Annotated in this window: 70 protein-coding genes, 1 other RNA gene and 3 pseudogenes; 11 read left to right on the top strand and 63 right to left on the bottom strand. The window is 34.8% G+C overall.

The features are described 5' to 3' along the window. Nucleotides 1-462 precede the first annotated feature (462 nt). Nucleotides 463-1,050, bottom strand: a pseudogene (locus tag GNY06_RS14625) (oxidoreductase). 44 nt (nucleotides 1,051-1,094) lie between these two features. Then, complete coding sequence (locus GNY06_RS14620) at nucleotides 1,095-1,484, bottom strand: oxidoreductase (protein ID WP_262885037.1); 390 nt, start codon at nucleotides 1,482-1,484, stop codon at nucleotides 1,095-1,097. 603 nt (nucleotides 1,485-2,087) lie between these two features. Here GNY06_RS14620 and GNY06_RS08360 point away from each other — a divergent pair. The 4 genes and pseudogenes from GNY06_RS08360 to GNY06_RS08345 all read left to right on the top strand — a co-directional run. Further along, nucleotides 2,088-2,516: pseudogene (locus GNY06_RS08360) on the top strand (AraC family ligand binding domain-containing protein); the annotation flags it as partial. Nucleotides 2,517-2,531: 15 nt separating this feature from the next. Continuing rightward, the gene (locus GNY06_RS08355; protein WP_166519656.1) at nucleotides 2,532-2,849 is read left to right on the top strand and encodes a helix-turn-helix domain-containing protein; all 318 of its coding nucleotides are present in this window, start codon (nucleotides 2,532-2,534) and stop codon (nucleotides 2,847-2,849) included. Nucleotides 2,850-3,294: 445 nt separating this feature from the next. After that, complete coding sequence (locus GNY06_RS08350) at nucleotides 3,295-4,695, top strand: alpha/beta hydrolase (RefSeq protein WP_166519655.1); 1,401 nt, start codon at nucleotides 3,295-3,297, stop codon at nucleotides 4,693-4,695. 36 nt (nucleotides 4,696-4,731) lie between these two features. Continuing rightward, complete coding sequence (locus GNY06_RS08345) at nucleotides 4,732-5,397, top strand: HAD family hydrolase (protein ID WP_166519654.1); 666 nt, start codon at nucleotides 4,732-4,734, stop codon at nucleotides 5,395-5,397. Between the two features lie 122 nt (nucleotides 5,398-5,519). Here GNY06_RS08345 and GNY06_RS08340 read toward each other — a convergent pair whose 3' ends face one another. The 52 genes from GNY06_RS08340 to GNY06_RS08085 form a co-directional block, all read right to left on the bottom strand. Next, complete coding sequence (locus tag GNY06_RS08340) at nucleotides 5,520-6,911, bottom strand: type III PLP-dependent enzyme domain-containing protein (RefSeq protein ID WP_166519653.1); 1,392 nt, start codon at nucleotides 6,909-6,911, stop codon at nucleotides 5,520-5,522. A gap of 144 nt (nucleotides 6,912-7,055) precedes the next feature. Beyond that, nucleotides 7,056-7,667: a thiamine diphosphokinase gene (locus GNY06_RS08335; protein WP_166519652.1), complete on the bottom strand. Its 612-nt coding sequence runs from the start codon at nucleotides 7,665-7,667 to the stop codon at nucleotides 7,056-7,058. A 173-nt stretch (nucleotides 7,668-7,840) separates the two neighbouring features. Further along, entirely contained in the window at nucleotides 7,841-8,569 is a 729-nt protein-coding gene (gene lptB, locus GNY06_RS08330; RefSeq protein ID WP_166519651.1) for an LPS export ABC transporter ATP-binding protein, read from the bottom strand. Between the two features lie 79 nt (nucleotides 8,570-8,648). Next, nucleotides 8,649-9,518: a glucose-1-phosphate thymidylyltransferase RfbA gene (gene rfbA, locus GNY06_RS08325; RefSeq protein ID WP_166519650.1), complete on the bottom strand. Its 870-nt coding sequence runs from the start codon at nucleotides 9,516-9,518 to the stop codon at nucleotides 8,649-8,651. Nucleotides 9,519-9,659: 141 nt separating this feature from the next. Beyond that, on the bottom strand, nucleotides 9,660-10,748 hold the full coding sequence (gene rfbB, locus GNY06_RS08320) for a dTDP-glucose 4,6-dehydratase (RefSeq protein WP_166519649.1): 1,089 nt from the start codon (nucleotides 10,746-10,748) through the stop codon (nucleotides 9,660-9,662). A 9-nt stretch (nucleotides 10,749-10,757) separates the two neighbouring features. Further along, nucleotides 10,758-11,303, bottom strand: coding sequence for a dTDP-4-dehydrorhamnose 3,5-epimerase (rfbC, locus tag GNY06_RS08315; RefSeq protein WP_166519648.1), 546 nt, complete (start codon nucleotides 11,301-11,303; stop codon nucleotides 10,758-10,760). Continuing rightward, entirely contained in the window at nucleotides 11,300-11,749 is a 450-nt protein-coding gene (locus GNY06_RS08310; protein WP_166519647.1) for an adenylyltransferase/cytidyltransferase family protein, read from the bottom strand. Before GNY06_RS08310 ends, rfbC begins: the two co-directional genes overlap by 4 nt. 157 nt (nucleotides 11,750-11,906) lie before the next feature. Continuing rightward, nucleotides 11,907-13,070: a DegT/DnrJ/EryC1/StrS family aminotransferase gene (locus GNY06_RS08305; protein ID WP_166519646.1), complete on the bottom strand. Its 1,164-nt coding sequence runs from the start codon at nucleotides 13,068-13,070 to the stop codon at nucleotides 11,907-11,909. Nucleotides 13,071-13,080: 10 nt separating this feature from the next. After that, on the bottom strand, nucleotides 13,081-13,689 hold the full coding sequence (locus tag GNY06_RS08300) for an acetyltransferase (RefSeq protein ID WP_166519645.1): 609 nt from the start codon (nucleotides 13,687-13,689) through the stop codon (nucleotides 13,081-13,083). Between the two features lie 30 nt (nucleotides 13,690-13,719). Then, nucleotides 13,720-14,325: a sugar transferase gene (locus GNY06_RS08295; protein ID WP_166519644.1), complete on the bottom strand. Its 606-nt coding sequence runs from the start codon at nucleotides 14,323-14,325 to the stop codon at nucleotides 13,720-13,722. 16 nt (nucleotides 14,326-14,341) lie between these two features. Beyond that, nucleotides 14,342-15,586, bottom strand: a complete 1,245-nt coding sequence (locus tag GNY06_RS08290; protein ID WP_166519643.1) for a glycosyltransferase family 4 protein — start codon at nucleotides 15,584-15,586, stop codon at nucleotides 14,342-14,344. Beyond that, a complete protein-coding gene (locus tag GNY06_RS08285; protein WP_166519642.1) occupies nucleotides 15,583-17,421 on the bottom strand; it encodes an alginate lyase family protein in 1,839 nt (612 codons plus the stop codon). Before GNY06_RS08285 ends, GNY06_RS08290 begins: the two co-directional genes overlap by 4 nt. A gap of 207 nt (nucleotides 17,422-17,628) precedes the next feature. Further along, on the bottom strand, nucleotides 17,629-19,743 hold the full coding sequence (locus tag GNY06_RS08280; protein ID WP_166519641.1) for a bi-domain-containing oxidoreductase: 2,115 nt from the start codon (nucleotides 19,741-19,743) through the stop codon (nucleotides 17,629-17,631). Next, entirely contained in the window at nucleotides 19,740-20,678 is a 939-nt protein-coding gene (locus tag GNY06_RS08275) for a hypothetical protein (protein WP_166519640.1), read from the bottom strand. Before GNY06_RS08275 ends, GNY06_RS08280 begins: the two co-directional genes overlap by 4 nt. A 4-nt stretch (nucleotides 20,679-20,682) precedes the next feature. Then, nucleotides 20,683-21,711, bottom strand: coding sequence for a glycosyltransferase (locus tag GNY06_RS08270; protein ID WP_166519639.1), 1,029 nt, complete (start codon nucleotides 21,709-21,711; stop codon nucleotides 20,683-20,685). Next, a complete protein-coding gene (locus tag GNY06_RS08265) occupies nucleotides 21,711-23,423 on the bottom strand; it encodes a DUF4838 domain-containing protein (protein WP_166519638.1) in 1,713 nt (570 codons plus the stop codon). Before GNY06_RS08265 ends, GNY06_RS08270 begins: the two co-directional genes overlap by 1 nt. 8 nt (nucleotides 23,424-23,431) lie before the next feature. After that, nucleotides 23,432-24,595, bottom strand: coding sequence for an EpsG family protein (locus GNY06_RS08260; RefSeq protein ID WP_166519637.1), 1,164 nt, complete (start codon nucleotides 24,593-24,595; stop codon nucleotides 23,432-23,434). Nucleotides 24,596-24,598: 3 nt separating this feature from the next. Beyond that, the gene (locus GNY06_RS08255; protein ID WP_244614393.1) at nucleotides 24,599-25,843 is read right to left on the bottom strand and encodes an oligosaccharide flippase family protein; all 1,245 of its coding nucleotides are present in this window, start codon (nucleotides 25,841-25,843) and stop codon (nucleotides 24,599-24,601) included. 16 nt (nucleotides 25,844-25,859) lie between these two features. Then, nucleotides 25,860-27,077, bottom strand: a complete 1,218-nt coding sequence (gene wecC / locus GNY06_RS08250) for a UDP-N-acetyl-D-mannosamine dehydrogenase (RefSeq protein ID WP_166519661.1) — start codon at nucleotides 27,075-27,077, stop codon at nucleotides 25,860-25,862. Between the two features lie 2 nt (nucleotides 27,078-27,079). Beyond that, nucleotides 27,080-28,204 carry a non-hydrolyzing UDP-N-acetylglucosamine 2-epimerase gene (wecB, locus tag GNY06_RS08245; protein WP_166519635.1) on the bottom strand — a complete coding sequence of 375 codons (1,125 nt, stop codon included), beginning with the start codon at nucleotides 28,202-28,204 and terminating at the stop codon, nucleotides 27,080-27,082. 24 nt (nucleotides 28,205-28,228) lie between these two features. Then, the gene (locus GNY06_RS08240; protein ID WP_166519634.1) at nucleotides 28,229-30,613 is read right to left on the bottom strand and encodes a GumC family protein; all 2,385 of its coding nucleotides are present in this window, start codon (nucleotides 30,611-30,613) and stop codon (nucleotides 28,229-28,231) included. A gap of 10 nt (nucleotides 30,614-30,623) precedes the next feature. Continuing rightward, nucleotides 30,624-31,421: a polysaccharide biosynthesis/export family protein gene (locus GNY06_RS08235; RefSeq protein ID WP_166519633.1), complete on the bottom strand. Its 798-nt coding sequence runs from the start codon at nucleotides 31,419-31,421 to the stop codon at nucleotides 30,624-30,626. Nucleotides 31,422-31,454: 33 nt separating this feature from the next. Then, nucleotides 31,455-33,389, bottom strand: a complete 1,935-nt coding sequence (locus tag GNY06_RS08230) for a polysaccharide biosynthesis protein (protein ID WP_166519632.1) — start codon at nucleotides 33,387-33,389, stop codon at nucleotides 31,455-31,457. Nucleotides 33,390-33,861: 472 nt separating this feature from the next. Then, complete coding sequence (locus GNY06_RS08225; RefSeq protein WP_166519631.1) at nucleotides 33,862-34,335, bottom strand: regulatory protein RecX; 474 nt, start codon at nucleotides 34,333-34,335, stop codon at nucleotides 33,862-33,864. Between the two features lie 92 nt (nucleotides 34,336-34,427). Then, complete coding sequence (gene glyA, locus GNY06_RS08220; RefSeq protein ID WP_166519630.1) at nucleotides 34,428-35,699, bottom strand: serine hydroxymethyltransferase; 1,272 nt, start codon at nucleotides 35,697-35,699, stop codon at nucleotides 34,428-34,430. 164 nt (nucleotides 35,700-35,863) lie between these two features. Further along, the gene (locus GNY06_RS08215; RefSeq protein ID WP_166519629.1) at nucleotides 35,864-38,239 is read right to left on the bottom strand and encodes a GumC family protein; all 2,376 of its coding nucleotides are present in this window, start codon (nucleotides 38,237-38,239) and stop codon (nucleotides 35,864-35,866) included. A gap of 25 nt (nucleotides 38,240-38,264) precedes the next feature. Next, entirely contained in the window at nucleotides 38,265-39,059 is a 795-nt protein-coding gene (locus tag GNY06_RS08210; protein WP_244614392.1) for a polysaccharide biosynthesis/export family protein, read from the bottom strand. A 9-nt stretch (nucleotides 39,060-39,068) separates the two neighbouring features. Continuing rightward, complete coding sequence (locus GNY06_RS08205; protein ID WP_166519628.1) at nucleotides 39,069-39,995, bottom strand: hypothetical protein; 927 nt, start codon at nucleotides 39,993-39,995, stop codon at nucleotides 39,069-39,071. A gap of 3 nt (nucleotides 39,996-39,998) precedes the next feature. After that, nucleotides 39,999-41,624, bottom strand: a complete 1,626-nt coding sequence (locus tag GNY06_RS08200; RefSeq protein WP_166519627.1) for an ATP-binding cassette domain-containing protein — start codon at nucleotides 41,622-41,624, stop codon at nucleotides 39,999-40,001. 4 nt (nucleotides 41,625-41,628) lie between these two features. Beyond that, the gene (locus GNY06_RS08195) at nucleotides 41,629-42,729 is read right to left on the bottom strand and encodes a nucleotidyltransferase family protein (protein WP_166519626.1); all 1,101 of its coding nucleotides are present in this window, start codon (nucleotides 42,727-42,729) and stop codon (nucleotides 41,629-41,631) included. Nucleotides 42,730-42,733: 4 nt separating this feature from the next. Next, nucleotides 42,734-43,003 (bottom strand): PqqD family protein, encoded by a 270-nt coding sequence (locus tag GNY06_RS08190; RefSeq protein WP_166519625.1) that lies wholly within the window; start codon nucleotides 43,001-43,003, stop codon nucleotides 42,734-42,736. After that, nucleotides 43,000-43,449 (bottom strand): S24/S26 family peptidase, encoded by a 450-nt coding sequence (locus GNY06_RS08185; RefSeq protein WP_166519624.1) that lies wholly within the window; start codon nucleotides 43,447-43,449, stop codon nucleotides 43,000-43,002. Before GNY06_RS08185 ends, GNY06_RS08190 begins: the two co-directional genes overlap by 4 nt. 298 nt (nucleotides 43,450-43,747) lie before the next feature. Next, complete coding sequence (locus GNY06_RS08180) at nucleotides 43,748-44,869, bottom strand: glycosyltransferase (protein ID WP_166519623.1); 1,122 nt, start codon at nucleotides 44,867-44,869, stop codon at nucleotides 43,748-43,750. A gap of 389 nt (nucleotides 44,870-45,258) precedes the next feature. Next, nucleotides 45,259-46,392, bottom strand: a complete 1,134-nt coding sequence (locus GNY06_RS08175; RefSeq protein WP_166519622.1) for a glycosyltransferase family 4 protein — start codon at nucleotides 46,390-46,392, stop codon at nucleotides 45,259-45,261. 32 nt (nucleotides 46,393-46,424) lie between these two features. Then, on the bottom strand, nucleotides 46,425-47,573 hold the full coding sequence (locus GNY06_RS08170) for a glycosyltransferase family 4 protein (RefSeq protein WP_166519621.1): 1,149 nt from the start codon (nucleotides 47,571-47,573) through the stop codon (nucleotides 46,425-46,427). Continuing rightward, nucleotides 47,557-48,801 carry a hypothetical protein gene (locus GNY06_RS08165; protein ID WP_244614391.1) on the bottom strand — a complete coding sequence of 415 codons (1,245 nt, stop codon included), beginning with the start codon at nucleotides 48,799-48,801 and terminating at the stop codon, nucleotides 47,557-47,559. Before GNY06_RS08165 ends, GNY06_RS08170 begins: the two co-directional genes overlap by 17 nt. A 46-nt stretch (nucleotides 48,802-48,847) precedes the next feature. Further along, nucleotides 48,848-49,849, bottom strand: coding sequence for a glycosyltransferase family 2 protein (locus GNY06_RS08160; protein WP_244614390.1), 1,002 nt, complete (start codon nucleotides 49,847-49,849; stop codon nucleotides 48,848-48,850). Further along, a complete protein-coding gene (locus GNY06_RS08155) occupies nucleotides 49,846-50,925 on the bottom strand; it encodes an acyltransferase family protein (protein ID WP_166519619.1) in 1,080 nt (359 codons plus the stop codon). Before GNY06_RS08155 ends, GNY06_RS08160 begins: the two co-directional genes overlap by 4 nt. 39 nt (nucleotides 50,926-50,964) lie before the next feature. Continuing rightward, nucleotides 50,965-51,831, bottom strand: coding sequence for a beta-1,6-N-acetylglucosaminyltransferase (locus GNY06_RS08150; protein ID WP_166519618.1), 867 nt, complete (start codon nucleotides 51,829-51,831; stop codon nucleotides 50,965-50,967). Further along, nucleotides 51,788-52,681: a beta-1,6-N-acetylglucosaminyltransferase gene (locus GNY06_RS08145; protein ID WP_166519617.1), complete on the bottom strand. Its 894-nt coding sequence runs from the start codon at nucleotides 52,679-52,681 to the stop codon at nucleotides 51,788-51,790. Before GNY06_RS08145 ends, GNY06_RS08150 begins: the two co-directional genes overlap by 44 nt. 2 nt (nucleotides 52,682-52,683) lie before the next feature. Next, nucleotides 52,684-53,634 (bottom strand): capsular polysaccharide synthesis protein, encoded by a 951-nt coding sequence (locus tag GNY06_RS08140; RefSeq protein ID WP_166519616.1) that lies wholly within the window; start codon nucleotides 53,632-53,634, stop codon nucleotides 52,684-52,686. Between the two features lie 4 nt (nucleotides 53,635-53,638). Beyond that, a complete protein-coding gene (locus tag GNY06_RS08135; protein ID WP_166519615.1) occupies nucleotides 53,639-54,598 on the bottom strand; it encodes a glycosyltransferase family 8 protein in 960 nt (319 codons plus the stop codon). A gap of 62 nt (nucleotides 54,599-54,660) precedes the next feature. Further along, complete coding sequence (locus GNY06_RS08130) at nucleotides 54,661-55,581, bottom strand: glycosyltransferase family 2 protein (protein ID WP_166519614.1); 921 nt, start codon at nucleotides 55,579-55,581, stop codon at nucleotides 54,661-54,663. 9 nt (nucleotides 55,582-55,590) lie between these two features. After that, entirely contained in the window at nucleotides 55,591-56,142 is a 552-nt protein-coding gene (locus GNY06_RS08125; protein WP_166519613.1) for a serine O-acetyltransferase, read from the bottom strand. Between the two features lie 16 nt (nucleotides 56,143-56,158). Further along, nucleotides 56,159-57,235: an acyltransferase family protein gene (locus GNY06_RS08120; protein WP_166519612.1), complete on the bottom strand. Its 1,077-nt coding sequence runs from the start codon at nucleotides 57,233-57,235 to the stop codon at nucleotides 56,159-56,161. A 1,710-nt stretch (nucleotides 57,236-58,945) separates the two neighbouring features. Next, entirely contained in the window at nucleotides 58,946-59,884 is a 939-nt protein-coding gene (locus tag GNY06_RS08115) for a glycosyltransferase family 2 protein (RefSeq protein WP_166519611.1), read from the bottom strand. Beyond that, complete coding sequence (locus tag GNY06_RS08110; protein WP_166519610.1) at nucleotides 59,885-61,159, bottom strand: ATP-grasp domain-containing protein; 1,275 nt, start codon at nucleotides 61,157-61,159, stop codon at nucleotides 59,885-59,887. It lies immediately after the preceding gene. A gap of 3 nt (nucleotides 61,160-61,162) precedes the next feature. Continuing rightward, entirely contained in the window at nucleotides 61,163-62,245 is a 1,083-nt protein-coding gene (locus tag GNY06_RS08105; RefSeq protein WP_166519609.1) for a DegT/DnrJ/EryC1/StrS family aminotransferase, read from the bottom strand. Then, nucleotides 62,242-63,678, bottom strand: a complete 1,437-nt coding sequence (locus tag GNY06_RS08100) for a lipopolysaccharide biosynthesis protein (RefSeq protein ID WP_166519608.1) — start codon at nucleotides 63,676-63,678, stop codon at nucleotides 62,242-62,244. The genes GNY06_RS08105 and GNY06_RS08100 overlap by 4 nt, the downstream gene beginning before the upstream one ends. 9 nt (nucleotides 63,679-63,687) lie before the next feature. Then, on the bottom strand, nucleotides 63,688-64,647 hold the full coding sequence (locus GNY06_RS08095; protein WP_166519607.1) for an NAD-dependent epimerase/dehydratase family protein: 960 nt from the start codon (nucleotides 64,645-64,647) through the stop codon (nucleotides 63,688-63,690). Between the two features lie 23 nt (nucleotides 64,648-64,670). Then, complete coding sequence (locus GNY06_RS08090) at nucleotides 64,671-65,777, bottom strand: MraY family glycosyltransferase (RefSeq protein ID WP_166519606.1); 1,107 nt, start codon at nucleotides 65,775-65,777, stop codon at nucleotides 64,671-64,673. Nucleotides 65,778-65,937: 160 nt separating this feature from the next. Continuing rightward, complete coding sequence (locus GNY06_RS08085) at nucleotides 65,938-66,852, bottom strand: DUF5106 domain-containing protein (RefSeq protein WP_244614389.1); 915 nt, start codon at nucleotides 66,850-66,852, stop codon at nucleotides 65,938-65,940. Nucleotides 66,853-67,340: 488 nt separating this feature from the next. Between GNY06_RS08085 and GNY06_RS08080 the strand changes: the two genes are divergently transcribed. From GNY06_RS08080 to GNY06_RS08070, 3 genes are all read left to right on the top strand, one after another. Next, entirely contained in the window at nucleotides 67,341-70,517 is a 3,177-nt protein-coding gene (locus GNY06_RS08080) for a TonB-dependent receptor (protein ID WP_166519605.1), read from the top strand. A 1,266-nt stretch (nucleotides 70,518-71,783) separates the two neighbouring features. Beyond that, entirely contained in the window at nucleotides 71,784-72,758 is a 975-nt protein-coding gene (locus GNY06_RS08075) for a ribonucleotide-diphosphate reductase subunit beta (protein ID WP_166519604.1), read from the top strand. A gap of 340 nt (nucleotides 72,759-73,098) precedes the next feature. Then, nucleotides 73,099-74,799 carry a ribonucleoside-diphosphate reductase subunit alpha gene (locus tag GNY06_RS08070; RefSeq protein ID WP_317163771.1) on the top strand — a complete coding sequence of 567 codons (1,701 nt, stop codon included), beginning with the start codon at nucleotides 73,099-73,101 and terminating at the stop codon, nucleotides 74,797-74,799. A gap of 99 nt (nucleotides 74,800-74,898) precedes the next feature. Here GNY06_RS08070 and GNY06_RS08065 read toward each other — a convergent pair whose 3' ends face one another. The 5 genes from GNY06_RS08065 to GNY06_RS08045 form a co-directional block, all read right to left on the bottom strand. Beyond that, nucleotides 74,899-75,507, bottom strand: coding sequence for a hypothetical protein (locus GNY06_RS08065; protein ID WP_244614388.1), 609 nt, complete (start codon nucleotides 75,505-75,507; stop codon nucleotides 74,899-74,901). Nucleotides 75,508-75,544: 37 nt separating this feature from the next. Continuing rightward, a complete protein-coding gene (locus GNY06_RS08060; RefSeq protein ID WP_166519602.1) occupies nucleotides 75,545-76,192 on the bottom strand; it encodes an HD domain-containing protein in 648 nt (215 codons plus the stop codon). Nucleotides 76,193-76,630: 438 nt separating this feature from the next. Beyond that, entirely contained in the window at nucleotides 76,631-77,521 is an 891-nt protein-coding gene (locus tag GNY06_RS08055; RefSeq protein WP_166519601.1) for a ribokinase, read from the bottom strand. 4 nt (nucleotides 77,522-77,525) lie between these two features. Further along, the gene (locus tag GNY06_RS08050; protein WP_166519600.1) at nucleotides 77,526-78,167 is read right to left on the bottom strand and encodes a DUF4241 domain-containing protein; all 642 of its coding nucleotides are present in this window, start codon (nucleotides 78,165-78,167) and stop codon (nucleotides 77,526-77,528) included. 81 nt (nucleotides 78,168-78,248) lie between these two features. Next, nucleotides 78,249-80,864 carry a valine--tRNA ligase gene (locus GNY06_RS08045; RefSeq protein WP_166519599.1) on the bottom strand — a complete coding sequence of 872 codons (2,616 nt, stop codon included), beginning with the start codon at nucleotides 80,862-80,864 and terminating at the stop codon, nucleotides 78,249-78,251. 128 nt (nucleotides 80,865-80,992) lie between these two features. Here GNY06_RS08045 and GNY06_RS08040 point away from each other — a divergent pair, with 128 nt between their 5' ends. Then, nucleotides 80,993-81,373 (top strand): DUF1573 domain-containing protein, encoded by a 381-nt coding sequence (locus GNY06_RS08040; RefSeq protein WP_166519598.1) that lies wholly within the window; start codon nucleotides 80,993-80,995, stop codon nucleotides 81,371-81,373. Between the two features lie 176 nt (nucleotides 81,374-81,549). After that, a complete protein-coding gene (locus GNY06_RS08035; RefSeq protein ID WP_166519597.1) occupies nucleotides 81,550-82,416 on the top strand; it encodes a PPK2 family polyphosphate kinase in 867 nt (288 codons plus the stop codon). 1 nt (nucleotide 82,417) lies between these two features. Here GNY06_RS08035 and rnpB read toward each other — a convergent pair. Next, an RNA gene (gene rnpB / locus GNY06_RS08030) (RNase P RNA component class A) lies at nucleotides 82,418-82,722 on the bottom strand. 227 nt (nucleotides 82,723-82,949) lie between these two features. On the opposite strand from rnpB, the gene GNY06_RS08025 reads away from it, so the two are divergent. Both GNY06_RS08025 and GNY06_RS08020 read left to right on the top strand, forming a co-directional pair. After that, nucleotides 82,950-83,444, top strand: coding sequence for an RNA polymerase sigma factor (locus tag GNY06_RS08025; RefSeq protein WP_166519596.1), 495 nt, complete (start codon nucleotides 82,950-82,952; stop codon nucleotides 83,442-83,444). Further along, on the top strand, nucleotides 83,434-84,111 hold the full coding sequence (locus GNY06_RS08020) for a hypothetical protein (protein WP_166519595.1): 678 nt from the start codon (nucleotides 83,434-83,436) through the stop codon (nucleotides 84,109-84,111). Before GNY06_RS08025 ends, GNY06_RS08020 begins: the two co-directional genes overlap by 11 nt. Nucleotides 84,112-84,152: 41 nt before the next feature. On the opposite strand, the gene rpoN is transcribed toward GNY06_RS08020, so the two are convergent. The 3 genes and pseudogenes from rpoN to GNY06_RS15675 all read right to left on the bottom strand — a co-directional run. Then, entirely contained in the window at nucleotides 84,153-85,619 is a 1,467-nt protein-coding gene (rpoN, locus tag GNY06_RS08015) for an RNA polymerase factor sigma-54 (protein WP_166519594.1), read from the bottom strand. 146 nt (nucleotides 85,620-85,765) lie between these two features. After that, nucleotides 85,766-87,214, bottom strand: coding sequence for an asparagine--tRNA ligase (gene asnS, locus GNY06_RS08010; protein WP_166519593.1), 1,449 nt, complete (start codon nucleotides 87,212-87,214; stop codon nucleotides 85,766-85,768). Nucleotides 87,215-87,501: 287 nt separating this feature from the next. Further along, nucleotides 87,502-87,613 (bottom strand): annotated as a pseudogene (locus GNY06_RS15675) (IS982 family transposase); the annotation flags it as partial.

The raw sequence follows: 87,613 nt of genomic DNA, 5'->3' as shown, positions 1-87,613 counted from the left end.
TTTTTCATAATTTGCGGTAAAGCTGTTCATATTTAATCGTTTGTTAGACTATTAAATTTAGGTATTTAGCTAATAATGAGCAGCTCCCTTTTTTTTATCCTAAATGAACCACGGGTTTAATAGAATATAATTAGAATGATCTTTCTTTAAGTATTAACGGATTGGGAATTATAACAATGTGAATACACACTCTTCCAGTGCAATCTTTTTATATTAAGAGAAGAAGAAAAATGGCGCCAAAAACGAGGCCTTTTACTTCATTACTATTTGAAAATGATATTCACCTAAAATCATCCCAATTTAATTCAAGAATATTTGATAAAAAACCAATGGACAAAGTCTTCATCCATCCATTCGTTGGCTTCTTAATTTGAATTATTGAGTATGGATCTCTCCTCTGCACTCATTTCAATATAGGTTTTATAATCCCGGTATCCATGAGCAGAGAACCCATAAAAAATATCAGGTTTTGTTGGAGTTAAGGGATAATTGTTTTTTAAGTCTTTCTACGAAGTCTGGGTTTGATATTAATGAGCGACCAAATGCTACTAGATCAACAAAGCCTTTTTGAATTAAGTCTTCTGCTTTTTGTTTATTAAGGAATCCGGCAAAAATAATATTCCCCTTGTACCACGTTCTGAATTTTTGTACAAAACCTAAATTTTCCTGATAAAGATTTCCTTGGTCGTGCAAGTGAATATAGGCGATCTCATGTTTGGAAATTTGGGTTGCAAGATATTTAAAGGTCTCCTCAATTTCATTGTATACTGACATGTCATGTTGGGTACCATAAGGAGAAAATCGAATCCCCAATCTTTGTGGAGCTATTGCTGATGAAATAGCATCAATAATCTATAATACAAATCGAGAGCGTTTCTCTATGGATCCACCATAACCATCTATTCTAAGATTGGTATTAGGATTTAAGAACTGATCTATTAGCTACCCATTAGCACCATGAATTTCAACGCCATCAAAGCCTGCTTTTATAGCATTTTTTGCTGTCTTAACATAATCTTCAATTATTTCAGCAATTTCATAGGTAATCAATGCTCTGGGTTTAGGGGCTGGTATACGACCTTCTTGACCATTTTCTATACCCTAGCCCATACTATTTTTGCAAGAATTTCTGAAGGTGCTACAGGTTGAAAATGATTGGGTTGATTTGAAATATGGGAAACTCTGCCCACATGCCATAACTGGGTAAATATTTTTTCTCCTTTCTCATGCACTGCTTTGGTTACCTGTTTCCAACTTTCGGTTTGAGCAGCATTATATAGACCTGGTACATAAAGATATCCCATTGAAGTTGGTGAGATAGAAGTACCCTCAGTAATAATTAATCCAACCGATACTCTTTGTTGATAATAATCAGCGTTCATTTCGGTCATTATACCATTTTTAGACCGCGTACGGGGCATTGGGGCCATGATAATCCTATTGGAAAGGATTATGTTTTTTAAATTGAATTTATCAAATAACATCAATACTTATTTTTTTCCAAAATTAGATGATCATAAATTTTAAAATTTGTAAATTTATTTCAATTAAAGGTAAATTTATTTCAATTGCAGCATCTCTAAAATATATGCAAAAGGGGAATTATAAAGCCTAATGAATCATGAAAAAGATTCTTTAAATCGTTCTGGATTATTATTCATTTTTATTTGAAAAACTACAGAACAACTGATCCTATCCCAACAAAACAGTAGAACCCTGATCTTGATGATATAAAAAATATTTTATTTATTAAGAGAATGGAACTAATATATATTTGGCAAAAGTGCAAAGTATAAGGCTATACAGTTTTTCTAAAAACTTTTTATTAATCTTAGTTCTGATACGCAAGGTTAAAAGATGCTTTTTAGATGCCTTTAGCCAATTCCGATTTTAATTAACTCATGAAATCATCTTTATTACTCAACTACACTTGTTAATCTTTAGTGACTTTCCTTTTGATGAAAAATGTAAATTTGTTTTATACTTTAATATATACTATGAAGGTTTTAAATCAATTTGATCCATTGGTCATTGAGGATATCTAAGGTCTATGTTCTTCTTGTTCACACCATTAGCATACTTATTATGAATTAGTTTACATACATTCCGGAAGGAGTATACATCATTTAAACAATCATATTATGCCGTATGAGGCTGGTGATCTTTTTCTGATCGCTCCAAGAGAATTTCATTCTTTCACAATGGAAACGATGACCCATTTTACTTATATAAAATTTACAGAAAGTTATTTTGAAAGTAAAAGACATTTAGCACCCGATGAGTTTAAAATAGGGTCACCAGAAATACTTATGGAAATGAAATGGCTAAAGGAAGTTAAAATATGCATTGGCGAACCGTGTAACAATATTTTAAAATCAACAGTCAATAATCTAATTGCATACAGCCAGCATAAAAATATTGGAGCTTCTCCGATTGCTTATTATCAATTGTTAAGTATTTTCGGAATGATTAGGGAAATACTTAAAGATCGAAATACTAGTGTTCATAAAGAGTAACTAAGTTTTGAAAAAATGATATCTTTTATACATGAAAACATCTATAATAGAGAGAAATTGAAGGTAAAGGAAGTTTCTGCACATTTCAACATTTCACCCACTTATTTTAGCAACTATTTTAAACCTCATTTTGGCATATCTTATCAAGAATATCTTGACAATTATAGAATAGCTCTCATTGAGAAGAGATTAAGCATTGGAGGTTTGAAATTAAGGCAGATCGCCTCTGAATTTGGTTTTACAGATGTGAGCCACCTTTCTAAAACATTCCGAAAAATTAAAGGGAAAACGCCTAAAAAGTATATGAATGATATATTAAATAGTATACGATAATAAACAAATCTGGGAATTTAAAAAACTAAATGCATTAATCAGAATCCTGGAGATCTTTTTAATATAATGGACGCATTATTTAAAATACTAAAGCCCACATTGGAGGGATGAAGTGTAATCTTCACTTTTAATGTTTATCCTTATCCTATGCCAAATTTATCAAGATGCATTGAAGATTTACGATCTATGAGATACATAGAGATGGATGATATACTAAGATTAAGCAAAAAACTTCGAAAATAAGCCCAGGCCTTCCAAATTAATGGGGGTTCACCTAATCATTTTACAAATTCAAATAAGCATGATGACCCCGGAATCAAACTAAATTTCGGAGAGATAACTTCACCACAAACTTTAAACGATAAAAATAATGCTAAAACACTGGTTTTAGATATCTTGAAGGTTTTTTAAAAAATTAATATCTTACACATCAAAATCTGATGTTATGAGAAATAAATTTATTCTGTTCATTGTGTTCATCACCTTCCAAAGTGTGAATGCCCAGGCTATTGAAAAAATAGGAGAAGAATTTTTACAAAATTTTCACAATAAAAAATACGATGTGTGTACAACGTATTTAGATGCGAGTATTCTTACCCAGCTTAACGAAAAAACTTTACAAGAAATACAAAGTCAGCTAACGCTACAAATAGGAGATTTTATTAAAATAAATTCCCATAAAAAAGATGTGATCAATGGAAAAAAATCAATAGTTTACCATACTGATTTCTCTCGTTCTAAAATAGACATCCGACTCACATTCTCGGAAAAAGATAAAATTATAGGTTTTTTTTTCACTCCTTCTTCAGAAAGCAATAAGGTATTTCCACAAACACCGAAACCTCCTTTTGACTATCCTTCGGAGGAGGTAAATTTTATCAATCCTATAGATGGGAATACCCTCGCAGGAACACTTTGTCTTCCTGAGAAATGGACTTTTCAAACTCCCTTATATGTATTAATCACAGGATCTGGAGCTCAAAATAGAGATAGCGAAATATATGGACATAAACCTTTTGCTGTGATAGCGGATTATCTGGCTAAAAATAATATTGCAAGCTTAAGACTCGACGATAGAGGTATCGGAGGATCTTCTCCGGGTAAAAATACCGATACCTCAGAAAATTTCGCTACTGATATTACAGCAGCCTTTCATTTCTTAGAAGGTAGGGGTTTTACCAATATTGGACTAATAGGCCATAGTGAAGGCGGTGCCATTGCAGCTATGGTAGCGGCTAAAGAGGAAAAAATTCGGAACATTATCTTATTGGCGGCACCTGGCCTACCTGGTAATGAACTTCTCATTTTACAAAATAAGAGAATTCTTGAAGTATCGGGGGTTTCTCCTGAGCAAATAAAGGAAGATCTAAAGCTTAAAAGTTATTTTTTCAATTTTGTGAGAACCTACAAAGGAAATCAATTCGCAGAAGACGCTCATAAGGCCCTAAATAATTTCTTTATAGAAAATAAAAATACAGACTCTAAAAAAGCTCAAGAGTTGATCTCCCATAGATTAATTCAACAAACGAACCCTTGGATGGTTTACTTTTTAAAATCCACACCTACAGAATATTTAAAACAATTAAAAATTCCTGTTTTGGCTCTAAATGGAAGTTTGGATACTCAGGTAACTGCAAAAGAAAATCTAGAAGCGATCCGAAAAGCCTTATTACAAGCAGAAAATAAGGCGGTGGAAATGGTTGAAATACCTGGTCTGAATCATCTTTTTCAAACAGCAAAAAGCGGTAGTCCTTCAGAATACGAAGAGATCGAAGAAACTTTTTCTCCAAAAGTTTTGGAATTAATAAAAAATTGGGTACATAAACATCAAAAAACATACACATAAAAGTTTAAATTTGTAAAAAACTAAAAAATATAAAATATGCCTTTAAAAGCAGTACTTTTTGATATGGATGGTGTAATTGTGGACACTGAGCCTCTGCACAAAAAAGCTTACTTCGAAATGTTTCAACACTACAAACTCCCTGTGACTGAAGATATGTTCAATGCTTTTACAGGAAAAACCACATTAAGTGTATGTAATGAGCTGATTCGTTTCTTCAATCTTTCTATAAATGCACAGAAATTAGTCGAAAAAAAAAGAGAACGTTTTAAATTTCACTTTGATCATGCTCCGGATTTCGACCTAATTCCAGGGGTAAAAGATCTGATAAAAAATTATCACCAAAATGGGGTTAAAATGATCTTAGCCTCTTCAGCCAGTATGAAGACTATTGATTGGGTATTTGAAAAGTTTAAATTGACTGAATATTTTATGGATAAAATTAGTGGTGCAGAGTTGGCTCAGTCCAAACCTCATCCTGAAATCTTTGAACTCGCAGCAAGCCTATCGGGGGAAGAAAAAAGAGATTGCATGGTAATAGAAGACTCTACTAATGGAATTCAAGCGGCTCATAGCGCAGGCATCTTCTGTGTGGCTTATAAAAGCCCTAATTCTCACAACCAGCATTATGCATTGGCTCAAAAAATCATCGGAGATTATCGGGAAATCTATTGGGAAACTTCGAACGAATGGTTCGGATTGTAACAGCTCTCTACAAAATCATTTTGATCTTCCGAATACCCGTAGGAAGCGAAATATTGAGACTAAAAAATAAACAGTAACAATAAAAAAGCGGTTTATACACCGCTTTTTTTGTTATCCTGATTTTAGTATCCTAAAAGTTGTAAAACATCACCTGGATCCTGCTCTTCTCGAAATACAGAATAGACATAGTTACCTTCTTGATCGCGATCTATTAATACATGCCTAGGTTGTGGTATTAAGCAGTGATGTACTCCTCCATATCCTCCGATTGTTTCCTGATAGGCTCCGGTATTGAAAAATCCTATATATAAAGGTTTGGTATCGGTAAAGACCGGAAGGTATATGGCATTGGTATGTTGTTCAGAGTTATAATAATCATCGGAATCACAAGTAAGCCCTCCCAGAAAAACCCTTTCATAGGTATCATCCCAACGGTTAAGCGGCAACATGATAAAATGTCGAGAAATCGCCCAGGTATCGGGTAAGGTGGTCATAAATGAGCTATCTATCATATTCCACTTTTCGCGGTCATTTTGGCGTTTCTGACTGATGATTTGATAGAGATTCCCCCCACTTTCTCCGACAGTAAATGAGCCGAATTCTGTATAAATATTGGGTTCTTCGACCCCTTCTTCTTCACAGAATTTTTTAATCTGTAATACAATTTCATTTACCATATATTCATAATCGTAATTGAAATTTAAAGAAGTTTTAATCGGAAATCCTCCACCAATATTAAGAGAATCTACCTCTGGTGCTATTTTTTTCAAACGTGCATATACCCGCAAACACTTAAACAGCTCATTCCAATAATAGGAAGTATCTTTTATCCCGGTATTGATAAAAAAATGCAACATCTTTAAACGTGCATTGGGATGTTCAGCTATTTTTTGACTGTAATAGGGAATAATATCTTTATAGCCTATCCCCAAACGGGAGGTGTAGAATTCAAATTTAGGCTCTTCTTCTGAAGCAATACGAATCCCTATATTAAAAGTAGTGTCTATACTTTCAGTTAGCTTATCCAACTCTCGGTAGTTATCGAGAATAGGCGTAATATTTTCGAATCCTGAGTTAATAAGATCAGCGATCTTCACTAGATAATCATCCGTCTTAAATCCATTACAGATCACCTCTACGTCTTGGGTAACCTTCCCTTTTTCATATAGTTTTTTGACAATATCCATGTCATAAGCAGAAGAAGTCTCTATACTAATATCATTTTTTAAGGCTTCTTCTAATACAAACGCAAAGTGACTCGACTTTGTACAGTAGCAATAACGGTATTTATTTTTATACTCATGCGTTTTTATGGCATCTGTAAACCATTTTTTTGCCCTCTGTATATTCTCGGAAATTTTAGGGAGATAATTAAACTTCAAAGGGGTTCCAAATTTTTCTACCAACTCCATTAAGGGAATTCCATGAAATTTAAGCTTATGGTCTTCTACCTGAAATTCTTCTTGTGGGAAATACAAGGTCTGATCTATAAGTTCAGAATACTTTATTTTCATTCTTTACAATGGGGGATTAAATAACATATAATAAATCTATTTTTAGAGACACAAAAATGCTAAAAAATAATGGATTTTAAAAACGCTTTGAAAATAAAGGATCTTTAGCTAGAAATGACACTTAAAAGGTTTCCTATTTTATATTTATTTCCCGATAAACAACAGAATACCACCTTCTAAATAGGAACATGTAAAAGTATCTTCGACTGCAAAATTACGCGTTCCTATACGACCTATAATACTAAGATCCTCTCCATACAAAGGCCAATTGAGCCCTGTAGTATACACTTTGGTAGCTACCGGATAAGGGACTAATGATATCATTTTTCCTCGTATCTGTGAGACTTCGAAATAAGAAGGAATGAAAAAATATTTTCCATATTCATCATAAAAAGTAATTTTTATTTTATCCTTAAATAGGTAAGCTACGGTTAAGTTTCCCAAATAATGATCTTGTTCGCCACCACTTGCCCCGTATACATCTACCTGACAAAAGCCTTTTTTGACAATAATTTCTAATGCTTTATAAAAATCTGTTTTATTCTGATCGGGAGTGTAGACAAATTTTTCCTGCCACTCGCCCTCCTCTTCATCAAAGCAATCGCAATCACCCGAAATAAAATCTAATCGGTCTAAAGGAAAATGATTTTCTTTGAGATAATGAAAAGCCCCATCGGTACAAGCAATTAAATTATATTCTTGGATATCCGGGAAGGTTCTTGGTGGGATCCCATTAATGAAGAGTAATGCTTTCATGAACAAACAACGTAATAATTAATATTTTAAAGATAAATGATGAATAGAAATAGATGATGCCCCCTATAAGGCTATGCTATTTTTGCTTCTTCATTTCTTTTCTCATTTCTACAGTCCTTAAAATGATTGTATTTTTATTTTTCCTCACCTAAAGAGGAGATATCTCCTCTTTATTATATTTTTTCAAATCGGAAGTTCTCTCCAAGATAAGCTTTACGCACCTCCGGATCCTGTGCCAGATCTTCCGGAAGACCTTCTTTTAAAATTTTACCCTCGAACATAATATAAGTTTTATGGGTAATCGCTAAAGTCTGTTGTACATTGTGATCGGTAATTAGAATCCCTATGTTTTTATCGACCAAAGAACGTACAATTTTCTGTATATCTTCTACAGCAATGGGATCTACCCCTGCAAAAGGCTCATCCAGTAAAATAAAACTAGGACTGGTAGCAAGACAACGGGCAATCTCTGTTCTGCGCCTTTCCCCTCCTGAGAGGAGATCTCCACGGTTCTTACGCACGTGTTCCAGCGAAAATTCTTCGATGAGCTCATCACATTTTTTCTTTTGTGCCTGTTTGGAGAGTTTGGTAAGCTGTAATACCCCCAGAATATTATCTTCTACGGAAAGTTTTCTAAATATAGAAGCCTCCTGGGCGAGATAGCCTATACCTTTCTGTGCTCTGCGATACATAGCATCTGAAGTAATCTCGTGATCATCTAACCAGATTTTACCCGAAGTGGGCTTCACCAAACCTACAATCATATAGAAAGAGGTGGTTTTACCAGCCCCATTCGGTCCCAATAGCCCTACAATTTCTCCCTGCCTAACTTCGACTGTTACCCCCTTTACTACCTTTTTTGGACCGTACTCTTTGATCAGATTTTCTCCGCGTAGAATCATGTATTCTCAATAATATTTGACAAAGATAAAAATTTTAACTGAGCCTGGGCTTTTCTCCTATCCACTGGTTTTTTTTAGATTATAATTTGCTTTTTATTAAGTTTTTAAGGTAAGCACCATATCCGCTTTTACCATAATGTTTCGCTATTTCTAAGACTTTATCTTCGTCTATAAAACCATTGTGAAAAGCAATTTCCTCGATACATCCAATTTTAAAACCCTGGCGTTTTTCAATAACCCTTACAAACTCTGATGCCTCTTGCAAGGAATCAAATGTACCGGTGTCTAACCAGGCTGTGCCTCTATCCAGAACCCCTACGTCTAATTTACCCTGCTTCAAATAGGTATTATTAACATCGGTAATTTCGAGTTCTCCACGAGCAGAAGGTCGTATATTTTTAGCTATTTCCACCACAGCATTATCATAGAAATACAAGCCTGGAACAGCGTAGTTAGATCTGGGGTTAAGGGGTTTTTCCTCTATGGATAAGGCTTTAAAATTGACATCAAATTCAACCACTCCATATCGTTCGGGATCGGCGACATGATACGCGAAAACCACTCCCCCATCTGGGTGGGTTTTCTTCTTCAACATTCTACCCATACCATTTCCATAGAAAATATTATCTCCCAATACTAAGGCTACAGCATCATTTCCTATGAATTCCTCCCCCAAGATAAATGCTTGAGCTAATCCGTCGGGACTCGGTTGTACCACATACTGAATATTACAGCCTATTTGTGAACCATCTCCTAACAGTTTTATAAAGCTGGACTGATCGCGAGCAGTGGTAATAATCAATATATCTCTTATTCCTGCTAAAAGCAAGGTGGATAAAGGATAATATATCATCGGTTTATCGTAAACGGGCATTAGCTGTTTACTAACGGCTATAGTCAACGGGTATAATCTTGTCCCGGAACCTCCGGCGAGAATGATTCCTTTCATCTTCTATTTTTTCTATTTTTTCTATTCAAGAATAAAATGTATTTTACCTATCACCACTGACTAAAAGCTACTTATCCTCTTCATTAGGTAGATAGGTTTCATTTTTAGGCTAGCATAAAGATAAGGAGTGTAAAAAACGCCTCACACTTCTTCACTATACTGATTCTGATAATATTTTTGATAATCTCCAGAGGTTACGCTTTCCAGCCATTCTTGATTTTCTAAATACCAATCTATAGTTTTAGATAAACCTTCTTGAAACGTTACAGAAGGCTTCCAGCCTAAATCTGTATGGAGCTTGGTGGCATCTATGGCATAGCGCTTATCATGACCTGGACGATCTTTAACAAAAGCAATCAACTTCTGAGAATGGCCTTCCGGTCTTCCCAATTTAGCATCCATTTGCCTAATGAGTTCTTGTACTAAATCAATATTTTTCCATTCGTTAAAGCCCCCAATATTGTAAGTTTCCCCTGTTTTAGCCTGGTTAAATATCTGGTGGATAGCTCTGGCATGATCAAGAACAAACAACCAATCTCTAGTATACTGCCCATCCCCATAAATCGGTAATGGTTTTTCATTTAAAATATTAAAAATACAAAGAGGAATGAGCTTCTCTGGGAAATGATGAGGTCCATAATTATTGGAACAGTTAGATATAACAAAAGGAATACCATAGGTATTGCCATACGCCCTTACCAAGTGGTCGGAAGCAGCCTTGGAAGCAGAATAAGGGGACTGCGGATCGTAAGGCGTTGTTTCCTCAAAAAAACCTGTCTCTCCGAGGCTTCCATATACTTCATCTGTAGATACGTGATAAAAAAGATGTGTTCTTTTTTCATCCGGAAATCTTTTGTGAACCTGTTCAGGATTGGGTTTCCAAAACTCGCGACAAAGATTGAGCAAATTGGCGGTTCCCAGTACATTTGTATTGATAAAGGCATTGGGATCTGTAATACTTCTGTCTACATGGCTTTCGGCTGCTAAGTGTACGATAGCATCTGGCTTGTATTTTATGAAAATTTTCTGCAGTTCTTCTGGCTTAGTAATATCTGCTTTTTCAAAAATATAATTGGATCGGTGTTCAATATCTTTAAGATTTTCTAAATTGCCAGCATAGGTGAGTGCATCCAGATTGATAATGGTGGTTTCAGAATTTTTATTCACAAACTCTCGCACCACATGAGAACCTATAAATCCTGCACCTCCTGTAATGATAATATTTTTCATGACTATTGATTAGTAGTTTTTATCTTTGAAAGCTGCTGCTGCCTGATCTTTTTCCGAAAGGATCATCTCTTTTTCCGGTATTTTCCAGTCAATATTAAGGTCTGGATCATTAAATTTCACACTGCCCTCAGATTCTTTATGGTAAAAATTATCACATTTATACGAAAATATTGCGACCTCACTCAACACTACAAAACCATGAGCAAAGCCTCTAGGAATATAAAACTGCCTGTTATTTTCAGCTGATAATTCTACCCCAAACCACTGACCAAAACTGGGAGAATTTCCTCTTAAATCTACAGCCACATCCCAAACACAGCCCTCTAGACACGAAACTAATTTCGCCTGTGCATAGTCTCCTTTCTGTAAGTGTAACCCACGTAAGACTCCATATGTGGATTTTGATATATTATCCTGTACAAAATGTCCGTTGAGGCCTGTTATCTGTTCAAATCTTTTTTCATTATATTTTTCATAAAAATAACCTCTCTCATCATGGAAAACCTCAGCATCAATAATATAACAATCCTTAAGGGGGGTATCTATTAACTTCATATATTATTTGGTGATCCTATCTTTTTAAGTTCTTGTTCGTAAACCGCTCTTTTTAAGGCCGTACTCGAAAAACGATGATCTCTTTTGTTATAGTAAATTTCAATTCCTTTTTCTTCACAATATTCTTTTCCTGTAAAGTTTTTATCCTTATAATCTCCTCCTATAATCCGTACGTCTATTACAAAAGATTTTAATATATCCATTAAATCTTCTTCTGTATTATAAGGTATAATTTCATCCACCGAACGACATGCTTTTAATTGGATATAGCGTTCGACAATGGACTGGGTAGGTCTATTTTTATTAGGTCTGTCAAGTGTTGGATCTAATTGCAAACCTACAATAAGATAATCGCATATTGTTTTCGCTTCTTCTAACATTTTGATATGGCCTGCATGTAACAGATCAAAGGCCGAAAAAGTAATACCTATTCTTTGTGTTTTCATTTTTAATATTTTTTTTATGGTAAACAAAAATACAGATTAAATCACGAAAAGCAAATCGGGTACCTTTTGCTCACTCGTATATGTTATCTTCATAATGATAGGAGTGTGATTTTCTCTTTTGCTGATGTCACTCTAAAAGAAAATAGGTTTAGCCATTTTAATTTGTTTTGGTTTCAAGATGATATTGTTTTTTAAAAACCCTATGAATCACCTGAGCTATCCTATGCAGTTCATTTTCTGTTAAATTGGATCCTGAAGGTAAACACAACCCATTTTCAAACAATTCTTGTGCAACTTTCCCGCCATAGTAAGAGGCTCCTGAAAAAATAGGCTGCAGATGCATAGGCTTCCATAAAGGACGAGACTCTATATTACTCTCTAATAGTGCAAGTCTCAGATCTTCTGGTGTTACTTGGCTTCGATTAGGGTTTAGTATAATAGCAGATAGCCAATGATTGGAATAATAGTCGGAAGTCGGTTCGGAAAAAACCTTTACTCCTTCTATATCATGAAATAATTCTCTATAAAAATCATGCGCTTTACGTCTTTGTATCACTCGTTCAGGCAACACTTCCATCTGCCCCCTCCCAATGCCTGCTGCAATATTACTCATTCTATAATTATATCCGATATGGGAGTGTTGATAATGCGGCGCCTGATCCCGAGCTTGGGTGGATAAAAAAACAGCGGTATCCTTTTCATGCTGGTTATGACAAACCAGAGCTCCACCTCCAGAGGTGGTAATAATTTTATTTCCATTGAAGGAAAGCACCCCCATACGACCAAAGGTACCACAGGCTTTCCCCTTATAGGTAGAGCCTAAAGCTTCGGCAGCATCTTCTATTAAAGGTATATTATACTTTGCAGCGATTCCGCTGATCTCATCGACTTTAAAGGGCATACCATATAGATGAACAGCAATAATAGCCTTGGGCACTTTTCCTTTGGCTATTCTATCTTTAATCGCTTCTTCTAAAGCAAAGGGACAGATATTCCAGGTTTCAGGCTCTGAATCTACGAATACAGGAAATGCCCCCTGATAAACAATAGGATTAGCAGAGGCAGAAAATGTCATCGATTGACAAATCACCTCATCTCCGTAACCTACCCCACATTGAATTAATGCTAAATGCAAGGCTGCCGTTCCGGCGGAAAGCGCTACAACTTTAACCTCTTCTTGTAAATATTGTGCTAAATCTTCTTCAAATCCATTAACATTGGGACCTAAGGGGGCTACCCAATTCGTGTCAAAAGCCTCGTGGATATATTTTAATTCGTTACCTCCCATATGAGGTGAGGATAGCCATATTTTATCTTCCATAAGATTTTATTTATAAATTGTGAATGTTTTTCATTTTAATAATTTTACCTGGATTCCCTACTAGCGTAGCACCATCGGGCACATCTTTAATAACGACGCTGCCTGCACCTATAGTACACCATCTCCCAATCTTTATTCCCTGAATAACGGAAGCTCCAATCCCTATATGGGTTCCTTCTCCTATCTCCACATTGCCTGCTAAGGCTGCATTGGGTGAAATATGTACAAAATCGCCAAGAACACAGTCATGATCTAAGGAGGTATTGGTATTTAATATACAGTGCCTTCCCACCTGCACTTCTGCGTTAACGACGACGCCTGCCATGATCACACTACCTTCTGCTATAACAGCTCGAGTAGAAATCGCCGTTTTAGGGTGAATAAGACAGGTATAATTTAAATCTGGATTGTCAGATACAACTTTTTTTCGAATTATATTATTCCCTATGGAAATGATAATCGGGTCATCTTTACCGACAGGCATTTTATGTAAAATTTTATAATCCAGTATTTTTTGCTTGTTTACATCTGCATCAATAAAGGCTTCTATTTTTATATTGTTCTGTTCGGCAATTTCTGCAATTACTTTACCGTGTCCACTGGCTCCATATAAATACATTGATTTTAGCGTTAAATTAATGAAAAAATATCAATTATTACCATTAAAGGCTTCTGTAGTCGCCTGTCCTTTCTGGTTGATATCCTCTCTCTTAAAAACCTTTTTCAAAGTCATTAAAAAAATATTGAAATCAGTCTTCCAAGATAGATGATCTACATACCAAACATCCAGCTCAAACTTCTTAGTCCAGGAAATAGCATTGCGACCATTAACCTGGGCCCAACCTGTAATACCAGGTCTCACTTCATGACGACGACGTTGATATTCATTATATAAAGATAGATACTGAGGTAACAAGGGACGGGGCCCCACCAAAGACATATCTCCTTTTAATACATTGATGAGTTGTGGAATTTCATCTATGGATGTTTTACGTATAAATGCTCCTATCGGAGTCAGGCGATCAGCATCTGGTAACAATCTTCCCTCAGCATCTCTCTTATCGCTCATGGTTTTAAACTTAATAATTTTAAAAACCCGTTCTTTTAATCCTGGTCGCTCCTGCATAAAAAAAGGGCGACCGTGATGAACGAAATAGAGTATTATAGCTACTATAATAAACAAAGGAGATAAGATTAGCAGACCTAAGCATGCTATTATAAAATCCAAAATACGTTTTAGAAAGTTTTTATACATGAAACAAAAACTTAAATTATTTATGTGTTAATACTTTGTCTTGAATGTAAGCTAAATATCGATTGGCTAAAACTTCTCGATCAAAATTTTCTCTGGCATAGTGATAGCCGCTTTCGCCCTCTCTATGTAATCTTTCTGGGTCGATTAAATATTCTCTAATAATCCTGTTATATTCATCCCCATTTTCTGGCTCTACATAACTCCCCGCCTGAGCCTGCTCGACCAAATCTCTTGAAACGCCATCAATAGCCATTAATACCGGTTTTTTACAGGAAAAATAGTCAAAGGTTTTATTAGAATATACGGTTTTAAAAGTATCTACCTTTTTTAAAACCGATGCTCCCATTTCGGAAGCTAAAATGTATTTGAATACTTCTTTCTTTGGAACAGAATCTAAAAAACGAAGGTTTTTAATTTGCATTTCTTGAGCGCTCTGTATTAAACGTGTTTTTTCCATGCCTTGCCCAATTAGCAGAAATAAAACAGAGGTATCTTCTAAGCGCTTTGCAGCCTCTAAAATCTGGTCTAGATGGTTGGCGACACCGTGAGCACCAATATAAGTAATCACAAAATGATTGTCCAGATTATGTTGTTTTCTGAATGCATCCCTATCAAAAGTCTGCAATACTTCCTCGGATAAAGAAAAGTCTGCAGCATTAGGGATCATGATTAAACGGCTTTCCTCTATAGCCTTTTCATCTCTGAGGGTTTTATAAAATGCTGGTGTCAAAACATTGATCAGTTTGGACTTTTTATAAATAAATTTTTCTACCGCATACGCCACCTTAATCACCCATTTATTGATTATAATCCCTGTATCTATAGCAGATTCCGGCCAGAGATCCCGTACTTCGAATACCATAGGTATGCCTTTCAAACGTGAGATGAGATAACCAGAGATCCCTACAAATAGAGGAGGAGAAGTAACCAGCACTACATCATATTTTCCCTTTACATGAAACAAACCGGCCCACAGAGAAGAGAACATAAACGAAAAATATCCCCATAATCTTCCCATAAAACTTTTATTATAAGACTCAGAAACGTGGGTCCTATTTACCTCTACGGCTCCTTGTTGTTTTTTTACAAAATATTTTTTTTTATATTCTTCTCGTTTCTGGCTACCTGTATAATGCATCATTCCCGCGATGACGGTAACTTCATGACCCTGAGCTGTCCATATTTTAGTCATCTCATTCCAGCGAGAGCCTCCAGGATCATCTTCTTCTAAAAAATACTGATGCAGTAATAATATCTTCATAATGCTTGAAATGTAATTTTTGTTTCTATTGCGTTATAGAATGGAAAATAAAGGCCCGCTTCCTCAGTGAAACTCCCATAGTAACTAGAATTATAGGAAGTGAATGCTAGGCATTCTTTTCCTAAGGATTGTATTTTTATCTGAGGAGATGAAGGGTGCCAGATTTGTTTCATCTCATACCCCTTCAAGTGGGTGAGATCATCTTTGACTAGCCATTCAGTCCGATTTTTCGAAATCACCATCGTACGTTGGTGAGTGGCTTTTTTATTTAGGAATTGAAAGGCTTTAATACGGCCTTTAAAAATAAAAGCTTCATCTGTTTCTTCCCATAAGGCGCTTATCTTTTGCGTCCAATAATACCATATAAATCTGCCGCCTTTTAGCATCTGCGATTGATTGTTTACCATTACCGTATTATGAGAGGCACTCCCCATAAAATAGAGAAGTTTTTCTGAATCTGTATTGTACTTATATGTTCCGGAATCCCTTAAAATATTCTCGCCCTTGTACCAGATATCAAGATGAAGATTATCTGCCTGGGCAGGTCGATCCTTATGATCTCCACACCTTATAAAGGTAAAGAAATCTCGATGTCTACATAAATAATAGCCTCCACTATCAAAACACATTACCCCCTGTATTTTGGATAGACGCTCATAGGGACTAGAGGGGTTTTCTCCACCGCCATACCAGGCTACTTCACTTTGAATAGAAGCTTCTTGGAAGAGATGCTGAGTGGTCAGTATAAAGTGGAGTGTGTTGAGCTGAGGCCGATAATCTCTGTATTCGGAATTGCTAACCGGAAAAAATAAAGATCCATCATTAGATCCATAATTGGGCAAGTAACCGTTTTCATCCTGCATGCATTGATATAGAAAATTTAATGATTTATAGGCCTTATCATATACATGAGGAGAGAATTGTTGATTGTTTTTATTATACAGACTAAAAGCCAATGACAACAACTGAACGACGACTCTGTGGTAATTCATTGAAAACTGCAAGAAGGTGCCATCATCATAGATCTGATACTGTATTTCCTGTTCAAACCAGTTTTTCCCGTCCCGAGCCCATTTATTCGTTTCAGGGATAAAAGGAAACAGGATATTAGAAACTGTCAAAAATAAAGTTTCGGTAATGGCGTGATTATTTCGTACCGCAATACGAGAAAAATCGATATGATGATAGACATGATGCACAGAGGCATATATGATTTTTTGTATTTTATTCCATCTTTGCTCGGTAAAAGCTTTGGAGTTTTGATAGTAATATAAAGCAAAACACCAGTTTAATATCCTTAGTGAGATTTCTTGACTGCAACGCCAATTAGGGCCTTTATTAATGGGGTTAGAATCTATCCAAGATTCTATCTCTGAAAATACAAACTCACTTAAATCCTTATCAAAATGATAATCGTAGCGGATTAAGATTAATAAATAAGAAAAACGGGATTTTTCCCATACAAATTTTATATCTCCTGCTTCTTCTGAAAGATCGGGAATTTCTGACCAATGCTTGGTGAGATCAAATGCATATCCGTTAGATGGGTTAAGATTCCATTTATAATCTATTCCGAGCGACATCCATACGGCATTGAAAAAAAGCAAATCACCTTTTAGAATACGCTCTGCCGTGTTTTTTAATACAATAGACTGCTCTTTAGGAATTTTCAATTGTTCCTTGCCCTCAAGAAGGAAATTATTTTTATTCTTTTTCCATTCTTCTAGTGAAATGGTATGTTTAAACGCTAAATCCTCAGGGTGCCTTTTCTTTAAGCTTCCTATTTTTTTCTCGAATTCATGTCGGATACGATATATGATATACCGTAGCCCCATATTTTGATATAGTTGAAATAATAACTTAGCTCTCAAAATAATTTTTTTTTGAATTCCTTAGATCTTACTGTATACATGTTATTTAAACTCTAAATGGAATAAGTAATAAGTTTTCTATAAAAACGTTCTACTGGTGGGTATATCGATTATTCAGTGCCATATTGCCCCAACAAAACTTTTATCTTGCTTATCAATGTTGAATTTTTTTTACAATTCTACCCAAGTATTGGTTTTTAAACTCTCAATAGCTGCAAAGGAAGCTTTTGTAGTGTTAACAATTTCATCTAATGGAATTAAGGGACTTCCTCCCTCTTTTACTTTTTTTATTAAGGTGTGAAATTGATTTTTATGCCCTTTGTCCAAAGCTGTTCTAAGCGTTGAAAACCCCTTCACCCCAAATCCCTCTGTCTTTCGGAAATTATCCATAATAAGTGTTCTCTGCTGTGAAAATACTTCTAAACGCTCTTTTGAATAAGATTTAGATCCATTAGAAAAGTAATTAATGACCCCTGTGGAACCATTTTCGTAGCGGAGGAGAATACTTGCATTGTCTGTATTTTCCTCAGGATTTACCCCCATAGCATTCATACATACGGATTTTACCTTACTCCCCGTTAAGAAGGTGATGAGATCTATATAATGGCAGGCTTCGCCAATAATACGTCCACCACCAATTTTCATATCGTGTACCCACACATTGGCAGGGATAAATCCTGCATTCATGGTCGCAATAATGTTCATAGGTGAATCTCCTACTACCTGTTTTATTTTTTCCACATGTGGCGAAAATCTTCTGTTAAAGCCAACACTAATATTTTTTCCGGATGTTTGCTGTGCGTGTATAATTTGATTGAGTTGTTCTAAATTAAGCGCCAGAGGCTTCTCTACAAACACATTTTTGCCTGCATTCAGGGCTTCTATAACCATTGGGGCATGGAGATGGTGCCGCGTGGAAATGAGTACGAGATCGACCTCATTATCTTTTAAAATTTCTTTATAATCGGTGGTTGATTTTGCTACTCCATATTTTTGAGCCAATGCCGTACCACTTACCCCTCCATTACTGGCAATGTATTTATAGCTAGCTCCACTTCCCTTTAGTGCAGGCATCATCGTCATTTTGGTGAAATTTCCTGCTCCCACGATGCCAATTACTCCTTTGGAGGCTGCAAAATTTACATCGTTAATTTTAACGGTGTGCTCAGGCTTGGCCGATAAATCTTCGTTGTATTTTAATATCGAGGCTATGGAGTGACTACTCCCTATTTCTCCATAAACTTTTAAATAATCTTTTAAATCAACCACTTCGCTAATCATTTTCTGCACCTTCAGTTGTCCTGAGGCTATAGCTTGTAAAATGGTCTCAAAGTTTCTTTTCTCTGTCCATCTCACAAAAGCTATAGGATAATCTATTCCTTTATTTTCATAGTCGTCATCATAACGTCCAGGCCCATAAGAACAAGATACTTGGAAGGTCAGTTCTTTTTCGTAAAACTCTGCTCTGCTAATATTAAGCCCCACAACTCCCACCAATATTATACGTCCTCGTTTACGGCTCATCTGTGCCGCTTGAGATATAATATCATTTGTTTTTGCCGAGGCGGTAATGATGACGCCATCAGCTCCTACTCCGTGGGTCATTTCTTCTACATATTTTACAAAGTCTCCCTTAGCTGGATTGAATGGGATAATTCCCCATTCGGCTGCCATTTCTAATTTAGCTTGATCAAGATCCGCCCCTATAACACGACATCCATTTGCCACTAATAATTGAGCGGTTAATAAACCGATAAGCCCCAGCCCTACTACGACTACGGTTTCTCCTATGGTAGGGTTTAATAAACGAATGCCTTGTAAGCCTATTGAACCTATTACCGTAAAAGTAGCTTCTTCATCTGAAACAGAATCTGGTATATGCGCCACCAAATTTTTGGGAATACATACAAATTCGGCGTGCTGTCCATTAGAAGCTACCCTATCCCCAATTTTAAAATCAGTAACCCCTTCTCCAACAGCCACTACCTTCCCCACATTGCAATAACCAAGGGGTAAAGGCTCTCCAAGTTTATTAAAAACAGCTTCTAGTGTGGGTATTAAACCTTCAGTTTTTATTTTATCCAATACCTGTTTTACTTTATCAGGCTGTTGCCGTGCTTTTTGTATAAGGTTAGATTTTCCGAACTCTACCAACATACGTTCAGTACCTAATGAAACTAAAGAACGAGAGGTCTGGATCAGTATATGTCCTTTTTTTACCTGAGGCGCGGGTATTTCTTGTAATATGGTTTCGCCGGTTTTAAATGACTGGATAATCTGTTTCATAATGTTGAATATATTTTAATGAGTTGATCTATTGTTGCTGATTCAGCATTAATATTAACTTCTAAATTATTAAGATTGAAATGATAACACCCTCGGCGATAGATTAACGTTCCTGAAGGTCTTGAAACAACGTCGGTTGCAAAGGTTATTTTACTAAGATATAGTGATTCTCTTACCGAAATAGAATCGCCGTCTGTGCTTGTATTTCTAATATTGGCATCTACATGCTTTAGTATTTCAAAAAAAGAGTGGGGCTTGTTAATGATATAAATATTTTGAGTCACCCTGATTTTCTGCTCATTTAGGTAATGGCTATAGGCACCTGAAGGATCCGAAATAATTAAAGCCGCATCATTGAGTCCATTGAAATATTGAATTAAATCCAAAATGCCATAAATCTCCTGTCCTTCCTTATCATAGGTAAGCCCATAGGCATTTGTAGCATACAAAGAGGGGTATTTCCCTCTCAACTGATTTATATGCTGCAAAATAGATATGTCCAATGTCTCGGATTTTGCAGGGGGGATAAAAGATGATATTTGCTGTGTATTGTGATTTATTGTCTTTGCTAAGATGTAACTTCCCTCATTCAATACAATAGGGACCGAAATTCTTTTTATAATCCGCTTAACTTTTATTAAATCTCGCGCATGGTATCTGTTTAAATCGCCATGAAAGGTCACTATACATTTTTTGTGATAGACTTTGCATAATAAACTGATATACTCTTGTACTTGCAAACTCGAGGTATGTAAGTGCAAGCCTTTATATTTTAACAATATAAAGGGAAGGAGTAGTAAGTTCTTTAGATTTAGGGGAAGAAATTGGTAGTCTTCCTGCTTTAAATCTAAATGCTCCAATAGACGTTTTACGTGTATGGTGACCCCTCCTACAGGCAAAGGTAATTTCCCGATAATAAGCTTTCGTTCTTGCAATTTCTTAGTATCTTTTATTGGCTATTCTAATAAAGTCTTGTCTTGTGTATTTAGTTAAGGTGCGAACATTATGATAAATATCTCTCCACATGGCATTGACCTTTTTTAAGGAAAACATATTTTGTTTATATAAGATTCTGATGGTACTCAGGTAATGGGCTAAAAAACTCATATACCATACTGGTAAAGAAAGATGATCTTTAAGATTAGACATTCTCATGGAGTAATGGTACACCATATTACCCATTTTTTCTTCGGAAATACGACCTCTTGAAGCTCCTACTTTATGGTAAATAACAGCATCGTAAATACAATACACCGCTAGATTTTTATTTTTTAATCTAAAGGCCAATTCCATATCTTCTTCTCCCAAAAAGAATCGATCAGATAAAATTCCTGTTTTTTGCAGATTGATCAGAAGGGCACAACCGGTACCATAATCTACTCTAGCCTCCCCCGTCTGAGGGACTTCTGATATATCCGAAAAGGCATAATGATATTTACGCAAACCTAACCAATTGATGTGTCCCCCACAGTTCCAAATCACATTTTTAGGTTTATAATAACGGATCTGAGGTATCACCGCTGCTACCCCTTCAGACTCATGCTGACGCAAATACCTGAACATTTTTCCCAAAGCATCCCCTTCTATTTCAGTATCATTATTAAGGAGGATGGCATAGTTTTGATTCTGGCTTCTGAGAAATTCCAATGCTACATTATTACCACAGGCGAATCCTAAATTCTCATTATTTTTAATAAAGATAATCCTCCTGGAACTTGGAATCTGATAAAATTCAGGCGGTAAGGAGAGACTTTTATTTAAAAAATACTCTTTGCTCTGAGATATCGTCATCTCAAAGTTGGTATTACAATATTCCTCAATTAAATTTATTTCCTTTTGCTCTGAGCCGTTGTCCACCAAAATTAGCGTATAGTTATGAGACGAGGACTCCCTAATGATGCTCTCTACACATTGTTTTGTATCCTTCCACCCGTTCCAATTCAGAATGACAATATTATAGTTCTCCATCAATTATTCATACTTTTTTCTATATAAGCCATTGTATTAGATAACAATTTATTCTGCTTAAGTTGATTAACTTTCTCCACAAATAACTTTGACCTTTTTAAATCAGTCATTGTTTTATATCGGTTTGTTTTGTATTCCTGAATACCTATCTTATATAGTTCCCACATATCAACAAACAATTGTGCCCGTTTTTTTTGGGCATCTGTACGAGCAAATGCTAAAACTCTATTGAGATAAAAATCGGATTGCCTCATCATTTCTTCGTTTACGTCTTCCATATAAGCTAAATTATTGAAAGACAAAAAAGTTGTTTTTTGAGAAAACCAAGGACTATTTACAATGGTCTTTTCCCAATAATTTTCCCAAATGCTAAAATACTGATCCAAAAATGGTGCCGCCTGTTGGCCTACACACATGGAATACCATTCTTTTTTTAATTTATCAATATCGAGATCTGGGTTCCATAAGAGTTTCGCCAAAAGCCAATATTTAGGTCCTTCCCCCCAATTGGGGTAAATTTCCGCATAAAAGTATTTCACCCGGTGCTCGCTGCCCCATTGTAAATATTTTTTTAATGTATTGGTATAAACTCTGGGTAATAAATAGCTATAACCATAGCCATAGTCATACCAGCCCAAATTGGTAGCCTTCTTAGCCCAATTTAAACTGGTATTCTGATCAAATTTTCTTAGCTGTACATTGGCCCAGCGCACTCTATCAAAGGTAAGAAACGGGATAATCTGTTCATTTAAATAAACCTTATCTGGGGGTGTCGAAACGTTATAATAGGCCAATAAGCCATATTTTTTATTTGGAAAGTCTTTATTGAGAACCCTCACCAAGTTAACCACCCACTGATAGTAATCCTCAGAATAATTTCTAAATCCCAAAATATTTCTTAACTGATACTTATCATCCGCCAAATAATTATCGTTAATCCCCAAAGAAATAGTAGGACTATGGGTTCTATTAAAATAATCCCGTATTTTTTTAACGCTAAAATAGAAAAAACCTGTAGAGGAAAAGTTAGGCTGCCACTTGTGATCACTCGTAGACTTAGGTATATATTTACTTCCATTGTAGCGAGAGAAAAAATCAGAATTTAAACTTTTAATATCTTCATCTTTTAAGAAAAAATTCATATTATGATGAAAAGAAATTTTACTGATTAATTTCATTCGATTTCCCCAGTCACTCAAGTCATTAACCTTAGATAAATCGATTGGCGAGAGCTGACGAGATATATACTTAGGGTTTTGAAAAATATTTTTTCGCTTTATAATGATCGAATGATCGGGAGGAAGATACTCTCCCAATTCTCCTGGAAATAACCAATTCACTCCTACATAGTCCTCTAAAAACGTGTATACGCCAAACTCGACGCCTTTTTCTGTTTTCCCTATAATTTCCACTTTATCTGGAGTCACTTTTATTATAAAAGCTTCTGGCTCACAATGGTCTAACTGTACCTCTTCTTCCTTATTGGCCAGCCTTAAGTTTATAGCGTGAGCCTCTAAAGTATTGCTTATTTCGAGATTTTTTTGACTAATCTTTTGTATATACGTCTGTAAAAACTTAGCAAATTTAGAAAATGAAGCCCTCTCCATACCTATGGCTTGAATTTCTTTTTCCGATCCTTTTATGCGTATCTCTTGAGCATAGGTAGAACTGATAATTAAGCTAAGAACTGTGCAAAATATTAATTTTTTCATAACAAAGACTACCAATTTAAATTCATCATTTTATAATAGGCATTTTCTCTTTTCACTTCTCTCTTCGGATCTATTATACTATGATAGGGATAATATCGGTTATAAAACCGGGTATGAGGCTCGTACTCTGAGGTATCTCTCATGTAAAAATACCCATAGTATATAAAGAAAAACATCATGGAGAATTTCATATAAACCCGTGGCCCAAAATAAAAACGCTGCTTGGATACCAACATTAGGGTATCTACAAAATATACGAGATTAATAATATATAAGTAGTTGAGAAATCTATAAAAGCCCCCTATAAACAAGGATAAAATACCAAAATAAACAAAAGGTAACACATTTTTCTCAAAAATATGTTCTCTCATTTTGTATTTTTTTCTAACCAAATGAACAATAATAATGGGCATCACGACAACAGTCTGCATCAGCATTCCAAATATATTAATCTCACGACCTAAATAAGAACGGGATTTAAGTATAATTTGTGTAGGAAGGTTAAAACTTTTAATTAATTCCACAAGGTTTATACTGCCCATTAGGGCAAGGAATAAGGCGATGCTTATTAAATAAATAAGTTTAATTTTTCTCTGAAGAAATGGTAAAACAAATAATATAATGGCTGAAGTGTGAATTAAAAAACAAAATATACAGAGCACATAATACTGCTTCCATTTTTTTTTCAATAGATATTTATAACCTAATACAAAAGCAGAAAGCGCTAATGATTCTCTTAATATCTCGGTATTAAAATACAAATAGTAAAAGAGAAAATAGAAAAAAACTAAGGTAAATTTATTATTCGGAGAATATTTTTTAAAAAAATAAAAAATACTGGTGTTTATAATGACAGCATGTACGATTTGGAAGAAAATAAAATCGTTGTATATAAATTTTATGATCGCATTTAATACGTACCACAACGGGTTATATTCTGAATTGAGATAATCAATACTCGCTAGTTCATCTACCGTAGGCATCTCATCAAAATACTTAATATAAGCCAACGTATCCCCTCCTACGCGGTAGCGTATTCCAGCAAAACAGATAAATAATATTAATAAGAAATAATAACCTACGATTTCATGTGCTTTTTTGTTCTTAAAAACGCCATTATATTCACAAAAACTAAAAAAAGCACCTATTATTATAAAAAATAAATATATCATGACTTAGCTAATCTCGACTTTTATTTTTTTCATAATCAAATATAATAACAATCCCTCGGCAAAAACCATGGATATAGCAGCTCCTATATCCTTCATATAATAGGATAAAATAAAGCTCATTATCATTCCTATCATACCACTTATCCATACCAACCGATTAAACAATGTTTTTTTGTTTAAATTAACCAAACCTACTATACCATAATAATAATTGAGTCCTCCGAATAAAATAACTAAGCTCAGTATTCTGAAATCAATGATAGTAGTGGTATGTCCTTTCCCTATATAGAGGTCAATAATCATTGTAGAGGAAAAAATTATAGCCACTGTTCCTATTGAAAATAGGATCCATAACCATTGGGCAATTTTAAAAAAATCACCAATATACTGGGATTGATTATCTTTCATTCTTTTGCTAAAATGCGGATATAAAGCTGTTACCATAATATTGGTAAACGACTGAATGCCCTTTATTAATTTCTCCGCTGGTGAATATAATCCTACCGTAGAATAGCCTGCAACCAAACCTAAAATGATAACATTTGATTCTCGATACAAATTCATGCCTATGGTAGATAAAAATAAACTCCATCCCTCTTTCAAATTCAAAATAATAGACTGAAGAGAGGGCTTTACAAAATTAATTTTCAACTCATATTTCACTAATACTAAAGAAGCTATTCCCCCTATTATAAAGCTTAGTGTCTGAATAAGCATAAGCTTATTGACATCGGATGACTGCTGTATGAGAAAAAAAATAGCAATAAAAGCCAACAATCTCACCAAGGTATTCACAAGGGTAATATACTTCATTTTCTCTAAACCCTGGAATAACCAAACTGGGATTATACCCTGTCCAAAGTAAATTCCTATTCCTAACAAATAGAGTACAAGATCATCCATGAAGAAGCCTGCTCCCAGCAATAATGTTGTAACAATGATAGAAAAAGCTATTCTAATGATACTAATAGAGGTATAGGTATCCGAAATAATTTCGCGATTATATTGATACTTAGCTATTTTATGCGTAGCAGAAAAATTAAAGCCATACTGAACCAACAAATTAAGGTAATTGAGAATGGTGAAAGCAAATATATACTTCCCATATACCTCTACGCCTAGTCTCTTCATTAAGATAGGGATAATAATAATTGGAAATACATAATTAACCACATTTAAGACAATAAGAGAAAAAAAGTTATCAATTATTGTTTTATATCTTAAATATATAGGTTTAATGCTTATCATCTCTAGGCGGTATTCTCTATTTCTTTTTGGCTCCGCAAAAATCCAAAACCATTTTATGACGAGCTATATGAAGATCCTTAAACTCATTATGCGCTACTAAGAATACAATAATATCTGATTGGTCGACAGCAACTCTATAGTCGGTTAATTTAAATCTCTTATGCTCGCTAACGTTAGGCTCTACAATATACATATCTGCATTTCCAGCATCTTGTAACACACGCTCTGCGATATAAATCGCTGGAGATTCACGTAAATCATCAATATTGGGTTTAAAAGCCAACCCCATAAGAGCAATAGCAGGTGAACGCCCATGTTTTAGTTCAAATTCCAATCGGGCACTTTTTATTTTTTCAGCACACCAGAACGATTTATAATTATTGGTAGTCCGTGCTTGGGCTATAATTTGGGATTCCATGGGGTAATCAGCCACAATAAAATATGGATCTACGGCTATACAATGGCCACCCACACCACACCCGGGTTGCAAAATATTAACCCTTGGATGTTTATTGGCCAGGTTAATTAATTCCCAAACATTTATCCCTGCCTTATCACATATCAGCGATAATTCATTGGCAAATGCAATTTGTACATCCCGTGATGAATTTTCTATTAATTTACACATCTCGGCTGTTCGTGCATTGGTAGCGTGTAATTGTCCTTTTACAAATTGCTGATAAAAGTCTATAGCTTTTTGTGTTGATGGCTCGTCCATACCACCGATCACACGATCGTTGTATACCAATTCATAAATTACGTTACCTGGTAATACCCGCTCTGGACAATAAGCCATAAAGATTTTATTGCGTAACTCCGGCCTTTTAGAAAAAATCAATTCCTGCATTTTCTCGGTGGTTCCTACGGGTGAGGTTGACTCTATAATATAAAGATCACCTTCCTTTAGAAGAGGAATTATACTCTCAGTGGCAGATTGTACGTAGGAGATATCCGGTTCATGGTTCCCCTTAAAAGGGGTGGGTACCACCATAAGATAAACATCAGCCACTGCGGGTTCCGTAGAGGCAACAAGATAGCCCTTCTGTACTGCTTGGGCTACCATTTGGTCCAATTCTGGCTCCACTATATGTATTTTTCCTGCATTAATAGTATCTACCACATGCTGTGAAATATCTACCCCATGCACCTGTATGTGACTATTCGCAATAAGGGCAGATGTCGGTAGACCTATATACCCCAATCCCATGGTCACCACTTTAGATGTATTATTCATCATTATAGACTTCTTATAAAATTAACAATTCTCTCAGACGCTTTACCATCTCCATACGGATTATGTAAACTACTCATTTTATGATATTTATTGTTATTAGTCAAAAGTTCATGTGTCTCTGCTATAATTTTATCTTTCTGTGTTCCGACCAAAATAACTGTCCCCACACTGACAGCCTCAGGTCGTTCTGTCGCATCCCTCATGACTAAAACCGGTTTTCCCAAACTAGGAGCCTCCTCCTGTACGCCCCCGCTATCGGTGATGATAAGGTAAGCTCTATTCATCAGCCACACAAAAGCCGGATAAGCCAAAGGCTCTATAAGCTGAATATTGGAAATCCCAGATAATATTTCTCGTACGGGTCTTTGAACATGAGGATTGAGGTGAACAGGATAAATAATTTGTACATCGGGGTGTTGCAAGGCTATAGTCTTCAAGGCTTCGCAGATATTAATAAAACCCTGGCCATGATTCTCTCTTCTATGTCCAGTCACCAAAATCATTTTCTGATAGCCCTTGAGAAGAACTTCGAGTTTTTGTACTTCTCCATTTTCCATCTTATCCACTTTCCCACTACTATACAACAGAGCATCTATTACCGTATTACCGGTAATAAGTATGTGATCTTCTTTAATATTTTCAATCCTTAAGTTTTCTTTAGATTGTTGAGTAGGAACAAAGTGATAATCTGCTATTCTCCCTGTAACCTGACGATTAATTTCTTCTGGAAAAGGAGATCGTTTGTCATGAGTTCTTAATCCGGCTTCCACATGACAGACTTTAGCTCCTGCATAAAAACCTGCTATACTAGCCGCCATGGTGGTGGTGGTATCCCCATGGACATACACATAATCGGGTTTAAAATCTTCTAATACTGGCTTTAATTCGGTAATAATGTCTGCAGTTAGCGAATAAAGATTTTGGTTAGGTTTCATCAAATTCAAATCATAATCAGGACTAATCCCAAAAAAATTTAGTACTTGATCTAGCATCTCTCTATGCTGCGCTGTTACACAAACTTTGGTTTCAAAATCCTTATGCTTCTGGAACTCTTTTACCAGTGGTGCCATTTTTATCGCTTCAGGTCTCGTCCCAAATATCACCAAATTCTTTTTAACGTATGACATCATCATTCGACATTACAATTGATACTACAATCGCTCTTTTATTTTTTGAATAAAACTTTTCTCTTTGGTTCCATACCCATACCCATATTTATTCCCGTAACCGAAATTATTTTTGCGTACATCATTAAGTACCAAGCCTACATTCTTAATTTTTTGTTGATCTATATTGGCATTGATAAATTCAATAAAATTATTTTCTGTATACCCCGATCGGGTAACATACAAAGTTAAATCTGCGAATTCTGATATAAGGAAAGTATCTGTTACCAGCATTAATGGGGCTGTATCTATAATAATATAGTCATACTTTAATTTTAATTCCTCTAGCAATTTCTCGTAATTACCATTGGTCAGTAAATCCGTAGGGTTGGGTGGAATGGTTCCTGAATACATAACATCCAAATGAGGATTGGATTCGGATACGTGAATAATTTCTGCCAACTTTACCTGTCCTCCATATAAATACTCCGTTAATCCTTTTGCACCCTTTTTATCGGTATCATAACGCTGTAATTGAGGATTTCGTATATCTGATCCTATAAGAATCACTTTTTTATTTGGCCTTGCCAACACCAAAGACAGATTAACCGAAGTGAATGTTTTACCCTCTCCTTTCACCGATGAAGTCACAAATATTACTTTACCCTTATCCTGCTTAGGCAGCATAAAATTCATATTGGTAATTAGAATTCTAAAGGCCTCAGCCATTGAGGATAAATCATTCATATGAATAATTTCCGGTTCTCCTTTTTCTAATTTGGGCAACTCCCCTATTACATGGGCATGAGCCTGCTTTTCTAAATCGTGTTTTGATCTGATTTTATTATTGAAAAGCTCTACTAAATAAATAACTGAAAAAGGTACTAATAAGCCCAAAATTAAACCACCCAACAAAATGAAAAACTTATTGGGAGACACAGGCTTCTCAGAAGCATATGCTACATCTACAACTCTGGCCTTATTTGCTGTAATCGCTTTAGAAATAGCCTTTTCCTCTCGCTTTTGGAGCAATAATAAATATAGATTTTCTTTGATAGATTGTTGTCTTTCTATATTTCTAAACATTTTCTCCATAGAAGGAAGTTTGGAAATATTGCTAGACATTTTATTCTGCTCTTTAACATATTCATTTTTAGCCAACTGCAATCCAACTTTATTGCGTTGTAGACTTTGCATCACAGCTGAACGCATACTACCGATTTGCTTAGTAACCTCTATAACGGCAGGATTTTCAGGAGTGGCTGATTCCAATAATTGATTGCGCTGCAAAATAAGCTGATTGTACATGGATATATCAGACGCCGTTTTCTCATTGGTTAATCCTACATTAGCTGGTAAAATGTGGAATTTATTCTGGTGAGAGAGATAGCTAATTAAGGCGTTGGTTAACTCTAATTGACTATCTAATTCTAATTGCTTTGTCCGAGCTGCCGCAGAACTCTCTAAATCAAGCTTAGCTTCCGTCTGAACGTCAATTAGTTTGTTTTTAGATTTAAAATAGGCTTTCTCATTTTCTACATTCCCTAATTCCCGAGATAATTTTTTTATTCTATCTTCAATAAACGCCAAGGTTTGTGAAGATTCAAGATTTTTATCTTCTATGGCATCGTTATTATAAGCTATGACTAAAGCATTCAATAAGTCCTTGGCTTTCCTCCTCTGGGGGTAATCTAGAGATAATCTAATCACTGTGGTCTCCTTATTGGTAAGTTCCACCTGTAAAAGTTGTTGGAGAACACTGACTTTAGATTCTAAACTCTTAATATAAATTTCAAGCTCATTTATAGGCTCATTGTTATTTGGGGTACCAAAGTTATATTTAAGATTTTTAGTGATGATTATATTGGCAAAGGGAAGGCCTATGGTCTTTCCAAACGAACTTATAATATTTTTTTTAAGACCCGGTACAGAAAGAATTAACTGATCTCCTTTAATTTTTACATAAAGTGGATCTACAGGAAAATGAATATTGGGTTTCTCATTAATCACCCTTATATTGATAGGAGATGATTCCTTATATAGCTCTATTTTTCTCAATCCGGATTTAGTATAAATATCAGATTGTAGATTAAGACGATCTACTACCTCACGAATAAGTCTTTTAGATCTAAAAATTTCGATTTCATTGTCTACACTACTCGAATTCATTCCTCCAAATCCAGACAAATCTTGGAGTGCTCCCATATCCTGCCCTCCGAACGTATTACTTTTAGAGTCTTTTATAAGTACTGTAGATTCTATCCTATATACCGGAACCTTAAATTTTAATATGAAAAAGGAAAAAAACAATGCTATAATGGCACAAATAAAAAACCATGGCCATTTTATTAAATAAGGTTTAATAATTTCGTTAATATTAATTTTCTCGTAGGGTGGTGTGTAGTTTTTCTCTTGTGACGGTGCACTCATTATATGAAAATTATTTTTTGAATACTAAGGCTAAAATGGTTACTAGAATACCTGCTACCGATATATATATAGGCATACTGGGGTCCAGATGAGACATTTTCTCTCTAGTCTTGTTTGCAGACACATAAATTACATCACCTTGTTTTAGATGATAATAAGGAGAATTTATAAAGTCCGATCCTGTAAGGTTTATACGAACCTTTTCCATTTTATCATTTATGGTTCTGACCAACAATACATCATCTCTTCTTCCATATATGGTTAAATCTCCTGCCATGGCCAAGGCCTTCAATAAATTCGTCTTTCCATCTACTATCACGTACTCTCCTGGCCGTGTGACCTCTCCCATAATAGAAACTCTGAAATTATTTAACTTAACGCTTACAGTAGGATTCTTTACATAACGTAAAATTTTATTATGCAACTGTTGCTTTAATTGATCTAATGTTAAATTTCGAGTTTGTAGTCTTCCTAGGACTGGAAAATCTATGAAACCATTATCGTCAATAATATAAGTAGGGCCTGAAGCCGTACGATTGCCAGAAGGAGTATTCCCAGAAGATTCTGAATTTAGCAGCATAACACCCGAGCTATAATTCTGATTAAAAGGCTTTACTACATTTAAATCTTGGGCCATCACATTAATCACCAACTGATCTCCGGGCTGCAATGTAATTTTCCCCATTTGAACCGCTGTTTCCGTAGCAATTTTATCCACATCTTGTAAATAATTTATATTATTACGGGTACGACACGAAAACATTAAAAAAACAACTAATAAAAGTTGCAAAACACTTCTATTCTTCATATCTCTCTTTACTGCAAATATACACTTTTTGCCTTACTGCTGATCCAGAATTTCAAATATAGAATTATTACTTTTAAACTCTGGCACTATTATTTTTAATTGCCTCACCACTTCCAGACTATCTCTTTTCAAAGCTGCTTTAGCTACTCTATTGGTTAGTAACTCTATATCTTCGTATTTCATTGTAGGATCGCGAGACACCATAATTTTTTCATTATGAGTCGGCAAGTTTTTAGCATTATCACTAAGCAACTCCTCGTAGAGTTTCTCTCCGGGTCTTAATCCGGTATAGATGATTTTAATATCGTTTTCAGGCTCAAGACCCGATAATTTAATCATACGCTTTGCTAAATCCTGTATTTTGACAGGTTCTCCCATATCAAACACAAAAATTTCACCCCCTTTCCCCATAGCCCCTGCCTGTAAAACAAGCTCACAAGCTTCGGGTATCGTCATAAAATAACGGACTATTTCGGGATGAGTGATGGTGATAGGGCCTCCTCTTTCAATTTGCCTTCTAAAATGAGGAATAACGGATCCATTAGACCCTAAAACATTGCCAAAGCGAGTGGTTATAAATTTAGTGGTATTTCCTTCGGTATTCTGAAAAGACTGCACAAAAAGTTCTGCTACTCGTTTAGAAGCGCCCATAACATTGGTGGGGTTTACCGCTTTGTCGGTAGAAATCATAACAAAACGATTGACATGATATTGACTCGACAAATAAGCTAAGTTTTTAGTCCCTAAAACATTGACGAGAATCGCTTCATGAGGATTATCTTCTATGAGTGGTACGTGTTTATAGGCCGCAGCATGATATACCATAGAGAATTCGTAATCTTGAAATAACTGCTCTATTCTGTGTTTATTAGAAATATCCGCCAATATAAATTTAAAATTAATATCTGGAAATTTCTCACACATCTCCAATTTAATTTCATACAATGGGGTTTCTGCCTGATCCAGTACCACCACTAAAGAAGGGTTAAATTGTGCTACTTGACATACAATTTCACTGCCTATAGAGCCTGCCCCCCCTGTGACCAAAACAGTTTTGTTAAAGTGGCTTTTCTTAACCTCTTCACTATTCAACTTTATAGGTTTTCGATTCAGTAGATCTTCTATTTGTAGACTTTTAATATTCGTTCCTAATTCATTATTTCTCAATTTTTGTACAGAAGGAGCTTTAAGCACCAATAAGCCTTTTTCAAGAAAGAGATTTACCCAAGTATCCATTTCGTCTCTGGAAAGATTTTCCTTAATAATAAGCACCCCTTGTACCTCTATATCTTTCTTAGATAGGCTTTCCAGTTTTTCTTTAGTATAAATAGGTTTCCCCAGAATTTTCACACTGCTCGAATCGTAACGCTGGGTTAAAAAACCCTCTACATAGTAAGGCAGATTAGGGTTTTCTAAAATAGCTCCGGCAATTGCTATAGATTCTTCTCCAATCCCTAAGACTAAAATTTTCTTTTTTAAAGAGCTTCTTTTATATTCTCTTAGCATATGGAAAGTCTCTTTCACCACAAGTCTAAATAAGAATAAAAACGCAAATGAAATAGCAAGATAAAAACCTAAAAAAGGAATAAGAATTAGACGTAATCCAGTCGTAAGGTAATAACTATAGTTGATAACAATAATAACAATAGTCGTGCATACACTTGCTAAAAACAATTTAAACAAGTCCATAAAAGTGGAATGTCTGATGATGCCTGAATAGGTTTTAAATAAATACATGAAACCTACATTGACCGATATCACCAATGAAAATTTCTGAAATAAATTAATAGAAGAATATAATTTTACATTTAATGAATCAACGATAATAAAGGATAAAGTCAACGAAAATATAAGGATGAGGATATCAATAAATAATATAATCCAGCGGGGTAGATAACGTATATCCGTAAGATTTACTAAATTATTTCCAGAGTAAATCTTACTTTTCTTACATTTTATCTTGTTCATTAATTTGGTTATTTAGTGTCTTATATAAAGAAAATATTATTATAAAGATAATACTATTTTCTGGGTATATTCCTTCTACAACATCTAAGCCAAAAAACGTGAGATTACAGATTATATTATATTTTTTTTTAAAAAATTAAGTAGTAACTCCTATAAAGCAAAAAACAAATCATTTATATAATTGACAATTATGAAATTATATAAAATCAATCCCTTTATCGACAGAAACTCAAAAAATATTTTAGGGTATTACTTGAGGAGTATTATCCAATAGTTCATAGTTGAATAGGCTTCACTTATATATTGAGTAATATTCATCAGGAGTATAGGCTGGATGTGTTTTTAGAATAAATAACTCGATTTTTTATAAAAAACAGAATGATTCTGATATAAAAATGAAAATATTAAAAATGTATAAGGCTTAATGGGGGCTATAAAAAGAAAATTATCCCTATTTTTTATATTCTTGTGATCACTCCTCTTGTTGAATTATTTTTATAATGGTTTCGTATTCATAGCCCTTTGACATTAAAAAATGCATAATTTTATGCTTTTTATGATATTCCGATAAATCGCTATATGAATGTAAAATTTTGTCTACCATTTTCCTAACTTGCTGCATATAATCACGATCGTCAATCTCATCCATGCACATAAGGATGAGTTTTTCGGATATCTTTTTCGCTTTTAAATGATTGGTGATCTTCAATTTCCCCCAATGCTTAATATAGAACTTACCTCTTATATAACTTCGGGTAAAACGTTCCTCATTGAGATAATTTTCTCTAATAAGATACAGCAATATTTCATCTCTAGCCTCCGGGACTAAGAAAAATTCTTTCATTTTCTCTTCTACTTCCACATGGCATCTGTCCTGATAAATACAATAATTTATCAATTTTTGTCTAATCTGTTGAAAAGTGAAATTTTTAGGCGTTTTGTGCATGCATTATTTTTTAAACTGTATATTAAAAATAAAAGAACAGCTCAGAAAGCTATTCCCTTATTTTAATAGATACCTAAGATAGGTTATAAATATTATTCAAAGTTAAACAAAGCTTTCCCTTCCATTAATTTATTCACCTTTATTTTTATGTCGTTCAAAACCTTATCATTTTGATGTTGATCCACCGCATCAGAGATTAGACCTGCCACAGTCTGCATATCGTCTTCTTTCAACCCACGTGTTGTAATAGCAGCCGTTCCCAAACGAATACCCGAAGTGGTAAAAGCTGATTTATCATCAAAAGGAACCATGTTTTTATTGCAAGTGATGTCGGCTTTCACTAATGCCTTCTCTATTTCTTTACCATTTACCCCCTTATTACGAAGATCTATTAGCATGAGATGATTATCGGTTCCCCCACTTACGATTTCAAAACCGTAGCCTATCATAGCTTTTGCCAAAGCCGTGGCATTATTCTTAACTTGTTTGGCATAGCGTAAAAATTTACCATCCAGTGCCTCTGCGAAAGCAACCGCCTTACCTGCAATAACATGTTCTAGCGGTCCCCCTTGAATGCCCGGAAAAACAGCACTGTCCAGTACCTGACTCATCATTTTGAGATCCCCCTTTGGCGTTTTATATCCATAAGTATTCTCAAAATCTTTGCCCATCATTATCATCCCTCCTCTAGGACCTCTAAGGGTTTTATGAGTAGTCGTGGTGACAATATGGCAATGCTCAAATGGATTATTTAAAAGACCTTTTGCTATCAACCCTGCTGGATGCGCAATATCTGCCCAAAGGGTCGCTCCTATCTCATCTGCAATCTCTCTAAACTTCGCATATTCCAAATCTCTAGAGTAAGCCGAAAAACCTGCGATAATCATTTTGGGCCTTTCTTTTAAGGCTATTTCACGCATTTGATGGTAATCAATGAGACTGGTTTCCCTTTCAACACCGTAAGAAACTACTTGATATTGAAGTCCTGAAAAATTTACCGCCGAGCCGTGGGTGAGATGCCCCCCCATAGAAAGATCCATTCCCATCACCTTGTCTCCTGGTTTTAAAACAGCTAAATAAATTGCAGCATTGGCCTGAGCACCCGAATGAGGCTGAACATTTACATATTCTACACCAAAAAGTTCTTTAGCTCTTTCTATCGCCAAAGTTTCGACTTCATCGACTACTTCGCACCCCCCATAATATCGCCTACCTGGATAACCTTCTGCATATTTATTCGTCAATACACTCCCCATTGCATTGATTACATTTTGTGAAACAAAATTTTCGGAAGCTATAAGCTCCAAACCTTGCACTTGTCTTTGTTTCTCTTTTTCTATCAGGTCAAAAATGATATCCCCCATATTTTAATTAAGTATTTCAAATTAATGTTCTCTCTCCAATTTTATGTTTTTTTAGGCCCTGCTATAATGAGAATATATTATTTTGTTCTAAAGCTTTTAACAGTAAAATACTCTATTTAAATATCTTAACGCAGGCTTTGACCACTGGTCTTTATTTTTTTAATTTATGTTCTTTTGAACCACTTGGAAAATAAATTTTTCTTGTCTTCTTCATAACCATAGCCTCCATAACCGTAACCATAATAACCATAATTATAGCTGCCATAAGTATTCAATTTCACTCCATTCAACAAGATAGCTAAATTGGAAAGTTTACCCTCTTCGTAAATTTTCTGAATTTCTGGAAGTTGCCTACGATCCATTTTACCCACTCTTATCAAGAATAAAGTTAAATCTGTAACCCGATCTACAATGCTAGCATCGGCCACAATACCTGTAGGTACGCTATCAATAATAATATAGTCATATCTTTCTTTTAGTTCTGCTATCAACTGGTCCAAACGTTTATTTAACAATAATTCTACAGGATTGGGCGCAATAGCTCCAATGGGTGCAAAATCAATATTGTCTACAATATCACTTTTATGTAAAATATCATCAATACATACAGAAGGAATGGATAAGTAATGGCTGGTTCCCTTTCGTTGTAAAAGATTAACCTTAGAACTTAAGGTTCCTTTTCGTAAATCCATATCTAATACCACTACTTTTTTGTCCAAAAAAGATAGAGTAGTGGCTAAGTTTAAAACACTAAAAGTCTTACCTACACCTGGCGTAAAGGAAGTAAAGGTTATTACTTTTGGAGGTAATCCATCTTTGGTCATAAAATTAATATTGGTCCGTACAATACGAAAAGCCTCCGTCAGAGGATCTCTTCCTGTTTTACTCACCAACACTTCTCCTTTACCTTGTTTTCTACTTAAAGACAAAGGGATTTCTCCTAAGAAAGGAACAGTTAATACATTCTCCAAATCTTGACGTCCTCTCACACCTGTGTTTAGGATAAGAGTGGAGAGCAATACTATAGCAGGAATGACCGTTCCTACTAATACACCAATGAATACCTTTTTAAAACGACTAGGATAAATAGGTGATTCGGAAGCATAAGCAGGATCTACAACACGAATATTTTCATCTACTATGGCTTCGTTAAGTGCATTTTCTTCTTGTTTATTCAACAAAAATAAATAAAGTTCTTCTTTCACCTTATGTTGCCGACCGATAGAAACCATAACCCTTTGTTTTTCAGGAATTTTTATAGCCTGACCTCGAGCTAAAGATTCTTCATGTTGAGCGTTTTTCATCTTAATTTTTAATCCGTTCAACGCATTGTTAACAGCTCTATTAATATTGTTGCGCATAGATTTGAGCATTTCCTCTAAATCCACTACCACCGGATTATAAGTATTCCCCCCTTGGGCCAGCTTATTTTTTTTCAATAAAGCCATGTTATATTCTGCTATCTGTTTTTCAACACTCGCATCTACCAATCCTGTATTATTGGGAATAAGATCATTTGGTTTATTTTTTAGATAGGATCTCATCATCTCTGCCAATTGCATATCTGTTTCTATCTTTGTTTTCTGTAGCTTATATTGGCGCCCATCGGATAAATAGATATCTCCAGATTTTACCACATCTACCCCTTGATTGGCAATTTTTAAGTTTTCAATATTTAATTCTACCGCACTTAATTCGCTTTCAATGATCGCTAACCTATCTTTTATAAAATTAGCTGTATTGGTGGCTATTCTACTTTTATCTTGTAATGTCACCTCATTGTATACTCTGATGAGCATGGTAATGATATCTGATGCTCGCTCTGGAGAACTATCTTGTAAGGTGATCTGTAGTAAAGAAGCATCTTCTTCGAGCTGTCTTATTTTTAAATTATTTTTAAAATAATCGACTATGACTCTTTGAGGAGATTTAAACACCTTAATTTCTTTCCCATAATAGCTTGCATAGTATTTACTAGGTCTAACCAATACCTGACCAAAAGGCGTTTTCACTACATGATTAAGTGGAACTTTAATCACATTTGTTTTATCAGATTTGGCTGCACTTTTAATTGTAACATATGAAGCGTTTAAAGGAGTTACAGTAAATGTATAGCTCTCTTCTGTCTTTTTACCCAATACTTTTACCTGAACAGGAGAACTTTTATATAGTTCGTACTCTCTTAAGCCCTTAAGCACTTTATAACTTATATCTGCTCCAATTCTATCGACGGTCTGCCTCATTAATTCTTTCGATTTCAATTGTAAAATCTCATCGGTTACACTTATATAATTGGTAGCACTTACTCTCGTAATACGCGCTGTAGTAGGAGTATTAGAAGGTGTTTTAATCATTACTACTTCTGTACTACTATATACAAAGGGCGATTTGCTGTACTGGTAGTAAGCAAAAGTACCAAACACTAAAATGGAAAAAGCAAACCACTTCCAATGGTGTAACAGGTATTTTAGGAGATCCAGAACATTAATCAACTGCTCCTTTTTAGGATCGTTCACTATCTGATTTTGCTGATTGGTCATATTATATTTATGTAATGTAATTTGATTATTTGATTACGGCTATAGTAGACATAAGAAAACCAATAAAGCCCATTCCAATTCCAAAATACTTCCAGAATCGATCTTCTTTTGGTGATATATCTGCTGTACGAGGCTCTACATATACAATATCATTCTGCTGTAGGTAATAAGCAGGCGAATTAAAAACTTCCTGTGTTTGTATATTGGTGACAATTCTTCTTCTTACTCCATTTTCTTCGCGAATTACGGTAATTCTATCTGGAGAAGCATTGGTAGAGAGTCCTCCTACTTTTGTTAGAGCCTCCAATAGTGACATTCTTCCATCGGGTACTGTGAGCACACTCTCTGATTTTACTGCTCCCATAACTGTAATTTTAAAATTAAGCATTTCAACTTTTACAACAGGGTCACTAATATATCTATTCTTGATTAAACGGTTACGAATCAAATCTCTCACTTCATTTAACGTCAATCCTTCTACATGTAAAATCCCCAATACTGGGAATTCTATATTTCCATTCTGATCTATTAAATACCCCGGAGAAGTTCCTGATTTATCTACACTGGTTGTAGAGACGCCATCTTCTGTGAGTTTATAGGCTCCTGCTACAACATTAAAAGGAGCTGCTAATTCAAGAGACTTTGCACTCACCTGAATATTTAAACGATCATTCTTCTGAATACGAAGCGCTGGAGGGTCTGCAATAGGATATTCAGCATCCACAGTCATGTCATTAATATATACAACTTTTTTGGACAAGCAAGAGTTCAGTAAAACAATACTGAACAAAACCATTATTCCTAGTATAAATTTATTCATTCCCTTTATTTATTTATTGTTTATTATTTTTTGACTACATAAATATGCAGCATCTTTATCCGGTAAGCATAACAGCTGCCCTACCCTGACCTTCCTTATTATCTCTTCTAAACTATCGACCATTTGATTAAATAAAAATCGATTCCACCGAATTGCTGTGCAACTAGGTAACACTGAAACCAGAGCTTCTTTTCCCTCTACATTTTTCCATTTATTTTCAGAAGCTTGTGAAAGACGAACCAAAGCCTGTAGCTCTACCCTCATATTCCGGTAACAGGGGGTTTTTCCACTCCAAGGAGTACCAAAAATCATAATTTTACCATCCTCCATTATGCGCACTATAGGATTATCATCATTCAATAATTTTACGCCTTCTAAATATTCTATCCATAAACGGCTATGCGTGCTTTTTCCTGTTCCACTTTTTCCTAAAAAAGCATAAGCTTTATCCCCTTGCACTACTACAGAAGCATGAAACAATACAGCCTTATAAGGGATGATAGCTTGTCCAAAAGCTACCATTAGCACCCAACTTAAAATAGACGTAACAGACAATTCGGCTTCTTCCATATAAATAACAGATTCCTTAAAATCTTTTTTACTATACATCTTTGTTCCCCTTCTGTCTTTATTCTCACTTTGCACAGATACAATGTAATGCTCAGAAGATTCTTCAAAAAGAAATCGATCCCCCCAAACGATCGAAACATCGCTCAGCAATTTAGTGATTTTTTTATTTTCTGGAGGTAACGAAAAGCTAAGTTTAGTTTTTATAAGAGGTGGCTCTTGTATATCTTTCACTATAAAATTTCTAAAAGAAGGCAAACAGGAAGTAATCTCCACTTGGAAAGGTACAACTAATTCCATAATAATGTCGGCAATTTTAAAATAAACCGATTTAAAACCTTCTTGATCTTGTATTTTGGTGTTTTGCATATTTCAGTTTATATAAATGGTTTGATCACATTGATGAGCTAAGTTCATATCATGAGTAACAAAAACCAAAATTTTATTTTTACCCGCTTTTAATAAACGTTGAATAAGAGTCGCTGACGTTTCCGGATCCAAGGCAGAAGTCACTTCATCAAAAAGCCATATATTACATTCCCTCATTAAAGCTCTTGCCACAGCAATACGCTGAGCCTGACCTTCTGAGAGACCATACCCCGATTCTCCAATAATAGTATCTATCCCCTTAGGTAAATCATATACAAAATCTGCACAAGCTAAATACAAAGCCTCCCGCAGACGGGTTTCAGAAATATCCATTCCCTCTAAATCTAAATTTTCCCTTATACTCCCACTAAACAACTTATCCCCTTGAGGAACATAAGCAATATTGATACGGTGTTTATTGGACAGTGCTATTTGTTGATCAGAAATCTTGATTAGTATCTCTCCTTGGTCTGGTGTTATTAGTGATAACAAGATACGGATAAGAGTCGTTTTTCCTTTTCCACTGTAGCCGATGACTGCTGCAGGTCGACCTGCAGTAAACTCTGCATTTAGAGCACTGATTACTTTTTTTTCTTCGTAACGGAAATGTAAATTTTTAATTTGCAAACTTATAGGTTGTGCAATATACTCTTGCTCCACCTCTTCTTCAGCTTCTAATTCCTGTATTTCCTGAACACGATCTACAGCTGTACGAAAACGAATAAATAAAGGAATAAATCCCATTAATGATAGTATAGGGCTTTGAATTCTCCCCACTAATTGTAAGAATGCCGTCATCGTACCAAAAGAAATATCGGCTGCATTTAACCGATAAACCCCCCAGCAAAAAGTTAATAAAAATCCAGTGTTGATGGTAAGTTTCATTATCCCTTGCGAAACGGTAGAAAAGTTTAAAAGCTTAGATTTTAAGCTAAATATATTTTGCTGTCCGGTCTGTACTTTTTGCCAACGAATAAATTGCATACCCAGCGCCCGTATGGACATCCTAAATCTTAAATTCTCCTGAACTACATTTGCAAAATTACTCTCAGCCGTTTTCAATTCTCTATTTAATCTTCTAAGTTTTTTAAAGTACATTTTAGAAAATAAAAATAAAGGAGAGATTGCTACAATTAAAATCGCCAACATCGGATCCATCAGCCACAAAAAGCTAAATGAAGCACAAAGCCTTATGAGTGTAAGTAAAAAGCCTATTGAAAAGTAACCCAACATGTGTATAACTTCTTGACAGTCATTGTTAATCCGAACCTGTACATCTCCACTATGCCAATATTTTCCAGACTTCCACACTGAAAGCATTTGAGATTTAATTACTGAATTTTGCAAATTAATCATCATGTTCATGCGTGTTCTTTCATTCAACCAACCTGAATAACTCCTCACCAAGAGCGCAATAATAACGCTAGATACTGAATATAATAATGCTTTATGGAAGGCTGAATTACTTCTCTCTATTGCGAGGTCTACAGATTTTTTCGACCAAAAAACAAATATTAAAGATAAGGCTATCGCAGCTAATTCTAATAAAAAATAAAGCAATAACTCTCCTCTCTTATTCTTGGTGAGTTCCCACGACCATTTGAGCTGATATGATAAACTTGTATTCAAAAAATTATTTTATTTTTAATCCTGAATAAAAATGAATCAAAGGAAAACTCATGGCTTCCATAGGAGCATAAGGAACATACTTGATAAAATTTTTCCATATTCTAACTTTGGTTTTTTCTCTTTTAAATAATTGTTGTGGTGTTTCTTTTTGATACCTTACGTCATAAAATCCGAAATTTCCGGATTGCCATATCTCTTGCATCATCCAATCTGCAGAGGTGCCTTTTTCCATTGGAAATGGTAGGTATTCAGGAGGTAGCCCTATATATTTTACTAATATGTGGTGTAACAGATTGATCCACCTCAAAATTTTAAGTTTTGCGTATACCCTCTTCAATTCGCTCCCATCTATCCTATTGTGGTAATTTTTATACAGCACAGCCGCATCGCATAGTTGGCGAATACCTATACCAAAAGACAATAAATGCTTTAAGATGTGAGAATTGACCTGTAATATTTGTAGTAAGGGTGATAATAATAACCATTCTACTCCTTGACGATGAACCCTTATTTGTTCTTCCATTTGTTGAAACTGTAAATCTCTTAAATATTTTGATAAAAAGGGATTATAAAGATCAAAAAGTTTTTGGTGGTGATCTATTTGACAATCTTTCCAGACATAACAACTGCTATAGCCGGGCATAGGAATGATATTAAAACCTCGTTGGATAAGCTCTTGATTGGCCGTTTGGAAATCTTGAATAGATGGAAAATACCAATCTATATCACCACAAACTCTTCTATCAGGGTTCTCATAACACATAGCAACCCCCTGACCTTTCAGCAACAGAGGCTGCAAATTTATTTTAGAAAAGAAAACGGACTGTTCAGTAATAATACTATTCATCCGCCTATTTAGTTTCCCTATCTGTTCTACCCTTATCAACCATTTTATGTGAAGTTCCCTTGGAGGTAGTAAGTCTTTATCTAATTTTTGTACGCCATCAAATACAATTCCTTCGACGGTTTGGCGCACTGCAAACTGAAATAAAACATCCCAATCAGCGTGAGACAGGCAGGGGAACTCTCTATCATTTAGAGAATGATTCCATAGCCCTGCACGGAAAAGTGTAAAAAAAGCTTTGGTTACTTTATCTTCTAACATTTCCTCAATCCGTCAATAAACCTTGTTTTTTAAAATTATCGACCAGTTTTCTGGCATCATCTTCGGCTACGTCTCGCTCTACATTGTAACGAGATAATAACTCTTCTACAATAGCTTCAATACTAAACTCTTTTCCTTGTAAGGCTTCCCATAAGACAGCAGCGGTCTCATTTAATGTAAATACTTTAGACATATCCACCATATCTTGCTCAGGTTCTATAATCACATATTCATCTCCTAAATGTCTCAACATCAAATCTTCCCTTAATCTCATAATTTTAATTTTATTCTAAAAACTTTATTAGCTATCGATCGTATCCAGCGCAACTTATACCAAATCATTCCCAGTAAAGCATTCAGCATTATCTCTCTGTTTAAGCGGTAAGCTTGTATCACCACCCCTAGAATATCTTCCCTGCTTACGATTTCCACTTGACTAATATTGCCATCACCCGCCAGAGTAACTTTTTCTTTATGTAAGTGAACGATACGATGTAAAATGTAGCCTTGATTAAAACGAGCCAATACTATGACACCTTTTCTTATATCTTCATCTACAGCTCTCTTCAATACTACCTGGTCTCCATTTTGCAAAAATGGTTCCATACTGGTGCCCGCTACCAAAATTTTAACCTTTTTTTCAGCTTCCAGCCTCTCTAGTACGTACTGAAAAAACAATTCATTAGAAATTACCCTTTTGCGAAGGATCTTTTTTTGCATATTATATTTACTGGTTAATAATTAAAGCTGACATTGCCCAAATGTACAATAATTTGAAAACAAAAATATAAAAGACCTTATTTCATTCAAAAAAAAAAATCCTGACTTTAGTTATCATTGAAAAAATCAACTCCATATTTAAGCTTCATCACAGATTGATGAGTGTCCGAGAATACTGATTAAGCTCCTTGTTAAGCTGTTAACAACTGAAATTAGAAAATAGAATCTGAAGAATAAAATTCAGCATATTTTTTTATATATGAAAATAAATAGGGGCCAAATATTCAACAATAAATATTCAATTATCTTTTAATATTTTATTATATAATTTCAAACTTTTATCCACCATTTTCGCACGTGTAAAATAGGCTTCATAACGATTTTTACTTCCTTCAGACAATCGTTTTTTCATCTGGAAATCGGTGATTATTTTTTGAATAGCATCGGCTAATGCCTTCGGATTTTCGGGCGCTACGACTAAACCAGAGATCTGATGTTGATTAACCCAACTCACCCCCGATCCAGCTATTCGAGTCGTGATGATAGGCTTTGCACACGACATCGCTTCAATCTGTACAATTCCAAATGCTTCTGTTTTCCAAATAGAACTCAAACAAAAAATATCACAGGCTTCAAAATAATTACAAACTTGGTCATCCTCCATAAACCCCAATAAACTCACTTTATGCTGAACCCCTATTTCCTCAATTAAATGTTCAAGTAATTGCATCAACGGACCTTTCCCCCCAATCACAATATGATTTTTATCATCCAGATACTGAGCTGACCGTATCAAGTATTCATATCCTTTATATTCCACCAATCTACCTAAGGAAAATATGAGGTGCTTACCGTAATATTGACGCTTCAGTTCTTTAACCTGATCACTATCTGCCTTCACGGGAGTTACTCCTATCGGAATATAATCAATCTTATGCTGCACTTTTTGCAAAAACCTTGATTCTCTAACATATACAGGCGTTGTCCCTACAATTAAATCTGCTCGATTGATCAACCAATTTTGTAAAGGACGGTAAAGCTTTAGTAAGTTTTTTTGTTTTAGTATATCACTATGCCAATGCAGTAATACTTTTCCTTTATATCCGCAAAGCCATAAAGCCAAACAAGCCATAGGATCGGGATGGTGAATATGAATGATATCATAATTATGGGCTATTTTTCTAAGTTTAAAAACAAGATCAGGCGCTAACATCGTAGCTGCCAACTTAAATTTAGTGGCCACCACCATAAGTTGGGCATAAGCATTTATTTTAATTTCACCAGCAGGATAATCCTCGACAGAAGCACAAAGCATATCACAATATATTCTCTTTTCGGATAAACCTAACATTAAATCGTACATTACCTTTTCCACCCCTCCCCGGATGGGATAAAATTTACCTAATTGTAGTATTTTCATTTTTTCAATAAGAATGGAGTTAAATATATAAGTAAAAAAGTTAAAGCAATAGCCGTACCATCAAATAAATAATCATGGCTAGTATAGACCCTCCATATCAATAAAGTTAACAAAAAACTGTAAATTAAATAAATTTATTTAGAGTCATCCAGACGCTCTTGCTAAAAAATTATCTAAATCTTTTTTCCATTTTCTGAAAAGAGGTCACTAAACCATAACCTGAAATAAAGAGATTTTAATACCCAATGCAATTAGTATGCTTAGGATTCCATTAAAGCTATGAGTGATATCGGGAGCAAGAGAAAAGTATTTTTGTCTGTTACAAGTAACCAAGACTAAATATAGAATAACAACCATAATAATAAAAGAATAAGAGTGTATCTATTTTTTTATTGATGAATATTTTTCTTTTCCAATAGAATTTTGAACACCTCATTCCAATCTCTTGCTACGGGTGGTTTTAATGTTTTTTTCGCAATACTTCTCGTATCCGAATCATTTCCCTGTATTAGATGTAACATTTTTATGGCCAGTTCTTCGGGTTTATTGGGATTAAAAAATGCTACTTTATGGCTACCCGATGCGGTTTCATGTGCATAGGGTAAATCTGCCAATAACATAGGCTTGTTTAAAACTGAAAATTCAGAGATGGGCAGTCCCCATGTTTCAATTTTTGAAGGAAATATCATACAACTGCTATGAAGGTAAAATGCAAATAGAGTTTCTTTATCCAAAAACCCTATAAAATTTAATCCTTTCTCTTTCCCCCATTTTTTATATAGCCAACGAGCATAGGCATTTTCATCCCCTTTCAGGGTGATATAAACTTGAAAATTTCGAAGGTGATGCTGATGGTGTATAATTTCCACCGCTCGACAAATCACCTCAAAATTTTTATGACTATTGGGAGAGGCAGCAAAGATAAAAGAGAAATCTTGGGTAGTTAAAATATCCGGCAACGGTCTTCCCTCTAATTTCTTGGGTGAAGAAGGGGGGGCTACAATAATTTTTTCAGGATTGACCCCAAACATTTGGCTCATAGCTTGGCGAAACCACTCTTGCTGAACAACCAGATAATCATTATCATGAATATTGGTCTTATAGATGTATTTTGTAAATAAGGCGAATAAAGCTATCTTGGGGGCAAAGATAAAATCGCTTAGTTTCCATTTATAAAATGAGAAAGCATTATGACAATAGACCGCTCTATTTTTTGCTATTACAGAAGGACTGGTATCATGCAAAGAAAACCAAAGTTCAACAGGTGCCAGGCGTTTAGAAATTTTCTTCATCTCCACATACTCATACCATAAGCGATTGACCCAACGTTTTTTAGGCCATTGGGTCTCAATGTATTCTATATTGGGAAAATCGGCAATCTCTTTTTTATAGACGATGGCTATAATGCGGTATTCTTGTTGTTCGGCAAGAACAGATAAGAATTTCAGACAGTCTTTAAGAATGGCTAAGGTCCCTGCTTCCACCAAATTTACAGCAGATATTACAATATTTTTCTTAAACACTTATGATAAAAAATTAAATACAAATAATCAAACTATTTTTTATTATACTCTTTGTCCTCTTTTAGTGCGGTAAATAGCTGTAACCATTGCTGCATGACTTTTTCTTCTGAAAAATGAACACTTCGCTTTAATGATTGTGCACCTAAGATTTGACGCAAGTCCTTATTTTCTATCAGTAGATTTATTTTCTCTACCATACCTACTCGATCTCCCTCTTCCAATAAAAATCCATTCTGCCCATCCTGAATAATATCTCTCGGACCACACTTACAGGCGTAAGCCAATAGGGGCAAGCCACAGACCTGGGCCTCTAACAATGTCATGGGTAAGCCTTCATAACGAGATGTCATAACCAGGAAAGAGCTATTGATATAGCATTGTTCTATATCTTTTACTGGTGAGCATAAATGAACGACTTCGGAAAGTTCCAAATCGTCTATCAAACTTTGTAATGTTTCTTTCAAGGGGCCTTTTCCGAAAATATCAAGCGTCCAATCAGGGTGTACTTCGTATACTTTTTTCCATATTTTTATCAGTTCATCAAATCCTTTTTGTTCATCATACCTTCCCACTGCTATGGCTTTTTTAGCATCTAAAGCCGCCTTTCCGGACGGTTTGAAACTATTGGCATTGGGAATTACTCGAGTATGCCCCCCATTTCCCCAATAATTTTTATCCTCATGGGTGAGTACAACAAAGCAATCATATTTTTTAGCCACCCTACCATCCATTCTATTTCTTAAATGGTCTAATACTCTCCATATACCTTTTCGAGCATACTGTAAGCGTTTATATCGAGAAAAATGAATTTCTAAAACTTTTTTACTTCCCTCTTTTATCTTATATAGAAAAGAGGCATCATGATCAAACATTGATATAACAATATCCGCTTTTAAATCCTTCAATAGAAGCTCAAGAAGTTGACGGTGTTTTCTCTGTTTTAGGGTATAACTTAGTATTTTTCTTAAGACGCCTTTATCATGATCCTGTGTATAATTGATCTCTAAATCTATATGCGTAACCTCCGGATGCATATTAAAATATGGTTTTCTGCCTTGCTGATCTGTAGTGATCACAAAAACCTCATGTCCTTTATCAATCCAATAATTGGCTTTATTTGCCAATACCCGCTCCATACCTCCGGAGTTAAACGTTCCCAATATGTTATAAACGATTTTCATCTACAAGTTTTGGTTTTGGTGTTTTTTCTACAAAAGAATCTAAGCAGAAAAATAACGCATAAATAAAAAATATATCGGTAGCTACCTTGAGCCAAATTACAAAAGTTAAGACGATAAAAATAAAAAACATCAGGCGATATTCATATACTTCAAATAAAAAGAAGGCTCCTAAGTAAACAAATAATATTGCAAAGACTGAAAAACCTATAAGCCCACAGTATAATACAAAACGACAATAACCGATATCTGTACTATAAACGAAATTATCAAATAATCCCGAACCAATGAGCCATGTCGATTGATCTTCTGGCCATATCCACATTTCTCGGCTTAATTTTTGGGTGGAACTGGTGGTCCATTCTCCTTTTTCTACCCAATTAAAAAAACCTTCAAAAGCAAACCGCATCAGTTTATTAAAATCGTGGCTATAATTATACATATACACAGATATAAATACAGCTAATAACATAAATCCTCCGAACCATACCCCTAGCTTTACAGATTCCCGTTTGATAAATAAACTCAACAAGCCCGAAGAAAAAAGAAAATATGCCACAGCGCAGCCTAAACCTATTATGGTGGTGCGTGAAATAGCGTTTCCGATAACAGCAATGGTAAAAAATGAAAGCAATAACAAAATAATAGCAACACTATTACTACGGGTGAATTGATCATTATTTAATAGCGCGACAATCATCACCAATACTAATGAAAAGCGTACCCCTGCACTGTCTAACGCGGCACCAATTCCATAGAGACGATCTACCTCCTGAAAAAATTCCTGTCCCTGGCTGACAATACTGTCCACAAAAATTTGAAAAGCCGGTATATTATTAATTAAAAGGGCTAATATGCACTGAGAAAAACATATGCCTGCTAAATAATAGGTTAAAAGACGAAAACTCGCCTCTCCATGCACCCATTTCATGGCAACACAAACAGCATAAGCCCCTGAAATCCAAACTAAAAAACTAAAGATATAATTAGCGTAAGAATAATCACGGGTATTATTAATGTCTGTCGAAATAGCACAAATTAAAGAAAACACAGCAGCAATAGCAATAGGCATTACCAGCTTTCTATTTAAAATTACACTCTCCTTTTTTATACATTCATAAACCAAGAATACTATACCCATGAGCGCCAATAGCATTTTTGTATTAATGCTGCTGGGCAAAAATGTAAATCCAATCGGAAAGAAATAGAAACTGATAATAATTCCTATCATCAAATAAAGAATGAAACGAAACATATATATTTCCTATTTAAATGATTCAACAAATATAGCGAATCAAAATATGATAGTATAATTTTAAAATCCAGAACTGTTTTTTAACAGCCATCCATTGCAATATCCTTATACGCCAGGGGAGAGCTTTATTCCCCATAATAAACGCATGAGCCTCCGGGAACCACTGTAACCATTGTTGATAATCGGATTCACGATCGGAAATAAGCAGAGGAAGTTTTATATTTAACTTTAAAAAATTAATCCCCTCTTTTATTTCATTAGAAAAATTACTGTTCTCTAGATATTTTTCCACTATTTTAAGGTTCTCTGTGACTTGCTGGATATGTGTTGTAGAATAAACTTGAGTCATAGAACTTGTATTAGAGCGGCTATAGTGATAGAGGGCGTAATCGATATACGATACTCTTTTAGCATTTGCCAATAGTTTAAACATCACCATCATGTCCTCTCCCATATTCAATCCTGGCTCAAAGCGAATATTATATTGTTGATATAATGCGCGACGGACCATAAAAAGCCAAAGATTCCAACGCATAGAGCCATTTAGCATTTTCTTTATCGCATCTGAGGGCTCCCCAAACGAAGGTTGATGCATTTTACGCTCGTTTTGCTGAAGGGATAAAAACCAATTGCAGCCTACTAAATCCGCACCTGTTCTCAACATTTCATTTACTAAAATTTCTATAGTGTTCTCTTCCACCCAATCATCTGCATCTACATAATAAACATAAACTCCTGTGGCATGTTCTAATCCTGTATTTCTAGCCGCAGCTACTCCTCTGTTTTGGGGATGACTCACTATTTCAACCCTTCTCTCTTGTTGCTCGAGTACCCTCGCATATTGATGACAAATAGAAAGTGTATTATCCTGACTACAATCATTAATAAGGAGTAGTTCTATAAAAGGGTAGGTTTGCCCCACAATAGAATCCAATGTAGTATGCAAGGTTTTTTCCGCATTATAGATCGGTACAATAATGGAAACTAGAGGGGATTTTTGTAGCATTTCATTTTTGACATTCATCTATTTCCAATCATTAGGCTTAATATTTTAGGACAAAATCTTTTCATCAATCTATACAAAAGAAAAATCATGCCAATACAGATAAAGGGGATCAGAAAGTAGCCCAATAGTTTTCCAGAATAGGATGTACTTAAAGGTGTTTTTAGCCATCCGCCTTTGAGCCAGCCTAAGATATAAATTGTATGAAGCGCATAAATAAAGAATACGCTCGAAGTAAGAGCAATTAATGTGTTTTTCAATTTTTCGTATTTGTACAATTTATAGCCTAAGAATAGCATAACAATAACTCCGAAAACGATAAATATACGCATACAATATTCATAAAAATGAGATCCCGTATAGTATGATGTCATTCCTAACGCTATAACAGCCATTATAATGGCTACTTTTGAATAGCGTATGGAAAAGGCGAGCATATTCCTTCCAGACAATGCCATAAAGCTTCCCAATCCAAAATAAAAAATGGCAGTGGTACTCAACCCGGGAATATTAGATTCCAAGACCAGTAGGTAAATCATTAAACTCAGCATCAAACCATAGATTTTGGTATATTTATAATAATAATAATAAAAGGGAGTTAGTATCATCATTACAATTAAATCCCGAAGGTACCATAATGGATAATTAATAGGCCTCCCCCATAATAAATCATATAAGGGTAAAGTCCTTATCTCATGATACCCCTCATCCCAACCTTTTCCGAATTGATAAAAAATTAGATTTTTCAGATAAACCGTTAAGATATGTAAAATATTCCAAATTAAATAAGGAATAAGCAAAGTTTTAATTCGTTTTTTTAGTTTCGAAAAATATATTGAAGCATTCCACTCTGAAACCTTAATAAAGAAAAAATATCCGGAAAAAAGAAAAAAACAGGGTACAGGTAAACGCCCTATGTAATGGGAGATTAATTCTGTGATATTATTATAAATATCGTATCCTTGAAGGCTCCATTTCATCTTTTTTAGCTCAAAGGGAAGCATATGAACAAAAATAACCAATACGATTAAAGGAAATCTTAAAAGCTGTATAACAGAAGACTGAATTTTTGTGAGATCTGTATTTTTATCGCTCATTTTTATGATTTGTGATAAGGTGTATTGCGGTATATAAAATTATATAATATCATTAAAGATTCGGTTGACGACCTCCATATTCTCACTATTGAATTTCCGTGCAAATAGAAGTTCGGATGCTCTAAGACTTTCATAGTCTTGATTCTGCCAATCATATAGAACTCCGTTTTTCCAACCAATCATCCGCATGCAACTCCTCTCCTCATTGGTGGGGTCAAAAATCTTATTTTTAAACGCAGAATTCCAACAAAGGGTTTGGATAAAAATCTCATCACTGCAAAAGCTATTTTTATACATTTTTAACACTTCTTTTTTACTCTTTAATATGTACCTCACAAAATCGTCCGTAATGCTCACCCATTGGGTTCCCTTTCGAAATTTTATTTGGGTATTTCTTCTATATCCGAATCTATACTGTATTTTAAGCCCCGTCCATCGTATCGCTTTTTTTAAAAAAGCTACTAAACCTTTAGCATCTCTAAAATCTTTTGGAAATAAATGAAATCTCTGCACCTTTCGGTCTATTTCCTTTTCAATAGGAAGGGGGTAAAAGCCTATAAATTCCTTTCCTTGGTGCTTCTGGAAAAAGGCATGAATATAATGCTGTGATTTTAAAGGCATATCCACTCCCGACAACAAATGATAATAAGCATAGACCTGTTTTTTAGAAGCTTCTTCAAACAATGCATATTCAGCATTCACCACGGATACATCCCCCCAGCGTACATCTATTCTATTTTGCAGCATATAGAGATTAGCAAAAAGTGTTTTATACTGAGGTATTTCTTTGACTTTCTTATCTACATGTATATAAATATCATTACGAGAATCATCTAAGGCCTTTATTAAATATTCTAAAACATCAAACGCATGATGGGTCAGAATAAGATAAGCGTGCTTTGTCATGTTGTATATGCTTTAAAATCTTTTTTATTAATCTAACATGCCTTTCACTAAATTTTCTGGCAAAAATATAGTCCGAATGCATTAAAAATGCATAATCTTCTTCTGTTAAGATTCGTGAATTACTATTCACAAATTCATTATACAACAACCTTCTCTCATTTCGCATCTTATATGTGTCTCTATTGTTTTCCAATAAATAAGGTATAAAATACTCATCCGCACAAAATGATCTCCTAAATTTCTTTAGAATTTTTTGTTTTTGCTGCACAATAAACGACACCGCCTGAGGCGTAAGACTTACCCAATTACTGGCCTTAATGCTTACATTGGGTTCTCTTCTTTTTATATTAAAGATATATTGTATTTTTAGCAAAACATTCCACAGAAATTGGTATGTTTTCGGTCCCAATAAAGAAGTCCCTTTATAATTTTTCAAAAAGAAATGATAGCGTCCTAACTTCATGTTCACCTCATAGCTATTGGTATAGATAAAATTCAGTATTTCTTGATTTTCATACTTCTGGAAAAAGGCATGAATTTGATCTTGATTTTTCAAAGGGAAATGAGTACCTGAAATTAAATGATATCTGGAATATGAAGCACCTCCCCTCCTATAAGCCTCTTCGAACAACGCATATTCAGTTTCTATTTGAGATACGTGTCCCCATCTTACATCTACCCTATTCTCCAATATGTACACATTTGAATGATTACATTCAAACAAAGGTATATTTTTTATTTTTTTATCAAAATGAATATAAATATCATTACGGGTATCATCCAAAGCCTCTAATAAAAGTTTTAATACTGTAAACTCATGATGGGCTATGATTAAATAAGCGTGCTTCATGTTTAATTATATAAATCTTTTAAATTTCTAACCTCAACATGGGTTCCCTTACGAAGCACTTCTATCAATTTTTGTACGTCCATTCCTTTATAAGTAAGCTTGTGTATAGTTGTCTGATTAAAAATTTCTTCATAAGTGATAAACTCACAACCTCCGCTCAATTTTGTTTGTAAAAAATGCGGAATCGTATCGCTGATAATCGGACATTTCTGGTCTCTATACTTTCCGCTGATCAATTCGGTATATAAGATCTGAAAAAAGAAATAATCACTAATAGCATCCTGAGTTTTCCAATAATACAACAATAAATCCAGCAAGACGGAAACCAAGACTGTATTTCTATGAGCAAAAAAAATACTGCTTAACATTTTTACTTTAAAATCGGGACGCCACCCCCAGTAATAGGCATAAGAATTCATCCACTGTTTCTGATACTCTTCGCTAGGATTTCGCTGGTATACAAAATGATCGAACATCGCAAACGATGAAGGTAAAACCCCTGTAAACAAAACGGTGGCATCTATCCACACCCCACCATAAGCTTTTAAAAGTGCCACTCTTAAAATATCTGAAAAGAACGTTAGGTTGAAAACAGGTCCCTCTTTCTTTTTCCAAATAAAGTCTGGTAAGTCTATGTAATCCTGAAGTGTTTTATCGCTTAACCTAATTATTGTATAATCTCCTTTATATTGCTCTACAGAATCAAAGCATATTTTAACTATATCCGGCAAATTTTCAGCATCTACTCCTTGCCCCCAATACTGCCAAATAATCTTATGATGAGATAAATCCTTCTTAGGTTTCAAATCATATTTTTCAATCTTCCCGGATTGGTAATCCTCAATAATAGGCTTCCAAAAATCTGTTATTTTACGATGCTTTTGAAGAATTTTTCTTTCTCTCCAATAGCTCCAGACCTCTTTAATAAAAGTGGGAATATATTTATATGTCATAAATTTATTGGGGTTTAGAGGATAATGTTTTTACGGAAAAAAATCTATAGCGGTATATATTTCGTAATAAACTAATTAAAAAATAACCCATAGAGGTTTTATAAAACCTATACAATATCCATATTTTTTTGTTCACCTTCGATTCCTGCCTTATTTCCAAAGGTAATTCTTCATAATATGACCACCAAGTATCAAATTTTATGGTAAATGTATCCCAAGGCTTAGCTCCGGTATAATGAATAGTTCCGTGCCGGAATACCCGCTGCAGATCTTCTTCAGAATAACGATTTAGGAATGCTGTTTTATATTGGGGTAAGAAAAAAGTTCTAATACTATTATAGTAAGGAGGGAGGGCAATAATTTTCCCTACACACAACTGATTGAGTACATCCTGATCCGGAAATTGCAAATGAGATGCTTTCGCCGCCTCCAGTAACTTAGGCACCATGTGATCTTTTCTCATTTGATCTAAATTTATAATAAGAAAGCCTGAATTAATATACTCTCCTGGTGTACAACCTATAGATTGCAGATAGGGAATTTGAAAATCCAGAGTAGCTTCGAATACTGCAGCTAAATAATTTTCTCCTAAATCCGTTTTATGATAAAGTTCTGCTAAATCATTTCTTACAACTACATCACAATCAATATACATCACCTTATCATATTCATATAACAACTCTGGCAATAATAAACGATAGGAAGCTGCTATGGTATAGCGCTCATCCACATAAATATCCTGAAGCTTCCCTGTTAAATTTATAAAAGAATAGCGAACTCTATTTCGGGTTAGATGTAGGAATTTATCCTTCATAGCCTGAGGTAATTCTTCAGTTAGCAGACATATGATATGGAAATTTTCTTCCTCAGGAGAATGCTTTAGTATAGAATATAGACAGGTTGCCGCCGGAATAAAATAATTCGGAGTAAAAGCCAAGACAATAGGAGTGGATCTGGATATCATTAAATTTTTAAACAAAAAATTAGAAACATTTAATCATCTTGCCAATTTAACTTAAATTTATCTTATTTCAAAAATTTATCTCTTATATAACGCAAAATCATCCCATAACGATCTTTAGGGGTAAGAAGTGTACATTTATTTATCTGATTAAGATCTGAAAAACCTAAATTCTTGATCACCAAATTATAGTAGTCGTATTTACATTTTGGATATAAGCAACTCCATTGAATATGATGATAACAAAATTTATCAATGGGGTTATTAGGTTCGGTATAATTAAGATTCTTTAGCCAGGTAAATAGCATGGTAATGGCTTCTAATTTCTGTTTTAGATAGCCTTTATTACTGGAGAGATGAATGGAAGAGATTCTGAATTTAAACAACATTTCTTCCGTATTAGCCATTCCGTTTTCGGCCATATCTATAGTAGAGGCAATATCAGATCCAAATGCAAAAGGAAATTCTATAAACCTTTTCTTTTTAAGTGCTTCAGTCTTGAACATATAGTTCCCCATACAGGTGAATACCGTTGCATTCTTCCAATAATAAACATACTGATATTTACTACAATACTGTGGTAATACCCCATCTATTCCTATTAAACTGTCATTTTCATCAATCTGCTCGACTCCGGATCTTATTACATCGACCTGTGGATATTTTTCCGCCAAAGCCAAACACTGTTCTAAAAAGCGGGGTGCATACAAATCATCATCTGCAGCCAATATCAGGTATTCGCCCTTAGCATACTGAAGGCAATGGTTCCACTGTTTTACTAAACTTGTTTCACCTATATTATGTTCATTGCGAAAATAAGAAATTCTAGCATCGTCAAAACCAGAGACGATCTGCCTTATATTCTCTGGAGATGCATCGTCCACAATAATGAGTTCAAAATCTGAAAAACTTTGTGCCAAAATACTCTCTATAGCCTTTTTTAAAAATTTAGCTTTATAGGCGGGCACTATAAAAGATACCTTCATCACGTCAAATTATACATGTTCATATTGATATTTTTTGGAAATAATTTTCGCTGGGATCCCTACCACCGTAACGTTTTCTTCCAAAATAGATTTGGTAACAACAGAACCAGCACCAATCTTAACTCCATTGGCAATGGTTATTCCTCCCAAAATTTGCGCACCTTGTCCTATGTCGACATGGTTTCCGATAACGGGTGATTCATCTGGGAAAGTCCCTTTACTACCTATACAACAATTTCCATGAATGGTACAATTTCTACCGATTCTAGACTTTGGATTAATAATAATAGACCCATAGTGATAGATTTTCAAACCTGGCCCGAAACATCCTGCTGGAATAAAAAATCCCAATTTACTTCCTAACAGATTCTTCTTGCGTTTATAATAATATTTTAACAAGCTATGCGGACGATGAAAACTATAATATTCCTCTTTCCGTAAATATTGGATGAACTTACGCAACCAATATTGCTCAGATTTGAGTAAATAATCCAGTAAATAACCTTTGGATAAAAATGGATAATAATCCATTCTATCTCCATATATGTATCTTTTTTTCATATCGAATACTATTTAATTAAGAATTTATATTAGCCATTCTTTTATACAAACTTTTTTGAGAAAGAATATTGAGCAAAGGCCTTTCTAACCACGCATAAAACAAACTCCCCACTAATACAGCAGCGCCTAACAATAGGATATCTACTATATTGAGAAAAACATCAAAATCCATTGTAAAGTAATTTTTAAGTAAAAGAATTTTGGGCTTAAAAAAGGCAGCATAGTAGTGGATGAGATAGATACTGTAAGAAGCATCTCCTATAAAAATCACGCGCCTGTAAATTTTATTCTCAACCTGGGGGTTGGTGGTGATAGAGAATATACAGATTACAATAAACGCAGGTATTCCAAATATCAAAACTCTAGGCAGAGTTATTTTTGCATTTAGATACAAAATAGAAATCGCAATCAAAAGCAATAATAAAAAACTTAATTTATAGTTTAATTTCACCTTATGCCTAAAATACATGAAAAAATAATAACAGACAATTCCCAGTGCGAAATTGAGCAAAAGGCTATCCCCTATAATATAACTAAAATTGACCCAACCCAATAGATCTCCTTGTAAACCCGTTATATTAACTATTCCTACAACAAATACAAGAAAAATAACATTCATCCCCAATAACCTGTCTTTACTGGACATCATTAACATGAAAAAAGAAAACACATAATAAAACAACATTTCATATACCAATGTCCATCCTGGTCCTAATACAAGGTGATAATCAGCATCATTGTCAAAAGAAGGAAACAATAATAAATTGCCCAAATAGAAATAGAAACTTTTAAGCCCTTCTGCTTTTATATTAAAAATCAATAAGGGAATGGCAAAGAGAATGTAAATCGGAAAAATTCGAATGATTCTTTTTTTTAAGAAATACACCGCATTTTGGTAACAATTCCCAACCGTGAACTTCACCGTCAAACACATCATAAAACCACTGAGAACAAAAAAAAGATCGACACCAAACTTAGCCCCAAATTCTACAAAACAATCCGCTAACCAACCATCATTCCATATGTGGCATATTGCCACTAATATCGCGGCAATACATCTTATAATTTGTAAAGATTTTATTTTATTGCTCATTTTTTATTTTGGAATTGTTATCAATCAACATACCCTGATGCTCTCCTGTTAAATACGCCTACATACAGCAATAATTTACTGATTATCCAAATTATTGAAGCCCTTGTTTATTCTTTAAGCTTTTATCCATTAGTCTTTATTTTCCTCCGACTCAAGAATACCAATAGGTACTATTGAAAATCTATGGTTGTCTCAAAGAATTATTTCGGAGAAATGCATATCCCTGACAGCTTGTTTTTAAACCATATCCTATGATCTCAATTTCTGAAAACACGAATACTTGACATTATTTTTAGGAATAAAGCATACTGTATATGTTTTATTTCTATGCTTTATGAACAACTGATGCGTTATATAAAACCTAGAATAATGAACTGACTGCTATATAGTTGACATAAAAATAAAAAGCTACTATACTCAAAAGGTGCAAGTGTTAAAAAATAAATTCTAACGAAAGGATGGATTCTCTAAAAACAGGTGAAAATAGTATGACTGCGTTTTAAAACATTTAAAAGTTAGTAAGAAATCCACGGGTAAAGTTAAAAACCGGGGAGACTTTCATTGACTTTGTTTTATTAATCGCTGTGGAATCCTCGATGATGGAGGATATAGGAACTATAGATCTAGCTATTGGCATGACCAAGCTATTTATTGTATTGAGAATATTTTTCATATTTTATTTTATGATTTTGTTGGATGATTATTAATCTTATGGTGCTCTTTTGGTAAGTTTACATGCCTGTATCTAATGGATTCTCTGAAAACTTGACCAACGTGATTTTAATTTTGAATTTTTAGGATATTTCTACATCTTTTTTCTTACGGAGTTAAACAAAAATATAGAAGTAATTTTCCACCTCCTTCCTATCGTCTATCGGTATAAAATTTCGTTGAAATAGAATTTTGTCTCAGTACACTCTAGATTTGATTTGGAATTAAATATTTTTTTCATTTTATTTTTTTAGCGATTAATTATATGATAGGTTCGTATTATTTGATAGTATTAGGCTGAGAATTTTTATAAGCTCCCAACACCTAAATGTTGTACATAATAACAAATATAAAAATACAATAATTATATGAAAACAAAAAATATTACCAAAATATATTAAATAATAATATTTTATTAGTACAATATGATTATTTAATAGACGGAAAAAAGAATATTCTTAAAAAGCAGAACATTTAATAAATAACTAAAAAACAATTCATTAACCCCAATATTATACATATCGCGAATCTCAACGTTCACCAAACGCTGGTTACACTAGTGATTTTGGGAAAACGTTATTTATGTTGTAAAAAATATGATTTGATCAAAGTAATGGAACAAAAAATACCACTATTCTCTTTCAAAATTACTGTAAACATTCTTAAAAAAAGAGTATAATGGAAGTTTAAAGAAACCTCTTTAAATGGTAAAAGAATCTTATGAAAATTCAGGTATTGTTCAGATCAAATCGCCAAAATCTTGAAGAAATACGATCAAGGCATAAGTAGTGGAGCAACCTGTCGGATGATCGCTCCTGCTTCTCCGAAGAAACACCTCTGAGAAAACCTGATCAACATGAAATTGAGCGCTTACTGTATCATACTTATCCTTGTGCTATTCTGATTCAAAACTATTGTGATCTTGCCAACTGGAATGATGACCCAGAAAGATATGCGTTCATGATCACATATTAAAAAACCAGGATATCTTTTTAAATTTTATTGGATCCGTTTCAAAAAGTTACTCAGCTTTTCTCGAATTATTTTAAATATCAAAAAAGGATCGTAATAGATACATTTAAAAAGATATTCTAATCTATTTGTTCCTTTTATATTGTTGTTGCGGAACAAACCAAAATAACTGACACTGATAAGATGATGGTGTATTTTAGTATAGATAGGCTTATTAAATGCTCGGTTGAAACTATTTAAGTATTCAATATATCGGAGTGTGTTTTGCACCGAACTTTTACTAATAGCGCCGCCTATATGTCTTCTGTAACAAGAAGTATAATCCGTCAATCCAAATGCTTTACCAGATTGAAGTATATAGATCAGTAAAGGCGTATCTCCATATAAAAAGTTATGTGCATTATAAAATTGCCCATAAGCCTTTGCATGATCATCATTGCGATATACAAAAGTCGAAGTATGCGCAATCCATGTGCGTAAGAATTCTTCTCCTAAGTACTGTCTGTTTTCCACAATAGGGGTTAAGATGCTCACCTTATTTTCGAGATCATCTTCATAAATGGTATCTACATTGGTAAAGATCAGTTTATAGTCTGGATTTTTTTCTAAAAAATCGATCTGTTTTTGAAGCTTGCAGGGATCAATCCAAAAATCGTCACCATCACATAAGGCCACATATTCCCCCTGGGCTTGAGCTAAAGTTGAAATAAAGTTAAAAGAACTACCTCTATTGACGGTATGGTGAAGATACTTAATTTTTATATTTTCTGGAATCACCGTGCTTTTTAGAAAATCACGAATGATTTGATCTGTATTATCTGGCGAATGATCATTGGAAATAATAAATTCAATTTCCCCATTATATCTTTGCGATAATACGCCCTTTAAACAATCCTCTATATATTCATCATGACCATATGTTATCGTCACCACGCTAACACTGGGAAAGCTTGCCTTTGTTTCCATTTATTTAAGTAAGATTTCAATATTATCCGGTGCAAAAACAGGTATATTAAGATTTTCTTTTACCTCTTTTCTCTCAGTAAAAGAATCATCTATAAAAATGCTTTTTCTATTTTTTATATACTTAAACTTATGATCCTGTGCGTCTAAATGTACCACCTCATCAAAAAGGTGCAACAGCCTATATTTTTTCAAAGATTCATAAATATCATGGGCATGCTTTGTAACCAATACTAATTTCTTATTTTCATTAAACGATTGATATAAAAACTTAACCAACTCCAGATTCACTTTATTTTTTATGATAATACAATCATCAAAATCGGTATAAACAGTCTCATATTCTATATTGGTTTTATATTTATTGTCTAAAGCTCTATCCAACTCAATATCATAGGTGTTTTCAAGAATTTCTATATCTTGATCAAAAGCATCGAGAAGAGATAACAACGCAAAATTAACCCCCCTATTCCGATTTAAAGAAGAAGAGCCTCCAAGCCTAGGGGCCACCTCTAATAAAGTTAATTCTCCTTGGACATTGTATTTTAACTGAACAAACCAAGCTCCTCTAAATGTTAACCTCCGATTTATATTTTCGACAATCTGCCGGATCTTACCCACCTCAGTTTGTACCATTTTTGTATTCACACTTATCCCATTGCTTATCCTGTCTCTAATGCGAGGACCACAATATCTCAAATTTCCATATCTATCCGTAAAACAATCTACCGTCATCTCCGCTCCAGGAAGATATTCTAAGATCAAACAATGCGGATAATGCTCCAAATGAAAATGCAATTCTTTTAGCGAATGTACTTTTCTAACTCCTCGAGAGCCATAACCGATATTGGGTTTAAGAAATAATGGAAAGTCAATCTCTTTTATATTTGAAAGTGAATAAAGCTTCGGGCACTGAATGTAAGATTCGAGAGCCTGATAAGTTTTTAATTTTGATAAACATATCTGATTGGTCTTATCTTCACTACCTATAATTTTACACTTAATACGGGATGCTACTGAAGAAATCTTGGAAATAACGCTATCCATTGCAGGATAAATAGCATCTATCTTATATGCTTCCACGAGAATGTTAAGTTGCTCCACAAAAGCTTCTTCATGATAAAAAGGTAAATCTCCAATATAATGTTCATATACAAATTTACCATGATCGTCTACACTATTGGCTCCGATTAGATGAATATTTCTACAAAATTTTAAAGACTTATGTATTTCTAGAGCGATTTCAGAACCACACGGAAAGACTAAAACATTTAGCATACCTTAATTATTTTGTGTTCTTAAAATCAGCCTACAGATCCAATCGACTTCCTCCAGGGTTAAATCATAATACAAGGGCAGGCATAAGACCCTTTTCGATATGTCATCAGAAATGGGCATAGGAATAGAAGGGAGGTAAGGCAGACTATTATTAAGACTGGGATAAAAATAACGTCGGGTAAAAATTTCATGATTATCCAAAACAGTCTTTATTTTTAACAATAAAGACTCAGACTCTAAAATAAAGGGCATATAGGCCGAATTATTTTCTGAATGAGGATGCCATATAGGCCTACAAGCTTTAAATGTTTGAAGTTTCTGCTCGTACCTTATCATTAAAGATTTTCGTTTTTCAATCACACGCTCAACCCATTGTAAATTGGCCAGTCCCATTGCGGCATGAAACTCTGAATTTTTACCATTACACCCTAATTCTGAATACGAATCGTAGCCGGAAATTCCAAAATTTCGAACAAAGGCTAATTTCTTCAATAAATCAGGTGCTTTAGTAATTAACAGACCTCCTTCTACAGAATGGTATAGCTTGGTGGCATGTAAACTACAGGTGCTAATATCTCCAAACTCAAATATTGATTTTCCCTTAATCTTAACGCCAAAAGCATGTGCTGCATCATAAATTACCTTTAATTGATACTTTCGTGCAATCTCATCAATTTTCTCCACATCACAAGGATTACCATACACATGAGTAGCCAGTATTGCCGATGTATTCTCGGTAATAGCGGCCTCTATTTTATGGGCATCCATATTCAAGGTTTTATCATCTATATCTACGAAAACAGGCCTACAAGATTCCCAAACAATAGAACTGGTGGTCGCCACAAATGAAAAGGGTGTGGTAAGAATATCACCCTTTAAATCCAAGGCTTTTATGGCCATTTGTAAAGCAATGGTTCCATTGGTTACAAAAAGCAAATGGTTTACCCCCAAATAATCCTTTAACTCTAACTCTAGCTGACTTGCTAAAGGGCCCATATTGGTAAGCCAATTTCGTATCCAAATACCTTCCAAAAATTTACTATATTCTTGCTGCGGCGGGAGGAAAGGTTTTGTAACAGGTATCATTTTTTTGAAATTAAGTTTTTTATTAAGCTGAGTTCTCTAAACTTCAAGAGATAAGTTATTCCAAGATATACGGATAGAAATAATACACCAATCACCATTAATCTTATAATATCCTGTTGAGCGTAGAGTACCTTTTTATCTAAAACCCACATCATCAAGCTGGTAACAAAAGCAATAAAAACACTCGGAAATATCTCTTTCAGCTGTTGAAAAAGATTATAATTCAAAAACTTACCCGTATAAAAAGTATTAATAAAAAGAGAGATCACCGATATCACAACCTGCCCCCATACCAATCCATACATACCGAATGGAATCGCTATAATCACTACCAAAACAATAATAAGTTTTTTAATAATTTCTAATTTTAAAAAAAGATCCGATCTTCCTTTCACCTGAAGTATGTTCAAATTATACGCATGAATGGGATATAACACTCCTGCGAGGGATAAAATTTGAAAATAAGGAACAATGGGCAACCATTTTTCTGTGAATAGAAAGCGTATTAGGGGTTTGGCCTCCAGAATCATAATACCCGCAAGAGGAGCAATACCAAAGATCGCTAACCTCAATATCTCTTGATATGAGCTTTTTAAGCGTTGGTCATCATGACTTATTTTCGCGAATAGGGGAAAAGAAACCCTATTCAGTATAGACGATATATTGTTAATGGGAAATTGCTTTAAAGCATCTGCTCTATCATAATAACCTAATTCTGTAGACGAAAACTTTTTTCCTATAATAATAGGATACAGATTATCGGATACAACATTTAATAATGAAGAAAGCGTCATCCGAATACCGAAACCAAAATGTTTTTTAAATTTTAATTTGTCGAAGATAAAAGAAGGTCTCCATTTACTATAAAACCAATATTGAAGGGTACTTACCACATTTTTAATCAATGCCGAATAAACCAAAGACCAGACCCCGAAACCCAACCACGCAAAAAGTATCCCAGATATTCCGCCCATTAAAATAGAGGGCATTTTAATGAGAAAAGTCGTTCTAAAATTCAATTCCTTTTCAAAGCGAACCGATTGTACTGTAACAAAAGAGTCTATAATCAAGATAACAGCATATACTCTTATCAGATTTTCAAGAATAGGCTTATGATAAAAGTCGGCAATCAAAGGAGTCAACATAAAAATAACACCATATATGATACTACTCATGATAACATTAAACCAAAATACCGTCGAAAGGTCTCTATTATCTAGCTGTGGGGTACGAATTAAACTACTCGCTAATCCTCCATTAATTAAGACCGAGGAAACACTCATCACCACATTAAACAAGGCGATAGTACCAAAATCCTCCGGCAATAATAGTCTGGCAAGCATCAGATTTACTCCAAAAGCAACGATTTGTGAACTGAATTGATCTGCGACAGCCCACAAGGTGCTCCTAACGGCTTGTTTCTTTAACTCCATGGATTCAGCTTATTTCATAAATTCGGCTTCCAACATCCTCCTCAGCCCCGTCTCAATACTATAGGGGGGCGTAAAGCCAGAAGTCCTCATCTTAGTCGAGTCGTACTGAGTGACAGCACAAAATTTCTTTACCCTCACTGAGCTTATTTTAAGTTTTTTCCGAGTTAACCACGCTAATACATCGAAACCATAACCTCCTAACATTCCTAATATATAGGGTATGTGTAGGGTGGGAATACTTTTATTTAAAATTTTCCCGGTATGATATACTAGATCATTGGTAGTGAAATCAGGTTTATCCACATAGTTATAAACATTATAGCCTTCTTTTTTCTCACAAATTAAAAAATGAATAAAAGCTACTATATTTCCAATATAGGACATAGATTTTGAGTTATTCCCTTTACCAATCATCATAAATCTGCCTGTAGCAATCTGGCTCAGCAGATTATAAACATTTCCCCTATTCCCCTCTCCAAAAATGACGGTAGGGCGAATAATATTAATATTCCAATCGGGATGTAGTTTGTGCCATTCTTGTAACAGTAACTCTGCTTGCCATTTACTTTTTCCATAATGGTTAAAAGGATCCGCCGGAAAAGATTCATCGGGATTATCTTTATCCAAACCGTATATGGCTACCGAACTGGTGAAAATAATACGCTTGATGTTATGGGCTTGCATCGCTTCAAGGGTATTTTTCATGCCCTGTACATTCACATCATAATATAAGGAAACCGGAGCAACATCATCGCGATGCTCTGCTGCTAGTAACACTACAAGATCGACACCTTGCAACTGACTTTTTAACAATACTTTATCTCTGACATCGCCTATTTGTGTAATTTCAGGAAATTGTGTACTATCTCTTTTGTCAATATTCAATACATCTATCTCTTTTGAGGCTCGCAAAAAATCGATTAAACGGGTCCCTACAAAACCGGACCCTCCAATAATTGTAATTTTCATAATTTACTTGCTAATAATCCGTCTTATTTAATCCTTTCTCTCCTCGCTGCTACTCTAATATTAAAAATATAATGAAATATAATCCATAAGAGTACATCACAAATGATGACCACATTATTGCTAATTAACTCTACCATCACAATATTAAAAACACAGAAAAACAAAGCTAAACAAAAAATAGATAACATGGTCGTTCTGTGAGACATCCCTGCATGCAGGAATTTATGATGTAGATGGTTGCGATCCGGAGAAAATATTGGAGCCTTCATACGCCAACGAACATACATTACCCTAGCCACATCAAGTATAGGCACCACCAATGTGGAAAACGCTACCATAATAGCACCCTCTGAAAAGGGCTTTATATAATGATTGTTCATGGCAAAACTAATCGCTAAAAACGCAATAGAATAACCGAGGGTCATACTCCCCGTATCTCCCATAAATATTTGACGCTTACGGCGAGTCGTACCATACACATTGTAATAAAAGAAAGGAATTAAAACACCTGCTGTAATAAAAGCAAAAATGGCATGTAGCCAAGCTCCATAATACATAAACAAAGCCCCTAGTACAATACAGCCTAAACCGACTAAACCTGAACATAGACCATCTACTCCATCCATCAAGTTCACTGCATTCACAATAAGGACGACGATGAATACCGTTAATGGCATTCCTATCCATGGAGACAAAGTCACCACAAAACCTAACCCATACAAATCATTAATCCATAAACCACTTAAAGGAAAGAGAGATGCTACAAATATTTGGGCTAAAAATTTTGCTTTATAATTAACTCCTATTAAATCATCACCAATTCCTACGATAAATAATACGGCTAACCCACATATCAACATGGTAAACATAGGAAATATCTCCCATGTCATCACCTCAAGATCTACAAAATTTAATTTATAGACAATAAGCATGACAATAGTATACAAACAACATTGTATAGGAGCGAAAGCGACCCCCCCTAATCTAGATACAATGCGGCTGTGTACTTTCCTGGAATTTACCGGATCAAAAAGCCGTTTCCTATAGGAAATTAAAAGAATGTATGGAATCATTATTCGACTAAGAAGTATGGCAATAATGAAGGGAATAAAAACTATTAATAATTTCATATTTAAAAAAATAAACCACTACATTTAAATTAAATTTACACTACACCCAATTTCCCATACACTTTAGTCTAAATTACAACCATCATCAAATTTTAATTGTTTCTGAATGAATCAATAGGCGTTTTTAAAATAAATATTCATTTAAAGCTTATTAAATACATCATCTATTAAACCAACCCAAAAACTGTTCCAAACTAGGATCTTTAAGAATAACTTTATTTTTTTCATCAATCAAAAACAGCGTAGGAAATGCTTTAATATCATAAAGTTTCTTTTTCATCAAATAAGCATTCTTATCAAAGCCATTGATCCAATTGCTCGGTATATTTTGCCTGTAGGCCTTCCATTGTTTGATTTCTCCGACCGGACATATTGCAACAATTTTCAATTTCCCCTGATTCACCAGCGTATTAATATTTGGATCCTGCCCTATTTCTGCAATAGTTTCAGCACAATGTGGACATGCGGGGTCATAAAAAAGAAGCAATTTATTGGTAGATTGAATATGGTGTAAAGACTGACTTTCACCCGAAATATTGAGAAAATTAAAATCTGTAATTACCGAATCAGGCATATTTTTATTCACCAGTTCCAAGAGCATTTTGTACCTTAGCTTCTCTATATTACTGAGGTGTGGAGTAGAAACCAAATATTCTAAAACTGAAAGATAGTATACATCATTACGCAGGGGAGAAGCTGCATCATATAGATATTTTTCATATTTATCCTTAAAAAAATTAAATACCTCCTTATTTACAGCTGCTTTTTCGAGCATTGTTCTAATAGAACTGGAAATTTCTTCTTTACCAGACGCTGGAAAAAGACCTATAAAATTAATTAAAGCCTGCTCTAATACAGGAAAATTGTTTACAATTTCTCCATTTTTAAAATTATAATCATCCCAATAATGAATAAGCGTAGAAGTTGAGATAGGCTGGGAGACCTGAATCGAATTTTCTTTTACCTGTTGTAAATCAATATCTTCATCTTGCTTTTTTGCTGTACAGGAGCTAAAAAGAAATAAAAAACACCACAAAACAAAGCAAAAAAACTCTAAATTTATTTTCTTCATCATATTTTGGAGAATATAAAAATACATTATTATTTAAAAACAAACGTAAAATACTGATCTTAATTACATTACCAAACATGTAATTAATCGACCTCTAAACTGCCCCCTTTAATATTATTTACAAATAAAAGAAAAAACAACCAAATCATCAAGAAAAAACCTGTTAAAATATTATATTAAAAACATATTTTATGTAAAATGAAAAATATTTACACATAAAACAGCCCTTAATTCACCGCTTAAAACACAGCTAATATAGGCAAAAGCAGACCAAATACGAGTAAATAATATTTCAAAATAATAATAAAATAAATGAACAAAATTTAATAATGTGAAAAATGAAGAAACAAAAATCTAATGTTATCTTCAAACTAAGTTTTTTAAGTTTTTTTTAAGTAAAAATTAATTAACGATTCACAAAATATTCATTGTGAGTTTCTGAATTACAAAATACAGGCCTGTACTTTTACGCTAAATTGATTTACTTAATTATGAAGAAAAAACTAATTCTTGCTATGGCTCTCCTCTCTTTTGGCTTAGCATCTTCACAAGAAACCACTTCCAAAATTTTCGGTAAGCTAAAAGGATCTCATGCAGAAGCAACTATTACAGTAACACATTTACCCACCAATACTACTTTTGAAACAAAGAGCAATAATAAAGGTTTCTTCAGTATTGACAATCTATCTCCCGGAGGGCCGTATAAAATAGAAATATCAAAAGATTCAAATATTATTTATTCGAACAATAGCCTCCAGCTCTCCTTAGGTAATAATGACTTACCGCCTATTGAAGTTCAGGCAAGAGAAAACAATATACAGGAAGTAAAACTTACGGCTCACAAGAGGACAACCACCAAAGAGGGTATTGGCATCAGCCAAGCTCAAATTTCAGGACTCCCTAACATCAATAGAGGGATACAAGACGTCACCAAGCTGGTCCCTCAAAGCGCCAATAATTCCTTTAACGGGACTAATTTTCGTTACAACAATGTTACTATTGATGGTTCTATCAATAATGATGCCATTGGATTTAGTCCTTCTCTAGGGGGGCAAACAGGATCCTCAGGCATGCCCGGCAGCAGTACGCGTTCCAATTCCATCAGTCTAGATGCTATACAGGATGTACAAGTGTATATTGCTCCCTATGATGTAAAATTAGGAAACTTTTTAGGAGGGAGTATCAATGCCGTCACTAGAAGCGGTAGCAATAAAGTGGAAGGCTCCACTTATTTTTATGGCAGGAATGCTGCTATTACTGGTAAAAACAGGGTGGGTGATTCTTCTAAAATGCCTAATTCTTTCCAAGATTATATTGCAGGAGGGAGAGTCGGTTTACCTGTTATAAAAGACCGTGTTTTTTTATTTACAAATTTTGAATATACAAAAAGAACGGATCCTGTTTTTTATAATGCCGGTGATCAGGGCTCATTAATCACGGTTCAGACAGCTCGTGATATTTATAATTTTGTAAAAGATAAATATCACTTTGATATTGGAAACGCTCAATCTTATAACAATACCTCGGAAAGTGGAAAACTTTTTACAAAGTTAGACTGGAAACTTAATGCTCAACACAGTCTCTCCATAAAAAACAATACCGTTTTTTCTCATGCTTCCAATCTAGAACGAGATGGGGCGAACTTCCGCTTCTCCAATATAGATTTTATTCAAAAAAATGCAGCCTCTTCTACCACCTTAGAATTAAAAAGCCGATTTAATGATCAATGGAGTAACAATTTAATCTTGGGATATTCTTCCATACACGACTATAGGGAACCTTCTGCACAAAACAAGATGTTTCCGCAAGTCGAAATAGCATATAACGGTGGTACCATACTTTTAGGCAACGACAGGGAAGCCAGCGTTTTTAACCTTAAACAGAAAACTTTTGAATTCACCAATAACCTTAGCTATAAGACCGGTGTACATTCCTTTTTATTAGGAACTCACAACGAACTCTACAATATAGATTATGGTTTTATAAATGCTCTAAACGGAAGGATTTCTTATAAAAGCCTGACTGACTTTTACAATAGCTCCGCCTCCAGAATAAGGGGGACTTATCCACTAAATAATGCCGATAGGGAAACACTCTTTAACACCCCCTATGCCCATTACAAAATTAATTTACTATCCCTCTATCTACAGGATGATATTAATCTAGGAAGACTAAGGCTATCACCCGGAATTAGAGTCGATTATACAGATTTACCCAATAAGCCCAAGTTAAGCCCACTTGTAAATTCATCACCTCTCGATCCTAATAGAGGTAAAACTTATACCTATACACCTCTTAACCAGCTCAACAACAACTACCTCAACAAACCCACCCTATCTCCTAGACTAGGCTTCAACTTAGATATTACAGAAAATAAATCTGTTGTATTAAGGGGAGGCTCGGGAATCTTTGTGGGAAGAATCCCTTTTGCCTGGCTTGGTTATGCCTACTATAATGATGGAGTAGGTTTTGGAAGCTATGATTACAACAACCCTAGCGCAAATTTATTAGCCACAAATGGAGATCCTCTTATAGGTGAAAACTTTTCAAAATGGCAACATTCTTCAAAAGTACAAGTAGATTTAATTGATAACCAATTTAAAATCCCAAGAGTTTGGAGAAGTTCCTTAGCCTTAGACTATAGCGTATCTGGCTATAAATTTACACTGGAAGGTATTTACACTAAGGTCTTATATGACCTGAAATTCCAACAAGTAAACAAATCTGATAAAGTGACTTACTTTAGCTATGACACTCAGCAGGAGATGCCCATCTACTCGACCAATATTAATAGTAACTTCTCCAACGCCTACCTATTATCCAATACCAAGCAGGGGTATCGCTATAATATAACAGCTCAATTATCTAAATCCTATAACTTCGGCTTCAACTTCTTCGTTGCTTATACCTATGGCGATGCTAAGGACATCACCAACGGTATCCGAAATTCTATGGAAAGTAACTGGCAGATGAACCAGTCTTTAACCCCTAATAACCCACAGTTGGCCACTTCTAATTTTGCCATTAGAAACAGGATTATAGCCAATCTGGGTTATGGCTTTAACCTTTCTGAATCCAATAGAATTTCTGCTAACATCTTCTTCAATGCTCAATCTGGGAATCCTTTTTCTTGGGGATTTATCAACAACAGCCTAGCGAATACCGGCCAGGCTGCAGGATTGGCTTATATTTTTAAAGATGCAGCAGAGGCAGCAAAATATTTAATGCCCTACAGTAATCAGGATGGGAAGACCGTGAGTACCGAGGAACAGGTTACCGATTATGAAAATTTCATCAATAGTAATAAGTACCTCTCCAGTCGAAGAGGTAAGTTTACAGAACGTAATGGAGATTTTACACCTTGGAATATTCAGGCAGATTTTCGAATTATGGACGAGATTAGACTAAAGAACAAGAAGTCTCTTCAAATTTCATTCAGTATTATGAATATTACTAATTTACTAAATAAAAATTGGGGTAAAATATACTTTGTACCCAATACCTTTAATTCCACTGCAAGTGTAGGCTTAACAAAGGTTGGGAACCTAAACCATGGCCCGGAGGCCGGAGATCCTACCTATAATTTTAAGACTCCGGGCTCCCCCTACACCATTGATCAGTTTGCCTCTAGATTTCAGGGACAGCTAGGGCTAAGATATAATTTTTAAAGCCTTCTTTCCATCTCCAAAAACAATTAAAGGCTCCAAGAGGAGCCTTTAATTTAGCAATCTTTTATAGACGCTTTAACTGATATGAAAAACTAATTAACACTACAAATTTATCCAAATTCAATAGAAACCAAAAATGATTATTATCACGCCCCAAAACTTGCATATCATTATTTATATATTGAAAGATCCAGCTTTACTAAAAGACTCTTCTCTGAATTAATTGATGCTATTTTTTTGCTTAAGTTCCCTTTTATCTGTATTCAAAAGATTGAATACTTTTTTATATTGGCCACTTTATCCATTCCGGATAGAACCTATACATCAACACCTTATTAATCCTCTAGCCTTATATAAATATTAAATTATATCTTTTTATTGAGCTCCAAACAAGCTATATATTACTGATTTTTAATTTTATACCATATGATATACTCCGGAAAAAGTATGATTCCAAGAGAAATTAACACTCATTTTTTCATCAGTAATTTTTGGCGCAATCATATTCTTCGCCATCTTATCTATTAACCTCCCTCGCTTCAGTTTACTATACTCCTTTTAGATATTAAAGAAAGATTAGCATTCTTACAATCTGGTTACAGCATTGAAATTATTGATTTCAATATGACTTCCTCCTTGAAATTTCATTACAAGGAGGATTTCGCTTCTTGTTCTTATTTGGAATTTCATTCTTTTCTGTAAAGTGTATTTTCGAGTTGTAATACACTCCCGCACTCCAATTCGGATGAAATTATTAGATATTATATTCATCAAATAAAAACTTTTCCGTTCATATAGAACGAACTAATAGAAACATCCTATATTACCGACCAATTTTTAGATTTATCCCTTAAAAAAATAGCGTTTTACTTTTCCCTATGGCAGAGAACTTTTAAATTTTTCAAGGCGAAGCTCTTGCAATATCATTATGTTAAGCTAGCGACTCTGTTGGCCTTTTGTTACCACTTTACAAAAAGATTCATTTTTTAATCGTTTAATTATAAAATACTTATTTAAAGCACATATATACAAGTGTTTAATTTATATATATTAAAAAAGCTAAGTTACATACGACCTTTGGGACTAATTAACCTAAAGATAGGAGGTTAGGTGTAATTGTGGATAACTTTTTCACAGGAAATAAGGCTTTGAGATGGGTAGCAGCTTTTTGTACTTTTTATTATAAGGACCTTTTGATAAATTTGTAATCTGACATAACAGCTAAAAAGTAGCCTCATTTTAATTAAAAAATTACAAGAAATCATTATGGGAATTTTCGACAAACGAATCAGTTACAAACCTTTTGAATACCCTGAGATTATACAGTTTGTAGAAGCTATTAACAAATCGTTCTGGGTACATTCAGAAGTCGATTTTACAGCCGATGTACAGGACTTCCATTCACAATTGGAACCTTATGAAAAAAATGCAGTGAAAAACGCTCTGTTAGCAATTGCTCAGATAGAAGTATCTGTAAAAACATTTTGGGGTAACCTTTATCACCACTTGCCAAAACCAGAGCTAAATGGATTAGGTGCCACTTTTGCAGAGTGTGAATTTCGACATTCAGAAGCTTATTCTCGCCTTTTAGAAGTTTTGGGTTACAATGATGAATTCCTTAACGTCGTGGAAATCCCCCCTATTAAGAAACGTATTGATTTCTTATCCCATGTACTAAAACATGCCAATTCTACCACCCCGAAAGAGTATGTATCTTCTCTACTCTTATTTAGCATTTTGATTGAAAATGTATCTCTATTTTCTCAATTCGCTATTATTCTGTCCTTTACACGATTTAAAGGATATATGAAGAATGTATCCAACATTATCGCATGGACTTCCGTCGATGAGCAAATTCACGCCAATGCTGGAATTTATTTAATCAATAAAATCAGAGAAGAACAACCCAAATTACTTTCAGATGCCGATCTCGAAGAGATTTATACTTTAGTAGACCAGTCTGTAATGTTGGAAGCTGAGATTTTAGACTGGATTTTTGAACTAGGCGAATTGGATAAAGTATCTAAAGAAAATTTACTCAACTTCATGAAATATCGGGTGGATGATAGTCTTAAGAAAATTAATATGAACCCTCGTTATAAAATTTCGGAGGAGCAATATCGCCCTATGATTTGGTTTGAAGAAGAAGTATTCGCAAATTCTCTGGATGATTTTTTCGCAAAAAGACCTGTAGACTATACAAAACACGACAAGAGCATAACTGCAAATGATTTATTTTAATTAAAAAACGAAATCAATTTAAAGGAAACCTGTATTAAGAAATAGCTAAAAAGGAGATGTAGATATGCCATTATAAAACAAGTAGACTCCAAATGAAAAAAGATAAAATGCAGGTATTAAAATTGAAGTACCAAGCGAGATAAGATTGAATATAAGGATAGTAGAGATGTACTTCTATTCAGATCATTAAAGAAAAACACAAAATTTATCTCATTTTTTATTTATTCTACTGTTAAAAAATAAAAAATGAGATAAAGTTTGGTGCTTTGAAAATTGTAGATGTTAGAATTAGAAAAAAAGTGGTTGTATAATTGTATACAACCCATAAATATAAAGCAAGATCTCCACAGGCTTACAAAAACAGAGATTTGTAAAAAATAGAATTATGGAAGAACAGAATAATATATGGTGGCTGAACGAGGAATCCGAACAAATGCTCAACAGGGGGTATTTGCTAAAAGGAGAAACCGTAAAGGGGGCCATAGAAAGAATTACAACGGCCGCCGCAAAACGCTTATACAAACCAGAACTACAACCCGCTTTTGAAGAGATGATTACCAAAGGGTGGATCAGTTTTTCTTCACCTGTATGGGCTAATATGGGAACCCAGAGAGGGCTACCCATCTCGTGTTTCAATGTCCATATTCCAGACAGCATAGAAGGTATTACCCATAAACTGGGAGAAGTGATTATGCAAACCAAAATCGGAGGAGGGACTTCTGGTTACTTCGGAGAACTCCGCCATCGTGGAACTGCAGTTACTGACAATGGAAAATCCTCTGGAGCTGTTTCGTTCATGAAGCTTTTTGATACGGCTATGGACGTAGTTTCTCAAGGTGGTGTACGCCGCGGTGCTTTTGCAGCTTATTTAGATATTGACCACGGTGATATAGAGGAATTTTTGTCGATTAAAGATATAGGGAGTCCTATTCAAAATCTATTTACTGGGGTTTGTGTTCCGGATTACTGGATGCAGGATATGATTGATGGCGATATAGAAAAACGCAAAATATGGGCTCGCGTACTAGAAAGTCGCCAACAAAAAGGTTTACCCTATATTTTCTTTACAGATAACGGAAATAGAAATAAGCCTCAAGTGTACAAAGACCTAGGTTTGACAGTGAATGCTAGTAACCTCTGCTCAGAAATCATGTTACCTTCTTCTATGGAGGAATCATTTATTTGCTGTCTATCTTCAATGAATCTCGAACTATACGATGAATGGAAAGATACAAATGCCGTAAAACTGGCTATTTACTTTTTAGATGCTGTACTTTCTGAATTTATTGAAAAAACAGAGGACAATTATTACCTACAGGGAGCTAGAAACTTTGCCATACGCCACAGGGCATTAGGACTAGGGGTGTTAGGTTATCACTCCTATTTACAGAAAAATATGATTCCTTTTGAAAGTTTTGAAGCTACTCAGTTCAATGCAAGAGCTTTTAGGCTCATAAAAGAACAAGCAGAACAAGCCTCTAGAGAATTAGCGGATATCTATGGTGAACCGGATATATTAAAGGGATATGGACTGAGGAATACGACCACCATGGCTATTGCACCAACCACCTCAAGTTCGGCTATTCTAGGCCAAACTTCGCCAGGGATAGAACCTTTCTCTTCTAATTACTATAAAGCTGGTTTAGCGAAAGGAAATTTTATACGCAAAAATAAATATCTGGCTAAATTGCTAGAAGAAAAAGGAATAGACAACGAAGAAACTTGGCGTACTATTATGCTCAATCACGGATCTGTTCAACATATGAAAGAATTAACAGATCAAGAAAAATCAGTATTTAAAACCTTTAAAGAAATCTCTCCCATGGAGATTATTTCTCAAGCCGCTCAAAGACAGCAATATATAGATCAAGCACAATCACTAAACTTGCAAATTCCATCCAGCATGCCTGTTAAAGATGTGAACTATTTATATATTGAAGCCTGGAAAAAGGGTGTAAAAACACTCTATTATCAACGAAGCTCATCAGTTTCTAAAGAACTGATGGTTAATTTTGTAAATTGTTCTTCTTGTGAGGCCTAAGTCAATAAAACTCGGATAAAGTAAAAAAAATCACAGACGTAATGTCTGTGATTTTTTTATGAGAAAGGATGAAGCTTGCTGAATAGAGTCCAGCACTGATCAATATTCTACCGCTAGAGGTTTTTTCCGAAGAAGTAAGGCTATATTGAGAAAAAGCAACAGCAAATCCAAAGTTACCCATATTGCATCAGTAACTGTATCATCAACATAGGCACTCACCGCCTTAACCCCCATATCAGACAGTCTATGACTTTGGTTAATATAGTTCCGTATTTCTATAAGCTGATCTTCATTTTTATTAAAAATCATGTTCTGAGAAAAATAAACCAACTGTCTCTTACCTATAAACCCCATGAGCCAATACTCATCCATATTCTTAACTTTAAAATATTCTATGCGATAATGGGCGGGCCTAATTACGCCTACATGGGAAACGCTCTCTCTAGCTTCTGGATCATTACTTATCTTAATAGCATAAATATCCAGAGGATGGGGCATATTATTAATAATCTGTACGGAAAGAGATCTTTCCGAGAACTTGGGAAAACTAATTTTAAAAAACCACCAACTAAAAAAAACAATGCCTCCTGTAGCAATCAGCCAGCGGAAAAATCGGGTGTATACTGCCAGATTGCCACTCTTTATGGGTGAGAGCAATAAAGAGATCCCTAATAAAATGAAAAGAAGTATAGTAAGTGCGTACATCATAATTTTCAACAAAAGTAAAAATTTCTTTCAAATAGCCCTATACTACCACATTCCATTCGTTGTAAAATTGCTGTAAAAAATCTTCCATATATTGATGCCTTATTGCTGCCATCTCTTTACCAGTAGGTGTATTCATCATACTTTTTAATAACAATAATTTTTCATAAAAATGATTAATACTCGTTCCCTTCGATTTCTTATATTCTTCTTTACAAAAATTTAAGCGAGGTTTTTCCTCAGGAATATGGATGGGGTTATTTTTAAAACCTCCAAAATTAAACAACCTCGCAATACCAATTGCCCCCATAGCGTCCAAACGGTCTGCATCCTGAACAATCTGTAATTCTATGGGCTTATGCTTGGCTGTTTCAGTTCTATTCTTAAAGGATATATTTCTTATTATGAATACAACTTGCTGAATAACCTCTGGTTCTACCTGCTGACTTTGTAAAAAAGAACAGGCCGTTTCTGGTCCTATTTTCTCGTTCCCATCATGAAATTTAGGATCCGCGATATCATGTAATAAAGCTCCCAGATGGATTACTTCCAAATTGACACTTTCTTTTTCCGCAAGCTTGATCGAAAGTTTCCACACTCTTTCAATATGGAACCAATCGTGCCCCGCTTCAGCTCCCTGCAATTTTTGCTTTACAAATTCAACTGTTTTTGACACTAAATCATCCATATAAACATCCTTATTTTTTAAGAAAAAGTGATAAGTTTTTATAAAATTTGCTCTCCTTTTACCAAAAACAGTAAAAGTAAAAGATAAAGATACATAAAAATAGCTCCAACAGTATTGTTCATCGGGGAAAAAACTCAAAAATACACCTACTATCAGGAGCCCATGCCTCTATATTTATTTACAAACGGTCGTTCCTCGAACGGGGCTCTCTTTAATGGTATAGAGTAAGCATATAAAAACTTTTTGGAATTAAAAAGTTTCACTATAAGACTCTGTTTCTGATAGACTATGAGGTAGAAAATAAAACAAATAGTAAAGCCTAAAAGCTATTTGAAGTAAATACTTGTAAGAAGGGATGATGTTGATATTTTCAAAATCTACCTCTTTTTAGAATCACTTTTATTTTTAGTATTCGGTTATTTATAGCGTATCAAAAACTTAAGCATTAAAATCTTCTAAGTAAGGTAATCCTGTCTGAGACCCCCTACTGGCGGAGACCTTGAGTGCAACTTCATTCCCAAATCGCACACAGTCTCGAATCTCATTTCCATGGCAAAAGGCTATGGCAAAACCTGAGGTAAAAGCATCCCCCATTCCCATCTTATGAGCCGTAGTGGCGGGCTCTTTGCGGTAATATTTCATCTCTTCACCATTAAAGTATAAGGTGGAATTAATGCCATCTCTAATAAATAACTTATTGGGGAGTCTTTTGAGAACTTTATCATCGTTAGCTTCTCCAAATATAACAGATAAATCATTACTTTTCGCTACAATAAAAGTGGAAGCTTCGATCATGTATGCGGGCACAAATTTCGCAGGAGATGCATAAAGGCCTATTCTAGTCTTACTTTTTTCGCATAAATTAAAAAGGTGATTTACAGCAGCTATAGGAATTTCAAGCTGTGTCAATACCAAATCTGCCTCTTTAATGATAGTCTCTGCCTTATCAATATCTGTTGTGGTAATAAAGTTGTTGGCCGCAGGAACCACCACTATACTGATATTGCCGTGTGCATAAGTAACATAAGCCGTCCCTGTAGGTTGCGTTGAGTTTTGATGGACAAAGCCTACATCAATTCCTTCTCCTTCCAAATTTTCCAGCACACTGGCTCCATTCGCATCTCTTCCCACACACCCTACTAAGTACACCTGTGCGCCCAAGCGACTTGTGCCCACAGCTTGATTAGCTCCCTTGCCACCTAAAAACAAATCGGTTTGAGTCGCCAGTACTGTTTCATTAATAAAAGGATGATGTTCTGTCGTCAGAACTAGATCTATAGAAGAACTTCCCACTACTACAATTTTGGGGGTGTGGCTTGAAAATTTCATAAGACTAATCTACTATTATTTCAATAAATTCAGTAATTAATTTTACAGGTATTCCCTTTTTATCATACCCGATATAACTGGCATAAAAACCTTCCCCAAAACCTGCTTCAAAAGCAAAAATATTGTTTTTTTTCTCTCCATACGGCTTTAGCAGTGCATATTGATGGACAGCTTGCGGACCTTCAAAAAAATAGGGATGAAAAAATTCATCATAAATACCTCCAAAATCTGCTGCTTTTCTTTGAAATATCTCCTGCTCCAAATGGTGGAGTAAACTTTGGGTCTCATAGTCCATAAAACAACCCATACCACTTTCTACAGGATACCCGAATATTTCTCCTTCTTTTAAATCTTTTACGTTCTGCCCCGGGGTGGTGGCCAAATTCCATTCTCTCACTTCGGATTGTTGGAAAACTACCTCTGCATAAGCCACACAATTACGATCCCTCTCTTTATGGATATTAACCTGAAAATCTCCTATGGGAAATACTTGCTCAAAAGCAGGTTTATCTGGTGTAATTAAAGGATCGCTGGCCACAATTTCCCCTGTGGTTATGGCTAACAAACCCACATCATAACTCTCCAACGAAGGGGTTTCTACAAAATTCTTTGAAAAAAGCTTATGTATATTTTCTATACAATCCATAATGATTCATTAAAAACGAGAATAAAAAAGACCTTTTGCATAATATAGGTTCAATGTTTCTGGAATAGAATAAGCTGAAAATTATAGCGTTTTGATTTTTTCTTCTAACAAAGCTATTTTTTCCTGAGTATCTTTTTGTTTCTTTCGTTCATTGTCGACCACCTGTTTCGGGGCACCAGCCATAAATTTTTCATTAGCTAATTTTTTTTCTACAGATGTCAGGAAACCTTTTAAATACTTCAATTCGTCTTCGGTTTTCTTTTTTTCTTCAGCGAGATCTAGATTTTCACTGAATGGGATAGAACATTCTACAGCACCTATTAAAAAGGTGAAACTCGGTTTATCGTTTTTCTGAGCATAATGAATTTCACCAATGTTAGCTAATTTTTTAATGACAGCTTCATTCTCCCAATGCTCTACCTGAGTATAAACCTCTAGCTGCTCTTTTGGAGAAATACCTTTGCTTTGACGATAATTTCTAATTCCTGAAACAATTTCCTGTGTCTGAGCAAAGTTGCTTATGATTTCCGGATCAAAATCTGATTCTTGGTTTTGTTGGGTAATTATCAATGCTTCAGCAGGTAATCGCAGCCTCATAGACTGCCATATTTCCTCTGTTAAAAATGGCATAAACGGATGTAAAAACTTCATCAGATCTTCAAAGAAAACCATGGTTTTATCATATACCTGCTGACTGATGGCCTCTCCATATTTTGGTTTTACGATCTCAAGATACCAAGAACAATAATCATCCCATATTAATTTATACAATAGATGAAGAGCATCTGAAATTCTGAACTTTTTAAATTGATCATTTATTTCGGCTATCGCTTTATTAAATTCGGCCTCGAACCACGCAATCGCCTGCTCAATCTCAATAGAAATCTCTCTATCATCTTTCTTCCAACTTTGAGTCAATTTAAAGGCATTCCATATCTTGGTCGCAAAATTACGCCCCTGCAGCATCAGCTCTTCGTCAAACAAAAGATCATTCCCTGCAGCAGAACTTAACAAAATACCAACCCGTACACCATCTGCTCCATATTGGTTAATTAAATCTATGGGATCCGGTGAGTTGCCTAAAGATTTAGACATCTTACGGCGCTGCTTATCTCTTACGATACCCGTAAAGTAAACATTTTGAAAAGGAATCTGTTGTTTAAATTCCTGCCCTGCCATAATCATTCTCGCCACCCAGAAGAATATAATATCAGGCCCGGTAATCAAATCTGAGGTAGGGTAATAGTAATTAATATCTTTATTATGAGGATCTAATATACCATCGAATACAGATATAGGCCATAACCAAGAAGAAAACCAGGTATCCAGAGCATCTTCATCTTGTCTTAGATCCGATATCGATAGTTTTGAGTTGCCTGTCTTTTCCTGAGCAAGTTTAAGCGCTTCTTCAATATTTTCGGCCACCACAAAGTCGTCTTCTCCTGAAGCATAATAATAGGCTGGAATCCGGTGCCCCCACCACAATTGACGAGAAATATTCCAATCATGCACATTTTCCATCCAATGTCGGTAGGTGTTTTTAAACTTTTCAGGATAAAATTTTATCTCTCCATTCATCACCACATCTAATGCTGGCTTTGCAAGTCTTTGCATTTTAAGAAACCATTGTACTGAAATTCTAGGTTCTATTACCGCTCCTGTTCTTTCGGAGGTTCCCACTTTGTTAAGATAATCTTCAGCTTTTAGTAACAAAGCTTTCTCCTCCAACTCTTTAACAATTTCTTTTCTTACGGTAAATCTATCTTTTCCCTGATAGTGCTTCCCATACTCATTGAGACGAGCATCCTCATCCATAGAGTCTATCACTTGCAAACCATGGCGTTTTCCGATTTCATAATCATTAACATCGTGAGCGGGTGTTATTTTTAGAACCCCGGTACCAAAATCAATATCCACATATTCATCCTCAATAATAGGTACTTCCCTCCCCGCTATGGGAACTCTGACTTTTTGACCTTTAAGATGACTGTAGCGTTCATCATGTGGATGAATACATACCGCGGTATCTCCAAATAAAGTTTCAGGACGCGTGGTAGCAACAGTTAAAAATTCATCCGAGCCTACAATCTGATACTTTAAAAAATATAATTTCCCGTTTTGTTCTTTATAAATTACTTCTTCATCCGAAATATTGGTTTTCGCCTCTGGATCCCAATTTACCATTTTATACCCACGATAAATCATTCCTCTGTTATAGAGATCTACGAATACCTTTGTTACGGATTGTGATAAGCCATCTTCCATTGTAAAGCGGGATCTTTCCCAATCACAAGAGCATCCGAGCTTTTTCAACTGTTCTAAAATGGTCCCCCCATATTGGTGTGTCCACTGCCAGGCATGTTCTAAAAATTTTTCACGCCCTATCTCTTTTTTGGAAATTCCTTCGGCTTTTAATTTAGCGACCACCTTAGCTTCAGTAGCAATTGAGGCATGATCGGTTCCGGGTACCCAACACGCATTATAACCCCGCATCCGAGCCCGACGGATTAATACATCCTGCAGCGTATTATTTAGCATATGTCCCATATGCAAAATACCGGTAACATTAGGTGGAGGAATCACTATGGTATAAGGGACTCTTTCATCGGGTTCCGAATGAAAAAATTTGTTATCCTGCCAATATTGGTACCACTTTTGTTCTGCTACTTGAGGATTATACTTGTCGGAAATTTCCATTAGTTTGATAATTAATGTTTTTATGTGATAAGTTGCAAAAATACGGGAAAGCTCATGAATATAAAAACCCTGTATCAAATAATTAGTTAAATTTGTTATTCGGACTAACTCTATAAAATTCATTTAAAATGAAAAAACTATTTTTAGGATTATTTTTAACGGGCACCTTCGCTCTATGTGCTGCACAGTCTATTTCTTTTGATAAAACCACATTGGAATATGGAAATATTGCACAAAACTCCAACGGAGAAAGAATGTTCACCATCACAAATAAAGGAAACAAACCGCTTATTCTCACTAATGTGAAAGCTTCTTGCGGCTGCACCACCCCTCAGTGGAGCAAAGATCCTATCCTACCAGGCAAAAGCACACAACTTAAAGTAGGTTACGACACTAAATTAACAGGAAGCTTTAAAAAATTAATAGAAGTCTACTCCAATGACCCAGAAAATCAAAGGAGCGTAGTTTGGATTACCGGAAATATTCTCTCTTCGCAAAGCAAAAATTAAAAATACTGACTTCAAGTGGTTCATACTAAATAATATTTGCCTAACCACAAAATGAAGCGCTTATTTTTTGAAAAAAGGTGGTTTAAATTAATTTTAAAACCACCTTTTTTCATCTACATATTTAATTAAAATAAAAACCTATATGAATGTTACTAAAATCAAAAATCCCAAACAAAATGAGTAAAGGTTTTAGCCAGAATTTTAGAATCAAGAATAAATTCTCTATCAAAAAGACACCTACTGGATATCAAGGTAAAATAGACAAAAGGGGTGCCCTCGCTATATTAGAAGAAGAGAAAGCAAAGCTTTATCAGCTACAAGAAAAATTATATGCAGATGGTAGTCAATCCCTTTTAATCGTTATACAAGCTATGGATGCCGCAGGTAAGGACAGCCTTATACAACATGTGATGAGCGGCATAAACCCGCAGGGATGCGAAGTGACGAGCTTTAAAACTCCTAGCTCTAAAGAATATAACCATGATTTCCTATGGAGACACTATAAAGCTTTACCCGATAAAGGTAAAATTGGGATTTTTAATCGATCTCATTATGAAAGCGTCCTAATCTGTAAAGTTCACCCTGAATTTAATCTACATGAACATGTATGGAAAGATATTAAGCAAATTGATACTACTTTTTGGCAAAACCGATATGAAAGCATTCGGAACTTCGAAAAACATCTGGTACAAAACGGAACACATATTGTTAAATTTTTTCTTCACGTCTCCAAAAAAGAACAAAAAAAACGACTTTTAGCCCGTATTAACAAAGCGGATAAAAACTGGAAATTCTCGGAAAATGATCTTAAAGAACGTTTATTGTGGGACGATTACCAGAAAGCTTATGAAGAGGCTATCAATGAAACCTCTACAGCAGATGCACCTTGGTATGTATTACCGGCAGATCAAAAATGGTTTACAAGAATAGCAGCCTGTCAGATTATTATTGATACTTTAAAACATATAGACCCTAAATTCCCCCGGCTAGGAGAGGACACTTTGTTAAACCTTCAGACCTATAAAAACTTGCTTATAAAATAAAAAAAAGACAAGCGCTATAAGCCGGATTCTGTACCCCCTTAGAAGAGAGGTGCCTGTTATTTATCTCCCTGTATTGTTACCAACACAATGTAGCTGCTTACCCCCCGGCATTGGGCGGGCTGCCCTTAATTGCCGGTATACATAGCATTGCACCACATAGAGTTTACCTGATTTCACTACAGCCGAACTGTACTTGCTTTCTGTTGCACTTGTCCTATCCTCGCGGATGACGGCCATTAACCGCTATGTTGCCCTATGGTGTCCGGACTTTCCTACCCTTAAAGGATCAACAGGCCGCGCTTGTCGAGTGCAAAGATAAAGTTTTCCTCTCAATTAAGAACTCTGGAAACGGGATAAATAAACTTCACCACCAGCAAAATTTAGCGGCTATACCTTATTCCCGATCCTTATCCGTTTCAGGGCTTATTTTATGATTGCCCTTTCTGTAAAAAGACGTATCCTTACACTTATCTATGATTCTAAATCTTTTTTTTATATTCGTAACAAATTTACTCCTTATCACTTGATGAAAAATGTCACCAAAGGAACAAGATTTCTCTAAACTAATCCAAGACAACCAAGGTCTGATAATTAAAGTTGCAAGGCTATATACCCATAATCTAGATGACCAACGAGATCTTTTTCAAGAAATCGTGTTACAATTATGGCGTTCTTACGACTCTTTTAAAGGAAATTCTAAAATTTCGACATGGATGTACCGCGTAGCCCTTAATACTGCTATTACACTTTTTAGAAAGAATACAAAAACTATTAAAACAGCCGAATTAACAGATTTCCATCAACCTGTACTGGAAGAACCCCATGACAGCCAACCACAAATCAGCCTATTGTATAAGGTGATTAAAATGTTGAACGATATTGACAGAGCTATTGTTACCATGTACCTGGACGGAATTCCGTATAAAGACATCGCTGAAAATATCGGAATTACAGAAGTGAATACCCGCGTAAAAATGAACCGATTGAAGAAAACACTGAAAAAATTAATGATCCAATATGCGGAATGAATTTGATCTAGACCAGTTAAAGAACACCTGGCAAAACCAAAGCATTAGGCCACACTACCAGGCTGCTGATATTTTAGAGATTTTAAATAAAAAATCACAAAGCTACATTAGGTATATTCTATGGATTAGCTTTGCGGAATTTACTATTTTTTTAATCCTCAATGTTTTTGCTTGGCTCCGACATGAGAATAGTGATATTTATTTCTCTCAGCTCACCCTGATGGGGATAATAGTAGACCAAAAAATTAAGATGAGCTTCCACATCGCCTATTTCATTTTCAAAATGATCAGTCTTTTTATTATTTTGTACTATGCCTACATTTTTTTTCAAAAATATAAAAAGATAAAAATCGAAAGCAATCTAAGAAATTTTATTTCACAAATAATATCTTTTAAAGAATCAGTTAATCGATTTATATGGATCAATATTGTATTTCTTGTTATTTTTATGGCCCTCATCACCATTTTTCCCATTTTCCATGTTCACCAACAACATCTCCAGATTAGGACGGATAAGTACACAATGTATATCATGGGAATTATAATATCCTGTTGCACCGGTATCATCTTAGTCTTTGTATACTATAGACTTGTATATGGCATTCTCCTCAAAAAACTATCCCAAAATCTGCAACAACTCACCCATATAGAAAAGGAAAGTGCCTAAAACTAAGAGAGCCGCTTTTAAAAGCGGCTCTCTTAGTTTTCTTATAATTCCTTTCGTAATCTTGCTACCGGTATATTCATTTGTTCACGATATTTCGCAATAGTTCGGCGAGCAATATTATAACCTTTGGCTTTAAGCATTCTTACCAATACATCATCGGTATAAGGTTTTCTTTTATTTTCTTTATCAATGATATCCTGCAAATGCTTCTTAATTTGCTTAGTAGATACCTCTTCCCCATCATCATTTTTCAAGCTATCGGAAAACAGGTTTTTTAAATAAACAATCCCATTAGGAGTATCTGCATATTTGCTTTTGACCACACGAGAGATGGTAGAGATATCAAAATGAGTAACGTCTGCTACATCTTTTAATATCATGGGTTTTATACTTTTCTCATCTCCAGTAATAAAATAATCTATCTGCAGCTCTATAATGGCATTAATCGTTTGCATCAGCGTATTTTGTCGCTGATTAATGGCATCAATATACCATTTTGCAGCATCTAACTTTTGCTTAATAAATAAAGCAGCCTGCTTATGTTCTTGAGAAGTTTTGTCTTGAGAATAGGTGGATAAGATTTCTTTATATTCATCCGAAACCCTCAATTGAGGAGCGTTTTTACTATTTAAAGAAGCAGAGACTTTTCCATCTTTAACGGAAATAACAAAATCTGGGATAATCTCTTGGTTAATTGTAATCGTTTGAGTGTCAAAATCTCCTCCTACTTTAGGCGAAAGTTTAGCTATTTCAGCTAAAGCCTGTTTAAGATCTTCTTCTCCGACATCATATTTATGGATAATCTTATTATAATGTTTGTTACTTAAAGCATCAAATTGATGAAGTAAAATATTATGGGCTAATAATACCGCAGGTTTATCACTCACCTTCTTTTCGATCTGCAATAAGAGACATTCTCTTAAATCCCTCGCGCCTACCCCTGGGGGATCTAATTTTTGCACGTAATTGGTAAGAATATCTTCTACCTGGTCTGCACTGGTATAAACCCCTAACGAGAAAGCCAAATCGTTGACCAATGACTTTATATCTCTGCGTAAATAACCATCATTGTCTAAATTTCCAATAATATATTCGGCTATTTTAAGGTTTTCATGAGCAATGGTAGTCAATCGTATTTGCTCTATAAGATAATTGTATAAGGATTGACCTTCTGTAAGCAAAGATTGGTTATCAAATTCTTCATCATCGGAAGCGTAATTACTAACCGAGGTTTTATAGGAAGGTTCGTCATCAAATAAATACTCATCTACATCAAAATCTGTTTCTATAGACTCTGTTCCCTCATCGTCATCATAAGCTCCCTCAAAATCATCAAAATCATCCTCTTTAACTTCATCCGAAGCTTTTTCTAAGGCTGGATTCTCCTCTAGCTCCCTCTGTAACTCTTCCTCAAATTCAAGCGTGTGAAGCTGAATAAGCTTCATCAACTGAATCTGTTGAGGAGCCATTTTCTGATTGATTTTTATCTGTAGGTTTTGCTTTAGCATAGGTTTTTTTGGTGAACAACTTGGTAAATTAACACTACGAATTTAAGCATTTTATTTCAAAAAATAAGCTGGAAGGGATTTTGTCATTATTTTTAATAAAAAAGCCTTTAGATTGTTTTCTAAAAGCTTTTTTAAAACCTATATATTTAAAATTCTGCATTTTTAGGAGTTCTAGGAAAAGGTATAACATCCCTAATATTAGTCATCCCAGTCACGAAAAGGACGAGACGCTCCAAGCCCAATCCAAATCCTGCATGGGGAACAGAGCCAAACTTTCGGGTATCCATATACCACCATAACTCTTCCGGATCTACATGCATCATCTGCATTTTATTTTTTAATACCTCCAGCCTTTCTTCTCTTTGAGAGCCTCCTATAATCTCCCCGATCCCAGGGAAAAGAACATCCATAGCTGCAACCGTTTTATGGTCCTCATTCATTCTCATGTAAAAGGCTTTAATCTCTGCAGGGTAATTAAACAAGACGACAGGAGCCTCAAAATGCTTTTCCACGAGATATCTCTCGTGTTCTGATTGTAAATCAGCCCCCCAGTTTTCAATAGGATAGGCAAATTTTCCTTTTTTATTTTCTTTTGAGTTTAAAAGAATCTCTATAGCTTCGGTATAGCTTACACGCATAAATCTCTTCTTCACCACATTTTCCAACTTCTCTATCAACCCTTCTTTCGCCCTATCTCGCTCAGGCTTTTGTTTCTGCTCTTCAGCAAAGCGCTTATCCAGAAAAGCCACATCATCCTTACATTTATCCAAAACATACTGAATAACATATTTTAAGAAGTCTTCGGCAAGATCAATATTATCTTCAAGATTGTTAAACGCTACTTCAGGCTCTACCATCCAGAATTCTGCCAAATGACGGGTAGTATTAGAATTTTCTGCACGAAAAGTAGGCCCAAAGGTATAAACCCTTCCCAATCCCATCGCTGCAGCCTCTCCTTCTAACTGCCCAGATACAGTAAGGTTTGTTTTTCTACCGAAGAAATCCTGTGCATAATCTATGCGGGCATCTTCTGTCCTAGGAATATTCTCTAAATCAAAACTAGTTACCCCAAACATTTCCCCAGCTCCTTCAGCATCAGCCCCCGTAATGATAGGCGTATTCATATAGAAAAAGGCTCTTTCGTTAAAAAAAGAATGAATGGCAAAACTAACGGCATGACGTACCCTGAAAATAGCTCCGAACAAGTTCGTTCTGAATCTTAAATGGGCTTGTTCGCGGAGTTTTTCTAAGCTGTGTTTCTTCGGTTGGAGAATTGTACTATGAAGATCTTCAGTAAAATTATCCCCTAATACCTTTATTTTTTTTGCAATAATTTCAATGTTTTGCCCAGCACCTTGGCTCTCTACCACTTCTCCTACGATTTTTAAGGAAGAAGCTGTTGTAATATTTCGAATAATATTCTCGTCAAAATTCTGAAAATCAACTACAATTTGCAAGTTATTAATGGTAGAGCCATCGTTTAAGGCTATAAATCTGTTTGAACGAAAAGCCCGCACCCAACCGTACACGGTGATATCACGATGTAAGAATTCCTTATACTTTTCTAAAACTTCTTTAATGGTCTGCTTGTGCATGATCTAAAAATTAACGTGTGCAAAGTTAATAAAATTATATAGTTTAAACCCCCTCACTCTGCACAATATCTCTTTACACTCAAATAGATGCTTTAAACCCGGATCAAGAAAGTTCCTTGAATAAAAATTTCTTTTTTTAACATTTAGAATGAGTATAATCTCTTCACCAGATTGAATAGCACTTGGAAAGCTTTTAATTCATAAGCGTTGCCTATGAATAGACTCTTCATTTCTTAAGTATATAAATCTATTTTTTAATACATTATATAAATTAACCCGTGGTGCATTTAAGCAATACGAGTTTTTAAGTTGTTAATATTTCTATTGTTTAGTTTATTAATGCATTGTATAACAGTCATTGCCATTATCTTAGATAATATTCTATTCTTAAAGCCATCA

This window comes from Elizabethkingia argenteiflava, assembly GCF_009904105.1.
Taxonomy (GTDB): Bacteria; Bacteroidota; Bacteroidia; order Flavobacteriales; family Weeksellaceae; genus Elizabethkingia; species Elizabethkingia argenteiflava.
This window is presented reverse-complemented; position numbering and strand designations above follow the sequence as displayed.

Coding starts and splice junctions, on each gene's coding strand:
- GNY06_RS14620 (WP_262885037.1), bottom strand. CDS start 1,484: ATGTTATTTGATAAATTCAATTTAAAAAACATAATCCTTTCCAATAGG.
- GNY06_RS08355 (WP_166519656.1), top strand. CDS start 2,532: ATGATATCTTTTATACATGAAAACATCTATAATAGAGAGAAATTGAAG.
- GNY06_RS08350 (WP_166519655.1), top strand. CDS start 3,295: ATGAGAAATAAATTTATTCTGTTCATTGTGTTCATCACCTTCCAAAGT.
- GNY06_RS08345 (WP_166519654.1), top strand. CDS start 4,732: ATGCCTTTAAAAGCAGTACTTTTTGATATGGATGGTGTAATTGTGGAC.
- GNY06_RS08340 (WP_166519653.1), bottom strand. CDS start 6,911: ATGAAAATAAAGTATTCTGAACTTATAGATCAGACCTTGTATTTCCCA.
- GNY06_RS08335 (WP_166519652.1), bottom strand. CDS start 7,667: ATGAAAGCATTACTCTTCATTAATGGGATCCCACCAAGAACCTTCCCG.
- lptB (WP_166519651.1), bottom strand. CDS start 8,569: ATGATTCTACGCGGAGAAAATCTGATCAAAGAGTACGGTCCAAAAAAG.
- rfbA (WP_166519650.1), bottom strand. CDS start 9,518: ATGAAAGGAATCATTCTCGCCGGAGGTTCCGGGACAAGATTATACCCG.
- rfbB (WP_166519649.1), bottom strand. CDS start 10,748: ATGAAAAATATTATCATTACAGGAGGTGCAGGATTTATAGGTTCTCAT.
- rfbC (WP_166519648.1), bottom strand. CDS start 11,303: ATGAAGTTAATAGATACCCCCCTTAAGGATTGTTATATTATTGATGCT.
- GNY06_RS08310 (WP_166519647.1), bottom strand. CDS start 11,749: ATGAAAACACAAAGAATAGGTATTACTTTTTCGGCCTTTGATCTGTTA.
- GNY06_RS08305 (WP_166519646.1), bottom strand. CDS start 13,070: ATGGAAGATAAAATATGGCTATCCTCACCTCATATGGGAGGTAACGAA.
- GNY06_RS08300 (WP_166519645.1), bottom strand. CDS start 13,689: ATGTATTTATATGGAGCCAGTGGACACGGTAAAGTAATTGCAGAAATT.
- GNY06_RS08295 (WP_166519644.1), bottom strand. CDS start 14,325: ATGTATAAAAACTTTCTAAAACGTATTTTGGATTTTATAATAGCATGC.
- GNY06_RS08290 (WP_166519643.1), bottom strand. CDS start 15,586: ATGAAGATATTATTACTGCATCAGTATTTTTTAGAAGAAGATGATCCT.
- GNY06_RS08285 (WP_166519642.1), bottom strand. CDS start 17,421: ATGGGGCTACGGTATATCATATATCGTATCCGACATGAATTCGAGAAA.
- GNY06_RS08280 (WP_166519641.1), bottom strand. CDS start 19,743: ATGAAACAGATTATCCAGTCATTTAAAACCGGCGAAACCATATTACAA.
- GNY06_RS08270 (WP_166519639.1), bottom strand. CDS start 21,711: ATGGAGAACTATAATATTGTCATTCTGAATTGGAACGGGTGGAAGGAT.
- GNY06_RS08265 (WP_166519638.1), bottom strand. CDS start 23,423: ATGAAAAAATTAATATTTTGCACAGTTCTTAGCTTAATTATCAGTTCT.
- GNY06_RS08260 (WP_166519637.1), bottom strand. CDS start 24,595: ATGATATATTTATTTTTTATAATAATAGGTGCTTTTTTTAGTTTTTGT.
- GNY06_RS08255 (WP_244614393.1), bottom strand. CDS start 25,843: ATGATAAGCATTAAACCTATATATTTAAGATATAAAACAATAATTGAT.
- wecC (WP_166519661.1), bottom strand. CDS start 27,077: ATGAATAATACATCTAAAGTGGTGACCATGGGATTGGGGTATATAGGT.
- wecB (WP_166519635.1), bottom strand. CDS start 28,204: ATGTCATACGTTAAAAAGAATTTGGTGATATTTGGGACGAGACCTGAA.
- GNY06_RS08240 (WP_166519634.1), bottom strand. CDS start 30,613: ATGAGTGCACCGTCACAAGAGAAAAACTACACACCACCCTACGAGAAA.
- GNY06_RS08235 (WP_166519633.1), bottom strand. CDS start 31,421: ATGAAGAATAGAAGTGTTTTGCAACTTTTATTAGTTGTTTTTTTAATG.
- GNY06_RS08230 (WP_166519632.1), bottom strand. CDS start 33,389: ATGAACAAGATAAAATGTAAGAAAAGTAAGATTTACTCTGGAAATAAT.
- GNY06_RS08225 (WP_166519631.1), bottom strand. CDS start 34,335: ATGCACAAAACGCCTAAAAATTTCACTTTTCAACAGATTAGACAAAAA.
- glyA (WP_166519630.1), bottom strand. CDS start 35,699: ATGGGGGATATCATTTTTGACCTGATAGAAAAAGAGAAACAAAGACAA.
- GNY06_RS08215 (WP_166519629.1), bottom strand. CDS start 38,239: ATGACCAATCAGCAAAATCAGATAGTGAACGATCCTAAAAAGGAGCAG.
- GNY06_RS08210 (WP_244614392.1), bottom strand. CDS start 39,059: ATGAATAAATTTATACTAGGAATAATGGTTTTGTTCAGTATTGTTTTA.
- GNY06_RS08205 (WP_166519628.1), bottom strand. CDS start 39,995: ATGCAAAACACCAAAATACAAGATCAAGAAGGTTTTAAATCGGTTTAT.
- GNY06_RS08195 (WP_166519626.1), bottom strand. CDS start 42,729: ATGTTAGAAGATAAAGTAACCAAAGCTTTTTTTACACTTTTCCGTGCA.
- GNY06_RS08190 (WP_166519625.1), bottom strand. CDS start 43,003: ATGAGATTAAGGGAAGATTTGATGTTGAGACATTTAGGAGATGAATAT.
- GNY06_RS08185 (WP_166519624.1), bottom strand. CDS start 43,449: ATGCAAAAAAAGATCCTTCGCAAAAGGGTAATTTCTAATGAATTGTTT.
- GNY06_RS08180 (WP_166519623.1), bottom strand. CDS start 44,869: ATGAAAATACTACAATTAGGTAAATTTTATCCCATCCGGGGAGGGGTG.
- GNY06_RS08170 (WP_166519621.1), bottom strand. CDS start 47,573: ATGAAAATCGTTTATAACATATTGGGAACGTTTAACTCCGGAGGTATG.
- GNY06_RS08165 (WP_244614391.1), bottom strand. CDS start 48,801: ATGATAGGAATTATTATCAGTTTCTATTTCTTTCCGATTGGATTTACA.
- GNY06_RS08160 (WP_244614390.1), bottom strand. CDS start 49,849: ATGAATGTCAAAAATGAAATGCTACAAAAATCCCCTCTAGTTTCCATT.
- GNY06_RS08155 (WP_166519619.1), bottom strand. CDS start 50,925: ATGAGCGATAAAAATACAGATCTCACAAAAATTCAGTCTTCTGTTATA.
- GNY06_RS08150 (WP_166519618.1), bottom strand. CDS start 51,831: ATGACAAAGCACGCTTATCTTATTCTGACCCATCATGCGTTTGATGTT.
- GNY06_RS08145 (WP_166519617.1), bottom strand. CDS start 52,681: ATGAAGCACGCTTATTTAATCATAGCCCATCATGAGTTTACAGTATTA.
- GNY06_RS08140 (WP_166519616.1), bottom strand. CDS start 53,634: ATGACATATAAATATATTCCCACTTTTATTAAAGAGGTCTGGAGCTAT.
- GNY06_RS08135 (WP_166519615.1), bottom strand. CDS start 54,598: ATGATATCCAGATCCACTCCTATTGTCTTGGCTTTTACTCCGAATTAT.
- GNY06_RS08130 (WP_166519614.1), bottom strand. CDS start 55,581: ATGAAGGTATCTTTTATAGTGCCCGCCTATAAAGCTAAATTTTTAAAA.
- GNY06_RS08125 (WP_166519613.1), bottom strand. CDS start 56,142: ATGAAAAAAAGATACATATATGGAGATAGAATGGATTATTATCCATTT.
- GNY06_RS08120 (WP_166519612.1), bottom strand. CDS start 57,235: ATGAGCAATAAAATAAAATCTTTACAAATTATAAGATGTATTGCCGCG.
- GNY06_RS08115 (WP_166519611.1), bottom strand. CDS start 59,884: ATGGAAACAAAGGCAAGCTTTCCCAGTGTTAGCGTGGTGACGATAACA.
- GNY06_RS08110 (WP_166519610.1), bottom strand. CDS start 61,159: ATGCTAAATGTTTTAGTCTTTCCGTGTGGTTCTGAAATCGCTCTAGAA.
- GNY06_RS08105 (WP_166519609.1), bottom strand. CDS start 62,245: ATGATACCTGTTACAAAACCTTTCCTCCCGCCGCAGCAAGAATATAGT.
- GNY06_RS08100 (WP_166519608.1), bottom strand. CDS start 63,678: ATGGAGTTAAAGAAACAAGCCGTTAGGAGCACCTTGTGGGCTGTCGCA.
- GNY06_RS08095 (WP_166519607.1), bottom strand. CDS start 64,647: ATGAAAATTACAATTATTGGAGGGTCCGGTTTTGTAGGGACCCGTTTA.
- GNY06_RS08090 (WP_166519606.1), bottom strand. CDS start 65,777: ATGAAATTATTAATAGTTTTTATTCCCTTCATTATTGCCATACTTCTT.
- GNY06_RS08085 (WP_244614389.1), bottom strand. CDS start 66,852: ATGATGAAGAAAATAAATTTAGAGTTTTTTTGCTTTGTTTTGTGGTGT.
- GNY06_RS08080 (WP_166519605.1), top strand. CDS start 67,341: ATGAAGAAAAAACTAATTCTTGCTATGGCTCTCCTCTCTTTTGGCTTA.
- GNY06_RS08075 (WP_166519604.1), top strand. CDS start 71,784: ATGGGAATTTTCGACAAACGAATCAGTTACAAACCTTTTGAATACCCT.
- GNY06_RS08065 (WP_244614388.1), bottom strand. CDS start 75,507: ATGATGTACGCACTTACTATACTTCTTTTCATTTTATTAGGGATCTCT.
- GNY06_RS08060 (WP_166519602.1), bottom strand. CDS start 76,192: ATGGATGATTTAGTGTCAAAAACAGTTGAATTTGTAAAGCAAAAATTG.
- GNY06_RS08055 (WP_166519601.1), bottom strand. CDS start 77,521: ATGAAATTTTCAAGCCACACCCCCAAAATTGTAGTAGTGGGAAGTTCT.
- GNY06_RS08050 (WP_166519600.1), bottom strand. CDS start 78,167: ATGGATTGTATAGAAAATATACATAAGCTTTTTTCAAAGAATTTTGTA.
- GNY06_RS08045 (WP_166519599.1), bottom strand. CDS start 80,864: ATGGAAATTTCCGACAAGTATAATCCTCAAGTAGCAGAACAAAAGTGG.
- GNY06_RS08040 (WP_166519598.1), top strand. CDS start 80,993: ATGAAAAAACTATTTTTAGGATTATTTTTAACGGGCACCTTCGCTCTA.
- GNY06_RS08035 (WP_166519597.1), top strand. CDS start 81,550: ATGAGTAAAGGTTTTAGCCAGAATTTTAGAATCAAGAATAAATTCTCT.
- GNY06_RS08025 (WP_166519596.1), top strand. CDS start 82,950: ATGTCACCAAAGGAACAAGATTTCTCTAAACTAATCCAAGACAACCAA.
- GNY06_RS08020 (WP_166519595.1), top strand. CDS start 83,434: ATGCGGAATGAATTTGATCTAGACCAGTTAAAGAACACCTGGCAAAAC.
- rpoN (WP_166519594.1), bottom strand. CDS start 85,619: ATGCTAAAGCAAAACCTACAGATAAAAATCAATCAGAAAATGGCTCCT.
- asnS (WP_166519593.1), bottom strand. CDS start 87,214: ATGCACAAGCAGACCATTAAAGAAGTTTTAGAAAAGTATAAGGAATTC.